Source organism: Enterococcus sp. B2E4 (assembly GCF_030499455.1).
GTDB classification, from domain to species: domain Bacteria; phylum Bacillota; class Bacilli; order Lactobacillales; family Enterococcaceae; genus Enterococcus_D; species Enterococcus_D casseliflavus.
Window position 1 is genome coordinate 56,434 of sequence record NZ_JAUKPK010000015.1, and the last position, 105,796, is coordinate 162,229.

92 protein-coding genes, 1 tRNA gene, 1 pseudogene, 3 riboswitches and 1 other annotated feature (1 of these 98 cut by a window edge) are annotated in these 105,796 nt (G+C 43.3%); of the genes and pseudogenes, 71 read left to right on the top strand and 23 right to left on the bottom strand.

The features are described from left to right. The 5 genes from Q1X33_RS11685 to Q1X33_RS11705 form a co-directional block, all read left to right on the top strand. A protein-coding gene (locus Q1X33_RS11685; protein ID WP_301969681.1) for an FtsX-like permease family protein crosses the window boundary here: on the top strand, positions 1-1,785 show its 3' portion. It extends 270 nt beyond the left edge of the window; the window shows 1,785 of its 2,055 coding nt (coding positions 271-2,055); its start codon lies beyond the left edge, outside the window; the stop codon is at positions 1,783-1,785. A 188-nt stretch (positions 1,786-1,973) separates the two neighbouring features. Beyond that, entirely contained in the window at positions 1,974-3,056 is a 1,083-nt protein-coding gene (locus tag Q1X33_RS11690; protein WP_005229852.1) for a M42 family metallopeptidase, read from the top strand. A 9-nt stretch (positions 3,057-3,065) separates the two neighbouring features. Continuing rightward, the gene (locus tag Q1X33_RS11695; protein ID WP_005229855.1) at positions 3,066-3,851 is read left to right on the top strand and encodes a DUF975 family protein; all 786 of its coding nucleotides are present in this window, start codon (positions 3,066-3,068) and stop codon (positions 3,849-3,851) included. A gap of 206 nt (positions 3,852-4,057) precedes the next feature. Further along, positions 4,058-4,798, top strand: coding sequence for an MBL fold metallo-hydrolase (locus Q1X33_RS11700; protein WP_005229857.1), 741 nt, complete (start codon positions 4,058-4,060; stop codon positions 4,796-4,798). Between the two features lie 18 nt (positions 4,799-4,816). After that, on the top strand, positions 4,817-5,821 hold the full coding sequence (locus Q1X33_RS11705; RefSeq protein WP_005229859.1) for a lipoate--protein ligase: 1,005 nt from the start codon (positions 4,817-4,819) through the stop codon (positions 5,819-5,821). A gap of 45 nt (positions 5,822-5,866) precedes the next feature. Here Q1X33_RS11705 and proS read toward each other — a convergent pair whose 3' ends face one another. Together proS and Q1X33_RS11715 are read right to left on the bottom strand one after the other, a co-directional pair. Next, positions 5,867-7,300 (bottom strand): proline--tRNA ligase, encoded by a 1,434-nt coding sequence (proS, locus tag Q1X33_RS11710; RefSeq protein WP_005229862.1) that lies wholly within the window; start codon positions 7,298-7,300, stop codon positions 5,867-5,869. A gap of 41 nt (positions 7,301-7,341) precedes the next feature. After that, positions 7,342-7,546, bottom strand: a binding site (T-box leader). Between the two features lie 96 nt (positions 7,547-7,642). Then, a complete protein-coding gene (locus Q1X33_RS11715; RefSeq protein ID WP_367652791.1) occupies positions 7,643-9,520 on the bottom strand; it encodes a hypothetical protein in 1,878 nt (625 codons plus the stop codon). Between the two features lie 142 nt (positions 9,521-9,662). Between Q1X33_RS11715 and Q1X33_RS11720 the strand changes: the two genes are divergently transcribed. Then, the gene (locus Q1X33_RS11720; protein WP_010749528.1) at positions 9,663-10,181 is read left to right on the top strand and encodes a S24/S26 family peptidase; all 519 of its coding nucleotides are present in this window, start codon (positions 9,663-9,665) and stop codon (positions 10,179-10,181) included. 62 nt (positions 10,182-10,243) lie between these two features. On the opposite strand, the gene Q1X33_RS11725 is transcribed toward Q1X33_RS11720, so the two are convergent. From Q1X33_RS11725 to Q1X33_RS11740, 4 genes are read right to left on the bottom strand one after another with little or no spacing between them, the layout of a single operon-like run. Next, a complete protein-coding gene (locus tag Q1X33_RS11725; protein WP_270787822.1) occupies positions 10,244-10,924 on the bottom strand; it encodes an energy-coupling factor transporter transmembrane component T in 681 nt (226 codons plus the stop codon). Then, complete coding sequence (locus Q1X33_RS11730; protein WP_005229873.1) at positions 10,851-12,263, bottom strand: ABC transporter ATP-binding protein; 1,413 nt, start codon at positions 12,261-12,263, stop codon at positions 10,851-10,853. Before Q1X33_RS11730 ends, Q1X33_RS11725 begins: the two co-directional genes overlap by 74 nt. Next, the gene (locus tag Q1X33_RS11735; RefSeq protein WP_005229875.1) at positions 12,260-12,862 is read right to left on the bottom strand and encodes an ECF transporter S component; all 603 of its coding nucleotides are present in this window, start codon (positions 12,860-12,862) and stop codon (positions 12,260-12,262) included. Before Q1X33_RS11735 ends, Q1X33_RS11730 begins: the two co-directional genes overlap by 4 nt. Continuing rightward, positions 12,855-13,478, bottom strand: coding sequence for a YkoF family thiamine/hydroxymethylpyrimidine-binding protein (locus Q1X33_RS11740; protein WP_005229877.1), 624 nt, complete (start codon positions 13,476-13,478; stop codon positions 12,855-12,857). Before Q1X33_RS11740 ends, Q1X33_RS11735 begins: the two co-directional genes overlap by 8 nt. 93 nt (positions 13,479-13,571) lie before the next feature. Further along, positions 13,572-13,671: riboswitch (TPP riboswitch) on the bottom strand. Between the two features lie 321 nt (positions 13,672-13,992). Between Q1X33_RS11740 and Q1X33_RS11745 the strand changes: the two genes are divergently transcribed. Then, a complete protein-coding gene (locus Q1X33_RS11745) occupies positions 13,993-15,531 on the top strand; it encodes a zinc ABC transporter substrate-binding protein AdcA (protein ID WP_034869348.1) in 1,539 nt (512 codons plus the stop codon). 67 nt (positions 15,532-15,598) lie between these two features. Beyond that, positions 15,599-16,609 (top strand): plasmid pRiA4b ORF-3 family protein, encoded by a 1,011-nt coding sequence (locus Q1X33_RS11750; RefSeq protein WP_034869351.1) that lies wholly within the window; start codon positions 15,599-15,601, stop codon positions 16,607-16,609. A 90-nt stretch (positions 16,610-16,699) separates the two neighbouring features. Here the strand turns inward: Q1X33_RS11750 and Q1X33_RS11755 are convergent, their stop codons facing one another. After that, on the bottom strand, positions 16,700-17,815 hold the full coding sequence (locus tag Q1X33_RS11755; protein ID WP_005229884.1) for an FAD-binding oxidoreductase: 1,116 nt from the start codon (positions 17,813-17,815) through the stop codon (positions 16,700-16,702). A 118-nt stretch (positions 17,816-17,933) separates the two neighbouring features. Here Q1X33_RS11755 and recQ point away from each other — a divergent pair, with 118 nt between their 5' ends. The 9 genes and pseudogenes from recQ (at position 17,934) to Q1X33_RS11800 (ending at position 29,121) form a co-directional block, all read left to right on the top strand. Continuing rightward, on the top strand, positions 17,934-19,700 hold the full coding sequence (gene recQ / locus Q1X33_RS11760) for a DNA helicase RecQ (RefSeq protein WP_005229886.1): 1,767 nt from the start codon (positions 17,934-17,936) through the stop codon (positions 19,698-19,700). Positions 19,701-19,757: 57 nt separating this feature from the next. Continuing rightward, positions 19,758-20,177: a GNAT family N-acetyltransferase gene (locus tag Q1X33_RS11765; protein WP_005229887.1), complete on the top strand. Its 420-nt coding sequence runs from the start codon at positions 19,758-19,760 to the stop codon at positions 20,175-20,177. A 57-nt stretch (positions 20,178-20,234) separates the two neighbouring features. Next, the gene (locus tag Q1X33_RS11770) at positions 20,235-20,975 is read left to right on the top strand and encodes a MurR/RpiR family transcriptional regulator (protein WP_005229889.1); all 741 of its coding nucleotides are present in this window, start codon (positions 20,235-20,237) and stop codon (positions 20,973-20,975) included. A 542-nt stretch (positions 20,976-21,517) separates the two neighbouring features. Continuing rightward, positions 21,518-21,883 carry a hypothetical protein gene (locus Q1X33_RS11775; protein WP_005229891.1) on the top strand — a complete coding sequence of 122 codons (366 nt, stop codon included), beginning with the start codon at positions 21,518-21,520 and terminating at the stop codon, positions 21,881-21,883. Between the two features lie 45 nt (positions 21,884-21,928). Beyond that, positions 21,929-24,244 (top strand): WxL domain-containing protein, encoded by a 2,316-nt coding sequence (locus Q1X33_RS11780; protein WP_005229893.1) that lies wholly within the window; start codon positions 21,929-21,931, stop codon positions 24,242-24,244. A gap of 369 nt (positions 24,245-24,613) precedes the next feature. Next, positions 24,614-25,557, top strand: a pseudogene (locus tag Q1X33_RS11785) (PTS transporter subunit EIIC); the annotation flags it as partial. Positions 25,558-25,623: 66 nt separating this feature from the next. After that, on the top strand, positions 25,624-26,196 hold the full coding sequence (locus Q1X33_RS11790) for a glucose PTS transporter subunit EIIB (RefSeq protein ID WP_301969696.1): 573 nt from the start codon (positions 25,624-25,626) through the stop codon (positions 26,194-26,196). Then, a complete protein-coding gene (locus tag Q1X33_RS11795; RefSeq protein WP_005229897.1) occupies positions 26,196-27,527 on the top strand; it encodes a 6-phospho-alpha-glucosidase in 1,332 nt (443 codons plus the stop codon). The genes Q1X33_RS11790 and Q1X33_RS11795 overlap by 1 nt, the downstream gene beginning before the upstream one ends. Before the next feature lie 220 nt (positions 27,528-27,747). Next, positions 27,748-29,121, top strand: a complete 1,374-nt coding sequence (locus tag Q1X33_RS11800; RefSeq protein WP_241761038.1) for a gluconokinase — start codon at positions 27,748-27,750, stop codon at positions 29,119-29,121. A gap of 18 nt (positions 29,122-29,139) precedes the next feature. Here the strand turns inward: Q1X33_RS11800 and Q1X33_RS11805 are convergent, their stop codons facing one another. Continuing rightward, on the bottom strand, positions 29,140-29,880 hold the full coding sequence (locus tag Q1X33_RS11805; protein WP_034869353.1) for a MurR/RpiR family transcriptional regulator: 741 nt from the start codon (positions 29,878-29,880) through the stop codon (positions 29,140-29,142). 151 nt (positions 29,881-30,031) lie between these two features. On the opposite strand from Q1X33_RS11805, the gene Q1X33_RS11810 reads away from it, so the two are divergent. From Q1X33_RS11810 to Q1X33_RS11830, 5 genes are all read left to right on the top strand, one after another. Next, positions 30,032-30,784, top strand: a complete 753-nt coding sequence (locus Q1X33_RS11810; RefSeq protein ID WP_201689375.1) for an IclR family transcriptional regulator — start codon at positions 30,032-30,034, stop codon at positions 30,782-30,784. A gap of 110 nt (positions 30,785-30,894) precedes the next feature. After that, entirely contained in the window at positions 30,895-31,542 is a 648-nt protein-coding gene (locus tag Q1X33_RS11815) for a bifunctional 4-hydroxy-2-oxoglutarate aldolase/2-dehydro-3-deoxy-phosphogluconate aldolase (RefSeq protein ID WP_005229908.1), read from the top strand. 1 nt (position 31,543) lies between these two features. Next, positions 31,544-32,542: a sugar kinase gene (locus tag Q1X33_RS11820; protein ID WP_005229911.1), complete on the top strand. Its 999-nt coding sequence runs from the start codon at positions 31,544-31,546 to the stop codon at positions 32,540-32,542. A 12-nt stretch (positions 32,543-32,554) separates the two neighbouring features. After that, entirely contained in the window at positions 32,555-33,397 is an 843-nt protein-coding gene (gene kduI / locus Q1X33_RS11825) for a 5-dehydro-4-deoxy-D-glucuronate isomerase (protein WP_005229915.1), read from the top strand. Positions 33,398-33,419: 22 nt separating this feature from the next. Beyond that, positions 33,420-34,226, top strand: coding sequence for a gluconate 5-dehydrogenase (locus Q1X33_RS11830; RefSeq protein WP_005229917.1), 807 nt, complete (start codon positions 33,420-33,422; stop codon positions 34,224-34,226). Positions 34,227-34,472: 246 nt separating this feature from the next. Here the strand turns inward: Q1X33_RS11830 and Q1X33_RS11835 are convergent, their stop codons facing one another. From Q1X33_RS11835 to Q1X33_RS11855, 5 genes are all read right to left on the bottom strand, one after another. Further along, complete coding sequence (locus Q1X33_RS11835) at positions 34,473-35,144, bottom strand: rhamnogalacturonan acetylesterase (protein ID WP_005229918.1); 672 nt, start codon at positions 35,142-35,144, stop codon at positions 34,473-34,475. Between the two features lie 10 nt (positions 35,145-35,154). Beyond that, positions 35,155-36,543, bottom strand: a complete 1,389-nt coding sequence (gene uxaC / locus Q1X33_RS11840; RefSeq protein ID WP_301969683.1) for a glucuronate isomerase — start codon at positions 36,541-36,543, stop codon at positions 35,155-35,157. 20 nt (positions 36,544-36,563) lie between these two features. Next, on the bottom strand, positions 36,564-38,075 hold the full coding sequence (locus tag Q1X33_RS11845) for a UxaA family hydrolase (RefSeq protein ID WP_005229923.1): 1,512 nt from the start codon (positions 38,073-38,075) through the stop codon (positions 36,564-36,566). Positions 38,076-38,087: 12 nt separating this feature from the next. Next, entirely contained in the window at positions 38,088-39,491 is a 1,404-nt protein-coding gene (locus tag Q1X33_RS11850) for a tagaturonate reductase (protein WP_301969684.1), read from the bottom strand. Between the two features lie 70 nt (positions 39,492-39,561). Beyond that, positions 39,562-40,542: a LacI family DNA-binding transcriptional regulator gene (locus Q1X33_RS11855; RefSeq protein ID WP_128488404.1), complete on the bottom strand. Its 981-nt coding sequence runs from the start codon at positions 40,540-40,542 to the stop codon at positions 39,562-39,564. A 162-nt stretch (positions 40,543-40,704) separates the two neighbouring features. Here Q1X33_RS11855 and Q1X33_RS11860 point away from each other — a divergent pair, with 162 nt between their 5' ends. Then, positions 40,705-40,998 (top strand): hypothetical protein, encoded by a 294-nt coding sequence (locus Q1X33_RS11860; protein WP_301969685.1) that lies wholly within the window; start codon positions 40,705-40,707, stop codon positions 40,996-40,998. Between the two features lie 39 nt (positions 40,999-41,037). After that, positions 41,038-42,918: a helix-turn-helix transcriptional regulator gene (locus tag Q1X33_RS11865; RefSeq protein ID WP_301969686.1), complete on the top strand. Its 1,881-nt coding sequence runs from the start codon at positions 41,038-41,040 to the stop codon at positions 42,916-42,918. Positions 42,919-42,978: 60 nt separating this feature from the next. Here the strand turns inward: Q1X33_RS11865 and Q1X33_RS11870 are convergent, their stop codons facing one another. Continuing rightward, positions 42,979-43,866, bottom strand: a complete 888-nt coding sequence (locus Q1X33_RS11870; protein ID WP_015509917.1) for a carbohydrate ABC transporter permease — start codon at positions 43,864-43,866, stop codon at positions 42,979-42,981. A 259-nt stretch (positions 43,867-44,125) separates the two neighbouring features. Between Q1X33_RS11870 and Q1X33_RS11875 the strand changes: the two genes are divergently transcribed. The 12 genes from Q1X33_RS11875 (at position 44,126) to Q1X33_RS11930 (ending at position 55,994) form a co-directional block, all read left to right on the top strand. Continuing rightward, on the top strand, positions 44,126-45,094 hold the full coding sequence (locus tag Q1X33_RS11875; protein ID WP_005229934.1) for a sugar ABC transporter permease: 969 nt from the start codon (positions 44,126-44,128) through the stop codon (positions 45,092-45,094). A 15-nt stretch (positions 45,095-45,109) separates the two neighbouring features. Beyond that, the gene (locus Q1X33_RS11880; RefSeq protein ID WP_005229936.1) at positions 45,110-45,787 is read left to right on the top strand and encodes a YesL family protein; all 678 of its coding nucleotides are present in this window, start codon (positions 45,110-45,112) and stop codon (positions 45,785-45,787) included. 165 nt (positions 45,788-45,952) lie between these two features. After that, positions 45,953-47,074 carry a glycoside hydrolase family 105 protein gene (locus Q1X33_RS11885; protein ID WP_034869361.1) on the top strand — a complete coding sequence of 374 codons (1,122 nt, stop codon included), beginning with the start codon at positions 45,953-45,955 and terminating at the stop codon, positions 47,072-47,074. After that, the gene (locus Q1X33_RS11890; protein WP_005229941.1) at positions 47,071-48,387 is read left to right on the top strand and encodes a glycoside hydrolase family 28 protein; all 1,317 of its coding nucleotides are present in this window, start codon (positions 47,071-47,073) and stop codon (positions 48,385-48,387) included. Before Q1X33_RS11885 ends, Q1X33_RS11890 begins: the two co-directional genes overlap by 4 nt. Next, entirely contained in the window at positions 48,384-49,274 is an 891-nt protein-coding gene (locus Q1X33_RS11895; RefSeq protein WP_005229942.1) for a dienelactone hydrolase family protein, read from the top strand. Before Q1X33_RS11890 ends, Q1X33_RS11895 begins: the two co-directional genes overlap by 4 nt. After that, positions 49,235-50,152, top strand: a complete 918-nt coding sequence (locus Q1X33_RS11900) for a pectinesterase family protein (protein WP_301969687.1) — start codon at positions 49,235-49,237, stop codon at positions 50,150-50,152. Before Q1X33_RS11895 ends, Q1X33_RS11900 begins: the two co-directional genes overlap by 40 nt. Next, a complete protein-coding gene (locus Q1X33_RS11905; protein ID WP_005229952.1) occupies positions 50,149-50,595 on the top strand; it encodes a DUF4064 domain-containing protein in 447 nt (148 codons plus the stop codon). Before Q1X33_RS11900 ends, Q1X33_RS11905 begins: the two co-directional genes overlap by 4 nt. Further along, positions 50,592-52,184 carry a glycoside hydrolase family 43 protein gene (locus Q1X33_RS11910; protein ID WP_005229954.1) on the top strand — a complete coding sequence of 531 codons (1,593 nt, stop codon included), beginning with the start codon at positions 50,592-50,594 and terminating at the stop codon, positions 52,182-52,184. The genes Q1X33_RS11905 and Q1X33_RS11910 overlap by 4 nt, the downstream gene beginning before the upstream one ends. 3 nt (positions 52,185-52,187) lie before the next feature. Beyond that, positions 52,188-53,681: an extracellular solute-binding protein gene (locus tag Q1X33_RS11915; RefSeq protein WP_005229957.1), complete on the top strand. Its 1,494-nt coding sequence runs from the start codon at positions 52,188-52,190 to the stop codon at positions 53,679-53,681. Between the two features lie 149 nt (positions 53,682-53,830). After that, on the top strand, positions 53,831-54,664 hold the full coding sequence (locus Q1X33_RS11920) for a sugar phosphate isomerase/epimerase (RefSeq protein ID WP_034869363.1): 834 nt from the start codon (positions 53,831-53,833) through the stop codon (positions 54,662-54,664). Positions 54,665-54,829: 165 nt separating this feature from the next. Next, positions 54,830-55,702, top strand: a complete 873-nt coding sequence (locus tag Q1X33_RS11925) for a VOC family protein (RefSeq protein ID WP_034869366.1) — start codon at positions 54,830-54,832, stop codon at positions 55,700-55,702. A gap of 64 nt (positions 55,703-55,766) precedes the next feature. Then, the gene (locus tag Q1X33_RS11930; protein WP_005229963.1) at positions 55,767-55,994 is read left to right on the top strand and encodes a hypothetical protein; all 228 of its coding nucleotides are present in this window, start codon (positions 55,767-55,769) and stop codon (positions 55,992-55,994) included. Positions 55,995-56,082: 88 nt separating this feature from the next. On the opposite strand, the gene Q1X33_RS11935 is transcribed toward Q1X33_RS11930, so the two are convergent. From Q1X33_RS11935 to Q1X33_RS11945, 3 genes are all read right to left on the bottom strand, one after another. Continuing rightward, positions 56,083-57,354: a hypothetical protein gene (locus Q1X33_RS11935; RefSeq protein ID WP_301969688.1), complete on the bottom strand. Its 1,272-nt coding sequence runs from the start codon at positions 57,352-57,354 to the stop codon at positions 56,083-56,085. 196 nt (positions 57,355-57,550) lie between these two features. Next, positions 57,551-58,777: an Ltp family lipoprotein gene (locus tag Q1X33_RS11940; RefSeq protein ID WP_005229967.1), complete on the bottom strand. Its 1,227-nt coding sequence runs from the start codon at positions 58,775-58,777 to the stop codon at positions 57,551-57,553. A 404-nt stretch (positions 58,778-59,181) separates the two neighbouring features. Then, positions 59,182-59,264, bottom strand: a tRNA-Leu gene (locus Q1X33_RS11945). Between the two features lie 196 nt (positions 59,265-59,460). Here Q1X33_RS11945 and Q1X33_RS11950 point away from each other — a divergent pair. The 4 genes from Q1X33_RS11950 to Q1X33_RS11965 all read left to right on the top strand — a co-directional run bounded on the left by Q1X33_RS11950 (position 59,461) and on the right by Q1X33_RS11965 (position 64,055). Beyond that, entirely contained in the window at positions 59,461-60,573 is a 1,113-nt protein-coding gene (locus Q1X33_RS11950) for a hypothetical protein (RefSeq protein WP_005231926.1), read from the top strand. Further along, positions 60,570-61,784: an ABC transporter permease gene (locus Q1X33_RS11955; RefSeq protein WP_005229971.1), complete on the top strand. Its 1,215-nt coding sequence runs from the start codon at positions 60,570-60,572 to the stop codon at positions 61,782-61,784. The genes Q1X33_RS11950 and Q1X33_RS11955 overlap by 4 nt, the downstream gene beginning before the upstream one ends. A gap of 10 nt (positions 61,785-61,794) precedes the next feature. Continuing rightward, positions 61,795-62,670 carry an ABC transporter ATP-binding protein gene (locus Q1X33_RS11960; RefSeq protein ID WP_005229973.1) on the top strand — a complete coding sequence of 292 codons (876 nt, stop codon included), beginning with the start codon at positions 61,795-61,797 and terminating at the stop codon, positions 62,668-62,670. 167 nt (positions 62,671-62,837) lie between these two features. Then, a complete protein-coding gene (locus tag Q1X33_RS11965) occupies positions 62,838-64,055 on the top strand; it encodes a pyridoxal phosphate-dependent aminotransferase (protein ID WP_005229975.1) in 1,218 nt (405 codons plus the stop codon). Between the two features lie 55 nt (positions 64,056-64,110). On the opposite strand, the gene Q1X33_RS11970 is transcribed toward Q1X33_RS11965, so the two are convergent. Next, positions 64,111-64,290: a hypothetical protein gene (locus tag Q1X33_RS11970; RefSeq protein ID WP_005229977.1), complete on the bottom strand. Its 180-nt coding sequence runs from the start codon at positions 64,288-64,290 to the stop codon at positions 64,111-64,113. Positions 64,291-64,449: 159 nt separating this feature from the next. Between Q1X33_RS11970 and Q1X33_RS11975 the strand changes: the two genes are divergently transcribed. From Q1X33_RS11975 to Q1X33_RS11995, 5 genes are all read left to right on the top strand, one after another. Then, positions 64,450-65,295: a helix-turn-helix domain-containing protein gene (locus Q1X33_RS11975; RefSeq protein WP_005229979.1), complete on the top strand. Its 846-nt coding sequence runs from the start codon at positions 64,450-64,452 to the stop codon at positions 65,293-65,295. A 68-nt stretch (positions 65,296-65,363) separates the two neighbouring features. Further along, positions 65,364-66,509 carry an N-acetylglucosamine-6-phosphate deacetylase gene (gene nagA, locus Q1X33_RS11980; RefSeq protein WP_005229980.1) on the top strand — a complete coding sequence of 382 codons (1,146 nt, stop codon included), beginning with the start codon at positions 65,364-65,366 and terminating at the stop codon, positions 66,507-66,509. A gap of 123 nt (positions 66,510-66,632) precedes the next feature. Then, positions 66,633-67,472 carry an SDR family oxidoreductase gene (locus Q1X33_RS11985; protein ID WP_005229982.1) on the top strand — a complete coding sequence of 280 codons (840 nt, stop codon included), beginning with the start codon at positions 66,633-66,635 and terminating at the stop codon, positions 67,470-67,472. 195 nt (positions 67,473-67,667) lie between these two features. Continuing rightward, a complete protein-coding gene (locus Q1X33_RS11990) occupies positions 67,668-68,369 on the top strand; it encodes an ABC transporter ATP-binding protein (protein ID WP_015509898.1) in 702 nt (233 codons plus the stop codon). Between the two features lie 6 nt (positions 68,370-68,375). After that, a complete protein-coding gene (locus Q1X33_RS11995; RefSeq protein ID WP_241761039.1) occupies positions 68,376-71,792 on the top strand; it encodes an FtsX-like permease family protein in 3,417 nt (1,138 codons plus the stop codon). 44 nt (positions 71,793-71,836) lie between these two features. Here the strand turns inward: Q1X33_RS11995 and Q1X33_RS12000 are convergent, their stop codons facing one another. Continuing rightward, complete coding sequence (locus Q1X33_RS12000) at positions 71,837-72,436, bottom strand: aromatic acid exporter family protein (protein ID WP_005231932.1); 600 nt, start codon at positions 72,434-72,436, stop codon at positions 71,837-71,839. A gap of 98 nt (positions 72,437-72,534) precedes the next feature. Here Q1X33_RS12000 and Q1X33_RS12005 point away from each other — a divergent pair, with 98 nt between their 5' ends. Next, entirely contained in the window at positions 72,535-73,497 is a 963-nt protein-coding gene (locus tag Q1X33_RS12005; RefSeq protein ID WP_034869373.1) for an aromatic acid exporter family protein, read from the top strand. A 32-nt stretch (positions 73,498-73,529) separates the two neighbouring features. Here Q1X33_RS12005 and Q1X33_RS12010 read toward each other — a convergent pair whose 3' ends face one another. After that, entirely contained in the window at positions 73,530-74,486 is a 957-nt protein-coding gene (locus tag Q1X33_RS12010; protein ID WP_005229991.1) for a Gfo/Idh/MocA family protein, read from the bottom strand. Between the two features lie 123 nt (positions 74,487-74,609). On the opposite strand from Q1X33_RS12010, the gene Q1X33_RS12015 reads away from it, so the two are divergent. The 9 genes from Q1X33_RS12015 (at position 74,610) to purB (ending at position 82,839) form a co-directional block, all read left to right on the top strand. Beyond that, positions 74,610-75,113 (top strand): hypothetical protein, encoded by a 504-nt coding sequence (locus tag Q1X33_RS12015; protein ID WP_005229993.1) that lies wholly within the window; start codon positions 74,610-74,612, stop codon positions 75,111-75,113. Between the two features lie 32 nt (positions 75,114-75,145). Further along, entirely contained in the window at positions 75,146-76,156 is a 1,011-nt protein-coding gene (locus Q1X33_RS12020; protein WP_034696034.1) for a M15 family metallopeptidase, read from the top strand. Further along, positions 76,153-76,758: a glycoside hydrolase family 73 protein gene (locus Q1X33_RS12025; protein ID WP_005229997.1), complete on the top strand. Its 606-nt coding sequence runs from the start codon at positions 76,153-76,155 to the stop codon at positions 76,756-76,758. The genes Q1X33_RS12020 and Q1X33_RS12025 overlap by 4 nt, the downstream gene beginning before the upstream one ends. Before the next feature lie 20 nt (positions 76,759-76,778). Next, a complete protein-coding gene (locus tag Q1X33_RS12030) occupies positions 76,779-77,456 on the top strand; it encodes a hypothetical protein (RefSeq protein WP_010749577.1) in 678 nt (225 codons plus the stop codon). An 82-nt stretch (positions 77,457-77,538) separates the two neighbouring features. After that, positions 77,539-77,636, top strand: a riboswitch (purine riboswitch). Between the two features lie 76 nt (positions 77,637-77,712). Continuing rightward, positions 77,713-78,294, top strand: coding sequence for a xanthine phosphoribosyltransferase (locus tag Q1X33_RS12035; protein ID WP_005230001.1), 582 nt, complete (start codon positions 77,713-77,715; stop codon positions 78,292-78,294). Next, entirely contained in the window at positions 78,294-79,598 is a 1,305-nt protein-coding gene (locus Q1X33_RS12040; RefSeq protein WP_005230003.1) for a nucleobase:cation symporter-2 family protein, read from the top strand. Before Q1X33_RS12035 ends, Q1X33_RS12040 begins: the two co-directional genes overlap by 1 nt. A 329-nt stretch (positions 79,599-79,927) precedes the next feature. Next, entirely contained in the window at positions 79,928-80,416 is a 489-nt protein-coding gene (gene purE / locus Q1X33_RS12045) for a 5-(carboxyamino)imidazole ribonucleotide mutase (RefSeq protein WP_005230004.1), read from the top strand. Continuing rightward, positions 80,400-81,527, top strand: coding sequence for a 5-(carboxyamino)imidazole ribonucleotide synthase (purK, locus tag Q1X33_RS12050; protein WP_015509893.1), 1,128 nt, complete (start codon positions 80,400-80,402; stop codon positions 81,525-81,527). The genes purE and purK overlap by 17 nt, the downstream gene beginning before the upstream one ends. A 13-nt stretch (positions 81,528-81,540) precedes the next feature. Further along, on the top strand, positions 81,541-82,839 hold the full coding sequence (purB, locus tag Q1X33_RS12055; RefSeq protein WP_005231933.1) for an adenylosuccinate lyase: 1,299 nt from the start codon (positions 81,541-81,543) through the stop codon (positions 82,837-82,839). Positions 82,840-82,888: 49 nt separating this feature from the next. Here the strand turns inward: purB and Q1X33_RS12060 are convergent, their stop codons facing one another. The 3 genes from Q1X33_RS12060 to Q1X33_RS12070 form a co-directional block, all read right to left on the bottom strand. After that, the gene (locus tag Q1X33_RS12060; protein WP_005231934.1) at positions 82,889-84,937 is read right to left on the bottom strand and encodes a penicillin-binding transpeptidase domain-containing protein; all 2,049 of its coding nucleotides are present in this window, start codon (positions 84,935-84,937) and stop codon (positions 82,889-82,891) included. 1 nt (position 84,938) lies between these two features. Further along, complete coding sequence (locus tag Q1X33_RS12065) at positions 84,939-85,544, bottom strand: DUF1054 domain-containing protein (RefSeq protein WP_016611021.1); 606 nt, start codon at positions 85,542-85,544, stop codon at positions 84,939-84,941. A gap of 100 nt (positions 85,545-85,644) precedes the next feature. After that, a complete protein-coding gene (locus Q1X33_RS12070; RefSeq protein WP_005230014.1) occupies positions 85,645-86,079 on the bottom strand; it encodes a hypothetical protein in 435 nt (144 codons plus the stop codon). 214 nt (positions 86,080-86,293) lie between these two features. On the opposite strand from Q1X33_RS12070, the gene purC reads away from it, so the two are divergent. From purC to Q1X33_RS12150, 16 genes are all read left to right on the top strand, one after another. Beyond that, positions 86,294-87,019, top strand: coding sequence for a phosphoribosylaminoimidazolesuccinocarboxamide synthase (gene purC, locus Q1X33_RS12075; RefSeq protein WP_005230015.1), 726 nt, complete (start codon positions 86,294-86,296; stop codon positions 87,017-87,019). Further along, entirely contained in the window at positions 87,010-87,282 is a 273-nt protein-coding gene (gene purS, locus Q1X33_RS12080; RefSeq protein ID WP_005230018.1) for a phosphoribosylformylglycinamidine synthase subunit PurS, read from the top strand. The genes purC and purS overlap by 10 nt, the downstream gene beginning before the upstream one ends. Next, the gene (gene purQ, locus Q1X33_RS12085; protein ID WP_005230020.1) at positions 87,279-87,956 is read left to right on the top strand and encodes a phosphoribosylformylglycinamidine synthase subunit PurQ; all 678 of its coding nucleotides are present in this window, start codon (positions 87,279-87,281) and stop codon (positions 87,954-87,956) included. Before purS ends, purQ begins: the two co-directional genes overlap by 4 nt. Beyond that, positions 87,949-90,177: a phosphoribosylformylglycinamidine synthase subunit PurL gene (gene purL / locus Q1X33_RS12090; protein ID WP_171805174.1), complete on the top strand. Its 2,229-nt coding sequence runs from the start codon at positions 87,949-87,951 to the stop codon at positions 90,175-90,177. Before purQ ends, purL begins: the two co-directional genes overlap by 8 nt. After that, positions 90,162-91,586, top strand: a complete 1,425-nt coding sequence (gene purF / locus Q1X33_RS12095; RefSeq protein ID WP_016611027.1) for an amidophosphoribosyltransferase — start codon at positions 90,162-90,164, stop codon at positions 91,584-91,586. The genes purL and purF overlap by 16 nt, the downstream gene beginning before the upstream one ends. A 115-nt stretch (positions 91,587-91,701) precedes the next feature. Further along, positions 91,702-92,748 (top strand): phosphoribosylformylglycinamidine cyclo-ligase, encoded by a 1,047-nt coding sequence (gene purM, locus Q1X33_RS12100; protein ID WP_005230026.1) that lies wholly within the window; start codon positions 91,702-91,704, stop codon positions 92,746-92,748. Then, on the top strand, positions 92,745-93,329 hold the full coding sequence (purN, locus tag Q1X33_RS12105; protein ID WP_201689348.1) for a phosphoribosylglycinamide formyltransferase: 585 nt from the start codon (positions 92,745-92,747) through the stop codon (positions 93,327-93,329). The genes purM and purN overlap by 4 nt, the downstream gene beginning before the upstream one ends. Further along, positions 93,322-94,857: a bifunctional phosphoribosylaminoimidazolecarboxamide formyltransferase/IMP cyclohydrolase gene (gene purH, locus Q1X33_RS12110; protein WP_005230030.1), complete on the top strand. Its 1,536-nt coding sequence runs from the start codon at positions 93,322-93,324 to the stop codon at positions 94,855-94,857. Before purN ends, purH begins: the two co-directional genes overlap by 8 nt. Before the next feature lie 16 nt (positions 94,858-94,873). Next, complete coding sequence (gene purD, locus Q1X33_RS12115; protein WP_301969690.1) at positions 94,874-96,160, top strand: phosphoribosylamine--glycine ligase; 1,287 nt, start codon at positions 94,874-94,876, stop codon at positions 96,158-96,160. 169 nt (positions 96,161-96,329) lie between these two features. Beyond that, positions 96,330-97,244 carry an aldo/keto reductase family oxidoreductase gene (locus Q1X33_RS12120; RefSeq protein ID WP_201689344.1) on the top strand — a complete coding sequence of 305 codons (915 nt, stop codon included), beginning with the start codon at positions 96,330-96,332 and terminating at the stop codon, positions 97,242-97,244. Positions 97,245-97,454: 210 nt separating this feature from the next. Next, positions 97,455-98,432 (top strand): GMP reductase, encoded by a 978-nt coding sequence (guaC, locus tag Q1X33_RS12125; RefSeq protein ID WP_005230038.1) that lies wholly within the window; start codon positions 97,455-97,457, stop codon positions 98,430-98,432. Between the two features lie 121 nt (positions 98,433-98,553). Further along, positions 98,554-99,654 carry a non-hydrolyzing UDP-N-acetylglucosamine 2-epimerase gene (gene wecB / locus Q1X33_RS12130; RefSeq protein WP_301969691.1) on the top strand — a complete coding sequence of 367 codons (1,101 nt, stop codon included), beginning with the start codon at positions 98,554-98,556 and terminating at the stop codon, positions 99,652-99,654. 390 nt (positions 99,655-100,044) lie between these two features. After that, positions 100,045-100,216: riboswitch (M-box (ykoK) riboswitch) on the top strand. 187 nt (positions 100,217-100,403) lie between these two features. Continuing rightward, positions 100,404-102,995: a magnesium-translocating P-type ATPase gene (mgtA, locus tag Q1X33_RS12135; RefSeq protein WP_005230042.1), complete on the top strand. Its 2,592-nt coding sequence runs from the start codon at positions 100,404-100,406 to the stop codon at positions 102,993-102,995. A 434-nt stretch (positions 102,996-103,429) separates the two neighbouring features. Continuing rightward, on the top strand, positions 103,430-104,539 hold the full coding sequence (gene pdhA / locus Q1X33_RS12140) for a pyruvate dehydrogenase (acetyl-transferring) E1 component subunit alpha (protein WP_005231936.1): 1,110 nt from the start codon (positions 103,430-103,432) through the stop codon (positions 104,537-104,539). A gap of 2 nt (positions 104,540-104,541) precedes the next feature. Then, complete coding sequence (locus Q1X33_RS12145) at positions 104,542-105,519, top strand: alpha-ketoacid dehydrogenase subunit beta (RefSeq protein WP_005230047.1); 978 nt, start codon at positions 104,542-104,544, stop codon at positions 105,517-105,519. A 25-nt stretch (positions 105,520-105,544) separates the two neighbouring features. Then, positions 105,545-105,796: biotin/lipoyl-containing protein (locus tag Q1X33_RS12150; RefSeq protein ID WP_301996768.1), on the top strand; the 252-nt coding region annotated here is incomplete at its 3' end.

Below are 105,796 nucleotides of genomic sequence, written 5' to 3' on the forward strand. Positions count from 1 at the left end.
CAGCTTTTGGGGCTGCGACAAGGTCGTCTGGCTTGGCTGTTGCTGCGGGAAACATTTCTACTGAATTTTTTCTCTTTAGTGACCGGCATCTTTATGGGAATTATTTTTTCGAAATTTTTTTCTATGATTTTGATTCGGGCGATGGGCTTGAATTTAACCAGTCATTTCTTTAATTCACCCCAATCGATTTTTTCAACGGTTTTTGTCTTTATCGCGGCGATGATTATTTTGAGTATTCAAGTGATCCTTTTTGTTTGGCGTACCCCAATGAGCGAGCTGATCAAGACTGAATACCGCTTACCGATCAAGAAAATGAAAATGCCCCCGTTTCGTTCATTAATGGGGGTTCTAGGTCTGATTCTACTGGGGGTAGGCTACTATCTGTCTTTGACCCTACGGGAAACTTGGACCAACTATATCACGTATACACAAGATTTTTCAGCAATTTTATGGATTCCTTTATTGATTCTGTTTTGCTGTGTGACGGCAACCTATCTTTTTTTTGATTGCTCGTTACCGGCACTGTTATATTTTTTGAGCAAGCCGAAAAAACGTCTTATCAAAGGGGCGAAACTGATTGCTTACAATAACGTGCGGGCTTACTTGCAAAGAACGTGGAAAAGCTATGCGCTTTTGACGATCATCACAGCGATCGCAATCTCCCTGATCGGGGGAACGATGGGGGTCATCTCATTAAACTATCAAGCAACGAACCGCATTTATCCAACGTCCTTTCAAGTGTCAGAAGAGCAGGCAGATACCTTGCGGGACCTTTTAGAAAAAGCCGATACACCGATTATTGCCGAACAATCGATTCCCTATAAAATGACCAATATGACGGTTCAAACCCGTTACCTTGGAGAGTTGCAAGACGAAAATATTGAAAATATTATGGTGAATCTGGTCGCTTTTTCTGATTATCACCGTCTGCGAAAACTGGTTCCCGATGCCCCGGAGATTCAACTGAGTACCGATAAACAAGCGGTGCTTTTTGACAGTCAATACGATGTGACTCGTTCGTTTATCACCTATCGCGATGAGGTCAAAATCGGCAGTCAACATACGTTCAAACTCATTCAAGCAGAACAGGATTATTTTGGGGATTCTGCCTTGCGCTATTCCTTGCCGAATGTCCTTGTCATCCAAGATGATGCGTACCAGCAAGTTGAGGGCTTCACCTATAGCGTTGCTTATTTACAAACAGATAAGTTGCAAACGGAGAGCTTGACTCAGCTGCTAGATGAAGAGCTGCCGATCGAGTGGACGCATCCTTTGACCTATGAGTTTAGCGAGGACCAAAAAAGCGTGCGTTTTTATCCAGAGACTGCCCGAGATTCCACCAGTGAGAATAACCAGATAACCGCATATCGACTGACCTTAGCGAATCGTTTTACAACGATGCGCGGCGTGCGGCGGCAAGCAGGAATCGTTTTGTTTGTGTCATTATTTGTAGGTGTGATCGTTTTGATCACGACATCCAGCAGTTTGATCGTTCGGCAATTTTCAAATACCGAGCGGGAGAAACACAATTACCGATTATTGACCAAACTAGGTTACACCCGAAAAGAAGTACGCAAACTCGTTTACTGGCAAAACATCTGGATTTTTATGCCAGGTACGCTACTGGCGATCTTGCATGCCGTCTTTGCCATCAATACCTTCACCCAAATCATCGACAGTCCTGGGTATTGGGTCGCTCATTTGTTTGCGGCAGTTGCAGCAGTCGTCTATCTATTTGCCTATTTGATTACCGTCAAGCTGTGTCTGCGAATAATTGAAACTTGATTGAATTCTTGATAAAACGATCCTTAGAATTGAAGCGAACCTTACAAGTTAGACCAAAAAATCTAATCTTGAGGATCACTACAAAACGAGGATCGTTTTTTCATTTAACCAATCTTTTTGTATTTCCCACTGGCACCAGATTAAGAGAATGGTATAATCATAATCAATGAGACAAAGGAGGAAGCAAGATGGAGAAAAAAGAAGAACAGCTTTTAATAGACCTAACGACTGCACGTGGGGTTCCTGGGAATGAGGAGGAAGTGCGTGAAGTCTTTAAAGAATATGCCAAAGACTTTGCTGAAGATATCTTTTTTGATGGTTTAGGAAGCGTCATTGCCAAACATGTTGGTGATGGCGGTGGACCGAAAATTTTTATTTCGGGACATATGGATGAAGTCGGCTTTATGGTAACTAAAATCACAGAAAAAGGCTTTATTGAATTCCAGACCCTTGGTGGTTGGTGGGGGCAAGTGATGCTGGCACAGCAAGTCGAGATCAAAACCAATGAAGGCAAATTGATCCACGGTGTCGTCGGATCAAAACCACCCCATGTCTTGAGTCCAGAGACTCGAAATAAACCGTATGATATCAAAGATATGTTCATTGATATCGGCGCTTCAAGTGAAGAAGAAGCCAAAGGCTGGGGGATCCGTCCAGGAGATATGATCACCCCTTATATCCAATACAAACGGATGAACGACAGCAAATTTTTATTAGCCAAAGCTTGGGACAATCGAATTGGTACGGCAGTATCACTGCGGGTATTAGAAACCTTGGCATCAGAAGGTCATCCCAACTGCTTGTTTGCTGGCAGTGACGTGATGGAAGAAGTTGGCCTAAGAGGGGCGCGAACAAGCACTCACTTAGTGAATCCCGATATCGCTATCGCACTAGATACTGGTACCGCTGGGGACACACCTGGAATGACACCAAAAGAAGCGGATTCTGTGTTAGGCAAAGGCCCACAAGTCCTGATTTTCGATGCTTCCATGATTCCTCACAAGAAATTATTGAATTTTGTGATCGATGTCGCAGAAGAGATGGAAATTCCTTTCCAATATACCGTGATCACTGGTGGAGGAACCGATGCTGGTCAAATGCATTTGACTCGTGATGGGGTCCCTTCGATCGCTATTACCGTGCCAGTTCGTTACCTGCATTCTCATACTTCTGTCATTCATGAGGATGACTACTTCAATACAGTCAAGCTTGTAACGGAAGTGGTTCGCCGCTTAGACGATAAGACCGTTAAAGCATTGCGCAGTTATTAAGGTGAGTCTATGAGATCAAATACAATGATTCGAGAGACCGCCAAAAACTCCTTGCGCGGATTCTGGGGAACGTTCGTCTTAAGTATTTTAGCGACGGTTGCGGTACAAGCGGTGGTCAGCTCGCTTTTTAGTAGTATTGGGACTTCTTTTGGTGCAAACAATGCAGGGAGCTGGATCGATCTGATCTTGGACAATTTTGTCTTCTTTGCGTTTTCGGTAGCGTTGAGTATCATGGCACTCTATCTGGTTCGTGGCAGAGGAATCAAGGTGGCGGATATTTTTCTCGTATTTGATAAACGATTCTATGTGCCGTTTTTGCTACTAAATTTAGTGAGCGCGCTTTTAAATTATCTTTTGAGTTTTGCGATTTTCTTGCCGCAGTTTGTCTTATCAGGCCTTAATCAATATTTGGGCTTGGTATTCAATTTTAATCGGGGAATCTCTGTTGATGTATCGATGTTTAACGGTTCGATCGCTTTTGTGATTGGGACTTTTCTCTCCATCATTTTGTTCTTCTTTTTGTCACAAGTCGTTACTGGTGTGATCCAATTAGCGATCTATCTGCGCTATGATCAACCGGAATTAGGGGTTCTTCAGTCTATCAAAGTGGCCTTTGCGCTCTTGCGTCCACATCTGGGTCAATACATTTGGCTACAGTTATCATTGATTGGTTGGTTTATTCTCGGCTTTTTGGCACTGATGATCGGGATGCTATGGGCAAACGCCTACGCTTATGCAGTCAATGCAGTATTTTATGAGGAATTGATCAATGAACAACGAGCGATGATCAGATAAACAAAAAAGACGACGGCCCATTGGTCTGGCTCCCTGCAGATAGAGTAAAAAACTCATTCATAGGGTTCTACCAATAGACGTCGTCTTTTTCTCGTTTTCTCGATCTTTTTTTGCAAAAAAATGGTCGGATTTTAGTCAAATCAGCTGAGATGTGATAGCATAAAAGAAGTAGAAAACCAGCTTGAGCCAAAGAGGAGGAAACACAAGTGAAAATAACTGTCTTAGGTTGTTTAGGTGCCTATCCGTATAATGGTGAAGGGACTACTGGCTATTTAATTGAGTCGGAAGGCTTTCATTTGCTGCTTGATGCGGGAAGCACCACCTTGGTCCAACTAGAAAAAATCCTTGATCCCTTAGACTTAGATGCAGTGATTCTGACGCATTACCATCACGATCATATTGCGGATCTAGGCGTATTGCAATACTATTGGCAATTATATCCAGGAAACGAAGAACGCCAGGTTTTGCCGATCTACGGACATGGTGAGGACACTGTTCATTTTGAAAGCCTGACGATGCCTGGAGTGACTCAAGGAATTGATTACCTCCAAACGGAGTCATTGGAATTGGGCCCGTTTACCATTACCTTTATGAAAACGATCCATCCAGTCACTTGCTATGCCATGCGATTTGTTGAGAAAAGTACAGGCAAGGTTTTTGTTTTTACAGGCGATTCAGGCTACTTAGAATCTTTTGTTCCGTTTGCACAAGGAGCTGACCTGTTTTTGGCAGATACCTATCTTTTTGCAGGCAATGAGCGGCACAAGGCTCATTTTACGTCAAAAGAAGCAGGCGAGATTGCCCATGCGGCGCAGGTAAAAAAATTAATGTTGACGCATTTGCCGCAACACGGTGATTTAGAACAGTTACGAGAAGAGGCTGCACTAGCTGCCAATGGGATCCCCGTTGAATTGGCGGCTGTTCAAAAAATAATTGAAATCATCTAATTAGGAGGAACGAATAGTATGCTTTTTGTACCGAACGAACTGAATGACCCACGCATCAATTTAGCCATCGAGATTTTTCTTCTTCAAGAAATGAAAGTGGATGAACCCATCTTACTTTTTTACATTAATGAACCATCGATTATCATTGGACGCAATCAAAATACGATCGAAGAGATCAATAAGGAGTATGTGGATGAACATGGGATCCGTGTCGTTCGTCGTTTCAGCGGCGGCGGTGCAGTCTATCATGATTTCGGAAACTTGAATTTCAGCTTTATTATGCCTGACGATGGGAATTCTTTCAGAGATTTTGAAAAACTGACCAAACCAATCGTCCAAGCTTTACATGAGATGGGGGTTGAAGGGGCGCAACTAAAAGGCCGCAACGACCTTGTGATCAATGACATGAAATTTTCTGGGAATGCGATGTACGCAACAAATGGCCGGATGTTTGCTCATGGCACGATCATGTTTGACAGTGATATCAATGAAGTAGTTAACGCCTTGAAAGTCCGTAAAGACAAAATCGAATCAAAAGGCATCAAATCGATCCGTTCAAGAGTGACCAACATCAAACCATTCTTGCCAAAAGAGAAGCAAGACATGACGACTGAAGAGTTCCGTCAAGAAATCTTATTGAAGATTTTTGGTGTCGATTCCGTGGAAGACGTCAAAACCTATGAACTAACAGAAGAGGATTGGGTCAAGATCAATGAGATTTCCGATAAGTATTATCGTAACTGGGATTGGAATTACGGCAAATCACCAGCCTTTGATATCGAACGTCGTCATCGATTCCCGATCGGCTCCATCGAAGTTCGTTTAAATGTGGCGGAAGGAAAAATCACGGATGCCAAAATCTTTGGCGACTTTTTCGGCCTAGGGGACATTGCAGATGTAGAACAAGCCCTGATCGGTACTCGTTATGCCAAAGAAGATTTGGCACAAGTCATTGCCAACATTGATGTCAAAAAATATTTTGGCAATATCACGCCTGAAGATTTTCTTTCATTGATTTATTAATCAAAAAACGAAGCAGCCTTTTCAATCTGGCTGCTTCGTTTTTTATTAGTATGCGCGGGCGATCCAAACGGTGTGTTTGGCAGGTTTCCCGCTGACGATATCGACCGTTTTTTCCATTGGCGCTTCAAACGGAATGTTCCGAGTAGTAAAGCCAGTTTCTTCTTTGATTTTGGCTTCGGTTTCTTCCGAGCCGTCCCAACCGATCAAAACAAAACCAGTCACTTTGTCTTCTTGTTTGCACGTTTCGATATGGGCTTTTAGTTCATCCAATGTATCGATGTTGGTGTACTCATTATCTTTGTTACGTTCCTTCGCAGCTGCTAATAAACGTGGAGTCATTGCTTGTAATTCTTGGTCAACAAACGCTTCTAATTCCTCAAGAGCGACTGTTTGCTTGTCAGGTAGGTCACGGACTTTGACCATGACTTTGCCAGCTTCTAAATCTCTTGGGCCACATTCGATTCGCAAGCAAGCGCCTTTTAGTTCCCATTCATTGAATTTATAGCCAGGTGAGTTATCAGAATCATCCAAACGAACACGAATGCCCTTGGCTTTAAAGTTGGCATACAGTTCTTCTAATTTTTCTAAGATGGCTGGATTCTTTTTCCAAGGACCGACTGGTAACAACACAACTTGGGTTGGTGCAATGGTTGGTGGGAAAACTAAACCATTTTCATCGCCATGGGTCATGATCAAGGCACCTAACAAGCGGGTAGAGACACCCCAAGAGGTTGTGTGGGCATAGGTATGCTTGTTTTCTTTCGTTAAATACGTAATATCAAATGCTTCAGCAAATTTTGTACCCATGTAGTGGCTGGTTCCTGCTTGGACTGCTTTACCGTCTTTCATCATCGCTTCGATTGAATAAGTATCAACTGCCCCTGCAAAGCGCTCAGAAGGGGTTTTTTGTCCGCGATAAACAGGGATCGCTAGGAATTCTTCGCAAAGGCGGGCATATTCATCTAAGACTTTCATGGTGCGTTGACGAGCATCTTCTTCATTTTCATGAGCGGTATGGCCTTCTTGCCATAAAAACTCTGAGGTACGCAAGAAAGGCAATGTTTTCTTTTCCCAACGAAAGACGTTTGCCCATTGATTGATTTCATAAGGCAGGTCACGGTAGGAGTTGATCCAATCAGAAAAGGCAGAGCCGATCATGGTTTCTGAGGTTGGACGCAATGCCAAAGGTTCTTCCAGTTTTTCGTTGCCGACTTCTGTGACCCAAGGTAATTCAGGGGCAAAGCCTTCGATATGATCCGCTTCCTTCATAAAGAAATTTTGCGGAATCAGCATTGGGAAGTATGCATTGCGAATGCCTTCTTTTTTCAAGAAACGATTGAACTCCTCTTGAATATGCTCCCAAAGTTCGAAGCCGTCAGGACGGAAAATAATGGAACCTTTCACTGGGGAGTAAGCCATCAATTCGGCTTTTTGGATCGTTTGGATATACCATTCTGTAAAATCATTTTTTTGTGTCATTGTTTCTCCTCCTTAAAAAAATAAAAAAGCATCTCGTCCTAAAAAAGGACGAAATGCTTGGATTTCGCGGTACCACCTTTGTTGATTATCGATCGGGATAATCCAACTCGTAAAGGATAAGGCCTTTCCACCGACCGTTTTACGGTCATTGCCATTGGGTAGGTTCATTTTATCAGCGGGTGTCGATTTTTCAGCTGCCACCGACTCTCTAAGACCATCATAAAACTACTATTCCAATGCTTGTTGCTGTTCTTTATCATGCTAAAGCGAAAAAGCGAAAAAAGCAAGAGTTTTTTCGCTTTTTCTTAAAATAGACCGTTTAACGTATCGGGGAAAAGGCAGTCAGTCAAAAGACAGCAGATCCGCCTTAGCGGCAAGTGTCAAACGCAAAAAATGAAAACCATCTGAATCCTCGATACGCATACTTCCTTGATAGACAAGACAAATTTGTTCCAGCATTTGCACATCGGTATGGATCGCCTGTCGTTTTGCTTCATCAGTCTGTAGTTTTTCTGCCTCATCCTCTGTTAAAAGCGGCATTTGACAGTCGATATGTAGCTGTTCTTTTGTGTCAGTCACTTTCAACGAAAGCCTGCGATTTTGAGGATCTGTGACCGAACAGGTGTAGCGGATGGCGTACTCTAAGCAATGGGCGATCAAGGACAGACGATCATTTTCTTCCAATCGTTCCAGTGGTTCCGTGAGGTCATCGCAGGTAAGCGTGATTCTTTTTTGAGCGGCAGTGTGTTGATAATCAGCAAGCAGCATCGTCGTGATCGATTCTTTTTCAACCGCAGGGATCGTTAGCTGCTGCTTGATTTCTTCTTCAATCTCGCAAAGACCTTCATACGCAGCCGCTAGTTGTTCATCTTCTAACATGTCCTTAACGGTATGGGTTCTCTTTTTGATGGTTTGTAAAATTTGCTGCCATTGTGCCGTTTGATCTGGACCGATCGCTTGCTGATTTTCATATAATCGCACTTTGATGTCTGCCGTGTCGATCTGCTTATTTTTGCCTTCACTGGCAAAAAAGAGTTCGAGGAACCCATAACAAGTAAAAATAAGTATCAGTAAGAAAAAGATGATCGAGCGCCAATTGATGTCAGATTGCGGGAGGACTAAAATATCCTGGATATACAAGAACCCATGACCGATTGCCGCGACAACGATCCAAGGTGCACAAAGGACATAAAATTGATTCTTTTTTAACGCCTCATAAATCGCCGCAAACGAAGTCACAAAGGTGCTGGTGATGTTTAATAAAAACAGATAGTTCATGACGACTGGCAAACTTTGTTTTTGAAAAAGTGCCAGAAACATGGCAAAGATCCCGAAGGAGTAGTGAACAAACAACCATTTCTGATAATACTTACGTACGAAGTGCATGTTTGTGTAGTAAAACCCAATCAAAAACATGGGCGTAATAATCGAAAGAAAATTTAACATAAATGAATTCACGATGGGAGAAAAAAGCAGTCCGCCCAGCAGATCCCCGAAGCCGGCTTCTAAACCTGCACTTAAAGCAAAGGCGCTGAATAAGATGGAAGATACTTTCAGCTTTCTTTGGTTGATAAAAGAAACGAAGAGATAAAATAAATTAAGGATACAAATAAATCCGGTAAATAAGAGGATATAGATATTCAAAATTGAAAGACTAAAAACATAACCGATCAATGCATTGGCAGGGCCGAAAAAGACCTCGGCTGGAAAGCCAGAATAAGTGTCGAAAGGACTAGTCACGTAGATCTTCAACGTCTTTCCAACGTAATCCTCTGGCAATGTGATAAAAGATAAGGTTTTGCCAGGATGGTTGAAGGTCAATGAATGTTCGGTAGCTTCATTGGTATAAATTTCTTGATTATCCAGATAGACGGTCATGTGTTGATGATCGCCAATCAGTAGCATCGTTGGATATTTGTATTCATTGGTCATTTTTCGCTGCATGACAAATCGATCATTCGCTTTTACGCTAGGTAAATATTTCACATAACGGCTAATAAAAGTAGAATCAGGATTGTCTTCCGCATAAAAAATCCAATCTTCCTTCTTCTCCACGGTATGGTTATCAGAAGTAGGAGATAGGAAGAGTATAAGAAAAAAACTGATGCTTCCTAGCAAAAATAGAACGAGTAGGATAAAAGGAATCCAACGTTTTAAAAAGAACTTGTTATTTAAAAAAAGTATACTTTTTCTCCTATGTTTTTTAATCGCCTTTAGCATAATATAAATAGTAAAACAATGTCAAATAATAATCAGAAAAAATGCGCATAAAAATTCAATAATTCGTTTTTAAATATTTGAAAAAAATTTAATTATGTTATAGAATCGAAAAAGAAACTGAGGCTTAGAAGGAGAAAAGAAAATGAAACTTTTGCCAAAACAAAGTATCATGCTCTCGCTTTTTGTACTGCTGTTTATGCTGATTTCTGTTTTAGCGGTCGTGATTCCTCATGCGTTTGGTTTCACAATGGCCATCGTTAACAGCGATGCAATGGAACCTACATATTCCGAAGGGACATTGCTTTTTGTTAAAAAGGCTTCAGAAGACAATTTGGTCGTTGGCAATGAAGTGACCTATTATGTCGATCACGGCAGGCAGATGCGCACACGGCGAATCGTTGCAGTGGGAGAAAACCAATCGGTGCTTTATGCGATCGGTGATAACCAAAGCCAGATGGAACCAAAAGAAATCCAAAAAAGCCAATTGATTGGGCAACCAATTTTTTATATCCCTAAAGTAGGGGCTTGGCTCAATCAAACGACGATCCAGCTTTTTAAAAACATGTATTTCCTTTTCGCAATGTATATTTTAGTGACCACCTTGTTTGTAACGCTCTATCAAATCAAATCTGGATCCATAAAAAAATCAATCATCTCTTAGACATAAGGAGGAAAAAGCCAAAGAAACACTGCCGTTTCTTTGGCTTTTTTTCTTTTTCCCCTTCATAAGAGCAGTGTTCCAGCGAGGCCGATTATCAGACAAAAAGATAGAAAGAGCATATCGGCGAAAGTGATGCGAAATGACTTGGCGTAGGTTCGCTTTGCCTCGCTGTCAAATCCTCTTGAAAGCATCGCAGTCGCCAAGAGCTCAGACCAACGAATCGATTTGACCAGTAAAGGGATCAGCATCTTGAATGAAAATGGATTGACAGGGATTCCTCTAGAACGCATGCTATTACGGATATTCTGATACTCGGCTGGAATGATGGGCGCAATTTGAAACGCAGCGAGCAGACCATAGGCAAAAACGGCGGGGAGTCGCAGCTGTTGCTGCAGCGAATAAATCAGCTCATTGATCGTGGTCGATACACTGAAAGAACTGCCCAACATACCAAAGCAATAGATACGGCTCGCCATGTCAAGTCCATAGCGCATAGCTGCTGCTGAGGAGGAGCCACCTTGGTTGTCCTGGTAGTAAAGGAGTCCGGTGAAAAAGACCCCCACAGCTGCCAAGGTCAATGCAGAAACAAGCAAAAGGCTTTTTTTCAAAGAGCGTTCGTTTACAGAAACAGCAAAGAACAGGACACAGAGTAGCAGATTCAATCTGAAATTATTTTGAAAAGAAACCAGTAAGGCGAGTCCTAAAATGGCGAATAACTTGACTGTCGGGTTGAGGGTGCGCATCTATGTCCTCCTTTTCATAATGATTAAAATCAATGATTTGTGAACAAAATGCTTCCAATAATAAGACATCGTGACTAACGATCAAAACCAAGGTGCCACTTGCGGCTTTTTCGGCTAACAGCTGCATGACCTGCCAAGCTTGCTTGACATCTTGGCCATAGGTCGGTTCATCCACCAACAGTAATTTGACTGGTCGCTGCAATAAAGCTGCTACTGCCAAGCGTCTTTGCTGGCCTTGGCTGAGTAGAAAAGGGGACTGAGTGCTCTTGTTTTGCAGTCGCAATTTTTCCAGCAGTTTGTCACTCTCGGTCGCTGCACGTCCTTGGCTAAGCTCCTGTGCCACTGTAGCAGCCAAAAACTGGTCCTGCGGATTTTGCATGATCCAGCTGATGGACCGAAAAGGGGAGGGATGCTTCTTGATCGGATCCCCGCACAGGCGAATGGTTCCTGAGTACGCCTGCTGCTGCAAGATCGCTTTTAAAAAAGAAGATTTGCCGCTGCCGCTACGTCCGGTAAGCCCAATCATTGCCCCACTATCAAAGGTAAGATTCGGAAAAACAATCGCTTGGTTACGGATCGGCAGGCGAAAATCTTGAAAAGATAGCCGCTCTTTTGCAGAAAGTTTCTTAATCTCAACAGGCGGTAGTGACCTGCGCAGCTCCTGATCGAGTGTGCGCATCTTTTCTTGATCGACGGATCTGAACCCTTCTTCAATCAGCAGCCACTCAGCCACCCAGTCAGCAGTTTCTTTGATTTGATGGTCGATCAGTAAGATGCCAATGGCATGTTGCTTTTGGAGCTGTCGCAGTTTTCGAATGATTTTTTGACTTGTGTCAGCGTCCAAATTGGCAAATGGTTCATCCAAAAGCAAGTAGCGACTCTTTAAAATCAGACAACAAGCCAATGCTACTAACTGTTTCTCACCGCCAGACAAGGTCGTAAAGGGCTGATCGGCAAGATGGCTGATCTCGCAAAACGTCAAGGCTTCCGCTACTTTTTTTGGCATGTCGGCTTGGGGAATACATTGATTTTCAAGACAAAACAGTAGTTCTTCTCGAGGCGTGGCCATACAAAATTGCATATCTGGATTTTGAAACAGTAAGCTGATCGACGTGCTTCTTTCTCGAATGGAAAGCTGGTTTAGCGTTCGGTCATCGATCGTATAGGTTCCTTCCTCAAACCCTTTCTCGTTAAGCCCCGCTAAGAGGTGGAAAAGAGTGCTTTTGCCTGTTCCTGAAGCACCATAGATTCCTTTTGTTTCTCCGGGGGCTAAAGACAGTGTCAGATCAAGCCGTTTTTGATCCACAAAAAAGCAGCCGTTTTTCACGAGCAGACTCATGCCGCTTCTCGTTTGGCGCTAATGGTTTGGTCTTCAGCAATCGGGTAACTGTTGAGAACGCCCATGCGTGTCAGATGGTCACAGACGATCTTCACCAAAAAGGCGGAAAAGAATAAAGAAGAAAGCAAGCGAATGATAAAAATCAGCGCCAACAACTGCCATTGCAAGTCAACGAAATTTGACCGAATGATCCCCCAAAGAAAACTCGTGATCGTGGCGCCAATGGCACCAGTGATCAAAGGGAACCAGCCATAGCGACGGTAGCCACCCAATGCAAAGCCAGCTTCTGTTCCAATCCCTTGTACAAACCCGCTGATAAAAATAATCGGTCCATAAAAATTCCCCATAAACACTTCTAAAAGTGCGGCGATCATCTCAGTGATCGTCGCTGCGCCCGGTTTACGCAGCACATAGCCAGCAAAAGCCGCTGCCATGAACCAAACCCCGAAAATAAACTCATTCGCTAAAACAGACAAACCAAAGGGTGTTAAAAGCGTACCTAACAACAGCCCAAAATGAACAGCGCCCAAATAGATCACGCCAAAAATCAACGAAGCGATCCCCACCATAATGACATCTTTTAAGACCCATTTAGTCATGCGACACCGCCTTGTCTTTGGAAGGACTGTTGACTGAGACTGTTGCTTCTAACACATAATGGGGGAGATAGTCATGGGCATACGCTAATGCCGCTTCAAAATACCCAAAGAGTTGGTTGGCCGTTCCCGTCAGCATCGTGACATAATGGGCGGAGCGAGGCGCCAGACCATAGGTTTCTGCCAGTTGGACGATGGTGGCGATTTCTTCCATATAATTGTTTTCCCCAAATACATAAAACGAATATTTGCAATCCACGTCAAACGTACCATTTACAAGATTGCTTGCTTTATTGGGTTGTGCCTGTTCTCCATTCAAAAACGCGTCACCTGCAGAATCGCCAGGACAGCCCTTGGAAAAAGTAAACTCACCCACGAGGTGTGTCTTGGATTCGTAAGCGTTGATAAATAGCCCAGCTGCCGCATCGACAACACTTGGGGCTTCCCCTCGGAAAAGGGTGCTGAACAGATCGGTTTGCTGCCAAACAGCTGTTGTATCCGTCCGCTCAATGCTCGTTACGATTTGTTGCGCAAAGTGGTCTTTCATGGGGTACAAACTTACTCGGCACCCAGTGATATCGATCCCGCCTGCGGTACAGGCGATTGGTTCATTTGTCATTTTCTCTTCTCCTCTCGATGGTTTTTCTGTCTACAAAAAAAGCGTTCCTCCTTTTTCTATCCACACGTAGACAGAAAAAATGGGAACGCGAAAAATCATGCGCTGCCACTTCCCTACGTTGGTACTAACCAAATCAGGTTCTAAGGGACCAGACTTACGTCTATCTCAGCATAAAGCGCCCCTAGTGGATAATCTTCTATTCAATTACCCCTCGAGTGTAGCACAGGACCCAGCAAAGGACAATAAAAAGAGATGTTCGACGATTGAAAGAAATCAGCAGAGCAAGTCTTTCAAGGAAATTTCTTCGCTGATATCTGTGGTGGTACATATGAAGGTTTTTACATATAAAAAAACAAGTGAAAAAGCGGTTGACAGGTTGCAAATAGTTGTGTAAAGTATAAAACCGATGGTAAAACGTAAACGTTACGTTTTGTTTTTATAAATCGTAATTGATTTATCAGTATTTTACCAAGGGAAAGAAAAAGAGGAAAAATAAAAGGAGTGTAGTTAGAAAATGAAGAAGTTTTTTAAAATAACGATGTTATCAGCAGTAGCCCTCGCTTTGGCTGCCTGTGGTCAAGGGGGATCTGACGCTACGGAGCAGTCAGGAAACGCCTCTTCTGAGAATGAACAAATTCAGGTCATGGCCACGTTTTATCCGATGTATGATTTTACACGCCAAGTCGTAGGGGAGGAAGGGCAGGTCGAATTATTGATGCCCGCAGGCACTGATTCCCACGACTACGAACCGTCTGCAAAGGACATGGCAAAGATCCAAGATGCGGATGTCTTTGTCTATAACAATGAAAACATGGAAATGTGGGTTCCTTCGATTGAAGCTACGTTAAATGATGGAGATGTGACAGTGGTCAAAGCCACAGAAGGAATGGTCTTACTTCCTGGAGACGAGGATCATGACCATGACCACGATCATGGCGATGATGGTCATTCCCATGAATTGGATCCCCATGTTTGGTTAGCACCAAGCTTAGCCATGAAACAAGTAGAAGCGATCCGTGACCAACTAAGTGAGGCGTATCCTGCGAAAGCGACAGCCTTTGCTGAAAATGCTGCGAATTATTTAGCAAAATTACAAGAGCTTCATGCATCTTATGAAGAAGCGTTTAGCAATCCAGCGCAAAATCACTTCGTGACCCAGCACGCAGCTTTTGGTTACTTGGCGTTGGAATACGGGTTGACCCAAGTACCGATCTCTGGTCTTTCACCAAGCGAGGAACCTTCCGCTTCACGAATCGCAGAACTAAAAGAGTTCGTTCAAGAAACAGGCATTCAAACGATTTACTTTGAAGAAAATGCCAAAGACAGCATTGCCCGGACGTTAGCATCAGAAGCAGGAGTCGAATTGGCTGTTTTGAACCCATTAGAAGGCTTGACCCAAGAACAAATGGATAACGGGGAAGACTATATTTCGATTATGGAACAAAACCGTGATGCCTTGAGAAAAACGACCGATGTAGCAAATGACAAAGAAATAGCGGAAGCCGAAAAAGAAAAAACGGTTTATAACGGTTATTTCGAGGATGCAGATGTACAAGATCGTCCCTTATCTGATTGGGCAGGAGAATGGCAATCCGTGTATCCATTTTTACAAGACGGAACATTAGACCAAGTGTTTGATTATAAAGCAAAAATGGACAAGAAAATGACGGCTGACGAATACAAAGAGTATTATACGACCGGTTATCAAACAGATGTTGCTCAGATCAAGATCACAGACAATACAATGACGTTTATCTTCGATGATGGCACAGAGAAAGAAGCCAATTATGTGTATACTGGCAAAGAGATTTTGAACTATTCCGCTGGTAACCGTGGCGTACGTTTCTTGTTTGAAAGCACTGACGAAGATGCGGCATTCAAATACATTCAATTCAGCGACCATATGATCGCACCAAGTGCGTCCCATCATTTCCATATCTACTTCGGCAATGATAGTCATGAAGCCTTATTAGAAGAAATGGATCATTGGCCAACCTATTACCCAACTGGGATGAGTGGATTAGAAATTGCACAGGAAATGCTTTCCCATTAAAAAAAAAGATTGACAATCCTCGCTCTTTTCGTCAAAGTAAACTTGATAGGAAGGAGCGAGAATTTTTTTGGAAAAAACATTGAAGAAATTAGCGAAAGTGATTGACCGCATGATGGATCACGTTGATTTGTATGGCGGACCAAGTGTGGTTAGTGACGACGATCTTGAACACTACTTAGATCCTGTTTTTTACTTGATCTTTTGCGCGGAAACAGATGGTGGCATGACTAAGTTAAAAGACAAAGTCTTTGTCGAATCGGTGTACACCGAAATGCTGCCTCAAGAAGTACCGTACAGTTTAAATTTTCTTCCGTTTGCCAAAACAGCCATTGAAGACTTTTATTACTGCATGTATAAAGAAAAGCATATCACCAAATCACAATACCAAGAAATCGCCTTTGTATTGGCTGAAAAACAACCTATCTTTTTCGCACGGATGTCCAAACCCCAGTTTTGGTCAGCTGAAAAGAAAGAAGCGATGTTAGCGATGATTCAAGACACCGATCCTGAAGAACATGAACTATTGCCTGTTGATGACCCGCGTATTGCTGCAATCTCGCCAAAAATCGTCCCATTTCCAACGAAACATACGGCCTTTGATGAAACGGCGAATACACCAGTCGCCTATCAGATCCGTATTGATTTAGAAGGATACCGTCCGCCAATTTGGCGTCGTTTGATCATTCCTGCAGGGCTGACCTATGAGCAGCTGCATATGTTGATTCAGATTGCCTTTGAGTGGATGAATCAACATTTGTACTTGTTTATTGCCGGTTCGAAATCGATCGGCTTAGGCAATTCCGTACCAACGGATGCTTCCGGTATTGACCAAGATTTTCAGTATTGCAAGTCCATGACCTACATTTATGATATGGGGGCAGATTGGACGCATAAGATCAAAATTGAAAAAGTGTTGACCGCAGAAGATCACCCAGATCCCGTCGTTCCAGTTTGTATCAAAGCTGTTGGCGATGTTCCAATCGAAGATGCCTTTGATGATGATTTCCGAGAACCACTGGATCGTGAGATCATCAATGAAGTGTTACTCGATTATTGGGAAACAGGAGAATATGTTTAGCGATCAGCTAGAAGACTGTACCGTAATGTTGCAAGACTAACAGTGACAACCACCAGACCTTAGCGGCTCTGGTGGTTTTTTAATCTTCTGTCAAAGATGCTTCTTGATATATTCTGTCATCGGTTTTGTGTAGCTCGAGAAATTTTTGGGTTGAGACCCTCCATCATTGATCCGATTGGCTAGGAGATAACCGATATAAGGCCCGGTCGTTAACCCAGAAGAACCAAGTCCACTGGCGGCGAACAAATTCGTTTCATCAGGCACTTCCCCAAAGAACGGTGCAAAATCAGAAGTATAGGCACGCGTGCCAACGCGCATGGTCATAGGCGATGCAAAGAGTGCTTCGGGGTCTTCAAGAAAAGCACCGATTCCTGTCATTAATTGCTGCTGGGCTGCTTCCGTTGGTGTTAAATCCCAACCCGCATCGTTTTCATGGGTGGCTCCTAATAAAATTTGCCCATCAGAGAAGGGAATCAAGTCACCCTCGCCCTCTAGCATGGCGACCGGCCAACTGTTTGTCGGCAGGCTGGAGGCAAAAGAGAGCAACTGGCCTTTTTGCGGACGGATATCAACCTGATACCCTAAAGGTGATAACAAGTCTAGCAATCCCGGTCCAGCTGTCAGGCAAAGAATCTCCGCCTCAAGGAGTTGATTCTTTGTTTTGATTTGCCAATGGTTGTCGTTTCTGACGATCTCAGCTTTTTCTTCAATAAAAGCAACTTGCTGCTGCTGAGCAGTTGCTTTTAAGTGGGCAAGATAAGCTTGGCCATCTAAGCGACCACCGCCTGAGATCCGTAAAGAGGGCATTTCTTTAAGTATTGGCAATACCTCTTTGGTTTGTGGGCTCGTCAGTAAGTCGATTTCACCGATTTCTGGTGCCGCTTTACGTCGGTTTTCAGCTAATTCTGCCAGTTCTTGAAGCGCCTTTTCTGGTCGCACCACCAAAGTGCCACAGGGGGCATAGATGGATTCATCCAAAGCAAAATCCCGCACCAATTGTGGAAAAAACGCGGCACCGTCTTGTGCTAACTGGTACCATTTTTTATTGCGGCGTTTGGAGAGCCAAGGGGAGATGATGCCAGCGCTAGCAGACGTTGCTTGCCCGATAAGGGAATCAATGACAGTCACGTCAAATTTGGTTTTATCAAGATAATTGGCGAGGGTCAAACCGATGATCCCACCGCCGATAATCACAACTTTTTTCATAGTAGAAGACTCCTTTGGTTGATTTCAATGAAAAGCGAATAAAAAGCGAAAGTTCTCTTAATGCCGTTTTCTTTGCGTACTTAATTGCGTATAATAAGAAAATGGAAAAGAGGGTATTATGCAAACTATTCAAACAGTCTTAAAAGAACATTTTGGCTATTCACAGTTTCGTGAAGGTCAAGAGACGATTATTCAATCTATTTTAACACAACAAAATGTTTTGGGAATCATGCCTACTGGTGGCGGGAAATCGATTTGTTATCAGTTGCCAGCGCTCTTGCTGGATGGGGTCACCTTGGTCATTTCCCCTTTGATTTCTTTAATGAAAGATCAAGTAGACAGCCTCGTTGATATGGGGATCCCAGCAGCGTATATCAATTCTTCCTTGACAGGAGCACAGATCAATCAACGCTTGCAAGAAGCACGCCAAGGGCGAATCAAACTGCTTTATGTTTCGCCAGAACGCTTAGACTCAGAATCTTTCCGCTACTCATTGCGGCAGATGCCGATCGCTTTGTTAGCCGTTGATGAGGCCCACTGCATTTCCCAATGGGGGCATGATTTTCGCCCCAGCTATCTGCGGCTCGCCGAAACGATCGACAATTGGGAACAAAAGCCAACGATCGTAGCCCTTACCGCGACAGCTACGCCCAAAGTTGCCGAAGACATTGAAAACTTACTTTCGATTCCAGCTGAAAATCAAGTCAAGACCGGCTTTGCGCGGGAAAATTTGGCTTTTCAAGTCGTCAAGGATCAAAAAGATACCTACATAACGACATATTTGAAAATGAACCAAGGACAATCAGGTATTATTTACGCCAGCACCCGCAAAGAAGTGGAACGAATCTATCACCTGTTGAAGCATGAACACGTGTCAGTCGGGTATTACCATGGCGGGCTTTCAGAAGAAGAGCGCTCCTTTTTTCAAGAAGAATTTCTCTATGACCGCCTACAAGTGATGGTAGCCACCAATGCATTCGGAATGGGAATCAACAAAAGCAACGTCCGCTTCGTGATCCATGCCCAGATACCAGGTAATTTGGAGTCTTATTATCAAGAAGCAGGGCGTGCTGGACGAGATGGGGAACCTAGTGATGCGATCTTACTTTATGCGCCGCAAGACATGCAGATCCAGCAATTCTTTATCGATCAATCCGAATCAGACATTCTTTATCGCCAAAACGAATACTTGAAGTTGCGGGAGATGAGCCAATACGGACATACCCAACTGTGTTTGCAGCGCTATATTTTGCGTTATTTCGGAGAAGATGGACCCGATTGCGGTCGTTGCAGCAATTGCCTTGATGAAAGAGAACAAGTGGATATCACAGTGGATACACAAAAAGTATTGTCATGTGTGAAACGAATGGGCGAACGCTTTGGGAAAGCCTTGGTGGGGAAAGTGCTAACTGGCTCTGGCGATCAAAAAGTCAAACAGTGGGGCTTTGAAAAGTTACCAACTTATGGATTAATGAAAGATTGGTCCCAAAAGGAAGTCAATCAGCTGATCGATTATTTAACAGCATCAGGGTATCTTTTGCCGTCAGAAGGGCAATACCCTTTGTTAAGTGTGACCAATGCGGGGATTGATGTGTTGCTTGGAAAAGCAAAAGTTTATAGAAAACAAACCAAAGTCAAACAGTTAGTGGTTGATGATGAACTGTTCGATCAACTGCGCACCTTACGATTGAATCTCGCACAAGAACAAAATTTGCCGCCGTATGTGGTTTTTTCTGATAAAACACTGCGAGAATTGGCGGAAGTTCAGCCAAAAACGCCGATCGAGTTTTTACAGATCAAAGGAGTTGGCCAAAACAAGTTGGATAAGTATGGCGACGCCTTTTTAGCATTGCTTTCTGAATACGAAAAGACAGAAAGTGACTAAAATAGACCATTTTTCAAAGATAAGACAAAAAAGACAGCAGGAAGGGACGAAACATCAGTGATTACGATTCGACCGGCAGTAGCTGCAGATCAAGCATTTTGGTTTTCTTTGGATACTCACTTACCAAAGGAAGTCTTCGCCAAAAAGATAATGGAAAAAACTGCTTATGTGATAGTTGCAGACGAACAGCCAGTAGGGTTACTGCGCTACATTTTTTTCTGGGACACGATTCCTTTTTGTACCATGTTAGTGATCGCAGAAGCGCATCAAGGCAAGGGACTCGGGAAACGGTTGGTTACTTATTGGGAACAACAGCAAAAAGCAGCTGGCCATGCTCTTTGCTTGACTTCCACACAAGTCGACGAGCAGGCACAGCATTTCTATCGCAAACTCGGTTACCAAGATGCCGGTGGGTTACTTTTGACAAGTCCTGGATTTGAACAGCCGATGGAATTGTTCCTTGTCAAACAGTTGTGATGTTTCTGCCGGCTTATGGTACATTGATAGGAGAACAAAATAATAGGAGCGTTTAACATGTCTTTTTTTGGAAAAATCGATTTCAATGAGTTATCAGAGACCGATCGTGCAATCTATCATTACATGTCCAGCCAAAGTGATAAGATTCCCTATATGCGTGTCCGGGAGATCGCGCTTGAATCCCACACTTCAGCTTCTTCGGTCATGCGCTTTATCCGTAAATTAGGGTACGAAAGCTTTACGGAGTTTCGTACCCAGTTTAAAGTCCCTGAATTAGATGCCGTTAGTTTTTATAGCAGCATGAATGTCCTGAATGCTGAACATTTTCCGCGAGATATTGAAGGAAAGATTCGTCGGATCGCAGAAAGAATGTTGGAATGCGACAACATCATTTTTTATGGCATCGGTGCCTCTGGTTCCATGTGTGAATACGCTGCCCGCCGTTTTGCTACGATTGGGTTTAATAGCTATGCATTAGTGGATAATACGTACCCCATTTTTGCTAAGTTGAAGCATACTTCGGATAATATGATCGTCGTCTTGTCCATCACGGGAATGACTACCGAGATCATTGAAGTCGTCAATGGGTTTCGTAACAATCCAGACTTCACCACGGTAGCGATCACCAGTGATGCCAATAGCACTCTGGGACGAATGTCCGATTATGTCTTGGACTATTCAGTTGATGTAAAACGCATCAACAAGTATGAAGATTTGACGACGCAAATTCCTTGTCTTTTCTTAGTGGAAGCGTTGTCGGAGACGGTTCGTCAGTTTTCTTTATCCGCAGGGGAATGAGAAACGTTTTTCCTTTAATAAATGAAAAAACAAACTGGTTCAATGGATCAAGATGCTTTTCTCTTGATGACTTTTGGAACAGTTTGTTTTTTTGAATTTTAGCAAGCTAATTAAGGTTCAGTCTTGTTTAAAGAAAATGAGAGGGGCGCCTGACATGAAGCGTTGATTCAAGGTGTCGAGGATTACGGGAATAACGTAATCTAAAATCATTGAGCTTTTTGTTGTATAAAAGGGTGATGGCAAGTTTCTAAAATAGTTGCAAAAATAACATATGAATGAAACGTATGTTTTTTAAACTTCATGCAGGATATTCATCGATCGAGGAATATCGTGAATTTTATTCTAAGTAGAACATCGATATAATTAGTATGACATGTTTGAAAACCATCGTTTTTGAGATATCAAATACGACAATGATCAAAAAAGAATGAATCCCATTTAAACAGTACTATTTAGACTTTTGTAAAGAAATCTACCTAAAAAAATAACACGTCTCAAAAACGATGGTTTTCGAAATGAACAACTCACAAGGAGGAGGGAGAATGGATATTAACGGTGCGTCTATTAGAGGAAGGGCTTTGAAAGTATGTTTGGTCTTATTGTTCGCTTTCGGTTTTACAAGAACGAGTTTTGGCGATGAGAGACGTTCAACGGAAACGGAAGGGACAGTGATGTTTACCGGGATTTATGAGCCTGTGGATCAACCAGAACCATCTCCGCCAACCGGTCCTGTTCCGCGTCCACCGCAAGACACGGGTAAACCCGGCGGGCAGCTGCCCCAGACAAACTTCATTCACCGGTTGGATTGGGTGATTCTTGGAAGTCTCTTGCTGATCACCGCACTTAACATATACGTAGTAAAACAACTTATCAAAAAAGGGAAATCAACATTCCCTAAGTGGGGCTAGATCCCATGGGAAAAATAAGAGAAATGACATTTAGGAGTGAATGCGATGAACTCATTTTTTCGCAAAAAAAATAAGTGGTTGCTGGTTCTACTTGCCTTACTCCCACTGATTACAACATTAACAATCATGAATGCCGAGACGATTTTTTCGTGGACACCAGAGGAAGAACACGAGGAGAAGGCCGACGATGAAGTGAGTGGAAAAATCTCCTTTGCGGAGGAATTGATCCAAGGCGAGGTCGAGCACATAATAGATTTTATTTTCTACTCAGAAGTTGCCCTCGAAACGGTGGACATCGCGTTGCCTCAGGAAGTAAGCATTGATCAGGAAGCTTTGAACGATGAACTAAAGGTGGTAGCAACAGACCACGAAGGTGTGTGGCAGCTGAACAGCGAGACCCCACAAACGACTTTTGTCTTACCGATTCTTGTGGATACGATCGGAGAATATGAGATCATCGTTGCCGAGACTGCTACGCAGCGCCTGCTGATCTTAGATCATACGGATGCCGAAGACACTGATTCGACGGAAGAAGAGAATGACTCTGCGGAAGCAGATCAGGCTGCGGATGCGGAAGCGAGAGAGCCAGAAGTAGATGATAGAAGTGGACAGATGGTCGAAGTGACAATTAACAAAAGCAATTTTAGAGAACACTTTGATGTCCAAGGCACTGCTACTTACAATGATGAAACAGGGCTATTAGTACTAACAGAAGATATATCTGGGTCAGTCGGTTATGTTACCTTAAAAGACAGAATTAGTCTGGATCAGCCATTTACGCTTAAAGGTAAAGCCAATATTGGGTCTAAACCACTTGGTGCTGACGGTATGGCATTTGGCTTTCACAATTCTGAGACCAATAGAATAGGTTATGAGGGCAATGCGTTTGGAATCGGAGGTTTGAGGGATGCTTTTGCTTTTAAACTAGACAATAACTATAATACTACTCGAGGTTTTTTTGACCAGAATAGGTTTATCGTTGAAAGAGACCCTATAGCTGTCAATGGAGCGCCCTTTGCTGGCTTTATCTATCATAGGACACCATTATTACTGGAAACATATATGGAAGGTGATGCTCCAGCAGCAACTACGGGTGCTAGAAATGGAGCAGATGACCCGATCCTAATTGAATATCAGCCAAATAATGAAGGTCGCTGGTTTAAAGTTACTTATAGAGATATGATTTGGGAACGTGACATCAGTGATTGGCAGCCATCAGATATTTCTGCAATGGCATTTATTATATCCGGTAGTACTGGTGCGAGAAGTGATCGCCATACCTTTTATTTTGAAGAGATGAATTATTACATTGGTACCGGAACCGTCCATGTGAATTATCGAGATCGAGAGACAGGGGAGGATATTCTACCAACTGAAACATTAGAACTACCATTACGTTTCCTTCATACCCTTGACCCCAAGAACCGAGAGAGCGATGAACCCTATCAGTTAGGGTATGACTATTACGGGGTTGAGTTTGACACAGAACACTTTGACCCAGGTACATTTGATATTATGCCGCAGCCTTTCCATCAGGAGGTGACTTTTTTATTTGATCGCGTGCCATCGAACATCAAGATCAATCATATAGATGAAGAAGGGATAACACTGAGGGAACCAACCTATCAAGGAGAATTCGTAAATGAATCGGTTGATATCTTGCCTTTGACAATTCCTTATTATCAATATCTTTACGAGCGGGACGGTCAGCCGTTGGAAACAAGAGTCACCCGAGCTGAACAAGAATACTGGCTAGTTTATGGTTTGGAAAGTACTCCGCAACCAGTAGACCCTCTTGATCCGGATACGCAAGTAAATCCTGAGAATCCGCCTGAGATTGATGAAGAACAAGGGTTTGTCAGCTTGGATTTTGTTTCCCAATTCCAGTTTGGGACAGTTGGCATTCGGTCAGAAACGACGACCTACGATGCCCTGCCGCAAAAACTCCTTCAGCCGGCTGATCCAAATGATAATCTACGCCCTAATTATGTGCAGGTTTCAGATCGGAGGAGGGAAAATTCCGGTTGGACCCTCCGTGCAACCTTACGAGAGCCTTTTGAAAGTGATGAAGGGCATCAACTGACTGGTGCTAGAATTTTATTAGACAATATCGATGTAGTAACGAGTCGAGAAAACGTGTCTGATCCACCTACTCATAAAAAGCAAGCAGCACTGACTGTTGGAAATGCGGAGATAATCGCACAAGCAGGTGCCAATCAAGGCAGAGGCACTTGGGTCCAGCGCTTTGGCGATCGAGACACAATGGATCAAAGTGTCAAACTTGAGGTGCCAATTAGTGCGACTCCTCAAGCCACGAGATATTCAGCAACCATTCTTTGGGAACTTTCATTTGTTCCTTAACAATAAACAAAAAGAAGCTGCAGCGAATTGCAGCTTCTTTTTTGCTCAAAGGACTAGAGGTACTATTAGCTATTGGTTTTTCTTGGATAACTAAAAGATTATATTCTTCCTTGTCTTTTATCGCCCCTTAGCCACAAGATAATTCACGTCATTTTTTCAGGGAGGGATTGATCAACCGTGATAATGCATTTTTTTATGTACTTTGTCATGGATGAAACACGTTCCAATCTTTGAAATGCATTAAATTGAAAACGTTTGCTATTCTATTAGTAACAAATGTTTCCTATAATGAACCTACAAATCAACTACAAAGGAGTTTCCTCAATGAAAGAAAAAGTGATGGATGCGATGCAGAAATTCTCCAAGGCAATGTTTGTGCCTGTTTTGATTTTGCCGATCGCAGGGATATTGATTGCCGTTGGGAATGTGTTTACAAATGTACGCTTGCTTGAGCAGTTTCCTTTTTTGGATAATCCGATAACCACCGGTTTTGGTAGTATCTTATCCGCTTCCTTATTACCGATTTTAACCAATTTAGGCATTATTTTTTGTGTTGGGATCGCTCTAGGGCTAGCCAATAAGAAAAAGGCTGAAGCGGGATTTACCGCGTTGTTAGGATATTTCGTCTTCTTAAATGCCATGAACAAATTCATGGAGCTTCGGGGGATGTTGGTTCCAGCCGATGCGCTTCAAGGTTCAGGGCAAGCGATCGTTTTAGGGATCCAAGTGCTGGATATGGGAGTCTTTCTTGGCATTATTTTAGGAATCGTCGTGGCATTGGTCCACAATCGTTTCATCGATACGAGCTTTAACAATGCCTTTCAAGTTTATGGTGGCGCGCGCTTCGTCTTTATTGTCTTGATTCCGGTCGTCGTGTTATTAGCCATCGTTTCCACGTTTATATGGCCAGTAATACAAACTGGCATCGACGGTTTAGGCGGCATCATTCAACAAACGGGCAACTTTGGTATCTTCTTGTATGTATGTTGGAACGCTTATTGATTCCAACTGGCTTGCATCACTTGATCTACACGCCGTTTTTGTATACTTCATTAGGCGGTGTCGCAGAAGTTGGCGGTCAAGTCTTTGAAGGGGCACGAAACATTTATTTTGCGGAAATTGCTGACCCAGCAGTCCGCGTATTATCGCAAAGTGTCATTTGGGACGCTCGTGGGATCTCAAAAATGTTTGGACTGATCGGTGCCTGTTTGGCGATGTATCAAACGGCAAAACCAGAAAATAAAGTCAAAGTCAAAGCCATTTTGATTCCAGCTGTCGTCACTTCCTTTATTGCAGGTGTGACTGAACCAATCGAATTTTCTTTTATGTTCGTGGCACCTGTTTTGTTCGTCATTCATTCTGCACTTAGCGGCTTGAGCATGGTGGCGTTAAATCTCTTTGGTTCTCGCGCCATCGGACCGAATGGCTTCATCGACTTTCTTTTGTACAACTTGCCCTTAGGGATCGAGAAAACTCGCTGGCCAGTGTACTTGATCGTCGGGGTCGTCTTCTTCTTTCTTTATTACTTCTTGTTCCGCTTTTTGATCACGAAACTGAATTTGAAAACGGTCGGGCGTGAAGAAGAAGGGGCAGAGACCAAACTGTACTCGAAGAAAGAGTACAAAGAAAAACAACTTGCTGGAGCAGGTGTCGGGGTCATGGCGAGTGACCAAGCCGCCCCTAGTCCAACTAGTGAAACAAGTATCTCAGCAATCATCACCAAAGCGCTAGGTGGCGATGACAATATCAAAACCATCGACAACTGCTATACCCGCTTACGTTTAAAACTAAAGGATCCTGAACTCGTGGATGAAGCACTTCTAAAAGACGAAACACAAGCCAAAGGCGTGATCAAAAACGGTGAAAATGTCCATGTCGTTTACGGGTTGACCGTGCCGAAAGTGCGGGAAGAATTAGAAAATTATCTTGGAAGAGAAGGAGAGATTGAATGATGGAAAATTTTTCAGTAGTGATCGCAGGGGGCGGCAGTACTTTTACCCCGGGAATCGTTATGATGCTGCTTGACAATCAAGAACGCTTTCCTTTAAGAAAGCTGAAACTATACGACAATGATGAAGCACGCCAAGCGATCCTCGGTGAAGCCCTAGCGATTTTATTAAAAGAACAAGCACCGCAAATCGAATTTTCGTTTACGACGGATCCTGAAGAAGCCTTCAGCGATGTCGATTTCTGTATGGCGCATATCCGAGTAGGAAAGTATGACATGCGGGAAAAAGATGAAAAAGTCCCCTTGCGTCATGGCGTCTTTGGTCAAGAAACCTGTGGACCAGGAGGGATCGCTTATGGGATGCGCAGCATCACTGGTATGCTGGAGATCATTGATTACATGGAAAAATATTCCCCCGATTGTTGGATGCTGAATTATTCCAATCCAGCTGCAATCGTAGCTGAAGCATGTCGGGTCTTGCGTCCGAAATCAAAGGTTCTGAATATCTGTGACATGCCCGTAGGCACGTTGCGTCGCATGTCGCAAATCATTGGCAAACAGCCAGAGGAACTAGAAGTTCGCTACTTTGGCTTGAATCATTTTGGCTGGTGGACCAGCGTCAAAGACAAAGAAGGCACGGAGTACATTCAAACCATTCGTGACTACGTTGCAGAACACGGCTATTTGACGCAGATCGAAGTGGATACCCAACATACTGACCCAAGTTGGCAAGACACCCACAAAAAAGCCAAAGACCTCTTGGCGCTCACACCAGAATATCTGCCAAATACGTACTTGAAGTATTATTTATACCCAGATTACGTCTACGAACACATGAAAGAACATCCAGAGTATACGCGTTCCAATGAAGTGATGGAAGGACGGGAAAAACGAGTGTTCGATCATGCCAAAAAGATCACTGCCCAAGGCTCTGCTGAAGGGATCGCTTTCGAGATTGATGCCCATGCAACCTTTATCGTTGATTTGGCACGCGCCATCGCTTTTAACACGCATGAGCGAATGGTTATGATTGTGGAAAACAACGGCGCGATTGCGAACTTCCCAGATGATGCCATGGTGGAAGTGCCATGTATCGTCGGTTCTGATGGACCAGAAGCCCTCGCTCAAGGAAAAATTCCTGCCTTCCAACAAGCGCTCATGTTCCAACAGGTGACTGTGGAAAAATTAGTGGTCGAAGCATATGTGGAAAAGAGCTATCAAAAAATGTGGCAAGCGTTAAGCCTTTCCAAAACGATTCCTAGCGCAAAAGTAGCCAAAGAGTTGCTCGATGATTTGGTCTCGGAAAATGGTGATTACTGGCCAGGATTGTCTTGATTTGTTTCACATTTGCGAAACATTCGCTGGTTGGATAACTGAAAGAGGAAGATTCTCCAAGAATCTTTCTCTTTTTTGATTTTTGTTGTGGAAGGATAATTCTCTGAAGAAAATCACCACGAAACGTCTTATCAACAAAACGATCAGACAGGTATACTAGAATATGCCACTAACTATGGTAGAATAAAGCTAATTGAATCAGATGAGAGGGAGCAATGCGATGTTTTTAGGGATTGATATCGGCACGACAGCCATAAAATTTGGGGTCATTGAAGATCGGAAAATCATTTACTCACAGTCATTACCAATCAAAACCCATAGCCACGGGTTAAAACAGACCCAATCAGCGACCCAGATCAGTAGCCAATTGATCAGTGGTGTCACAACGATTCCCGCTCAATTAAAAGCGGCAATCACAGTGATCGGGTTCAGTACCGCCATGCACAGCTTGATGCCAGTGGCTGGTGAAACAGCAGAAGAGATTTACATTTGGTCAGACAATCAAGCGAGTCAAACGATGACGGCCTTTCGTCAAACGGATCTGGCGGCAACGTTTTATGAAGAGACAGGGACACCGATCCATGCGATGTCTCCCTTTGCGAAACTGGCTTATTTTCAAACGAATGGTTCATATTCCAAAGAGACGAAATGGTTTGGCTTAAAAGAACTAGCAATGGCGTTGTTTACCGGACAAGCACGGATCGATTACAGTACCGCATCAGCGACCGGTCTTTTTTCTTTGAAAGAAAAGCGATGGAGTCAAAAGATTCTCAACTATTTATCCCTTTCAAAAGCCCAGTTAGCGCCTTTATGTGCACCGACTGATCGTTTTTTGATTACCGAGGAGATGGCGCAGCGGTGTGGCTTGAAGCCTGAGGTAGAAGTGATGTGTGGGGCTAGCGATGGGTGTTTAGCAGCATATGCTGGCTATATTTCTACAGGGATCCGCAACAGCTTGACGATCGGAACCAGTGCGGCGGTTCGTAAAGTAAGTGAGACCACCGTCTTTGATCGCCAAAAACAAAATTTTTGCTACTATCTGCAAGATGACCTCTATGTCGTAGGGGCACCTTCAAACAATGGTGGCTGTGTCCTTGCTTGGGCAAAAGATACCTTATCAGAAGATCCTGATGCATTTTATCATTATCTGCCTCAAGTCATGGAGGAGTCGCCGATCGGCAGTAACGGCTTACGTTTTTTTCCCTATTTAAACGGGGAGCGGGCACCTTTTTGGACAAATGAGATCACAGGCGGCTTTTCTGGCTTGACCCTGAAACACAATCGCTCAGACATGTTGCGGGCAGTCATCGAAGGCATACTGATGAACATCGATTTATTAAAGCAAATGGCGCAGTTGGAAGGGGCAGTCACTGTAAGTGGTGGTTTCTTTCAAACAAAACTTTTAGGTCAAATGACCGCGGATGTGTTGGGGCTGACCTGTTATCTTTCCGATGAAAACGAACCGATATTCGGCTTGTATGATTTATACAAAAGCTCTGTTGTGCGGCAAGATCAGCCAGATGAAAAATTTGTTCCTGATCCGCAGAACCAAGCGCTCTATCAAGAATTGGCAAAAACCTATTTTCAAGCATAAGCAAAAACCAGCAATCCACTAGGGTTGCTGGTTTTCTTTTTCAACATGGGTAAAAGTGTCGACGATATATTCCATCAATAAGAGCAGTTTACCAAAGAAGCTAGTGTACTGGATGTTTTGGGTGTCGTAGGGACGTTCATCTGTCACTTCAAAGGAAAAGGTCGCTAGTTGATTGGCGCGATGATCACCGTTCCCGCAAAACAAAACAGTTGGTATGTGATGTTCATTGGCTAACGCCATCTTCTCCAGCACTTTTTGTGTTTCGCCAGATTTAGAGATAGTAATCAACATACTGATGTTCTCGATGTTGTTACTAATGATCCCACCTGAGTCAGAAGCACTGACTAATAAGGTTTTGATGCCGTTGACAAGCATTTTTTTGTGGAGGTATTCTGCCACGATCCCCGAAAAACCTGTGGCATAAATCGTAATAAACTTGTTCTTGTTTTGTCCATAGATTTCTTTGATCGCTTCGATCGTATCTTCAATACTGGCAGCGTCAATTTGGTAATCGATGGCGGCTTCAGTGATCGTCTGATTTTTCAAGCGATTCTTTAAGAAGTAAAGCAGCTCTAGATAGCCAGAAAAACCTAGTTTTTGCGCAAGCCGCACGATGGTTGCTGGGGAAGTGTAGATCGTTTTAGCGATTTCTCTTAAGGGCAGTCCATCGATCGCAGCGGTATTTGCAAGCAAATAATCAAGAATTTGCAGCTCATTGTCAGTCAATTTTTTTCCTTTGATCAATACATTTAAGTCCATTGTTCGGCACTCCTTTGTCTTGTCTTCATCATACAATGAATAACGACAGAAAGTAAAATAGGAATCGCGTCATGCTGATATATAGGAAAAAAGATTGTGCATTTCCTAAAAAGATATTATAATTTCTTATATAGAAAATAAAGGTGGAGAAATGATGACACAAAAACCATATGGAACCGTACTACTAAAAGCAGCAACCATTTTAGATTACCTCGCAGAAGCGCCAAGTAAACCATTGCAAGAAATTTCAGAAGCAACGAAATTGACCCCATCCACAGCTTTGAAAATATTGGAAACGCTACAAATGATCGGCTATGTCAAACGCGACAAAGAGAAGAATTATCGCTTAGGGTCTAAGCTGATCAAGTATGCCAATCAAAACATTCAAGAGCTTGATTTAGTGGAAATCAGCTTGCCTTACTTGGAAGCATTGCAGAAAACGGCGGATGAAACGATCCACTTAGGCGTCTTGACCGCCAATGAGATTCTTTATGTCAATAAATTGGAGCCTCAGAATCAAACGATCCGCATGTCTTCAAAAGTAGGAATCACAAGACCGTTGTATAGCTCTGCCATGGGGAAAGCCGTTTTAGCGGAGTTTGATGCCCCTCAAGTAGAGGAGTACTTGGCAGCAACGCCTTTAACCGCTTATACCGAAAATACCATTACAAATCAGTTGAAGTTGAAGAAAGAATTGGAACAGGCAAAAGCGAACCAAGTAGCCTTTGATGATGAAGAAATGGAACAAGAAATCTATTGCATCGGCGCCTCACTGATAAAAGATCAGGAGATCGTTGGGGCGTTTTCTATCAGCCTACCGAAATACCGCTTGACCCCAGAATACAAATCGACATTGATCGATGCGATTATTGCGACAAAACAACAAATTGAACAAGCCTTATAAACTTTTTAGTGGAAAGCCCTTGCAAATAAAAACGAGAACGGTATAATAAATGTGTAAGTTTCTTTATAATAAATACCATTTTCCAAATAGGAAATAAATGGAGGGTCTCAATGAAAAAAGTAGCGAATTTAATGAAACTAAAAGAAAGCGGCGTGATCGCTGTTGTGCGTGGCGCTTCTAAAGAAGAAGCACTACAAGCAAGTAAAGCGATCGTTGCGGGGGGGATCACTGGCATTGAGTTGACTTTTACAGTGCCTCAAGCGGCGGATGTAATCGCTGAATTAGTAGCAACCTTCAAAGATAATCCAGAGGTAGTCGTTGGTGCGGGGACCGTTCTTGATGCAGTGACCGCTCGCTTAGCGATCATGGCAGGAGCACAATATGTGGTAAGCCCAACCTTTGATCAAGAAACGGCTGAATTATGTAATTTATATCAAATCCCGTATCTGCCTGGTTGCATGACCATTTCAGAAATGAAGGACGCCTTAAAAGCAGGCGCAGATATCATTAAACTATTCCCAGGTAGTGCGTATGGACCAAGTATCATCTCGGCCTTCAAAGCGCCATTGCCACAATTAAACATTATGCCGACCGGTGGTGTCAGCTTAGACAACATGCAAGAATGGTTTGCGGCGGGTGTCGTAGCCGTTGGTGTAGGGGGGAATTTGTTAGCGCCAGCAGCAAGTGGGGATTTTGACAAAGTAACAGAAGTAGCGAAACAATATGCGGCAAAATTAAAAGAGATTCGAGGAAAGTAAGATGGCAAACATTCTGACACTAGGAGAAATAATGTTGCGTCTATCGACAACGTTAGGCGACCGAATCGCCCATAGTTCGATGTTTGCTGCCCATTATGGCGGTGGGGAAGCCAATGTTGCGATCTCCTTGGCGAATTTTGGTCATCGCGTTTCTTTTGCTAGTAAAGTGCCTGAGAATGCTTTAGGAGATGCCGTTTTTCATCATTTACGAAGCTATGGCGTCGATTGTCGCCACTTGCTTCGTGGCGGTTCCCGACTAGGTACTTACTATATTGAAACCGGTATCGGGGAACGAGCAGCGCGAGTGGTTTATGATCGCGCAGGCTCTAGCTTTGCTCAAATGAAAGAAAATGAGTGGCAATCTGACCTTTTTGATGGGGTTGACATTGTTCACCTTTCAGGGATCACGCCAGCTCTTTCAACGACTTGGCAGACACTTTTGCTGACGTTGATCAAAGAAGCGAAAGCAGCTGGTTGTAAAATCAGTTTCGATATCAATTATCGTGGAAAACTGTGGACGACCGCTGAAGCACGCGTCTTTTTGCAAGAAGTGCTCCCTTATGTCGATTATTGCTCGGCAGGACAGTTAGATGCCCAAGTCTTTATGGATGTATCAGCTCCAACAGAGGAAGTCGAAGATGACTACTATTATCAAGAAATGCATCGGAAATATCCAAATATCCAGCTCTTTTATTCAACTAGTCGTCAGGTGCTCTCAGCAAGTCACAATCAATTGACAGGAAGCCTATGGCACAACGGCAATTATGTTGTTTCTGCTACCCATGAGATCAATCCCATCGTTGATCGCGTCGGAGGCGGCGATGCCTTTTCAGCTGGTATCCTACATGGTCTTGTCACGAAGAAACAAGACCAAGAAATCATTGATTTTGCAACTGCAGCATCTGCTTTGAAACATACGATCCATGGCGACTGTAATCAGTTTAGTGCCAATGAGATACAAGAATTTATTGCAACAGGTTCAGGAAAAATTATCCGATAGGAGGAATAAAACATGCAACACATGGAAACACGCTATACCCATAGTCCACTTGATATTCGTCACTATAGTACCGAGGAATTACGCAGAGAATTTTTGGTAGAGAAAATTTTCACACCAGGACAAATCATGCTGACCTATACCCACAATGATCGGATGATCTTTGGCGGAGTGACACCGACAGAAGAAGCGTTAGAAGTGCAATTAAGCAGCGAATTAGGGGTGGAATACTTCTTAGAACGTCGCGAATTAGGCGTCATCAATATTGGAGGACCTGGTGCGATCACGATCGATGGCCAAAAAGAACCAATGAAAAAACAAGACGGCTACTATATCGGCAAGGAAACCAAACAAGTCTTGTTCCACTCTGATGATCCAGCAAATCCAGCGAAATTCTATCTATCTTGCGTGCCAGCACATAAGAAATACCCAAATGTAAAAATCAGTATCGATCAAGTCACACCAATGGAGACAGGCGAGGGCTTGACATTAAATGAACGGAAAATTTATCAATACATTCACCCAAATGTTTGTGAAAGCTGTCAATTACAAATGGGGTACACGATCTTAGAACCAGGCAGTGCTTGGAATACGATGCCAAGTCATACCCATGAACGTCGGATGGAAGCATATGTGTATTTTGATTTTGCCAACGAAGACACAAAAGTGTTCCATATGATGGGCAAACCAGATGAAACGAAGCATTTAGTCGTTAGTGAAGAACAAGCAGTTATTTCTCCAAGCTGGTCGATCCATTCGGGTGTTGGAACCAGTAACTACTCCTTTATCTGGGCAATGTGTGGCGAAAATATCACCTATACCGACATGGATATGGTGGCAATGGACGACTTAAAATAAAAAGAAAGAGGGTTTATCAATTATGGATTTTTCAATGGATCAATTTCGTTTAGATGGTAAGATCGCATTAGTGACTGGAGCTGTCTATGGGATCGGTTTTACGATCGCTCGTTCATTAGCAGCAGCAGGAGCAACGATCGTTTTTAACAACTTGGATCAAGAATCAGTGGATAAAGGATTAGCAAACTATCGTGAAGCAGGGATCGAAGCCCACGGCTATGTCTGTGATGTAACGGATGAAAAAGCAGTCAACGAAATGGTTAAGCAGATCGAAGAAGAAGTTGGCGTGATCGATATCTTAGTCAATAATGCTGGGATCATCAAACGAATCCCGATGTTGGAGATGTCTGCTGAAGACTTCCGCCAAGTCGTTGACGTGGACTTGAACGCTCCATTTATCGTTTCAAAAGCAGTCTTACCGTCAATGATCAAAAAAGGACATGGAAAAATCATTAACATTTGCTCAATGATGAGTGAATTGGGAAGAGAAACGGTGGCTGGTTACGCAGCGGCTAAAGGCGGCTTGAAAATGTTGACGAAAAACATTTGTGCTGAATTTGGTTCAGCTAACATTCAATGTAATGGGATCGGGCCTGGTTATATTGCAACTCCGCAAACTGCACCATTACGAGAGATCCAACCAGACGGTTCTCGTCACCCATTTGATCAATTTATCGTAGCGAAAACACCTGCTGCCCGTTGGGGTGAGCCAGAAGATTTAGCAGGACCAACGGTTTTCTTAGCTTCTGAGGCATCAAACTTTGTCAATGGCCATGTCTTATATGTAGACGGCGGTATCTTGGCGTATATCGGGAAACAACCTGAATAAAACAATCAGTAGTAAGGATGGGGACGATTGCAATCGTTCCCATTTTTATGGTCCAACACCCAAGAAATGCAGGGCTTTAAAAATAAATGGGTTGAAGCAAAGGAACTGCAAACAAATCTTTTAAAAAGAATCAAAAGCAAAACGCTGTGAAGGAAAATGTTCTTCGCAGCGTTTTGCTTGAGTAGCTCTTTTTCAAATCAGGTAGCGTATTTATGTTAGGGGAAGATTCAACACGAGCAATGAGTTTCAATCTAACAAAACTTGTTGTGCAAGCGGTAATGGAGCATTTTTCAAACATTTGGCAACTAATTTGGCGACGGCTGTAGCACCTTGGTCATTCAAATGCGTGTTATCCGTAATGCCGGCTGGATAATTGGGGTGCTGATTTTTTTCTAAATGAAGAAAATAGTTTTTCGCCTGTTGTGGTTCCAGTGCTGAAAAGAACCGTTGTGTTGCGGCAAAAAGATCCAGACAGACCACATCCAAGGAGGTAGCCAAAGCACGCATTGCTTCTGGGTAAGGACCGACTGCCAAAGGATCAAGTTGCTGAGGGTCCACGTAATGCAAACGAGTGATCGAGGTCAATAGGATCGGTGTCGCTTGCTGCTGGCGTGCCGTTTGCACGAAGGTTGCTAAATTATGCTGATATTCTACAGGTGTCGTACCACGACTATCTGTTTTTTGATCGTTGTGTCCAAATTGAATCAAGAGATAATCACCAGCATGTAGTTCTTTTTTTGCCTGCAACAAGCGTCCTTCTTCAATGAAGCTTTTGGAGGAACGCCCATTTTTTGCCAAGTTGACGATTTGATGCTGGGGGAGATAGCGTGAGATCTTTTCACCCCAGCCCGTTTCTGGACGAGCGCTAGGCTCTTTGATCGATGCGGTGGAATCACCGACGATGACGATTTTTTCCATTGTCTTTCTCCTAAAATTTGAAGTAGTTGTTGGCGTTTTGATAACAAACATTTTCTACTAATGGTTTTAGCTGACGAAGATCAGCAGGTGCTTCACCACGTACAACGATCTCAGCAAGCCATTCACAAAAGACGCGTCGGAAATATTCATGACGGGTGTAAGACAGAAAGCTTCTTGAATCCGTCAGCATGCCGACAAAGTTAAAGATCACACTGCCATCAGCGAATTTCGTTAATTGGTGACGCATGCCTGCGCGGGTGTCGTTATACCACCAGCCAGATCCTAACTGCAATTTATTGTTGCCATCTTGCTGGAAGCACCCCATCAAAGCGACGTGTGCATCATAGTCATTGGGATTTAAGGAATAGAGAATCGTTTGAGGCAAATGGTCCTGCGCATCAGCAGCGTTCAATAATTTCTGCAAGCATTGAGTCAGAGGTTGATCATTGATGCCATCGTAGCCCGTATCTGGTCCCAAGCGCTCAAACATTCGTTGATTGCAGTTACGGTACGCATGGACATGCAGTTGCATCGTCCAACCACGTTCGTGATACAGTTTCATCAGTTCAACTAGAACATTGGTTTTGAAGAACGAGACTTCGTTTTCCTCCAAAGATTCTCCAGCTAATGCTTTGGCAAAAATTGCTTCAAGGGATAACTGTTCGTCTGCAGCATACACTAAAGTATCCAGCGCATGGTCAGACAAACGGCAGTGATGCTGGTGAAAATAGCTTACACGGTCCCGCAAGGCTTTCAAGAAAGCATCGTAGGTAGTGATCGCGTTTTCGACACTCTTTTCGAGTTTGGTAACATAGGTAAGAAAATTCGGATGGTCGATTTGTAACGCTTTGTCAGGTCGGAAGGTCGGCAAGACCCGAAAACGTTGCTCTGTTTGGCTTAATTGGTGATGATAGTGAAGATCATCGGCTGGATCATCTGTGGTGCAAACGATCTCGACTTTACTGCGAGCAATCAAAGCTCTTCGGGTAAAGTCTTTTTGCTGCAATTTTTCGTTGCATAGCCTCCACAAAGTTTCGGCGCTTTCTTCAGTAACGGGAAGATCGATCTCAAAAAATCGCTTTAATTCTAAATGGGTCCAACTGTAAAGGGGATTTCCCACCAATTTTGGCACTGTTTGACACCATGCCAAAAATTTTTCATAATCACTGGCATTGCCTGTAATCGCTTCTTCGGGTACGCCACAAGCGCGCATCAATCGCCATTTGTAATGATCACCACTTAGCCAAGCCTCGGTGATAGTTTTAAAGGGCCGATCCTCATAGATTTCTTTCGGGTCTAAGTGGCAGTGGTAATCAATAATCGGCAGCTCTTTGGCATAGTCATGGTATAGTGTTTGAGCAATTTCATTTGGCAATAAATAGTTTTCATTTAAAAACATGTCGAACCTCTTTTCTTTGATTATAGTGTCACGCCATTTTTAAAGATGGCGATCTCACGAACGTTGTTGGCTTCATTACGCGTCGGTTTTCCACTGGCAGTATCGATGATCGCTTGAATAAAATCTTCCAGCACGACCTCCATCGGCTCTTCCAACAAGCGACCAGCGTTGAAATCCATCCAGTGGGGTTTCTTATGATAAATCTCTTGATTCGTGGCAACTTTCATGGTCGGCACATAGGCACCAAATGGCGTGCCGCGACCAGTGGTAAATAAGACGAGTTGGCAATCGGCAGAAGCCAGTGCAGAAGCGGCAACAAGGTCGTTTCCTGGACCTTCCAGCAGGCTCAAGCCTGGCTTACGGAGTTTTTCCCCATATTTTAAGACATCGACGACAGCGGAAGTCCCAGATTTTTGAGTACAGCCTAATGACTTATCTTCTAGCGTAGTGATACCGCCTGCCTTATTACCAGGAGAAGGATTTTCATAGACTGGTTCACCGTAAGCAAGAAAATAATCTTTAAAGTCGTTGATTAGATGGAGAATTTTTTCAAAGGTTGCTTCATCTTGTGCACGCGCCATCAAGACTTGTTCAGCGCCAAACATTTCGGGTACTTCCGTCAAGACCGTACTGCCACCTTGAGAAACTAAAAAGTCAGAAAATGCCCCCAACAAAGGGTTGGCGGTGATCCCAGAAAACCCGTCGGAACCCCCACATTTTAACCCGATCTTTAGCTCACTCAAGGGAACGGCTTCTCGTTGATCCTCTTTTGCTGCTTCCAGTAATTCTTCTAATAAGCTTTCGCCGACCGCAATTTCATCGTCGCTTTCCTGTGCCACCATAAATTTGACGCGCTTTGGATCGTAGTCACCCAGGTTTTTCTTAAACTCGGGAACGGTGTTGTTCTCACAACCTAAGCCAAAGACCAAGACGCCACCGGCATTTGGATGATGCACCGCATCAATTAAAATTTGACGGGTGTTTTGATGATCTTGGCCTAACTGGGAGCAGCCGTAGGGATGTTTAAGGATCGTAATATGATCAAAAGTGCCAAGATCTGGATGATTCTTCTTGAAGTTTTCAACAATGATCTCAGCGATACCATTGATACAACCAACTGTTGGCACGATCAGTAAATCATTACGAATCCCAACTTTGCCATTTGCCCGCCGGTACCCTTGGAACGTCGCAGCCCTTTTTGGATAACGGACGGGATGCAAATCGGGGGCATAGGTGTATGCTAAGGTACCAGAAAGGTTGGTTTTGACATTGTGGGTATGCAACCATTGGCCAGTTTTAACATCAGTTAAGAGATGTCCAATGGGGTAGCCATATTTGATCACGTCTTGTGATTGTGCGAGGTCTTTGAGGGCGATTTTGTGTCCTTGTGGAATATCCTCAAAAAGGGTGATCGTTTGGCCTTCAAATGCAAGGGTCGTTTTAGCAGCTAGTGGTTTTAATGCGACTGCGACATTGTCTTTAGGGTGCAATTTCAATAGTTGCGCGGGTGTTTCTGTTAATGTGCTGGACATAAAGATTCTCCTTTATTTCAAACTTGGCTCAGGGGTGTCAATCGACGCAAGTAACTGGCGGGGTCCGTCTTGTTTTAGACACGCGCACATTTCATTGATCGTCGCTGTCATAAAGCTCAGGTCTGCATGCCAAAGCTGCTCATTTTTTAATAGAGCTGCGATCTGTTCTTCTGCTGGTAATTGTTTCACTTGCTGAAATATGGTTGTCACTAGCTCATCATCTTGAAAGGGTCGTGTGAGATAGAAAGTCAGCAACCCTGCCAGTGCAGCAGTGATTCGTTTTGGTACCTGCTGGTTTTGATGGACATAACGACTTAAGACTGGTTGAAGACGCGCACGGAATTTTGAGACGCTGTTTAAAGCGATCGATTGCAGCTGATGCTTCACATAAGGATTTCTGAAGCGCTCTTTGATTTGGTCTGCATAATCTGCAAGCTGCGCTTTAGGCAAATCAAGCATTGGAATCAACTCTTCCTGAAAAAGACCATCCAAAAAGGCTGCAAATTCACGGTCGTTCATTACTTCTTCAACGGTTTCTAAACCTGCTAAAAGAGCGAGTGGAACCATCGCCGTATGAGGACCATTTAATAAATGTACTTTTTGTTCACGGTAAGGAGTCATATCTTCTGTCACGATCACATTCAACCCAGCTTCTTGCAAGGGGAGCTTTTCGGCTACGCCGCTTCCCTCGATCACCCATAGCATAAAGGGTTCCGCAGTGACCATTACGGCATCCTCATAGCCAAGAACCTCTTGGTATTGTGCCACTTTGTCGCGAGGATATCCTGGAACGATCCGATCGACTAAGCTGCAGCAGAAGGTGTTTTCTTTTTCTAACCAGTTGACGAAGTCTGACTCCAAAGACCATAATGCGGCATATTGTAAGACGATCTCTTTTAGTTTTTCTCCATTCCGATCGATCAATTCACAGGGAATGATCAAAAAGCCCTTTTTTCGTAGTTGAAAACGACGATACAAAAGAGCGGTCAGTTTTGCGGGAAAACTTTGGGGAGGGGTATCGTGTAAGGTATCCTCTGGGTGAAACGCAATACCTGCTTCCGTCGTATTAGAAACGATGATCTCAAGTTGCTCGTCTTCGGCTAAAGCAATATAGTCTTCCCATTGCTGATATGGATTCAACACTTGATCAATGGTGGAGACGACTTCAAATGTTTGAGATAAAGCGCCATCGACAAGTCCTTCTAAGATAACGGTATAGAGATTTTCTTGTTGTGCCAACAGCTCTTTCAAGCCGTGATCAATCGGCTTTACCATAACGGCACTGCCATTAAAAAGCCCTTGCTTGTTCATTTGCTGCAGCTGCCAGTTAAAAAAGCCCCGCATAAAATTGCCTTCCCCGAATTGAATCACTCGGGCTGGATAGGTTTGATGGGGTTGTTCGGTAATTTTTTTCATAGAATCCTCCTTAAAATTATATATGCACACGTTAACATTTTTTGCGTAAGCGCTCTTGAAATCAAGAGGCTTACAGCGATTGACGAATGATTAACGAGGTATCAAAGAAATGTTGTTTCTCCACTACTTGATTGGCAAATGCCTGCAACAGCAGGGTTGCTGCCAATTGACTCATTTCATAGACTGGTTTGCGGATCGTTGTTAATGGGGGATACGTATAGGGAGAAAAAGAACTATCATCAAAACCGATGATACCGATCTCCTCAGGGATCTTTCGTCCTGCTTGATGACAGGCATTGATCGCACCGATCGCCATGTCATCATTGGCGCAAAAAATCACTTCAGGTGGTTCAGGTAAAGCGAGTAGTTGCTGGGCACCCAGCTGACCGCTTTCCAACGAGTAGTCGCCAGCTACGAAGTATTCTTTCGGGCAGACAAGCTGCTTTTCTTGAATCGCTTTCATAAATCCTTTGCGGCGCTCTCTAGCGGAACCAAAGGAAGCGATCCCTTCGATCATGGCGATCTTTCGAAAGCCTTGTTCAAGCACATAGGTGATCATTTGATAGACCCCTTGGGCATCATTACTAGTGACATTCATCAAGGTTGCATCCTGCAATTGACGATTCAAAACGACGATGGGAATGTTTTTCTTTGAAAGAGCAGCGATAAAGCCGTCATCACGATTGCTTTGACTCATCACGATCGCTCCATCGAGGCGATTCGGCTCTTCATCAAATGTATCGGATTGCAATAATTCATGAACCGCCAAAGTATATTCGGATGGTAGGGTATCACTGATTCCTTTGATCACTTCGACTAAAAAGCTATCGGAAGTACCAATGGATAGATGAGAAAAATAAAGACCAATGATATAGGATTTTTGATTCACCAGACTTTTGGCATTGACATTGGGCACATAGTGTAAAGATTCAGCGATGGCTGCGATCTTCTTTTTTGTTTCTGGCTTAATTAATGGGCTATCGTTTAGCGCACGAGAAACAGTTGTATGTGAAACACCAGCGACTTTGGCGATATCTTTGATCGTGACCATAGAAAACCTTCTTCCTTTTTGCTTGATTTAAGCATAGCTTGTTCCCACGAGAATGTCAATACACCAAGGATGCACACGTGAAACATTTTTCAAAATAACATAGGAACTTTTTCTGGGATGTGCTAGTATAAAAGAAGATAGTTAGGTAATGGGAGGGAGTCTATGAAATTCTTTTTAAGCTATCATCAAACGTCCAACTTGTTTTATAAAATATTTATTTTGATTTTTCTAATTGGTAGCGCTTTAATCATTGGGTTTAGTGGGGTCATTTATCATCGAACGTATCAAAACATTCAAGAAACATTTTTGCAAAGTCAACATAATTTGGTCAACCAAGTCAAAGAAAATCTGGATCAAAAAATTCAGATGGTGGAGTATGCCTTTTCTACATACAGTAGCACACAAAGCTTTTCCGATACGATGGAACAGCCGTTTTCCGTGACGAATTATCGATAAGTACGAGAGATCAATTCACAACTGGCTTACATTGGTGTGATGGGGATCGAAAACGCCAGTTACCAATTGGTGAATTTGAACCAGCATTGGAAAATCGAAGAAGGCTCCTTAAAACAGATCGATGATACTGAATTCGCTGCTTTTCAAGCGTTGATCGACAACCAACGCTACTTGTATTGGTTACCAGAAGATGGCTATTTAAAAATGGTGATGACGCTGCCTGTGTTTCGACAGGAAACCACTGCTTTGGGGATTGCTGAAATCCAAGACCATACCATTGCGCAGTTGGTGGCAGATCATGACGATTCCTTTTTGAATATTTTTCATGCAGACGGACAACTGCTTTTCGATAATGGTGAAGTGATCGATTCTGCCTTACAAGAAACAATGATTGCAGCTGCCCACGGCGATGGCATCTTCACTGACAAAGAAAACAATAAGTATGTGGTCACACAATCGGATTACAATCAGTGGTATCATGTAATCCGCCTGGCGCCTGCTAGCGTTTCACAAGCAATCCGTGAATTAAGAAGCGGTTTGATCGTGATTGGCAGTCTTTTGATCATTCTCTTTTTATTAGTATCCTATCGCATTGCGATCGTGGCTACCTCACCCATCAATCGGATCGGTGAGCTTTTAAAGCCCAAAAAACAAGGTCAGAAATTAGAAGTCAATCAGTTGATTTCCGATATCGACCAGGTCTTACATCAAAACCACGATCTCGCCGTCAAAGTCGAGCATCAAAAGCCCGAATTAGAATCCTTGTTTCTATTAAACTTGTTTCGCGGCTGTATCTCAGAAGAAGATATTCACTTAAAACTGTCACAATTTGGGTATGAAGTATCCAAAACAGAACACTTTGCCGTATTACTGATTCAAATCGATGATTTGTGTGGACGAGAAACAGCGACTATTGATATTTTCTTGCTTGCCATTGAGAATCTCGTTTCTGAGATCATTCCAGAAAATTTGCGTTTTCAACCAATCATCTCCAGTCAAGAAACCCAAGGAACGATTTTAAAGCTTCCTGAATCAGTTGACCAAAAACAAGTATTGACCTATTGTCAAAAGATCCATCAAGCGGCAAAAGATTACTTGAAAATTAAAATAAGTTGTGGGGTCTCACAATCCTACGACCGCCTCGTAGAAACCAAATTAGCGGTTGATAACGCCAAAGAAGCCTTGCACTATCGAATGAATTTAGGGGAAGAAGTCATTATCTTTTTTGACGACATTGCAGCACAATTAGACAATAATGCGATCGTTCAATACCCTAGAGAAGCAGAAAGCACCTTTTTGGATGCCATGCGTAGTGGGGAACTAGCGACCATCAAAGCGAGTTACACGGAAGTCGTACGGGAAATCATTCATGAAAACAAAAATCCGTTGACGATTGAAAGTGCCTTGTTTAAGTTGATCAACAGTATCGTTCAGCTAGGGCAACTCTTAGGAGCGGATCATACCAGCTTGCAGAATAGTCGTAAAGTTTATCAATCCGTGCTCAACCAAACTAGTTTGTTCAAAGTTGAGCAAATCATCTATCATGAGTTAGTTTTACCTATCGTTGAAACGACACAAGCCAAAACAGATCGAGAAATTCGCTCCTTGTCTGAAAAGATGGTCTTGATCGTACACCAACAATACGATCAAGATCTCTCCTTAGATAGCATTGCTGAACAGCTGCATTATAATGCCAATTACTTAAGTAATGTGTTTAAAAAGGAATTATCCATCAATTTTGCCGATTACTTACAAAACTATCGGTTGCAAATCGCCAAAAAATGGTTGCGGGAAACGGATATGACGATCAAGGAAATCGCAGCCAACCTTCAATATACCAACTCTCAAAACTTCATCCGCTTTTTCAAAAAGAAAGAACAGATGACCCCTGGAGAGTATCGCAAACGATCCAAAGACTAAAAGAAAAAAAGCGCTTTTTGATCGTTGATCAAAAGCGCTTTTTTCTTTGCTGCCTGTTGGTTACCCTTTGACGGAACCAACCATTGCACCTTTCACGAAATACTTCTGGACAAAGGGATAGGCGATCAACATTGGCAGAGTTGCAACGACGATCACGGCCATTTTTACGGATTGTGCTGGGGGGACAACATCGACACTAGCGGCATCGGCGTTCATCCCGCTGGAGACGATCACGATTTGTCGAAGGAGCACTTGGATCGGCCATTTCGCTGAATCATTGATGTACAAGATCGCTGATTGATAAGTATTCCAATAACTAACAGCGTAGAACAAAGAGATCGTCGCAATCGATGGTAAGGAAAGGGGTAAGATGATACGGAAAAAGACGCCCCAATCAGAGCAACCATCCATTTTTGCGGATTCCTCTAAACTATCAGGAATCCCTTGGAAAAAGTTTCTCATAATGATCATATTATATGCACTGATGGCGCTCGGTAAGATCAATGCCCAGAGAGAATCGATCAAGCCGAGGCTTTGTACCAAAATAAAACTTGGGATCATCCCACCGCTAAACAACATGGTAAATACGACAATAAAGTTGAAGATGCCGCGTCCATGCAAATATTTTCTCGAAAGAGCATAGGCCATAAAAGAGGTCAAGATCATTGAAAGAACCGTTCCGACGATGGTCACGAAAAGGGAAACACCAATACTCGTAAAAATCGTGGGTGTCGAGAGAATATACCGGTAAGCATTTAAGCTAAATTCACGTGGGATAATGATAAATGTTCGTGTCGCGATCTCAGAAGAAGAAGCAAAGGAGCTTCCGAGAATGTTTAGAAAAGGTAAGAGACACGTTAAGGTGAAGAGTAGTAGAAAGCCAATAATAAATCCTTGAACGACCCGTTCACTTTTCGGGCGGTTCGTTTTTTTCAGGGTTTGTTGCATAGAAAAAACCTCCATCTTTTTTTACTTAAATAGGTACTTCCAACGTATCATGAGGCGGGGACAACGTATATAATCACTTTTACATGTTAAAAAATTCACAATAGTGATAAACGTTGATAAATCAAGGGTTTTCCAATTCGATTGAGAAATAATCCTAAAAAATGTATGCCTTTTCAAAGCTGGGAAAATGATTATATACGTTATCTTTTTTTCACGCTACCATGGGACTATCAAATCAAAAAAATTCGGAGGAACAAGTATGGAAACAAAAGTTGATAATTACTTCTCACCACTTAATGAAGAAGAACAGCGGCTGCGGCTGAAAAAGAAAAAATGGGCGCAAATCAGAAAAAATCGTGCCCTCTATATTATGGTATTGCCGGGGATTTTATATTTTCTTATTTTCCGTTACATACCGATGGGCGGTTTGGTCATCGCTTTTCAAGACTACCAACCATTCTTGGGGATCCTAGGAAGCCCCTTTGTTGGCTTCACTCATTTTATTCGGCTCTTTACTGAAGATACCTTCGTGATGTTGATGCGCAATACACTGATCATGTTTTTCTTAAATATCACGATTTCTTTCCCTTTTCCTATATTATTGGCACTTATGCTAAATGAAGTAAACAATCGCCGTTTGAAAAAAGGGATTCAAACCATCATTTATTTGCCTCATTTTATGTCGTGGGTCATCGTTGTTTCCATCTTCTATGTTTTATTAACGACAGAAGGTGGTGTAATCAATAACATGATCGAAAGTCTTGGTGGCGAACGTATCCCGTTTCTAACAAGCCGCACGTGGTTGCGTCCAATGTACATTTTCCAAGATCTTTGGAAAGGTGCCGGTTGGGGGACGATCGTCTATCTAGCCGCTATTACCAATGTTGATGAACAGCTTTATGAAGCTGCGGATATGGATGGGGCTGGCAAGCTACGAAAAATGTGGCATATCACATTGCCTTGTATTCGTCCAACGATCGTAACCTTATTGATTTTAAAGATCGGTTCGATCTTAGATATGGGCTTTGAGCATATGTTCTTGTTGATGAACTCAATGAACCGTGAAGTTGCCCAAATCTTTGATACCTTTGTCTATACCGCCGGGATTCAAAATGGTCAATTGAGTTACTCGACAGCTGTTGGGCTGTTTAAAGGACTTGTTGGCTTGATCCTCGTTATCTTTGCGAATCGTTTGGCGAAAAAAATTGGCGAAGACGGGATTTATTAAGAAAGAAGGGATCACATGACGATCGAAAAGATCACGAAAATCAACGAAGGATTACTCGCATTTTTGACGCTGATCGCACTTCACTTTCTTTGGCTCAGTGTGACTCTCCTGGGAGGGGTCCTCTTTGGCATTGGCCCTGCGTCGTATGCCATGATGAAATATTATGATCGCTGGCTTCGTCTTCATGAACGACCACCTTTGATCAAAAGTTTTTTCTACTATAGTAAAGAACGGTTCCGACAATCGGTGCTGATCAGTTGGTTGTTTCTGATCATTGCAGCGATCGTGATCACCAACATATTTGCGCCATTTCCATGGTTTATCCAAGTAGCGAATGTCCTCTTTTTGATTGCGTTTCTCTTTTTATTCATGCACGTGTATACCGTCATGGCAGCCACCAACTTTGTGACCGTGTTTGAGATCCTGCGGGGGAGTGCGTTGTTAGGTTTAGGCTATCTGCATTATTCGATCATAAGTTGGACGATTTTGATCGTTGGCTATTTAGTCCTGGGCAGTTATTTCTTGATCGGCCTCTTTTTGATGGGTAGCAGCTTAGTTGGTGGTGTTTTTGCCCTTGCTGGTAAAAAAATTCTTCAAGATATCCACCCAATTGAAACAGATCAGGTGGTTTCAAAAACGGCATCGACTACGGAGCAAACCGTTGCCAGCAAAGGAGATGAGGTCATTATCTAAAGAAAACGGCTCAAAGACTTTTACTGGTCCGCAAACAAAACGGTCACTAGAGAACACCTGAAAATAGCAAGACAAGCTGAACCCTCATGAAATACAGCCGGTAAAACGGATTCATTCAAATAGCTCTATGAATTGAGGAGACTACAATAAAAGGAAGTATCGTACATGAAGAACTATTCGGAAATTGCTTTGAACACATTATTTGAGCGCTATGACTACTTATGCAAAGAAAAAATTTATCACGGAAAATGGTCCTATGACATCGGGGTCGTTTTACAAGGCGTGAAAGAAGCCTATGAGCAAACTGGTGACAAACGCTATTTCGACTATATCCAAAACACGATGGATTTTTATATTGACGAAGACGGTTGTATCAAAAACTATCAGATGGATGCGATGAATATCGATTACATCAATAATGGCAAATGTTTATTCTTACTATACAAAGAAACAGGTGCTTCAAAATACAAGATCGCCTTGGACACGCTGTATCAACAATTACAGCAGATGCCAAGAACAAGCGAAGGCGGGTTCTGGCATAAAAAAATCTATCCTTATCAAATGTGGTTAGATGGCTTATATATGGGGGCCCCATTTCTAACAGAATACGCACTGACATTTGAGAAAGAAGAAGCATTGGAAGATGTAATCAAGCAATTCACCTTATGCTTTACGCATACCCTAGATCCAAAAACGGGTCTTTTGTATCACGCGTGGGATGAACAAAAAGTCCAGCAGTGGGCAGATCCTGAGACCGGTTGTTCAAAAAATTTCTGGGGACGATCAATGGGATGGTTCATGATGGCTCTCACAGATACGATGGTGCTATTAGGGGAATCAGAGCAGAAGAATCCATTAGAAAAAATGTTTCTCTCCTGTCTAGAAGCTCTTGCTAAAGTAAGAGATCCCCAGAAAAAAGTGTGGTATCAAGTCTTAGATAAAGGCAGTGAGCGTGGGAATTATTTAGAAGCATCCGCTTCTTCAATGATTTGTTACGCAACAGCGAAAGCAGTCAAAGCAGGGATCATCGATCAAAAATGGCAAGTGTTTGCCCAAGAGACCTATCAAGGATTGCTTGATGAGTTTGTCTTTTTAACAAAAGAAGGCTGGTTGAATCTGATCAGAAACTGTGAAGTTGCTGGTCTTGGTGGCCCAGATGATCGGGATGGTACGTTTGTTTACTATATCAGTGAACCCGTTATCACGAATGATTTCAAAGGATACGGTGCCTTTTTACAAGCAAGTTTACTGCTACAACCACTAACGGAGGAAGGAAGCAAGAAATGAATATCCAATTGACTACAGCTGATTTACAAGAAAAAGAAGGTCTGTTGACAGAAGCGATTCAAGAAAAAATTGATGAATTGCATCAACAAGGAGGAGGCAGAATCACTTTTTCCGCAGGACGCTATCCGACAGGTGCGCTCTTTTTAAAAAGTAACATTGAACTGCACCTACTATTGGGGGCGACCTTAGTATTTTCTGATGATCCCAAAGACTATCCCGTCGTCGTGTCTCGCTGGGAAGGGGTCAAACGGGAAGTTTATGCCTCTTGTTTATATGCCGAGAATGCGGAAAATATCGCTGTCACAGGATTAGGAATGCTTGATGGACAAGGGCAAAGATGGTGGAAGACCTTTCGGGAAAACCGTGAACAACTTGCTTATCCACGACCTAAATTAATCAGTTTTGACTCTTGCCAGCAAATTACGTTGAAAGATATCCGTCTTGTCGATTCACCAAGTTGGACCGTCAATCCGATTCTTTGCCAAGATCTAACGATCGATAATCTTCGCATCAAAAATCCAGCGGATTCGCCAAATACGGATGGGATCGATCCTGAATCTTGTAAAAATGTCCGCATCAGTAACTGTCATATCGATGTTGGTGATGATTGTATCGCCATCAAATCAGGAACGGAGGACACCAAAGAACGGGTCGCTTGTGAGAATATCACGATCGTAAATTGCCATATGCTTCATGGGCATGGGGCAGTCGTTCTAGGTAGTGAGATGAGCGGCGATATTCGTAATGTCACCATCAGTAACTGTATTTTTCAAGATACCGATCGTGGGATTCGGTTGAAATCCCGTCGGGGACGTGGCGGAACGATCGAAGATATTCGAGTGAATAACATTGTGATGGATAATGTTATCTGTCCATTCACTTTAAATCTTTACTATTTCTGTGGACCGAAAGGCAAAGAAAAGTATGTTTGGGATAAAAATCCGTACCCGATCACCGAGGAAACCCCTCATTTTCGGAGAATCCATTTTGCAAATATCTCGGCTCGGAATGTTCATGCGGCCGCTGGGTTTGTTTATGGCTTGGCTGAACAATTTATTTCAGATATCACTTTCCAAGATATTGCTGTCTCTATGGCTGAACACCCAATTCCAGGAAAGCCTGCAATGATGACAGGTATCGAAGAGATGACAAAACAAGGCTTTTATATTGGCTGTGGACGGAATATTCAGTTTGATCGTATCAATTTGGAAGGCGTAACTGAAGCGTTCCATATCGAGAATAGTCGGGAAATCACCGTCACACAATCATTTGAGAATCGTCAGCCTCTGGCATTTCAAGGAGATTTTTTGTGAGGGATCCTCAGTTACTACAGCTGCTAGGTCCTGATATGAAAGTTGCACCACAAGTGGTTCAGCAAACAAAAGAGCAAGTGCAAAATTATACCTTGGAACATTTACTTCTACGATTAAATCAAGAAGAGGATGTCCCTGCATACTTTGCTTATCCTAGCTCTCAGCAACCTGTTCCACTCGTTTTGTTCAATCATTCTCATGGCGGCGACTTCACGATGGGGAAAGAAGAACTACGACAAAGTCCGTGTTATATGCAAAAAGAAAGCCTATTCGCGACATTTATGAAGTTGGGCGTCGCCGTTGGGGTGATCGACATGTGGGGCTTTGGCGAACGAAAAAACGGTGAGAATGATAGCTACAAGCGGTTTCTGTTGCATGGCAAAACATTATGGGGACAACGAATCTATGACAACCAACAGTTTTTGACCTATCTTGCTTCCCGCAAAGAAGTGAAACATTCCGCTATCGCCACATTGGGACTTTCTATGGGCGGCTTGATGAGCTGGTGGTTGGCAGCGCTTGATGAACGGATATCAGTGGTGGTGGACATGGCAGCACAAGTGGACTATCAAGCATTGATCGAAGAGGACTGTCTAAGCAAACATGGGTTTTACTATTATGTTCCTAATGTGTTGAAAGACTTTACGACTGTGGCGATCCAAAAACAGATCGCACCACGCCCGCGTTTGAGTTTGGTTGGCAAAGAGGATCGTGGCTGCCCCTCAAGCGGCGTCGCTCGTTTGGATCAGCAGATTGGGCAGCATTATGAAGCAATAGGCTATAAGGAGCATTGGCAGGCGTGTTGCTTGCCAGGCGGTCATGAAGAAACCAAGGAGATGAGAGCGCAGTGGATCGAATTTCTAAAACAGCACCTCCTATCAAGCTAAAGGTTAGTAAAGAGCCGCAAAAGGGTGATTTTACGAGTATCCAAGCAGCCGTGCTGGCTGCTGAAGCCTTAAAAGCACCTTGTGAAATCACGATCGCCTCTGGCGTGTATCAAGAACAGGTGAAAATTTATAAGAACCAGCTTACGTTGATTGCGGAACCTAACACGTTCTTATGCTACCACTTGGCTGCCGAGCAAACCGATGAAAATGGGCAAAAAAGAGGAACGTTTCAAACAGCGACGCTCTTTATCAATAGCCGAGAAGTCTTTGTAAAAAACCTGACCATCATCAATGACGCAGGGTATGGGCGAGCAGTCGGGCAAGCAGTTGCCGTCTATATCGAAGGGGATGACATTCGCTTCGAACGCTGTCATCTCGATGCTTTTCAAGATACCTTGTGCCTGGGTCCATTGCCAAAATATACCAAAGAAGGCGAACCAATGATCAGTCCTTGGCGAAAGACAATCTTTGACCAACAACAGAGTTTGTTTTTGCATTGCAGGATCAGTGGAACAGTCGATTTTATTTTTGGCGGTGGTTCCGCCACCTTTGAAGAGTGTCACTTGCATTGTAAAAATACACCACAAACGAACTATGTTACTGCTGCCTCAACCAGCAAACAAGCAAGCGGGTTAACCTTCGATCGGTGCCGAGTGACAGGGGACAAAGCCTATTACTTAGGCCGTCCTTGGCGTAATGACGCCAAAGTCACCTTTTTATCCTGCTGCTTTGATCAACAGCTCGCCCCTTGCGGATGGTCTGATTGGGGAAAAACAGCAAGCCACCAAACGGTCATATTCACGGAGCGAATGTGTTGTTACCAAAGAAGTCCCCAACGTCCTGAATGGGTGACTATTGAAGGAGTGATAGAAAAATGAGCAAGGCAAAATGGTCTGGCTGGATCGGGATGGTTCTCGCTCTGGTGTTTATGGGCGGCTTTTCCTTGGCGATCAATCAAATGACTGTCCAGCAGTTCGAAGAGATCTTTCAACGTGCGTTTCCCACTATACTGAATCAAATGACGGAAGAAGCAGCATTGGCGCAATTTCAAACACTCGGCGCTTGGTTTGGCTTCACGCTGTTGGCACTCCTGATATTGGTTTCAGTGGCGACGATGCTTGTTCGCTATCGTAATTATCGAAAGCAATCTTGTGCTATTTATTTTTTGACTGGTGTCGTGACATTGATTGGTAGTCAAATGATCGCTTTTCCGATTGCCTTTTGTTTCTTTTTAGCGGCGGGTTTTTGTTTTCTCCATCGCGATGACGGACACAAGAAAAAAACAACGAACGCAGTCAGCAAACAAGGAGGGGTTGCATGAAGGCAATAATCAATAATCCGATTTTAAGAGGGTTTCATCCTGATCCGAGTATTTTAAAAGTCGAGGATACTTATTATTTAGCGGTTTCTTCCTTTGAGTGGTTGCCAGGTATTCGGGTCTACTGTTCTCAAGATCTAGTCAATTGGTCCCATGAAACAGATATTCTGACCAATCAAGTGGATTTATTAGGCAACGCAGCAAATTGCAGCATTTGGGCACCGCAAATCAGTTACGCAAACGGACAATACTATTGTGTCTATACAAATGTTCGCAACACGACACGCCCCTTCAAAGACTGTCGAAACTATCTCATCACGGCTCCTACCATTCATGGGCCATGGAGTGAGCCCATTTACTTAAATGGTAGTGGCTTTGATCCGTCCTTGTTTCATGATCAAGAGGGGCGTATCTGGTTATTGAATGCGCTTTGGGATTATCGTAAGGATACACCAAATAAATCGGTGGGGATCGTGCTCCAAGAATACTCTGAAGCACAAGGGTGCTTGATCGGTGACAGAGTGCCAATTTTTTCTGGAACCCAGCTGGCGAAGACTGAAGCACCGCATCTTTATTACCACAATGAGTGTTATTACTTACTGACGGCAGAAGGAGGAACGGGTGCAGGTCATGCGGTAACAGTTTGTCGTAGTAAAACCATCACTGGACCTTATGAAGTAGATCCGCATTTTCCCATGATGCGTGCCTATCAGCGCGAAGATTCCCCTTTTCAATGTACAGGTCATGGCAGTTTGACGATTGCGCCATCAGGAGAATGGGTCATGAGCTATTTGATGACTCGGCCAGTAGAAGGGACAGCGATCCTTGGACGAGAGACAGCACTCCAAACTGTCTATTGGGATCACGAAGGATGGCTGCGTCTTAGCAATAACGATACGATCCCAGATCAAACCATCAGGCTCGCTAGCGACGTTCAGAAGCAAAGGGCATCACCTGCTGTTTTTATTGATGACTTTAAAGGATCATTGCAAAAAGCATGGAACGGTAGACGATTGCTGCCCAATGAAGAGTGGTGCAATCTGAGTGAGCGACCAGGGTATTTGCGATTGATCGGCGGAGAATCGATGCAATCGAACTTTCATAAGCACTTATTGGCGATTCGTCAACAAGACTTTTGTTTTGAAGCTGAAACAGTGATGGAATACCACCCCCAATCGTTCAATCAGATGGCTGGATTGTCGCTTTTCTTAAATGAAGAAAACTATTTGTTTTTCTACGTAACCTATGATGAAAAAGAAGACAAGGTCCTTCGGTTGCTGCGGTGTTGTGAAGGAGAATTTCACTTGTTCCCAGATAAATTGCCCCTCGCTGCTGCAAGTGAGCCGATCGGATTGAAAGTAGTCGGTTCTTATCTAGAAGCCCAATGGTTCTATCGGCAATCACAAACGTGGCATCCCTTTAAAAAGCAAAACATCCAGTTCTTGACTGGTGGTTTTACGGGGAATTTCATTGGAATCAGTGCCCATGATTTAGATCACTTTGGCAAAAGCTATGCCGATTTTGAATATTTTACGTATCAAGGGAAAGATCCGCTCGATGATGGCTCCCTAAAAATAGAGAAAGAAGGTTAACAAATGAAAAAGTTGAAAGTTGCAAGTTTATTATTATGTGCTGGACTGTTTTTAGCAGGCTGCGGCGATGGTGGAGGTTCACCTGAAGGATCAGAAAGCGAAGGAAAATCAAGTATTTCGTGGATGGCGATGCTTCATACTGCTTCCCCACCCTCTGGAGATGTCACGCAAAAGTTAGAAGAATACACAGGGGTCGATATCGACTTTACGTGGGTGCCAGATGCTTCAAAAACAGAACGCTTGAATGCAGCATTGGCGTCGAATTCTTTAGCAGATATCGTTAGTCTGACAGAAATCAATAACACAACCGTCCGCAGCTCACTCGCATCTGGAATGTTCTGGGATGTGGAACCCTATTTAGAAGAGTTCCCGAATTTGGCAGAAATTTCCGAAGATCGGTTAGAGTCTTCTCGAATTGATGGTCGAATCTATGGTGTTCCGTTTTTAAAACCGATCGCTCGTTATGGCGTCCTTGTCAGAAAAGATTGGTTGGATAATTTAGGCTTGGACGTGCCATCGACATTAGAAGAATTAGCTGCTGTCGCCCAAGCCTTTACGGAAGATGATCCAGATGGAAACGGTACGGATGATACGGTTGGTTTCGTAGAGCGTGATGAGTCCTTTAACGTTGGGTTCCGTTCACTTTCAGGTTACTTTGGTGCAGACAATTGGTTTACGATCACGGATGATGATGAAGTGATGCCATCCTTTATGCAACCAGAATACAAAGAAGCAATGGAATGGTTCCGTAATATCTATGATAACGGCTGGATGAATTCTGATTTTGCGGTAATGGCGAAAAATGATCAGAAGAACTATATCGTTCAAGGTCGTGGTGGGATCGTATTGAGTGGTTTGCAAGAAGTACGTAACTACATTGATGATGCAGCTGGTACTGATGAAGAGCATATGGAATGGGTCTTGATCAATGATATCCTCCATGAAAATGTGGAACGTCGTATCCTTTCTGATACCAATGGTGGAATGGGCGGCTGGTTAGCCATTCCGAAAAACAATGTTGAAACCGAAGAAGACTTACGTGTTGTTTTGAAATTTATCAATGATTTGATGGACGAAGAGCCGTTTACGTTGATGACGCAAGGGATCGAAGGGGTCCATTATGAAATTGATGATGAGGGTGTCTATGTCCGTTTAGATGATACGAAGTGGCAACAAGAAGTACAACCATTTTCTTCGTCTCGTCCATCAGAATTAGTAACAGTTTTCCCTTCAAGCAACCCATATGTCAACTTAGCCAATGAAAAGATTCGCGAAAATGAAGAGTTTGCGGTGATCAATCCTGCACAATCGCTGACCTCTGAAACCTATGATCGTTCATGGTCAAGCTTGATTGAAGGAATCTCAGATGCTTACTACCAATATATGACTGGGGAAATCGAGATCGATGGGTTTGATACAGCGATCGAAACCTTCTTAAGAAATGGTGGACAGCAAATCATTGACGAGTTCACGGAAGATTATCGTTCACAACAATAAAGGTCACAAAGGGTTCTGATCATCTATTGAGAAGAAATGGATGAAGTGAGGAGCCGCTACTGCTGAATGATTTGAAGACCAAGACCAGTTGAAGTGATTCGCTGCTTGGTCTTCTTTTTGCTTCAAAAGCAGTGAAGAAAGGAGAAGCTATGTTTCAACTAACTGTTCGGGGGCATGATTTAAAGAATTATGGGTCCCCAGAAGAATTAGGGCAAAAAATTGCCGCCCAAAACATTCATAACATTCAATTTGCATTAAATAAGTCCTTCCCACAATGGGCAGAGCCAGAGCAATTAAGCCCTGGTTTAGGCCGTTTTTTCAACCGTGTTTTTGGTCAATCTCACGTTCAGGTCGCTTTATTAAGTTGTTATTGTAATCTGATCCATCCTGATCTGGAAGAACGGGAAGCGATTTTATCCAGATTCGAGACCTATCTCGCACATGCCAAATATTTTGATGCAGCTATGGTCGCAAGTGAAACTGGTTCGGTTTTGCCAAATATGGGGTATACCGAGGAAAATTTCAGTGACGTCGTTTTCGATGATTTGGTTCAGGTGATCAAGCGTTTGGTCCAAGTGGCTAAGAGACATCAAGTGATGCTAGGAATTGAAGCGGGCTTAAATCATCCACTATCATCGATCGACCGAATCGAAGAATTGCTGGAACGGGTACCCTCTGACTATTTAGGGATCATCTTTGATCCAACCAATCTGATTACTGCGAAGAACTATCAAGAGCAAGTCGCTTTGACAAGGGAAGCTTTTTCCCGCTTTGGCGATGCCATCGTTTGCTTGCACTTGAAAGACTATCAAGTAATCGATGGGAAAATCAAGGTAGTCCCATTGGGAGAAGGAATGATTGATTATCAACAACTATTGGCCATCACCGCTGAATACAAGCCATATTGTTATGTTGTGTTAGAAGGGACGACCGAAGAAGCGATGCAGCCAGCCATTTCACTGATTGAAGCACTGAAAAAGTGAGCGAGTTGTCTTTGATTGTGACTGATGAGGAAATGCTTTGTTTCTAGGAATCACGGAAGATCACGGAGTCCTTTCCTCAACAAGCAGATTTATTTACTTACTAAAAGTTAGTGTTATACTTAAAGGTACAAGTGAATTTAACTGTTTAGAAAAGAGGAAATAGCGATGAAAATGATTCAATCAACCTATCAAATCGATGCAGCAGCCGCAATTGGCAAAGTCGTTTTAAAAGTAGCAAACATAGAAAAAATGAGCCAGTTTTATTCGGACGTGATCGGCCTGACTTTATTGGAGCAAAGTGTAGATCACGCGCGATTAGGCGTGGGAGCGCAAGAGCTTTTAGTTCTAGAGAAGGTGAGTGATCCGTTGCCTTTGACACGGAAAACAGGCCTTTTCCATACGGCGTTTCTTTTGCCTAGCCGTAAAGACCTAGGAAATATGCTGATCCATTATTTGGAAGCCAAAGCTCCCCTGGATGGTGCCAGCGATCATGGATATAGTGAAGCGTTATACCTGACCGATCCAGAAGGAAACGGGATCGAAGTGTATCGTGACAAACCGATGAGTGAATGGGATATTCGAGCAGATGGTGAGATCGTAGGCGTTACTATCGAAATGGACGCGCAAGGCGTGCTGGGAGCCGCTGACCGATCTCAAACGACCTTTCCAGTTGGCACCACGGTGGGGCATGTCCATTTGAAAGTGGCGGACTTGGCAAAAACAGAAGAATTCTACACAGAAGTTTTAGGCATGCGTTTGACCTCAGATTTTGGTAGCCAAGCAAAGTTTTTTGCTGCTGGTTCGTATCATCACCATATCGGATCGAATATTTGGATGGGAAGAAATGTTCCAGCTATGGAAGAACAGGATCTAGGCTTAGCGTACTTTACGATCGTTTTGCCAGCTTTGGCTTTTTCTACGTTACGAAGTAATCTCAAGGCAAGAGGCTTTTCGTATGAGTTAGAAACAGACAGCCGCTTGCATTTGACTGATCCGAATGGGATCAATCTGATCATCGAAAGAAAGAATCAGCCTTAAGATGGAGGTTTTTTCATTCATGAAATGAGAGAATAACCTATAATCAAGTAAAAGGAGAGCAAGCATGAAAAAAAACGGGGCGGGACAATCACTATTTCTAGCATTATTGATCAGCATGGGCTTATTTTTCTTTGTCCAAGGGAAACAATTAATAGAAAGTGGGGCGTCTCCTGTGATTTTTATTGCTTTTTCGGCTTTTGCAGGAATTATCGGAGTTGGTGTCTATGGTCTTCAAGCAATAATGAAGCAGCATCGGCGCAAAGCCATGGTACCAATCAAAACCAAAAAATAAAGAAACCGGCCAATCTTAAACAGGAAGATTGGTCGGTTTTTTGTTTAAGCTAAGACAAAATGGAAAATGGGGTCTCGTCTCCTACATATTAATTTTCCATGTTTTCAATCGCAAATTCGATCTCATCAGGTGAGAAGCCGTTCCCTTCAAGATGAGCAGCCATATTTCTTTGACGGATCCCTAACACCCGACGGGATTGATTGGCGCGTCCTAAAGCATGGCGATACCAATCTACATCTAGGGTTTCTAGTGCCCATTGTGTTTCCTCCGCAGTAAAACCTTCTGTTTCTAACAGTTCTGCCATCTCTTGTTTTGAATAAAAGCGACGATTTCCTTGCGCTCTAACGAGGAAAAAGGCTTCAAGTTCTCGTTCTGTCGCATTGTTTTCGCGCTCATAGCGTGCTGCTACAGTCGGGGCGAGATGAAACCCTGCTAAAATCGTTTCCTCGGTCACTTCGTTATCAAACACGTAGGTTCTGAACTGAAAACGATTGTCGTTTTCCAGTTCAAGCCATAGTGATTCAACCAGAAATCGATAACCGTATGGAATCGTTTCATAAACAGCATCGGCAATTTCGTAAAAATAAGCGGAAACGGCTTCGTAAGGAGTCATTATCTCGGGAACGATTTCCGTCGTTTGTCCATTAAACAAAGTGATTGCGGAAGGGTAGGTCTCACCAGCATTCGTAAATGTGAGAATCCCCACTGGCTCATGTTTTGTTGAAAAGACATTCATGGTCACACCGTTCGCCAAATCAATAGCACTCTGCCACTCGATTTCTTGGTCATCGCTTTGTTGGTGTAAGTGTTCAAGTGTATCAGGTGTCAAACCAAGCTTTTCTCGTGTATCTTCATTAATTCCTTCTTCATCGGCAAGAGGACTGTTTGCTCCAGCGGTCACTAGTGCTAAATCCTCTTCGTATTCGTTGAATAATTCTTGCAATTTTGCTCGTCTACTGACGATGATCGGGCTCTCTTCATGGATGGCAAGTAAGGCTTCGATACGGCCATTGCGAGCGGCAACCCAACTGGGCATATCCAGATAGCGAGCTTCGATCGCTTCTTGAGCGAGTGCGATCATTTTTTCCGTGTTTTCAATGAATGCCGCCTTGTGTTTTGAGTTGCTATTGACCTGGTCTAGAAAGGCCAATTCTGCTTCTTTGCCTCGAATCATCAGTTCGAGATTTTCAATACTTAAATCATAAGTAAGATTTTCTGCATGATAGGTATGTTCCCAACCAGCATCTAAAGCTTCCCCGATGCGCTCAGAAAGTTCCTCAGGACTTGCTGAATTTATCGTCCCACATCCTGAAATCAGGGACAGTATTAGTAATAAAGGCAACAAAACTTGTTTTTTCATTTTTCTCCTCCTCGTGAGACTCTAGTAAACCTCGCCAATTTGTACGAATGAACGCATCAGAGCACTTTCTTGGGTATAAACATAGCCACAATATAAGGGACATCAACTGACCCCCAAAGTTAGACCCAAAAACCTAACTTTTTGGGGTCACTACAACAGCATATGGGCATCGTGATGCCCTTTTCTTCGCTAGCTTTTAGTTACCTATGTTTGTCATCGCGTAGTCGATTTGTTCTTCTGAAAAGTCTTCAAAAGTCAATAACCGGCGAATGTTGTCAGGAGGAAGACTCATCAAGGAATGGTAACTATTTGCTTTCTTCAACGCCTGCTCGTTCCAATCAATCGTGAGCTGATCAACTGCCCATTGTGCATCATTATGGGTAAACCCTTCAAATTCTAATTGTTGTATCAATCGTGCACGTGAGAAAGCCATGAGGTTCGTATAGGATTCGGCACGAGCGATCGCTCGTCTTTGTTCTGAAGATCCTTCATTCTCGGTCTGAGTTTGTTCGTCCTTGTTTTGCTCTTGCTGCAAAGCCGTAGCTGCTTCTTGTTTGGCGTTTGCTTCTTGAAGCTGTTGATACACGGTAGTGACCATGTCTTGATCAATGTCATGATCAAAGCCATAGGTCATCACCGCCAGCTGATGTTCATCAGAAGATTGATCGAATCGATTCATAAACATCATTGATTCACGAGGAATATTTACGGCGAGCGCTCGTAAAATCGTTTCATAGAAAGCAGCTTTTTGCTCGTCGGCAGTTTCCCGATTCAGAACAGTAAACCCAGATGCGTACTCCTCATCGGGCATCGCAAAAACGAAGACGTCAACATTCGTTTCGCTTGTGTGGTAAACGGTGGCAGTGAGTCCATCGTCAAGTTCGATTGTGCGATGAAGAGTAAGCGCATCTTCTGTGAGCTGCTGAAGCTGCTCGATATCGTCTGCCAAAAGCCCCAGCTTTTCCCGCGGGTCGGCTTCAGGAATCGTTTCGTTTGCTACCTCTAGTAGACTGTTGAGGTTGTCTTGATTACTGAGAATGATAGGGCTCCGTTCATGAATCGCAGCCAGAGCTTGGCTATAACCAATGCGGGCAGCAAACCAAGCAGGGACATCGATCCGACGCTCCACTAACGCTCGTTCAGCGGTTGCCATCAAATCAATCGTGTGGCTGATCAATTGCTGAAGGTCTTCGTCGGAAGAATCAAGTTCTTCCAAAATAGCCAGTTCGGCTTGGCTGCCTGCAATCAGCAATTCTAAGGTCGCTGGTTGATAATAGGCCCAACCCGTTCCAGACTGGTTTGTATATTCCAGTCGTGCGTCGATGCCAAGCGCAACGGTCTCTGACAGTTCTTCATCTGCCTTCGTGCAGCCGATAAGCAAAATAACGAATGACAATAGGGTGATCAGTATTCTTTTTTTCATTAGACTCCTTCTTTCTATCGAAAGTAACTGAGAAAACGGTCGGCAGAGGTTGGTTCATCTGGGGGAAGGAGGAGGGCAGGTGAATGGAAAAAATGTTGAAAAGATTTCCATCACAAGTTCATTCAAGCAATTGTTTCTGATATGCTAATAAGAAAAAACGGAAAATCGAACTAAATTTTATGAATAGTTGTTATATTATTCATTTTATATGAAAAATATCTCTAAATGCAACGATAAAAGGATTTTTATTGGATTTTTTATATTTGGGGAAAGGAAGGTTACTATCAACTTTTGAGGAGTAGGTACTCAAGATCAAAGCGATCGAGGGAATTCATTGAAGGATCGCCAGGGGGGATCTTTTGTGCAAACAAAAAACAGCTTCCGCAATTGGGAAGCTGTAAGGATGCGGAAAATGGGATTTGAACCCACACGAGCGATTGCTCACAAGACCCTCAATCTTGCACGTCTGCCATTCCGTCATTTCCGCAAATACTATAGAAGGAAACGCAGGCTAAGGTAGTTCTGTCACGCCGCGTCTAGAAAATATCTTACCTGATTTTCAGCAGGTTTGTCAATAACTTTTCCAAATGCTATTTGAAAGAATTTTCAGACTTTAGATTGCATTTTTTTCCATAAAAGGTATGCTAAAAGAATGAATAATTATTTTTTTGAGAGGAGAGCAAATGAACTATTTTAAAAACCAACTGGCAAAAGCTGTTAAGCAGAAAGTATTCATCTTCCTACTCATTGGTGCCTTTAGTTTAGGCTGCAGTTTTTCCGTTTATTTGAAACTGATGGAACCCGTCAACTTGCCCGCTACCATTACCGCCGAAAAAGCGGAGGCCTCACGGCTTGTTGATCGCTACCAAGCCAATCAATCTGGTTCACCGGATGAGCAAGAGGTATATCAGCTATTACTTGATAACAATACTCTGACCTCACGGCAGCTGTCCAACTTGATTATGGAGGAATATGAACGATTTAATCAAACGAGTATTCAAATTGCAGAACTAAAAAAGCAGATTTGGGCGTCTTCAGTTGATGACAAAGCCTTTTTACCGCCGATGTGGTCGATCGAACAAGAGCAAACGGTCTATCAAGCCTTAGCCGAGCAAGAAAAAGATCCGGTTCTCACGGCTGCCAATACCCAGACGGCTGTCGCTTTGGCAATAACGTTTTTACTGAATTTTGGGTTCTTCTTCTGGGCTTTTTTTGCTAGTGACAATTTATTAGAAGAAAGAGAACACTTCTCCTTGATCCGCTCATACCCACAAATTTTTCCGATTCGGATGGTCAGTAAGGTTTTTGTCAAAACGATCACCAATTTAGGAATCTTGCTCGTGTTTTTCTTAGGCGTCTTTCTTTCAATGAGCCTTCTGGGGGAGTTCGGGGATTGGCAGTATCCAGTAGCCGTCTATGTCAGTGGGGATTGGGCAGCCTTACCTTTTTGGCAGAGCGTTTTATATAGTATGGCTTCTTTTGCCTTGCTGATTGGTTTGATCGAATGCTTAGGATTTGTCATGAACATGGTCGCAGCCAATCGATACGTCTCTTTCTTTTTACTGGTGCTTTTTTATGGATTCGGCTTGATTCCGATGCTGCAAAAGATCCCTATATTACCAGTTCATCTAGCTGCTCTGGAGAAATTTTATTCGGGCGCCTTTGCTTTGGGTTCTGGTACTTCTTGGGGCGTCTATGCTAGTTGGCTGCTGACGCTGGTGTGGATCTTCCTTTGTTTAAGCATCATGCTCGTTGCGGATAAACAGAATCGCTTGTTGAAAGGAGGCAAAGGATGAAAGACTATTTTTTATTTGAATTACGACAACTCTTAAAGAGCAAGAAAACCATTGGTCTTTTTTGCTTGTTGCTGATCTACAGCGGCGTTTACAGTTTTTGGCAAAAAGATTTTCGCCCGATTGAACGAGTAGATGAAACGGAAATGCAACAACGCTATACTGTGCGACAAGATTTTCTTGATCAACAAGCAGCCAATCCTTCTGACCATTGGTCGGCAAGCTTAGCAGTTGAAATGTTTACCCCATGGAACGAAGCGGAAAAACAACGATTAGATGCACTAGCTGATGAAAACTGGCAAGCTTATGCACAAGGAACAAGTACGTGGTACCAGTTGGCGTTGCAGTTTACCGATGAACGAAATGTTTTTTATACACCGGATTATTATACGTTTCAAAATTACTACGCTGCCTATGATGGGCGGTTCGGCTATGCATCAACCGCAAAACTGATGGAGGCTTTTAGCCAGCTGCCCAATAGCAAACTCTCTCAAGCAGTCATGGAGCAAAAAACGGGGGTGCAAGCATTACAGAGAAGTTTTACTGGATATTTACCGATTCTGTTGCTTGCTGTTTCTTTATTTTTGGCGATCGATTGCTTACCAAAAGAACGAAGACATAAATCTCTGTTTCTTTCACTGCCATTATCGACAGAAGAGATCCTTTGGAGCAAAACGGCAGCGTTGATGGTTGGTTCTGCAATCGCAACGCTAGGAACCATGTTCTTTATCTGGTTTGGCTCTGGTATTCAATTCGGCTTTGGTTCCTTGGAACTGCCAGTCACGATTTTATCATCGACCTTTGATGCCCGCTACCCGATCACCGATTTCAATGCTTTTGAAACACAAGCCATCGGTCTTTTTTTAAGTCAATGTTTTCTAGCAACGCTTTTCTTGCAGTTTCTTTATTGTCGCGGCATCTTGCTGTTCAGTGCCCTGTTTCGTTCAGAAATGATTAATCTGCTTGTGGCTGGTTTTTGTTTGCTTTCGCCCTTTCTTTTCCAACGACGCTGGTTTAGTGCCTACCTTGATAAAACGCTGTATGTCTATCTGTATCAAAATGTGGGACAAGTCCTTTCAGGCTGGACATGCTTTTACTTTGGTTCTGCAGGATTTACGATGGAAAAAGGCTTACTTTTATTAGGCGGCGTTTGGCTTCTGATCGAAATGTGTTTCTTTTTGACGATCCAACGCAAAAAATTTCATTTGGCATAGGAGGAACGATATGTTAGAACTGAAAAATGTGACTGTCACATATACGAGAAAAGTATTGGATCAACTTTCCGTTGCTTTTTCTCCCGGGGAGATCGTCGGGTTAGTCGCCCCTAACGGCACTGGGAAATCCACGCTACTGAATGTGGCGATGAATTTCATCCAGCCGAATGAAGGCGCAGTATTTTTAAACGGCAGTCAAGTATATGTGACCAAAAAATCAGAAGTGGCAGCGCATCAACAAATTTCATTTTTTCCTGATCAAAATGATTTGTACAATGATTTAAGCGGACTCGAGCATTTGAAACTGTATCAGCGAATGTGGCGTTCAGAGGAACGCTTGGTGGAAGAAACGATTGCTCGTTTGCGAATGAGCGATTATATCAAACGCCCAGTGGGAACCTATTCGCTGGGGATGCGGCAACGTCTGTGTTTTGCGATGCAGATCGTGACAGATACGCCATACATGCTGATGGATGAGGTGATGAATGGCTTAGATCCGACCAATGTCGAATTGATCTCCAACGTGTTGAAAGCCTTGCGGGAGCAAAAGAAAGCAATCGTGATCGCTTCGCATATTCTGACGAATTTAGATTCTTACGCGGATCGGGTCTTGTTTTTAAAAGACGGTAAGATCATTCACGAATACCTTGGTCGCAAGTCGTTGGTCAATGAACCGTTGTATGTAAAGACGGACTCGGCGGATTTCTTGGTGGCTTTTCCAGAGCTAACGACAGTGACTATCGATCTGCAAGGGCGGATCTATCTAGTAGAAATCAGCGATCCGCAGTTGCCGCAACGCTTTATCGCAGCAGGAATCACTGATTTTTCGGTGGGGCATTTGGCGTTAAATGAATTGTACTTGAAGTATTTTCCTGAAAATTCCTGAATGAACCAAATTCAGTGGATGAACGCAGGGCAAGCGCTCTCGATCCAGAGGTGAAAAATTTTCGCCACAGTTAAAATTTTTTTGCTATAATAGGTTCAATCTGAAAAGAGATCAACGACGAGAACCAATAACCTGACGTTGACCTATGGTTAAAGGAGAAATGGAATATGAAGAAATTTTCAAAGTCGTCAAAACTTGAAGGGGTCAGTTATGATGTACGCGGCCCTGTTTTAGAAGAAGCTGATCGGATGCAAGAAGAAGGCATCAGTATCTTAAAATTAAATACTGGGAATCCCGCGCCCTTTGGCTTTGAAGCCCCAAATGAAATCGTTAGAGATTTAATCATGAATGTGCGAGAGTCGGAAGGCTATTCTGATTCAAAAGGGATTTTCTCGGCACGTAAAGCGATCGAGCAATATTATCAATTACAAAAATTTCCTGATGTGACCATCAATGATATTTACACAGGTAATGGTGTTTCCGAGCTGATCACGATGTGTATGCAAGGGTTATGTAACAATGGGGACGAAGTGCTCGTGCCGATGCCAGACTATCCCTTGTGGACTGCTTCGATCTCATTAGCTGGCGGAAAACCCGTCCATTATATTTGTGATGAACAAGCAGATTGGAATCCTGATATCGAGGATATCAAAGCCAAAGTAACCAGCAAGACGAAGGCCATCGTCATTATTAATCCAAATAATCCCACCGGCGCCGTTTATCCGAAAGAAGTTTTGCAACAAATCGTCGAGGTTGCTCGTGAGCATGACTTGATCATTTTCTCCGATGAGATCTATGACCGTTTAGTCATGGATGATTATGTCCATGTACCGATTGCTACACTAGCACCAGATCGCTTCGTTGTGACGCTAGGCGGTTTGTCTAAGTCTCACCGAGTGGCAGGCTTCCGCGTTGGCTGGATGGTTCTCAGCGGGGATAAGTCCAATGTCAAAGACTATATCGAAGGCTTGAATATGTTGTCATCGATGCGGCTGTGTTCCAATGTTTTATCGCAACAAATCGTCCAGACTGCACTAGGCGGCTATCAAAGCTCCGATGAGCTGCTGCTGCCAGGTGGTCGAATCTATGAACAAAGAGAGTTTATCTACAAGGCGATCAATGATATTCCTGGATTGTCAGCAGTGAAACCGAAAGCAGCCTTTTATATTTTTCCTAAAATTGATATTCAGCGCTTTAACATTACCAATGATGAACAATTTGTTCTCGACTTTTTACATGAACACCATATCTTGTTGGTGCACGGCGGTGGGTTCAATTGGCAACAGCCCGATCATTTCCGTATCGTCTACCTTCCTAATATGGAAGATTTAAAAACGACTGCTGAAAAAATGACAGAATTCTTGGCAGCGTATCGCCAGAAGTAAGTACATGAAAAAGCACCGCTCCTTCAGCGATCGTGAGGGAGCGGTGCTTATGTTTTTATTCGGTAACTGGTTGACAAATTTTTTTGCTGACAATCATCCGATTGGTAAACTTATCCAGCATTTCAGCACTAGGATCGGTCACTTGAACGAGGACCGAATTTTCATATTCTCGTTCGATGATCCCTTGGTATTTTTTGCCTTCCCATGTAAAAAAGATCGTACTGTCGATCGTCATCTTAACACCTCATTTGAAATTGTGGAAAAATAACAAGACATTCTTGAAATTGCTTTCCTTTTTGTCATTATGTGCTAAAATAAAGAAAATTAAAAATGCGAATTCGCATTTTTGACAAGAAACGTTCGATTTTTTTAGAATTCCCCCTGGAGGACGATTATGAAAAAAAGAGATGAATCTTTTGGTCAAAATATCCGTTCAATTCGGTTGAAACGAAAGATGACCCAGAAGATGTTAGCGGAAGATATTTGTTCGCAAAGTGTGTTAAGTCGTATCGAAAACAACGAAGAGCTGCCCAATGTCTGGGTGATGTACCAAATCTGCCAACGCTTAGGCGTCACCTTAGATCAAGTAATGATGCTTCATTCGGAAGAGATCAACAAAACCAATCAAATCTTTGCCGAAATCGAATCACATTTTGTCCATAAGCAGTTTCAAGAAATGCGGGAAAAAATGGAAGACAAGGCGATCAAGGATTATTTGTATCTGGATTCAGATATGCAAATGTATTACTACTATCTAGGCAGCTGTGATTATTTCCTCGATCAAAACTATGATGCCGCCCTTGAGGCGCTGAAAAAAGGATTGGCCTACTCCTATCAACAGGATAAGACCAATGTGTCGGTGATGGAAATTCGTATCCTGAGCTGCATGGGTCGCGTCTATAGTGATTTGCTGCAACTGGGTGAGGCTCGTTTTTACTTAGAAAAAGCTTACGATGCCATGCACGCACTGCCGCCGGAACGTCTCTCCACATCATTGACCAAAATTTACTACAATTATGCGGTCTTTTTAAAGGAGCAACAAGAAGACTGTCGCGCGCTAAAAGTAACCAACGAAGGCATTGCCCTAGCGAGAGAGAAAAATAGCTTGTATTTTCTAGAAGAATTGTTTGAACTAAAAGGACAATTGCTTCAAAGACTAAAAGAAGAAAAAGCAGCTGAAAAAAGTTTTCAACTGTATCGTGCCGTCATGGATATTCGCCAATCAGACAAAGTGGTGTAGACCTTTCTTGACTTCTGCTGCAAATAAGAGTACTTTTAAGGAAGAAAAGAAATAGAGGAGCGATCAAGATGAATAAATATATTTACGCAGACAAATTCTTTCTGAAATCAGCGGTTCATGGCCCTGGTTACTTGGAGGTCAAGGAGGGAAAATTCGGCGCGATCGTCGATGAAGTCCCTGCTGGTGCAGACGTAGAAGATTATTCAGGCAAATGGGTAGCACCGGGTCTTGTGGATACTCATATCCACGGGTTTATGAACCATGATGTGATGGATAACGATGCAGAAGGCATCAAAGCCATGTCAGAAGGTCTTTTGTCTTGTGGTGTGACATCTTTCTTACCGACAACTTTAACATCTAGCAAAGAACGGTTGCGGGATGTTGCTGAAACCGTTGGGAAAGTCAAAGACGAAGTTACAGGAGCGAAGATCCAAGGGATCTACTTTGAAGGACCGTTCTTTACTGAAGAACATAAAGGGGCACAAAATCCGATCTATTTTGGTGATCCAGATATTGACACCTTCCATGAATGGCAAGAAGCTTCTGGTGGAATTATCAAGAAAATCGCCTTGGCTCCTGAGCGCGAAGGTGTGAAAGAATTTGTTTCGCAAGTCACAGAAGAAGGCGTAGTAGTTGCCTTAGGTCATAGTAACGGTACATTACAAGAAGCGCAAACAGCAGTAGAAGCTGGTGCCAGTGTCTTTGTTCATGCATTCAACGGAATGCGCGGATTAAACCATCGCGAGCCTGGAATGGTCGGTGCCTTACTTTCATTAAAAGAAGTTTTTTCTGAGTTGATTTGTGATGGCCACCATGTGCATCCACAAGCAGCTGAGATTTTGATGGAAAAAGCTGGTCACGACCATATGGCCTTGATCACTGACTGTATGATGGCTGGCGGCATGCCAGACGGTGATTACATCTTAGGTGAATTTCCCGTCGTTGTGAAAGATGGCACGGCACGGATGGAAACAGGCAATCTTGCTGGCAGCATCTTGAAACTAAAAGAAGCCGTGAAAAATGTTGTAGACTGGGGAATCGCTACCCCTCAAGAAGCGGTCATGATGGCAAGCTTGATCCCAGCGATCAGCTGTAACATCGACCACGCTTGCGGCATGATCAAACAAGGTCGTCCAGCAGACTTCATTGTTTTGGATCAAGAAATGAATTTAGCAGCCACTTATTTAGATGGTGTTTGCCGTTACCAAGCATAAAATGAAACAATCTGCTTCAAGAAACAAGAAGAGAGCTTTTCTCGATCTGTTTTTTGAGCAGATTTTTTTGTTTTCAGTTATGATGAAAGAAAAACGGTATTCTTAGAAGGGGAAGGTGGCAAATTGAAGACGATTTTAGTTACGGGTGCCAACGCTGGCATGGGCTTTGCAACAGCCAAACAATTAGCAGAAATGGGGATGCATGTGATTTTGTATTGCCGTTCTGCCGAACGAGGACAGGCAGCACAGCAACGTTTGAAGGAAGAGACTGGCAATCCAAGCATTGATCTAGTGATCGGTGATCTGGGGTCATTGGCTAGCGTACGCAAGTCAGCCGCTGAAATCAATGCCCGCTTTGAGAAATTGGATGTACTGATTAATAATGCGGGCATCGTCAATTTAAAAAAAGAGCGAACAGCCGATGGATTTGAACAAATGCTGGGCGTAAACTACGTGGGGCATTTTGAACTGACCCGTCAGTTATTGCCGCTAATAAAACGTGCGGATGCTGGTAGGCTCGTTAATGTTGCTTCTGGTGCTTACAAATTTGTAAAGAAAAAGGATCAGCGCTTTTTCGATGTACCAGATTTTTTACCTTGGCGGGAATATGGGCGCTCAAAAAAAGCCCTGATTTTATTTACGGATGCACTTGCCTTTCAATTGCGCAATACGACCGTTACTGCCAATGCCTTGCATCCGGGAGCTGTGGCGACCAGCTTAGGGGTCAGCCGACAAACAGGATTTGGTCAATCTGTCTACAAAATGCTCACGCCTTTTTTCAAAACACCAGAGGAAGGGTCTGATACAGCGATATATTTGGCACTAAGCCCCGAGGTAGCTGGCACTAGCGGGCGCTACTTTGTCGACCGTCAGGCAGTGCCGACGGAGATCCTTGATGAGCGGCAGCAAGCGCAAAAACTTTGGGAAGAAACCCAGCGAAGAATTGCCGACCAAGCACAATAATTGGTTTTTGTTCTTTGTCAATCAAATTAGATGGAAGTGTAAAATCGATTCTGGGACAGAATGAGCATCATTTTGTCTCAGATTTTTTAATTTGATAAAATGAGCTGCTTTTTTGCTGTTTCTTTCGCAGGAATAAGTATGATACACTATTAAGCGAGAAAGCGCATGCGGCGCTGGAATTCTTGGAGGAACATAATGAGTTATATCGAAGTTGTGAAAGAAGTGAAGAAATACACAATGGGCGACACGGTCATTGCTGCTAATGATGGTGTTTCGTTTTCTGTAGAAAAAGGAGAGATCGCACTGATCCTTGGTCCTAGTGGCGCTGGTAAGTCCACCGTTTTAAACATACTTGGCGGAATGGATCAATGTGACAGTGGCAAAGTGATCGTTGATGGAACAGATATTGCTGGCTTTGATGCCAAACAATTGACGACCTATCGCCGCAAAGATGTCGGTTTTGTCTTTCAGTTTTATAATTTGGTCCCTAATTTGACAGCCAGAGAAAACGTTGAACTCTCAGCACAAATCGTGCCAGAGGCACTTGATGCTGCTGAGATCTTGACCCAAGTTGGGCTTGGTGATCGCTTGGATCACTTTCCAGCGCAATTGTCTGGTGGCGAGCAGCAGCGAGTCACGATCGCTCGTGCTATAGCGAAGAAGCCCAAATTGCTGCTTTGTGATGAACCAACTGGGGCACTTGACTATGAAACGGGGAAACAGATTCTAGCAATTCTAGAAAAAACGGCTCGTGAGACTGGGACGACCGTTTTGATCATTACACATAACAGCGCATTGGCTCCCATGGCTGATCGTGTGATCCATATCAATGATGCAAAGGTCCGCAAGATGGAAAAAAATACTCATCCGATTCCAATTGCCTCTATTTCTTGGTAAATGCCTATGAAAAAAACATTATTACGTTCCAGTTTACGTGAAATTAGGCAAGCACCCGGGCGGTTTTTGTCCATATTAGGCATTATCTTCTTAGGGGTCGCTTTTTTTGTGGGGATCAGTGCAACAGGTCCGAATATGGAACAAGCTGCTGAAGATTACTTTGCTCGCCAGAAATTAGCGGACTTTACGATTGCGTCAACTTTAGGGTTGTCGACTGCCGATCGGGAAATCATTGAAGAAATGCCTGGTGTCACGTCTGTTGAAGCAGAGCAGATCGCCGATATCAATGCCGAAAATCACCGTGCCGTGATCCGTGTCTTTTCCCTTTCGAAGGAGCGACAAGTCAATCAATATCAGGTGACTTCTGGTCGATTGCCGCAAAAGTCAGGGGAAATTGCTTTGGATCAAGCGGCACAAAGCAGCGGTGGGTTTGCACTAGATGAAACTTTTGAACTGCCAGAAAGCGGTGAAAACCAGCTAGCAACGCACACTTACACGATCGTTGGCTTTGTCAATAGTCCCGAATTTATTGAGAATTTTCATCGAGGCAATAGTACCGTTGGGAATGGGACAGTCGATTACTTTGCAGTAATTCCAGAAGAAGATTTTAAAGAAACTGCGTATGCTAGATTGTTAGTTCGTTTTGATGAGCTATCGCAAGTGACTAGCTATTCAGAAGCATATCAGACAAAAAGGGATCAAGTAAGTGATGAAGTAGAAGAACGGTTGGCTCCGCGGGCACAAGGACGTCGGCAAGAGTTGATCGATGAAGCGCAACCAGCGATTGATGAAGCCAAAGAACAGATCCGTGATGGCGAAGAGGCATTGCAGCAAGCGCAAGCGGAACTTGACGACGCAACAGAGAAATTGGCGCAGGCGCATCAGGAGTTGACGGAACAAGAAGTAGCTTTTCAGACAGAGATTCAAACTGCCCAAGAGCAATTGAATGTAGAAGCGCAAAAATTAGCTGAGGGGAAACAGGCATTGATCGAAAATCAACGCCTGCTAGATCAAAATGAACAAGCATTGATTCAGCAAGAAGCCCAAGTACAGTCAGCCCAAGCTCAGTTGGCACCCGTTTTGGCACAAAGACCTGAACTACAAAGGGGTATCCAGCAGGTAGAGGAGCAACTGGCGCTGGCATACCAAGGCATGGATCAAATCAGAAGTGTGAGTCAACTTTCTGCAGAGGAGCAAATGTCCCAGCTGCCTACCGTCTATGCACAAATAACAGCCGCTCTGGCACAGTTGAACCTGCCGACAGATGTCCTTGGTCCGGTTCCTGATCTGGAGGAAATCGATGAAACGATGATTGCTACTATGCTGACGGCAGCTGAAGATACATTGCGTCCACTTATTGCCGAAGGTGAGCAACAACGTGCGCAATTACTTGGGCAATTGTCTACGATCAATGACCAAGAAGCGCAACTTCAGCAGGCACAACAGCAAGTCAATGCTGGCTGGAGCCAAATCAGAGCTGGGCGCCAAGAATTGGCACAAGCGCAGACCCAGATCACCCAAGGAGAGACGCAGCTAAGCGACGCTCGTGAGACCTTAGCTTCTGAAAAAGCCAAGGGTCAGTCTTTATTAGCTGCTGGTTGGCAAGAATATCGAGAAAACGAAGCAACCCTTCAAGAAAAGCTTGACGAATTTAAAGAAAGAGCACCAAAAGAACGCGAAAAACTTGAAGATGCCAAAAAAGAAGTTGCTGAAAAAGAGCAGGAATTGTTGGATCTAAAACCGGCAGTTTATCGTGTCGCAAACCGCGATGCGAATCCTGGTTATTCAGAGTACCAAGACAATGCGGAACGGGTTTCTTCGTTAGCGACGATTTTCCCAGTTATCTTCTTTTTGATTGCAGCGTTAGTCAGTCTAACCACCATGACGCGGATGATTGATGAAAAACGTAGTGAGATCGGTACATTGAAAGCATTAGGCTATCGTAACTGGGAGATTGGACAGAAATTTTTGCTTTATTCCTCTGCAGCAGGCATCACAGGTGCTGTATTGGGTCTAGCAGTCGGCTTTTCCTTTTTTCCAGCAATCATCATTCAAGCTTATGGACCGCTTTACAATCTCACGGAGTATGAAACCCCATGGTATTTGCGGCTTTCATTGATTGCTGTGGGAGTCAGCTTGCTTTGCACCATCGGTATCGCGTTGCTGGTTTTACGATTTGATTTAAGACAGTCATCGGCTTCATTGTTACGACCAAAGGCACCCAAAACAGGAAAACGAATTCTCTTAGAAAGAATCACCGTTATATGGCGGCACTTAAGTTTTATTCAAAAAGTTACAATGCGAAACCTGTTTCGCTACAAGTCAAGAATGCTCATGACCATCTTAGGGATCGCCGGATGTACGTCCATGATCTTGACTGGATTTGGCCTGAGAGATTCCATCAGCAATATCATTCCTTTACAGTTTGAGAAAATCTGGCAATATCAGGCGGTGATCACCTTTGATGATGAGGATTCGGAAGCAATGAGTGAAACAAAAGCCGCCGCAGAAGATATTGATGGTTTTGAAGCAGGGTTATTCTTGCATACGGAAAGTCTGACGTTGGCTCAATCGGGGGTCACGCAGCAAGAAGTAACCGTCACCGTGCCAGAAGATCCTGCGGCTTTATCGAGATTTGTCCACTTGAATGATCGGGTTTCAGGAGAAGCTTACGAGCTAGAAGGAGAGGGCGCCATCATCAATGAAAAGCTTGCTAAGTTGTTTGGATTATCGGTGGGTGATACGATAACGTTGACGAATGAAAGCGGCGAAGCATTTGAACTGAATGTGGCTGCAATCGCAGAAAACTACACTGGGCATTTTGCTTATTTGACCCCGGATGCTTACCAGAAGATCTTTCAAGCAGCTCCTTCTTACAACAGTGAGTTATTGAAATTCAATCAGCGTTTGACAAAATCGGATGAAGAAGCGATAGCAGCTGATCTGATGGCACAAGACAATGTCATCAATGTTGCTTTCCTCTCAGCTTCAGCGGATGCCTTAGATGACACGACAGCAACCTTGAACATCGTCATCTGGATCTTGATCTCGTCTGCGGGGGCATTAGCCTTTATCGTGTTGTATAACTTGAACAACATCAATATAGCGGAACGCATTCGCGAGTTGTCGACCATCAAAGTATTGGGCTTTTATGATCGAGAAGTGACCATGTACGTCTTTCGTGAAAATATCTTTCTGACGATCTTCGGCATTGCATTTGGTTTATTATTAGGGGTGCTTCAGCATCAATTTGTCTTACAGACCATCGAAGTCGATATCGCCATGTTTTCACCGACAGTCGAACCAATGAGCTATTTGTATGCCGCTGGATTGACCTGCTTATTTTCAAGCGTGGTAGGGATCGCAATGTATTTCAAACTGAAACATGTCAATATGATCGATGCACTGAAAGCCAATGAGTAACAAAAACAGCCTTTTCTCAGAATGATTCTGGAAAAAGGCTGTTTTTATTTTTCTTGTTTTTCTTGTTCGGAAATCTCGCCTTGGACTTCTTCTAGCATGGCTTTTAGTTCAAGCTCTTTTTGCCTCAGCACCACCAGATCTTCTTGGATCTCATCCTTTTTCTCTTCCTCAGGTGGTCGAATGACGAAATTGATCGATAGGGCAACTAACGTGCCGATAAAGGTGTCCAATACACGGTCTAAGGCGAAGATGATCGATTCCCCTTGAGGGACACTGGAAGTGATCAAAAGCATCGTCGCAATAGCAGAGATAATGCCAGAATTGTTATTGATGCCATCTGAAAAAACGATGACAAAAATGACTAGCGCTGGCAAGACAAACAATTCGATCAGAAAGTCATTTTGAAAATATTGCTTCGTCAAAAAGTAAAAAATGGCTGTACCGCCGCCGATCGTATTTCCTAATACCCGTGACTTACCAAAAGAGATCGTTGTGGTCAGGTCTTGTCGCAAAGAAAAGACAGCCGACAAGGCAGCAATCAATGGTTGGCCACGATCAAGAAAATGAAAGAGCAGAATACAAAGCATAACAGCGATAGCTGTTTTTATCGTTCGCATACCTAAGCGAAAACGCCCCAGTTTCATGGTCGAATGCCCCCTTTACTTAATCATACCCAAAGCAGTTGAGAAATTCTAGTCTTATTCCTCACAATTTAGTATACTTTTCACAGGAGGTGACAAAAATGAAAATCGGAATGAGGACCGTGAAAACGGCGATTGCTGCTGGTTTATCAATGTTTCTGGCACAACAGATCGGTCTTTTGTATGCGCCAGCCGCAGGGATCATCGCCATTTTAAGCGTCGGCAATACAAAGAAAACGTCACTTTTTACGGGAATCGGGCGTTTGATCTCTTTGGCGATCGCAACGCTCTTAGCTTTTGTCAGCTTCCATTTATTAGGCTTTGGGCCGATAGGATTTGTTCTTTTTCTCTTTCTCTTTATCCCAACCGCTGTCTATTTCAATTTGACCGATGGGATCGTCGTCAATTCTGTCTTGGTGACCCATTATATGATGGAACGTTCGTTTGCTTGGCCACTGATTGGGAATGCTTTTTTATTGATGAGTATTGGCATTGGCTTTGCACTTTTGTTCAATTTATATATGCCAGATGGCGAACGAGCATTGAAAGAAAGACAGCAATTAGTGGAAGAAACGTTTAAAAGTCTTTTAAAAGACATGTCGATTGCGTTGACTGAAAAAGAAAAGGCGACGCTTCCCCAGGTCTGCCAAACGCTTTTGGGGGATATCAAGCAAGGCAAACAACAAGCAATGGTGCATAGTGAAAATCAATGGCGAGGAGAAGCCTCCTATTATGAAGAGTACTTTACCATGCGCCAAAGTCAGGCACGCTTACTCTTAGAAATGGTTGACTTATTGCAGTTGTTTTGGGTAGAAGAAGCCTATACAAATGCGTTTCAAGAGTTGCTATCCTTTACTGCCGAGTCCTTTCACGAAAATAACGATGGGAAAGAGATCTTGGCAAAAATTGCTGCGCTTTATGAAGATTATCGACAAAAGCCATTGCCCCAAACAAGAGCAGAGTTTGAAAATCGCGCTCAGCTGTTTCAGTTTCTGCAAACCTTTAAAAGTTTTATTGAAATCAAAGCCGACTTTTCTGAGCAAATGCAAACAATAGCACGCTAAAAAAAGACTCCTAAAAAGGAGTCTTTTTCATTTTACTGCTGTTCCCAAAAAGCTTGCATTTGATCAAGAACGTCAATGACATCGGTGGTCAAATGGATCGATCCTTCGATCTCGCCATCGATGGCTTTGATCATATTGGCAATTTCATAATTAAGGGCTTGACTGCTGTCGCCAGCTTCAATCACTTCATTTGTTCCATCTCGGAAATGGATCACGGCTTTGTCCGCACGAGGGTATTCATCTACGGTAATGTATCCTTCTTCGAAAGCGACGATACCGGTTTTAGGCATTTTCGCTTGAAAAGTCAGCGTGACACTAGCCATTTCATCGGCTGGATTTTGTAGGATCGTGACTGATTGTTCATCCACACCTGTAGAGAAGGGCTTCATGCTGCTAAACGTCACTTCTGGTGTATCCGTCATGAAAAAGCGGGCAAATGAAACAGCATACGTACCGATATCTAATAAAGCACCGCCGCCTAAATCTGGATTGAAGAAACGATTGCTTGGGTCTGGATCTTTGTAGCTGCCAAATGGTGCTTGGATCATTTTTAATTTTCCTAAGCGTCCGGCATCAATCTCTTCTTTCAACCGAGCATAAACCGGCATATTGAAAATCGTCATTGCTTCTTCTAAGATTAGGTTTTTTTCTTTGGCTAAGGCTAGTTCTTCCGCTAGCTCATCGGCACTGGTGGTGATGGCTTTTTCGCAGAGGACATGTTTTCCTGCCATCAGAGCTTTCATAATAAATTCATGATGAAGATCATTAGGTACTGCAATATAAACAATATCGATTTGCGGATCTTCTAACATGGCATCTGTGCTTTCATAGGCATGGGGAATAGAGTGTTTCTCAGCAAATGCTTGGACTTTAGGGAAACTCCGGGCACTGACCCCATATAGTTCACTTGCTTCATTAGAAAAGCCAGCAGCAAATTGCGTTGCGATATCTCCGAGGCCAATCATTCCCCAACGGTATTTTTTCATCATTGATCATCTCCTTCGTATTTAGTATAACAAAAGAAATCAATTCTTTAAAATAATCAAAAACAATCGCAAAAAGTTTCCATTACGGCTGACTTTCAGTAAAATATAGAAGAGGAGGGATAACATATGCATAATGTATCAATTGCAATTATTTTAAATACCATCATCGAGCAATACGCATCAGAAAAACAGTTTTATGAAACACAATTAGGCATCACCGAGGAGCAATGGGAGGCATGGAAAAATGGCACAATGAGTCTGTCACCTGCTGAAAATCAGAAAGTGAAGCTGCTGTTTTCAGATTATGAATGGATGTTGATCCAAAAAATCATTCGGCAAACCGTCATTTATCCAGAAAAACGCAATCAAGCGGTCGTCGAGTTCAAAAAAATGAAGACTCAAATCGCCAGAACGTGGTTAGCAAGCGATTTAGCGAAAGTCGAATTGTTAACAGAATCTGAAGAAACAGCCCAATACCTTGATTTGAGAGTCAGTATTACGTATGATGAGTGGGGTTATGATGATATACTAAACTTCCGATTGCCCGCTTTTGTTCAGCAGCAAATTCGCAATGAAAAAATCGAACTGTTGGAGTGGGTCAAAGAAAATCTGGAAGAAACTTACAACTAAAGGTAGGATATTTTTTGAAAAAGTATTATGGAATGGCTGCGGCGGCGGGCTTCTTGTTTCTGGTTCTTTTAACCATTCAAGTGAACCGAGTGACCGCAGTCACCCCAACAAAGAGTGCAAGTATCGCTCGTTCAACAGATCAAGCATCAACGGGTGAAACAACAGAAACAAATGAAAAAGAGCCAAATGGGAACACGCAAGAGTCACAAGAACAAGCAAGTGCTAGTGATGAAGTGAACGAAGAGGATTTTCCAACTGTTTCATTGGATGATTGGTCATTGGTTTTGGTAGGCCCAAACAATAAAATCAAAAGCGAAATTGCCCAAAAAGATTTAGGGAAATTGTCGAATGGCTATCTCGTCGATCAACGCATCGTTTCAGCTTATGAAAAGCTGGCAGATGCCGCAAAAGCTGCAGGACATCCTTTGGTGATGGTCTCTGCCTACCGTTCAGTAGCGTATCAAGAGGAGATATTCAATGCCAATGTCAACACCCTGATGAGTCAAGGTCATACAAAAGAAGAAGCAATTCGTATCACGAAACTGACCTTTACTGAGCCTGGCTATAGCGAACACCATACTGGGCTTGCTGTTGATGTTGTGGATCAGGATTGGTATCAAAATCATACAGGAGAACTGCTCAATGAGGGGTTCGGTGATACTGAGGGTGGAAAATGGCTACAAGCTCATGCAAGGGAGTATGGGTTTATCATCCGTTACCCGAAAGGAAAACATGCTATTACGCAAATCGATTATGAGCCTTGGCATCTACGATATGTAGGGGTCGAAGTGGCAACCTACATTGAGGAGCAGGAGTTGACCTTTGAAGAGTTTCTGGAAGAAGCAAAAGAACACATCGCTCGAAAAGAAGCAGAACTGTCCTCTCACGAATGGGAAGATCCTCTGGCAGAGGACTGGATCTATGAGGGTTCTCTTGCTAAAAGTCAAGAAAGCAGTGAGCTTACACAAGATGAGTTGTTGCTGAATGGAGGCAATTTGTTTTCTGAAAATGTGTTTAGTCAGACAAAGGAAGTGAAAAAATGAGCGCAAGACGAAAAAAACAGAAGACTCGTTTCCCATTAGTCTTTCTAGGGTTATTCTTGATTGGGATTGCTTTTATTTTTTCCTTAAATAGTTTGGCAGACCCCCTTCCCAAAGAGGAAGAAACAAACACGGAAGCCATCTCCCATGAAGAATTTATTGATCGCATCGCTCCTTACGCACAAGAACTGCAAAAGGGCTACGGGATTTTACCAAGTATCATTATTGGACAGGCAATCCTTGAATCAGATTGGGGTCAAAGTTCTCTAGCCAGTGAATACAATAATTTATTTGGAATTAAGTCGTTTGGCCATTCAAAAAAGGTGACATTAGATACCCAAGAGTTTTATAATGGAGAATGGGTCACGATTCAAGGAGATTTTCGTGTCTATGATACTTGGGAAGAATCAATGGATGATCATACGATGTTGTTTGTAAATGGTGTGGATTGGAATCCTGCACTTTATGTAAATGTCTTGACAGCAAACGACTACCGCAGTGCCGCACAAGCATTACAAGATGCAGGGTATGCAACGGATCCGGATTATGCCAGCAAAATCATTCAAGTAATTGAAACCTACCAATTGAATCGATTTGATCAATAAGAAAAGAGAGTTGGCTGCTTATGGAAGAAAAATATATGCCAAAAATCACCACCGATTTGCGCAAAGATATCGTGAAAGTGCCTAAAGTTATTCGAGAGGCTAGCGGTATTCAAATATTTGGAAAACAAATCCGCTCCATTATTTTCACAACGGATATTGCGATCATCCGCAATACAAATGCGGATGCTGTGATTGCGGTCTATCCCTTTACACCACACCCAGCAATTACGAAAGCAATCATCGAAGCAGCGGACATTCCAGTGTTTTCTGGTGTCGGCGGGGGCTTGACCCAAGGATTTCGCTCGTCTTATATGAGCATGTTTGCTGAAGCCCAAGGGTCGATCGGGGTCGTCTTAAACGGACCAACGCCACTGAAAACTGTAGAGCAGGTCTGTAAAGTTGTAGATATTCCCGTTATCAGTACCGTAACGAGTAAGTATACCGAAATTGATGCCAAGCTTGAAGCTGGTGTGAAAGTCATCAATATCAGTGCTGGCAAGGACACAGCAGATACCGTGGCTTTCTTCCGAAAAAAATATCCGAAGCTGCCGATCATCGCAACCGGTGGACCAACCGATGAAAGCATCTTAGAAACGATTGAAGCAGGCGCTAATGCCATCACCTACACGCCGCCGTCCAATGGGGAGCTTTTCAGTAAAAAGATGGAACACTATCGCGATATGGAGAAGCCAGAGTAGGAAATGATCCACAAATGAGAATATTTTTATTTATAAAGGGCATTCCATGCTTGTGTTTTTAATCAAAGACAGGCATAATCGAATCTATCATTTAAAAATTACTTGTATATCGTCGAAATATGGTCGACAGTCTCTACCCGATACCGTAAATATCGGACTATAAGTAAAAATCGTGCCTGTTAGACACTTTTTTTGCTTTGGCAAAAAGAGTGTCTTTTTTTTCAGGATGGAATAGAAAGGAACGAGGAGAGCTAGGATGGAAAAATTAGTTGAGCGTATCAAAACACACGGAAATGTGCTGGGCGAAGGGGTTCTTAAAGTGGACCAATTTTTGACCCACCAAGTGGATTATGAGTTGATGAAAGAAATCGGTGCAGTCTTCGCGGAACGGTTTCAAGGAAGCGGCATCACAAAAGTAGTGACCATCGAAGCTTCAGGGATCGCACCAGCCCTTTATACTGCAGAACAGTTACAAGTACCAATGATCTTTGCCCGTAAAGCAAAGAGTTTGACGATGGATGAAGAGCTTCTGACTGCATCTGTCTATTCCTTTACTAAGCAAGTGACCAGCCAAGTATCGATTTCCAAGAAATTTTTGTCTTCAGATGATACGGTCTTGATTATTGATGATTTCTTAGCAAACGGACAAGCTGCAAAAGGATTGATCGAATTGTGTCAGCAAGCAGGAGCAAAAGTCGTTGGCATTGGGATCGTGATTGAAAAATCATTCCAAAGTGGTCGACAATTACTTGAAGAAATGGGAATTCCTGTTGTTTCACTAGCACGGATCGCCTCATTGTCGGAAGGCCAAGTTAGCTTTTTAGAAGGAGATGCCTAATGAAAGAAACGAATAGCCGTTCAGCAGTTTTAGGCTTGCAGCATTTGCTAGCGATGTATGCAGGAGCTGTTGCCGTTCCTTTGTTGATTGGAACAGGTCTGGGCTTCAATGAAGCTCAGATGACGTATTTGATCTCGATCGATATTTTCATGTGCGGAATCGCTACGCTTTTGCAATTAGTTGTTACCCGCTTTTTCGGGATCGGCCTACCAGTCGTTTTAGGCTGTGCCATCCAAGCTGTCTCCCCATTGATTTTGATTGGCACCAAATCAGGGATCAGTGCGATTTACGGAGCGATCATTGCCGCTGGGATTTTCATTGTTCTGATCGCTGGCATTTTTTCGAAAATCAAAGTCTTGTTCCCCCCATTGGTGACAGGAACGGTGATTACCGTCATCGGCTTGACCTTGATTCCAGTCGCCATCACCAAAATCGGTGGAGGGGATGCCGCAGCTGCTAACTTTGGTGATCCAACGAATTTATTGTTAGGCTTTGTGACGATTGCCTTGATCATTGGGGTGCAGGTCTTTGGGAAAGGCTTTATTCGCTCGATTGCCGTTTTGATCGGTTTGATCGGTGGGACCATTTTAGCAGCGCTCTTAGGATTGGTGGATCTTTCTGCCATCGCCCATGCGCCTGTGTTTCATTTGCCTCAGCCTTTTTATTTCGGCTTACCATCCTTTGATCTGTGGTCGATCGTTTTGATGATCATTATTTCCATCGTGAGTCTGGTAGAGTCCACTGGCGTTTATTTTGCGCTGGGAGATATTACTGAAAAACCGATTACAGGCAATGACTTAAAGCGCGGCTATCGTGCGGAAGGCTTGGCGGTGATCCTTGGGGGGATCTTCAATACATTCCCTTATACTGGATTTTCACAAAATGTAGGTTTGGTTCAACTTTCAGGTATTAAGACACGACGCCCGATTTTCTTTTCAGCTATCTTTTTGATCGTATTAGGGCTGTTTCCAAAAGTTGGTGCCATTGCGCAAATCATTCCAGAAGCAGTACTGGGAGGCGGCATGTTAGTGATGTTTGGCATGGTCGCTGTTCAAGGGATGCGAATGCTGAGCAAAGTTGATTTTATGAATGACAAGAACTTGTTAGTGATTGCGGTCTCGATCGGTTTTGGTTTAGGGTTCAATATGATGCCAACCTTATTCAGTCAGATGCCTGAAACCGTCCAAATGTTTACAGGCAATGGGATCGTCATGAGTAGTTTGACAGCCATTGTTTTGAACCTGTTCTTCAATGGATTGCCGAAAGAAACAGACGAAGTGACGGAATTGAGCTTGCAACAGTAAGTCGATTTGATCCAGACGAGGATTCGTCTGGATTTTTTGTATTGTTCCTTTATTTGTCTTTTTCCTACCAAACAGAAAGACTGAATAGTTTTCTTAGCCATAAAAACGAACGATCCAATGTTAAGCTAGCAAATAGTTCGAAAATATTTTGACATTGCTCCGGCAACTCGTTACTATTTAAAGGTGAAAGTGATTGTTAGTCATAACGTGTTATGCAAGGGGCGTTGGGTCGCAGTGACAAACTGCTGCTAACAAACTAATTTCGTGAGAAAATGCTTCTGAGCTTGTTTCAGAAGAAACTAGTAAAAAATCGTTGGAGGGAAAATCAAATGAAACCAGCAGTTGCAGTGATTATGGGGAGCAAGTCAGATTGGGAAACAATGAAGGAGTGCTGCTTGATTTTAGATGAGTTAGCGATACCTTATCAGAAAAAAGTCGTTTCGGCACATCGTACACCAGATTTGATGTTCGAATTTGCCGAAACTGCTCGTGCAGAAGGAATCAAAGTCATTGTCGCAGGAGCAGGAGGAGCAGCTCATTTGCCAGGAATGGTCGCAGCGAAAACAACGTTGCCCGTCATTGGTGTGCCTGTAAAATCTCGCGCATTAAACGGGTTGGATTCCCTACTATCGATCGTGCAGATGCCAGCTGGGGTACCAGTAGCAACAACAGCGATCGGAAAAGCTGGCGCAACTAACGCAGGACTACTTGCAGCGCAGATGCTTTCCATGTATGATTTAGAGATAGCGGAGAAATTAGACGCGCGAAGAAATACATTAAAAGAAATTGTATTGGAAAGTAGTGATCAACTTGATTAAACCTTTAATGCCCAACGCAACGATCGGAATCGTTGGCGGAGGACAGCTAGGTCGTATGATGGCAATGAGTGCCAAAGAAATGGGCTTTCGGGTTGGCGTCTTAGACCCTACTGCCAATTGTCCAACAGCCCAAGTCGCTGATTGGCATATTGTTGCTGCCTACGATGATGTGTTTGCTTTAGAAGAAATGGCTCGACGTGCCGACGTGATTACCTATGAATTCGAAAATGTCAGTGTCGAGGCTTTGAATTCCATTTTGCCTTATTCCCATATCCCTCAAGGGACTGACCTGTTAGCAATCACTCAAGACCGTTTATTAGAAAAGTCATTTCTAGAGGCTAACAATATCGTAATTGCACCTTATGCCACGATCATCAGTCCAACGGATATCCAAGATGCCATCGACAGTATCGGTTATCCCTGTGTGTTAAAAACGACTAGAGGCGGTTATGACGGAAAAGGGCAGCACGTGTTATACAGTACCGCGGACTTAGCGCCTTCGATGAACTTACTGCGTGAAGGGACGTGCGAATTAGAAGCGTGGATTCCTTTTGAAAAAGAATTGTCGATTTTAGTTGCTGGTAATGGAGAAACCTTTACCACTTTCCCAGTGGTAGAAAACATCCACCGCAACAATATTTTGCATCAAACGATCGCTCCTGCGCGCATTGATCCAGAAGTTGCCGAAGAAGCCAAACGGATCGCTCATATTATTGCGAAGGCCTTGGATCTGCAAGGCGTTTTAGCCATCGAAATGTTCTTGACTAAAAGCGGCGGCTTGTATGTCAATGAGTTGGCACCGCGACCGCATAATTCTGGTCACTATTCGATCGAAGCTTGTTCCATGAGTCAGTTTGATGCCCATATCCGGGGGATCTGTGGCTGGCCATTACCAGAAGTGTCATTGCTTTCACCAGCAGTCATGGTCAATGTCTTAGGCGATGAATTGACAGAAACGTATGAGTTGATTGCCACAAAACCTGCTTGGCAATTCCATTACTATGGCAAAGAAGAAGCGAAAACCGGGCGTAAAATGGGTCATATCACTGTTTTGACGGAAGATATCGCAGAGACCACTGAAGAAATCTATCAAACCAATATTTGGGATTAAAGGAGATAATAACATGTTAGAGCGTTACACAAGACCAGAAATGGGTGCTATTTGGACCGATCAAAACCGTTACCAAGCGTGGTTAGAAGTAGAAATATTGGCGGATGAAGCTTGGGCGGAATTAGGGGAGATACCGAAAGAGGATGTTGCTTTGATTCGTGAAAAAGCAACCTTCGATATCGACCGTATCTTAGAGATCGAAGCGCAAACGCGACATGATGTGGTTGCTTTTACCCGAGCAGTCTCTGAATCTTTAGGTGATGAAAGTAAATGGGTCCACTACGGCTTGACGTCGACGGATGTTGTTGATACGGCGTATGGCTACTTGATGAAGCAAGCCAACGACTTGATTCGGGAAGATTTAAATCGTTTCGTGACGATCATTGGTGAAAAAGCCAAAGAATACAAACATACCGTAATGATGGGACGTACCCATGGTGTACATGCGGAACCAACGACCTTTGGCTTGAAATTAGCCTTATGGTATGCGGAAATGAAACGCAATGTCGAGCGTTTTGAGCGGGCAGCAAAAGGGGTCGAAGCAGGAAAGATCAGCGGAGCAGTTGGAACCTTTGCAAATATTCCACCGTTTGTCGAAGAGTATGTCTGTGAAAAATTAGGGATTCGTGCGCAAGATATTTCCACACAAGTATTGCCTCGTGACCTACATGCTGAATATTTCTCAGCAATGGCGTTGATCGCAACCAGCATTGAGAAATTTGCCACCGAAATCCGGGGCTTACAAAAATCAGAAACCCGAGAAGTTGAAGAATTCTTCGCCAAAGGACAAAAAGGTTCTTCTGCCATGCCCCATAAGCGTAACCCAATCGGTTCTGAAAATATGGCGGGACTTGCACGAGTCGTTCGCGGCCATATGGTGACAGCTTATGAAAATGTCTCACTGTGGCATGAACGGGATATCTCACATTCATCGGCAGAACGGATCATTATTCCGGATACGACGATTTTGATCGATTATATGCTGAATCGCTTTGGCAATATCGTCAAAAATCTGACTGTTTTCCCAGAGAATATGAAGCGCAATATGAATGCGACCTTTGGATTGATCTACAGCCAACGAGTGATGTTGAAATTGATCGATCACGGTATGACAAGAGAGCAAGCCTATGACTTGGTTCAGCCAAAAACAGCGCAAGCTTGGGATGAGCAAACGGATTTCCGTCCACTATTAGAAGCTGATCCAGCCATTACGGATGTGTTGTCCAAAGCAGACTTAGACGATGCGTTTGATTACAACCATCATTTAAAACAAGTCGACACGATCTTTGAACGTGTCGGTTTAGCCGAATAAGAAAAAAGCCGCAACCTTCAGATCCTTGTCTGAAGGTTGCGGCTTTTTTTTAATAATGTTCAGCTAAGTAGGTCAATAGCTCAGGTGCTAAACCAGTTGCTGATTGGTTTTCCTGGCGATCTTCTAGCATGGAGACCATCAGAAATCCTTGGTCTTGCGAATCAAAGGCAAATAAGAAACTGTTTTCCTGGCCTTTTTCATCTTGCTTTTCTTTGATTTCAGCTGTTCCTGTCTTAGCAGCCAATGGAATGTTTAATGCTGCCAAGGAATGTGCAGTTCCGTTTGGATCGGAAACAACGGCGGTCAAATCTTGATTGATTTGATCGATCGTTTCTGCTTTAAAGACTTCTTTGTCTTTTTGCTCTGCCTCTTTCACTAAACGGGGATAGGCCAGCTTCCCTTGACTGGCAAAGACGGAGTAGATCGCCGCTTGCTGGATTGGATTCAATAACAATTCTCCTTGGCCATAGCCGGTATCTGCCAGTAAAATGTCCGAATTGAAGGAGTCTTCATTTGAAATTTGAGCAGGATTCATCGCGATCGGTAAATCCAATGTTTCACCAAAAATCAACTTCGACAAGCCGTCACGAAAGGCATCTTCGCCCATAGATAGGGTTTGTTGCGCCATATAAATGTTATCAGAGTATACCAGTGCATCCTTGAGATTCACAGAAGCTACATCAGTAACTCTCGTCACAAAGTAGTCGCCCCACGAGCTATCTTTTTGCCATTTCAATCCATCGATCGCGATACTCTGCGTAGGATCGATCGTGCCATTTTCCAAGCCGATCGCACCAGTGATGGCCTTAAAGGTCGAACCAGGTGCATAGGCCGTAGCAAAGCGGCTGATGAAAGGCAGGTCTTCATTTTGTTCATACGCATCATAATCTTCTTGTGAGATCCCTTGGGTCATTTTATTGGGATCATAACTTGGCGAGCTGGCAAGTACCAACAGATCGCCAGTTTTGGGTTCGGTAACGACCGTTGCTCCTGCTTGGTTTTGTAAGGAGTCAAACGCCGTCTTTTGGGCTTGGGCATCAATAGTCAATTGGATATCCTTGCCATCTGCGCGTTCTTTTTCTAAAAGAACCGATTTTTCAGCACCGTCTTCATCTGTGATGGCGATTTTTCCGCCATTTTCGCCCCGCAACTCTTTATCGAAGGCAGCTTCTAGACCACTACGACCAATTTGTCCGTTGCTTGCTAGTGTTTCATCTTTTTCGATATCTTCCGCTGTTACATTTCCTAAGTAACCAATCAGTTGGGCGGCAGCTTCCCCAAGTGGGTAAGTGCGTCCAGTCGTTTCTTTTAAACTTGTTCCAGTTGGCATCTCATCCGTTGGTTCGATGATCTTCAAGGGGACGAACAACTCATCTTGAACCCAAGATTGCTCCAACGCTTGAGTGATGGCTTCTTCTGTCAGGTCGAAACGTTCCGCGATCGCTTTGATATTGGCGTTTTTTTCGTCTCCCGTGCCCAGTTGCCCCGGAACGACGCCTAACTGATAAAGCGTGCCATTTTCTGCTAGTGGTTCGTTGTTTCGGTCGAGAATCTCACCGCGAGTGGCATTATCTACGGAAATACTGACTTTGTCTTGTCCCTCCATTCCTGGAAAGATCAACTGAGGGGACCAATCGATCTTGGCTTCGTTATCAGCTACAGTGATCGTGCCACTATAAGAAAGCTCGGTTAATTCACCTAACGAGGTGGTCAAGGAACCGTTGTATTGGAAATTGAATTGATCGGAATCCTTGTCATTAGGAGTTACCTCAATCCCGGATGCTTTAAATGATTCGGCACCGATACCAGTGAAGATCGCTTCGTATTTTGCAGAGACTTCGTCTGCGGTAAAGCCGGTTGATGCTAAACTGTCTTCAGACACGAAGGCAGGCAAGTCACTGTACTTCTGATCGGCCAAAGCGTCGATAAAGGAAGTGAGGGCTTTTTTAGCAGCGGCTTCTTCTTGCCGATCCTGATAGATGGTATAACCATAATAGCCGCCGCCTAGTACCAATAAGGCGGCAGGAAGTGCCAACCAGACGAAGCGCTTGGGCTTTTTCGCTGGCTTTTCGTTGCGAGAGCGCCGATTTTCTGACATATTATTGTTCCTCCTTCAAAGCCGTCATACGGGCATGATAAAGCGGCAACAGTGTTTGATAAACTGCTAAAATATCCGCCATCTCAACGTCTTCGATCATTTCTTTCGGAAAAATCTTTCCAATTTGAAGCTCGCTTTTTTTGACTTTCTTCAATCGTTCCAGATAGGTTGGCCACATGGCGATAGGGTGGTGGTCGTATTTTGTGTGATCAGGAGAAAGTGTAAAGTCAGCTGGTAATTGATCGAATAATTCTTTTTGGGCCAACCAGGATTCAGCGATCGTTGCCTGATTTTTCGGTTGATCGATCACGCTGAGCCAAACAAAGACATACGCTTGATTGATCCCAATTTGAAAGTGGGCATCCATTTTATAGCCTCGTTTGTTCGGACCGATCCCTGCCCAGGTTTCGGCAGGAGGGTAGACGGTTCTGCGCCGGTGCTGAGCAATATGCAAATAAAAAGGCTCTTGGCAGCTTTCTTCAATTAATGGGATCGCTGCCTCACCGATCGTTTGAAAAATCGGCTGAATCTCGGCACGGATTTTTTCCATTCGTTCGTCTAACGTTTCTAAAGAAAAAGCATCAAATGATTGTTTCGTAAATAGCATAATCGTATCCTTTCTGTTGTCTGAAAATAGTATAACAAAAAAAGCCCGATAAATTACGAGCTTTTGTTTATTTTACCTTTTTTTATTGAAGGATACTCAGTCAATTTGCCGCTGGACTCAATTTAAACGTTGATGTCTGGCTTTGTTCCTTCAAAAGATGCAAAAGATCATCCAAGAAAGAAAAGTCCATTTCTTCTAAATTAAAATAAATCCGAAAAGAATACGTATGTTTAAATAAGCTTTGGCGATGGATTTGATGAATGATCAATTCGTCATTGCGTTCATTTTGAAATTGTAGAACACGCTTTTGTTCTTCGGCATAATGAGGGCGCGCCCCTTTTTTGAAGGGACTGAATAAATAGAAACTTGTTTGTTGGTTGATGGAAAGGATTTGCTGCACGGCCAATAATTCGTTATGGAGCTGTTGTTTTTCTTTGTCTGATAAATGAGCTAAAAAAAGTTCAGCACGATTCTTTAGCGACCACATATAGTACTCCTCCTTGAATGTAGCTACAATACGACCTAAATATAGCATGAAAAAAGAATATTGTAAACGCTTTATAAATCCTTCGCTGTTTCTAAAGAGGAATCTGCTTTCAATCAAATGGTTAAAAAGCGAACATTCGTGTTTATTAATGTGTAAATGTACAGATAATCGTTGACCCGCTTTTTCAGCGTTGTTAGAATAATAAGCAAATAAAGATGTGTGTCATCGCTATGTGAAAAATAATACTTAACTGAGGTGGAATATGGAATCAGAAGTGCTTCTTTATGAAGGAAAAGCCAAGAAATTGTTTAAAACCAACGAAGAGGATGTATTGAGAGTCGTTTATTTGGATCAAGCTACTGCATTGAATGGTCAAAAGAAAGATGCAGTTGTAGGAAAGGGTGCCCTAAACAATCAGATCACTGCGCATCTTTTTCAGCGGCTAGCCGACAAAAACGTCCCAAGTCACTTTCTTCATTTAGTATCTAAACACGAACAATTAATTCGAGCTGTCACCATGATTCCTTTAGAAGTCGTTGTTCGCAACACGGCTGCTGGTAGTTTTTCAAAGCGCTTGGGCATCGAAGAAGGAACCAAACTGCCAAAGCCGATCGTAGAGTTTTACTACAAAGAAGATCGCTTGGATGATCCGTTTATCAACGATGATCATGTGTTTTATCTAGGGCTTGCCTCAGAAGAGGAGCTGGACCAGATCAAAACATTGGCGCTGCAAGTCAACGCTGCGTTACTGGAAATCTTTGCGAACATCAACATTCGCTTGATCGATTTTAAAATCGAGATCGGCAAAACCAAAAAGGGCGAGTTGCTCCTGGCTGATGAGATTTCACCAGATACTTGTCGTTTATGGGATATGGGGACAAATGAGCATCTTGATAAAGATGTCTATCGACGTGATTTAGGGGACATCGTTCCTGTTTATGAAGAAGTCTTAAATCGTTTAGAAAAGGAGAATTCAGCATGTATTTAGTCAAAGTTTATGTAACCTATAAGGAATCTGTTTTAGACCCTCAAGGAGAAGCTGTGAAAGGAGCCGTTCATCGCTTGGGGTATCAAGATGTCAGTGATATTCGGATCGGGAAATACTTTGAAATCAAAGTGACACCTTCCAACAATCAAACACAAGCAGCTGTAGCAGAAGAGATCGAAGCGATCTGCGACAAGCTTCTGGCAAATGTCAATATGGAAACCTACCGTTATGAAATAGTTCAAATGGAGGAAGCGGCCCTATGAAATTTGCAGTGATCGTTTTTCCTGGATCAAATTGTGATGTTGATTTGATGTGGGCAATCAAAGATATCATGGGGGCAGAAGCAGAATATGTGCGCCATGATGCAGACAGCTTAGCCGGTTTTGACGGTGTTTTGCTTCCAGGAGGATTTTCTTATGGTGATTACTTAAGATGCGGAGCGATCGCCCGTTTTTCAACGATCATGTCAGAGGTCATTCGTTTGGCAAATGAAGGCAAACCTGTCTTTGGTACCTGCAATGGGTTTCAAATTTTAACGGAAGCGGGCTTGTTACCAGGGGTTTTACAAAGAAATGAATCACTGCATTTTATTTGCAAGCCGGTCCGTCTGCAAGTGAATAATCAAACAGCTTTTACTTCTGAATATGAAGCGGATCAAGTTATTACGCTTCCTGTCGCTCATGGTGAGGGCAATTATTATTGTGATGAAACGACTTATCAGGAATTGGTTGCCAACAATCAAATCGTTTTCCGTTATGAAGATAACGTCAACGGTAGCCTACACAACATCGCTGGTATCTGTAATAAAGCAGGCAATGTTCTAGGCATGATGCCTCATCCAGAACGAGCGATGGAAAGCTTATTAGGCTCAGAAGATGGCAAGAAGTTTTTTGCTTCATTATTGAAAAATTTTGGGAAGGTGCCGGTAAATGGATAAAATGATCGTAAAAGAACCTACACCACAAGAAATCAAAGACACGAAATTATACGAGCAATGGGGATTGACCCAAGAAGAATATCGGATGATCTCAGAAGATATTTTGGGGCGTTTACCGAACTATACCGAAACTGGACTCTTTTCAGTGATGTGGAGTGAACATTGTTCTTACAAAAATTCCAAACCTGTTTTGCGGAAATTCCCGACAGAAGGGCCGCAAGTACTGCAAGGACCTGGCGAAGGTGCGGGTATCGTGGATATCGGCGATGATCTAGCCGTCGTTTTTAAAGCGGAAAGCCATAATCATCCTTCTGCGGTGGAACCTTATGAAGGAGCAGCAACTGGTGTTGGTGGGATCATCCGCGACATCTTCAGTATGGGTGCAAGACCAATTGCTGTTTTAGACTCCTTACGATTTGGTGAGTTAGATAATCCAAGAACGAAATATCTTTTGGAAGAAGTCGTTGCTGGGATCAGTGGCTATGGCAACTGTATTGGGATTCCGACCGTCGGTGGTGAAGTGGCATTTGATCCTTGTTATGAAGGCAATCCATTAGTCAATGCGATGTGTGTAGGGATCATTGCTCACAAGGATATTCAAAAAGGGCAGGCCAAAGGTGTTGGAAACACCATCATGTATGTCGGCGCAAAAACAGGACGCGACGGGATACATGGGGCGACTTTTGCATCGGAAGAATTTGTCGAAGGGGAAGAACAGCAACGTTCCGCCGTACAAGTCGGTGATCCTTTTATGGAAAAACTTTTGTTGGAAGCTTGTTTGGAATTGATCGTGGATCATTCGGACATTTTAGTCGGAATTCAAGATATGGGTGCTGCTGGATTGGTTTCTTCTAGTGCCGAGATGGCATCAAAAGCCGGATCAGGGTTGCGCTTAACGTTAGATGATGTTCCACAACGAGAAACCAATATGACACCTTATGAAATGATGTTGTCAGAATCCCAAGAGCGGATGCTGATCTGTGTCAAAAAAGGACATGAAACTGAAGTGGAAGCACTCTTTAAGAAATATGATCTAGAAGCCGTCGTGATCGGTGAAGTAACAGATGATGGCAACTATCGTTTGTTCCATCACGGACAGGAAGTCGCTAATTTGCCAGTAGATGCTTTAGCTGAAGATGCGCCGACTTACTACAAAGAGATGGCAGAACCGAAACGGATCAAAGTGTTTAAGGAAACACCAGACTTTGTTCCAGTGATTCATTCAGCAACGTCTGTATTTGCCGATCTACTGCAGCAGCCAACGATCGCTTCAAAACGCTCGATTTTTGAAACCTACGACTCGCAAGTTCGTACCAATACCGTGGTAGGACCCGGCAGTGATGCCGCTGTTTTACGAATCAAGGGAACCAATAAAGCCTTGGCGATGACGACTGACTGTAATGCTCGTTACCTGTACTTAGATCCAGAAGTCGGCGGACAGATCGCAGTTGCAGAAGCTGCTCGAAATATCGTCGCTTCCGGTGGGCGTCCATTGGCGATCACTGACTGCCTTAACTTCGGCTCGCCAGATAAACCAGAAGGATTCTGGGAGTTATCCACGGCTGCTGACGGGATCTCAGAAGCTTGTCGTGTGCTAGAGACACCAGTCATTTCTGGGAACGTCTCCTTATACAACGAAACGGACGGACAATCGGTCTATCCAACGCCGGTAATTGGGATGGTCGGATTGATCGAAGAGCTGGCGCATATCACGACGCAGCATTTCCAAGCAGCAGGGGATCTGATCTATGTCCTAGGGGAAACCCATGCTGACTTCAATGGATCTGAATTGCAAAAACTGCAGACAGGAAAGATCGCTGGGCGTTTAATGTCCTTTGACCTTGAAACAGAAAAAATGAACCAACAATTGGTTACCGCAGCGATCCAAGCAGGTCTTGTTCAAAGTGCCCACGACTGTGCCGAAGGTGGTTTAGCGATCGCTTTAGCCGAATCCGCTTTTGACAAGTGCTTTGGTCTAAATGTGACCGTGTCATTGCCAGCAGCACAATTGTTTTCAGAAACCCAATCCCGTTTTGTGCTTTCAGTCGCACCTGATAAGCAAGCAGCTTTTGAAGCACTGGTAGGCGCTGCTGCAACAGCGATCGGGGAAGTGACTGCTAATGGCCAGATTTGCATGCAAGCACAAGATGATACGATCGAGATGCCCCTTACTGAGGCGAAATTGAAATGGGAGGAAGCCATTCCATGTTTAATGAAGTAAAGAGCCTCAACGAGGAATGTGGGGTTTTTGGTGTTTGGGGTCATCCAGATGCCGCTCGTGTCACCTACTTCGGACTACACAGTTTGCAACATCGCGGCCAAGAAGGTGCTGGGATCGTCACGAATGATGCGGGAAAACTCAATGGCCACCGTGATTTAGGGTTGCTAGCGGAAGTGTTTTCGGATGAACGTGTCCTCCAGCGTCTGACAGGAGAGGCTGCCATTGGTCACGTTCGCTACGCAACTGCTGGTAATGGTAGCGTTGATAATATTCAACCATTTTTATTCAAATTTTTTGATCAGCAGATTGGCTTAGCTCATAACGGCAACTTGACGAATGCGAAAAGTTTACGGAAATCCTTAGAAAAGGCTGGTGCGATTTTCCACTCGAATTCCGATACAGAGATTCTCATGCACTTGATCCGTCGCAGCGAAGAACCGCTTTTTATGGATCGGGTCAAGGAGGCATTAAATCAAGTTAAAGGTGGATTTGCGTACCTTTTACTGACCGAAAATGCCATGATCGCAGCACTAGACCCCAATGGCTTTCGGCCATTGTCAATCGGGAAAATGGTCAATGGTGCTTATGTGGTGGCTTCAGAAACCTGTGCGTTGGAAGTCATCGGTGCGGAATTTATTCGTGATGTCCGACCAGGCGAAGTCGTGATCATTGATGATGCAGGCATTCAAATTGAACAGTATACCCAAGAAGTACAACCTGCGATATGTTCGATGGAGTTTATCTATTTTGCCCGTCCTGATTCCAACATCGCTGGCGTCAACGTCCATCGTGCCCGTAAAAATATGGGCCGTCGCTTAGCACAAGAGGCGCCGATCGAAGCGGATATGGTCATTGGTGTACCGAATTCATCCTTATCTGCTGCCAGCGGGTACGCAGAAGCATCAGGTATTCCCTATGAATTAGGCTTAGTAAAAAATCAATACATCGCACGAACGTTTATTCAACCGACGCAGGAGTTAAGGGAACAAGGTGTACGGATGAAGCTCTCAGCTGTTCGTGGCGTAGTCGAAGGCAAACGAGTGATTCTAGTCGACGATTCGATCGTTCGAGGAACCACCAGCCGCCGTATCGTGCAACTGCTAAAAGAAGCAGGTGCCAAAGAAGTTCATGTACGTATCGGTTCGCCACCTTTGCGCTATCCGTGTTTTTACGGGATCGACATTCAAACAAGAAAAGAATTGATCGCAGCCAAATATACGGAAGCTGAGATTTGTGAAAAAATCGAAGCAGATTCTTTGGCCTTTTTAAGTGAAGACGGGTTGATCGAAGCGATCGGTTTAGATTTTGACGCACCTTACTCAGGCTTATGTATGGCCTATTTCAATGGCGATTATCCAACACCTTTGTATGATTATGAAGAAAACTATCTCGCGTCTTTAGCTGAATAAATAGTAGGCAAGAATCGTTTTTCAAGCGAAGCAGTGAAGGACTGATGGTTTGCTTGCGTTAACGACGAATGAGCTGAATGAAGAAAAGCGGATGAATGATTGAGGAGGAACGAACGTGGCAAATGCATATGCAAAAGCCGGTGTCGATGTCGAAGCCGGTTATGAAGTAGTCGAACGGATCAAAAAGCATGTGAAACGAACAGAACGTCTAGGCGTGATGGGGGCAATCGGGGGCTTTGGTGGCTGTTTTGACTTATCATCGTACCAATTGAAAGAACCAGTACTCGTTTCTGGGACAGATGGTGTAGGAACTAAGCTTTTATTGGCGATCCAGCAAGAACAGCACGCAACGATCGGCATTGATTGCGTCGCAATGTGCGTGAATGATATCGTCGCTCAAGGGGCAGAACCAATCTACTTCCTTGACTATGTTGCAGTCGGTAAAAACGATCCGGCAAAGATCGAACAAATCATTGCTGGTGTCGCAGAGGGCTGTGTGCAAGCGGGTGCTGCCCTGATTGGTGGGGAAACCGCTGAAATGCCGGGAATGTACCAACCAGAAGAATATGATCTTGCTGGCTTTGCCGTAGGAATCGTCGAAAAAAGTCGCTTGATCACTGGAGAAACCATCAAAGAAGGCGATGAGCTGATTGGTTTGCCTTCATCAGGCATTCACTCGAATGGGTACTCTTTAGTCAGAAAAGTCTTTTTTGAACAGCATGGCTATACAGGAGCAGAAACATTTGCAGAACTTGGCAATCAAACACTTGCAGAAAGTTTATTGACGCCAACGAGAATTTACGTGGATGCATTGAAGCCTTTATTGACAGAAGGATTGCTAGCTGGAATTTCTCATATCACTGGTGGCGGCTTTGTTGAAAATATTCCACGGATGCTGCCTGAAGGACTTGCGGCAGAAATCGCCTTAGACACTTGGCCGCAGTTGCCAATATTTGATCTGATCGCTACTCATGGCACGATTCCTCATCAAGAAATGTTCGAGATTTTCAACATGGGGATCGGTATGGTCTTAGCCGTTGCGCCAGAAAATGTTGCGGCAGTAATGGCGCTTCTATCCGCCAATGAAGAACCAGCGTATCGGATCGGTAAAGTGACGAAACGTGACAACGAAGCTGTCTGCTTTAAAGAGGCAGTCCGATGAGGATCGCCGTCTTTGCTTCTGGAACGGGCAGCAATTTTACAGCGATCGCCGATGCGATCCAGGCTAATGAAATCAAAGGGGCGCAGATCGGATTGGTCTTTTCCGATAAACCTGCAGCACCAGTGATAGAAAAAGCCCGCGCAAGAGACCATGAAACGCTTGTCTTGGAGCCAGCGGCTTTTGCGTCAAAAGCAGCCTTTGAAAGGAAATTGATCGAAGAATTGCAGGATCATGCCATCGATTTTATTGTTTTAGCTGGGTATATGCGGATCATCGGCAACACCCTATTATCCGCTTATGAAGGCAGAGTCATCAATATCCATCCCTCGTTGTTGCCGAGCTTCCCAGGCAAATCTGGGATTGCCGATGCCTTCGCTTATGGCGTGAAAGTGACGGGGGTTACGGTTCATTATGTCGATGCTGGCATTGATACAGGGCCAATCATTGCCCAAGAAATCGTTCGGATCGACACCGACGATACGTTAACAAGTGTGACAGAGAAAATTCATCAAGTGGAACACCAAATCTATCCAGCTGTTTTAGCTGAAATTGTGGAAAAGGGGCTATCAAATCGTGAATAAACGTGCATTAATCAGTGTGTCTGACAAAGAAGGACTGGTACCATTTGTCCAAGAATTGACCAATTTAGGATTTGAGATCATTTCAACTGGCGGGACCAAAACCGTCTTGGAGGAAGCAGGGCTTCAACCGATCGGCATCGAAGCGATCACAGAATTTCCTGAAATGATGGACGGTAGGGTCAAAACGCTACATCCGCGGGTGCATGGTGGTCTGTTAGGGCGACGTGATCTGCCTTCTCATATGGAGGCAATGGCTGAGCACGGTATTTTACCGATCGACCTCGTTGTCGTCAATCTTTATCCATTTAAAGAAACGATCAGCAAGCCTGATGTCACAGAAGCCGACGCAATCGAAAATATCGACATCGGCGGACCAAGCATGCTGCGTTCTGCGGCGAAAAACCATGCCTCAGTAACTGTTGTCGTTGATCCCAAGGATTACGAATGGGTCTTAACGGAGCTGAAGGAAGGTAATACGACGTTGGCATCAAGAAAGAAATTAGCTGCCAAAGTCTTCCGCCATACCGCCGCTTACGATGCCTTGATTGGTGAATACTTGACCAAAGCGGTGGCTGAAACAGAAACAGAGACCTTGACGAAAACCTATGTTTTGAAACAAACATTGCGTTATGGTGAAAATAGTCATCAGAAAGCTTCCTTCTATCAAGACGCATTACCCGTGCCCTATTCGATTGCCAGCGCAAAACAAATCCACGGCAAAGAATTGTCTTACAACAACATTAAAGATGCTGACGCTGCCTTGCGGATCGCAGAAGAATTTACAGAGCCAACTGCAGTAGCCCTAAAGCACATGAATCCATGTGGAATCGGAAGTGGAGAAACGATTGCTGAAGCTTTCCAAGAAGCTTACGAAGCAGACCCAGTGTCGATTTTTGGCGGGATTATCGTCTTAAATCGTCCAGTTGATGTGGTAACTGCGCAGCAGCTGCAGCGGATTTTTCTTGAGATCATTATTGCACCTGCATTTGAAGAAGGAGCACTTGAAATCCTAACGAAGAAAAAAAATCTGCGCTTGCTGGTTGTTGATTTCGAAAAAGCAGCCAAACAGCCAGAAGTTGTCTCTGTCCTTGGGGGCTTATTGGTGCAAGAACCAGATGATCAAATGGAGTCACAAGCAGATTGGACCGTGGTGACTAAAAGACAGCCGACACCAGAAGAAATCGCAGCCTTGGCATTTGCTTGGAAAGCGGTGAAACACGTGAAGTCCAATGCGATCGTTTTAGCCAATCAACAGCAAACCGTCGGGATCGGTGCTGGTCAGATGAACCGCGTTGGTTCAGTGAAAATCGCTGTGGAACAAGCCCGTGAAAACAATAAATTGGCTGGTTCAGTGCTGGCAAGCGATGCCTTTTTCCCGATGGATGACAGTGTCGAATATGCAGCACAACAAGGAATCAAAGCGATTATTCAACCTGGTGGTAGTATCAAAGATCAAGAATCGATCGACATGGCAGATAAGTACGGTGTGGCGATGGTCTTTACTGGTGTTCGTCATTTTAAACACTAAGAAATAGGAGAAGACGATGAAAATACTTGTTATTGGTAGTGGTGGCAGAGAACATGCCGTCGCAAAAAAGTTTCTGCAAGACCCTCAAGTGGAAACAGTCTTTTGTGCAAAGGGCAATCCTGGAATGCGAAAAGACGGGATCGTGACAGTCGCAATTGAAGAGTCCGATCACGAAGATTTGATTGCTTTTGCTCAAGAGCAGGAGGTTGATTGGACCTTCGTTGGTCCAGAAGTTCCATTACTAAATGGCATCGTAGATGATTTTCAGGCGGCGGGCTTGGAAATTTTTGGTCCCAATCGACAAGCAGCGATGATCGAAGGATCAAAAGAGTTTGCCAAAGAATTGATGCGGGACAATCAGATTCCGACAGCAGACTATCAAAGCTTTACAGATAGTGCGCAAGCAAAAGCATATATCCAGCTTAAAGGTGCACCAATCGTTATCAAAGCAGATGGCTTAGCGGCAGGCAAAGGCGTAGTTGTTGCTGAAACCGTTGATGAGGCGAATGCGGCTGTCGAAGCGATGCTAGAGCAAAATGCTTTCGGTGAAAGTGGTGCAAAAGTGGTGATCGAAGAGTTTTTGGCTGGCGAAGAGTTTTCGCTCTTGGCGTTTGTTAAGGACGAAGCCGTCTATCCAATGGTCATTGCCCAAGACCATAAACGTGCGTTTGATGGCGATTTAGGGCCGAATACAGGAGGTATGGGGGCGTACACACCAGTACCGCAGATTCCGCAAGAAATGGTCGATCAAGCGGTCAAAGAAGTTTTACTTCCTGCAGCAAAAGGGATGATTCGTAATAAGACACCATTTACTGGTATTCTTTATGCAGGTCTGATTGCTACTAATGATGGACCGAAAGTCATCGAATTTAATGCGCGTTTTGGTGATCCAGAAACGCAAGTCGTGTTAAGTCGTTTAGATAGCAGTCTGGCCCAGATCATTGATGCTCTCTTGCAGGATCGAGTGCCCGAGATCCAATGGAATCAAGCGGCTTCAATCGGTGTTGTGATTGCCTCTCAAGGATATCCTGGCAAGTATCAGCAAGGAATGCCTGTCCCAAGCTCTGAAGGAGAAGGAACACAATTCTTTTATGCAGGAGTGGAGGAGACTGCTGCTCAAGGCGATTTGACGGCAGCTGGTGGGCGCGTTTTTCTCGTGGAAGCTTCAGCTGAGGATTTAGCTACTGCGCAAAAGAACGTCTATGAAGCAATCAGCAAGTTGTCTTTATCTGGCTTGTATTATCGAAACGATATCGGCGATAAAGCCTTGCAATATAGCAACTCATCAAAGGCGATGAAGTAAAGAACGTTTCTATGCGTAAGTAAAATTGAAAGTAAAAGAGGACTGCCAGTAGAACCGATCGGTTGTGCTGGTGGTTTTCGTTTTATAGGAGGTTTTTTTGACGTTGGTATAGCGTTTTCATCTTGTTGTGCTAAAATAGGAGTGTAGTTTAAATAAGGAGGAACTTTACGTGAAAAAAATTAAATTCGGTCCCACTGATTTAGAAGTATCTAGTGTGATTTTAGGCTTGATGCGAATCAACAATGCCAAAGACCCAGTCAAAGTATTGACGACAGCGATTGAAAATGACATTACCTTTTTTGACCATGCCGATATTTATGGTCGCGGTGAATGTGAAACGATTTTTGCGGAAGCATTAGCAAAAACGGATGCCAAAAGAGAAGATTTGTATATTCAATCAAAATGTGGCATCGTTCCTGGTGAAATGTTTGATTTTTCGAAAGAGCATATCATTTCTTCTGTGGAAGGTAGTTTGCAACGATTAAAAACCGATCATTTGGATGCGTTATTATTGCACCGTCCTGACACTTTGTTTGAACCAGAAGAAGTGGCAGCTGCCTTTGATCAATTAGAAAAAGACGGCAAAGTGAAATACTTCGGTGTCAGCAATCAAAAACCTGGTCAAATCGAATTGTTGAAAAAATATGTTTCCCAACCTTTAGTAGCGAATCAGCTGCAATTCGGGATCATGCATACGGGAATGATCGATCAAGGAATTCATGTCAACATGACGGATGCTGGTAGTGTCGATCATGATGGAGAAATTCTTGAATATTCTCGCTTGCATGAGATGACGATCCAAGCTTGGTCTCCGTATCAATATGGTTTCTTCGAAGGTGTCTTTATCGGTAATGAGAAATTCCCAGAGTTGAACGAAAAATTGACTGAACTAGCGGACAAGTATCAAACGACACCGACAGGTATTGCTTCTGCGTGGATCTTACGTCACCCTGCAAACATGCAAGTGATTGCTGGAACGATGACCCCGCATCGGATCGAAGAAATCGCGCAAGCATCTTCGATCGTATTGACTCGCCATGAATGGTATGAGGTGTATAAAGCAGCAGGGAACATCTTGCCGTAATTTATTAGTAAATCCCGTTTTTTTCAGTACTTATAAGGATGAATGTTCGTAAAAGACGAACATTCATCCTTTTTTTTCAAAAAGTATTTCTAAAAAGCTTGTATTTCACTTCTAGGTGGTTTAAATTGTTGTGGGCGTTAAAAATAGGCTGAGGCCATTTGATGCTTGCTTCACTCTTAGTAAGATTTGGAGGATATTTTTATGTTTGACATGAAAGTTTTTGATTACGAAGATATACAACTGATTCCTAACAAGTGTATCGTGAACAGCCGTTCAGAATGTGATACCACGGTGACATTAGGCGGACACTCTTTTAAGATGCCTGTCGTTCCTGCAAATATGCAAACGATTATTGATGATTCGATCGCAGAATTTTTAGCTGAAAATGGCTATTTTTATATTATGCACCGCTTTGATGAAGAAGCACGGATTCCATTTATCAAAAAAATGAAGAGCCGTGGCTTGATTGCTTCTATCAGCGTAGGTGTCAAAGAAAATGAATATGCCTTTGTGGAAGAACTAGCTGACAAAGAGCTTGTTCCTGATTTTATTACGATCGATATTGCTCATGGCCACTCAAACGCCGTGATCAATATGATCCAACACATCAAGAAGCATTTGCCAGCAACGTTTGTGATCGCTGGAAATGTTGGAACGCCAGAAGCAGTTCGTGAATTGGAAAACGCTGGTGCAGATGCAACGAAAGTCGGCATTGGACCTGGGAAAGTGTGTATCACAAAAATCAAAACTGGTTTCGGGACTGGCGGCTGGCAGTTAGCAGCACTACGTTGGTGTGCCAAAGCTGCTCGCAAACCAATCATTGCAGATGGGGGCATTCGGACACACGGCGATATCGCTAAATCTGTCCGTTTCGGTGCAACAATGGTCATGATCGGTTCATTGTTTGCAGGTCATGAAGAATCACCTGGTGAAACGAAAGTAGAAAACGGTGTTGTGATGAAAGAATACTTTGGTTCTGCATCGGAATTTCAAAAAGGCGAAAAGAAAAACGTGGAAGGAAAGAAAATTTGGATTCAATACAAAGGTTCTTTGAAAGACACGTTAGTTGAAATGCAGCAAGACTTGCAGTCATCGATCTCTTATGCAGGTGGAAAAGATTTAGAATCGATTCGTAAAGTGGATTACGTAATCGTGAAAAATTCGATTTTTAATGGAGATACGATCTAAACAGGATACTAAAGAAGCGACCTTCTATTGGTCGTTTCTTTTTTTGTAAGAAGAACCATTTTGTTTTTCTGTTTTCTTCGTTATAATAGAAGCAACGAAGAGTAGAGGAGCGGGTGACCAAATGACAATCAAAGTGATGTCAGTGTTCGGTACCAGACCGGAAGCCATCAAAATGGCGCCACTAGTAAAGGAATTGGAAAACGACCCGCGTTTTGAATCGATCGTTGTGGTGACGGCGCAGCATCGAGAAATGTTGGATCAAGTATTAACGGTTTTTGAGATCACACCAGACTATGATCTGGATATTATGACTTTAGGGCAAACTTTAACAGGGATCACCACCAAAGTTTTACTAGATCTAGAACCGATCCTGCAAAAAGAAACTCCTGATATCGTGCTGGTTCATGGGGATACGACCACCGCTTATGCAGCCGCAACGGCCGCCTTTTATCAGCAAATTCCTGTGGGGCATGTGGAAGCCGGTTTGCGCACATGGAACAAAAAATCTCCTTATCCAGAGGAAGCCAATCGTCAGTTGATCGATGTCTTAGCTGATTTTTACTTTGCGCCAACTTCCCAAAGCAAAAAAAATCTGCTGGCTGAAAACCGCAATGAGGCTGCGATTTATGTAACAGGTAATACCGCCATTGATGCGATGCGTTATACGATCTCGGAGGAATACCAGCATCCAGAACTTTCCGCAGCAGATCAAACCATGATCCTACTAACAATGCATCGTCGAGAAAACTTAGGTGCTCCGATGCAGCAGGTCTTTCGTGCTTTGGCACAGTTCGCAAAGGAGAAGCCAACGATCAAAGTGGTTTTCCCTATGCACAAGAATCCCCAAGTCCGAGGGATTGCTCAGGAGATTCTTGGGGAACTAGCAAATGTTACGTTGATTGAGCCTTTAGATGTCATTGATTTTCATAACGTTGCGAATCAAAGTACCTTGATTTTGACGGATTCCGGTGGTGTCCAAGAAGAAGCACCGTCATTAGGCGTTCCTGTTTTGGTCTTGCGAGATACAACAGAGCGCCCCGAAGGCATTGCTGCTGGTACGTTAAAACTGATCGGTACATCTGAAGCTGCGGTTTATCAGGAAACAAAGCGACTGCTAGAAGATCCAGAAGCTTACAATACCATGGCACATGCAGAAAATCCATACGGCGATGGGAAAGCAAGCCAGCGAATCCTGCAAATTTTAGCCGATCATTTTTCGTGAGAGCTAGAGTGAATAATAATTCTCCCAGTATAGGGGAACATAGAGAAAGAGGCAGCTGTTTGTTAAATGGCTGTCTTTTTATATACATGAAATCTGCGTGAACGCCGTTTCCATTTTTTCGTTGATTGTGACAAACGAAGAAGCTTGATTAAGTGTGAGTTTCGCTTTGAAAGGATTTCTGTTCATCTGCTCGTATATAAAGGTTTATCAAGTATAAAATCACATCAGTTCTTTAAATTTGTTATTTTATTGTAAGACCTTTCATTTGAAAACCTATGGAAAACTTGGAAAAAAGGGTGCTTTTTTCCTTAGATGCTGTTGACATTGGTTAGGATAGCAGTTATTATGTGGATAGTTGGAAGAAAGACTTCCGACGAACTGACATTTTATACAAATAATTGTTAGGTGAGGCTCCTATATGGACACAAGCTGCTGCCGCAAAAGCATCGAGAGATGCTTAGTTGGTAGGACAGGTCTAATCGTGAAGGTTAAACCCAAAGCAGCTGATAGCAAATTTGCTATCTACGCCCTATAGTGCTAAAGCTCTACAATGATCATGAGTTTTTTACGCATGCTTATTGGGAGCGTGCGTTTTTTTGTGTCTTTTGCGCGCGTTCCACAGTGACTTACCTAATAAAAAGAAAGGAAGATTCACATGGAATACCCCAGTCCCCAGATGAAACAGCGGAGTAGTTATCGAATCGCTAGGGGTGGCGTAAGCAACTCCTAAGTGCTAGGAGGAAAAAAAGATGTTAAAAAAACTATCGAAAGATCAAGAACTAAAATTACTTGCAAAATTGACCGAAAGAGAATTATTGATGGAGATGCGGACCTCCTTTCAAGGGTTATCGGAAGAAGATGCTGCAGAACGTTTAGCAGAGTATGGTCCAAACAAAGTCGACGCACAAAAACCAACACCCGCTTGGTTGATGATCTTAGGCGCTTTTAAAGATCCCTTTGTGTTAGTTTTAGCCCTATTAATGATTATTTCTTTTGTAACAGGCGATATTGAAGCAGTGATCGTGATGGGAATCATGATTTTAGCCAGTGTCATGATTACTTTCGTCCAAGAATACCGTTCCCAAAAAGCAAGCTTAGCGTTAAAAGAACTTATTGAAAATACTTGTTCCGTAACCAGAGATGGAATCACGAGAGAAATTCCAATGGATGAAGTCGTTCCTGGAGACATCGTCACCTTAGCAACTGGCGACATGATCCCTGCGGATGCGATCTTGATTTGGACCAAAGATTTATTTATCAATCAATCTTCATTAACAGGCGAATCAATGCCCGTTGAAAAATTTGTCGATGCTGGGATCAAAGAAAGCGATGAACAAATTTCTGCACTAGATATGCAAGATCTTGTTTTCATGGGTACCGATGTCTTAAGTGGTCAAGGAAAAGCCATTATTTTGAAAACCGGTCAAAGTACATTCTTTGGCGATATTGCTAAAAATGCGACCACGAAACGCGGCAAAACAACCTTTGAAGATGGCTTAACGAAAGTCAGCAAACTATTGTTGCGAATGGTCATGGTTCTTTTCCCAATCGTTTTATTGATCAATGGATTAACCAAGGGTGATTGGGGCGAAGCGTTGTTCTTCGCGATTGCAGTAGCAGTTGGTTTGACGCCAGAAATGCTACCAATGATCGTTACCAGTAACTTAGCCAAAGGGGCGATCTCTTTGTCAAAAGAAAAAGTGATCGTCAAAGAATTGCCTTCGATTCAAAACTTAGGTGCAATGGATGTCCTATGTACCGATAAAACGGGTACGATCACCGAAGATCGTGTCGTGCTGGTACAACATTTAAATCCGTTTGGCGTAGAAGATAAACAAGTTCTTGATATGACCTATTTAAATTCTTACTATCAAACAGGGTGGAAAAACCTGATGGATATCGCAGTGCTAAACTACTATGAAGAAGAAGGTTTGGCAGCGCCATTTAACGATGTGACAAAAATCGATGAGATTCCTTTTGACTTTTCACGTCGTCGTTTGACGGTTGTTGTCAATGCGGATGGTCATCAACTGATGGTCACAAAAGGTGCAGCTGAAGAAATGGAACAAGTCTGCAAATACGTAGAAGTTGATGGCAAAGTGATGGAATTGACTCCTCAATTGAGAGAGCAATTACGTCAAGTGAATCTGCGCTTGAATAAACAAGGAATGCGCGTGTTGACAGTTGCCGTAAAACGCGATGCTCACGCAGATGCCGTTTATTCTGTAGCAGACGAACAAGACATGATCATGATTGGCTTTATGGGCTTCTTAGATCCAGCAAAAGAAACAGCCAAAACAGCGATTGCTTCTTTACACGGTCATGGGATTAATGTCAAAGTGTTGACTGGAGATAATGCGATCGTTGCGCAAAAAGTTTGCCGAGATGTTGGTATCGATGCAGATGAATACTTATTGGGAACCGATATTGATCATCTGTCAGATGAAGAGTTAGCAGCGAAAGCTGCAAAAACCAATCTGTTTGCAAAATTAAACCCAATGCAAAAATCACGAATCATTGAAACCATTCAAGCAGCAGGCCATACAGTCGGCTTTATGGGAGATGGCATCAACGATGCGCCTGCTTTACGCACGGCAGATGTTGGCATCTCGGTTGATACAGCAGCGGATATCACCAAAGATGCCAGCTCGATCATTTTATTAGAAAAAAGTTTAAATGTCCTTGATAAAGGGGTCATCGAAGGGCGCAAAGTATTTACCAATATGATGAAGTACATCAAAATGACGTTGAGTTCGAACTTCGGGAATGTCTTCTCGATCTTAGTTGCTAGTGCCTTTTTACCTTTCTTACCAATGTTGTCCATTCAATTGTTGGTTCAAAACTTGGTGTACGATATGGCACAATTGACGATTCCATGGGACAACGTAGACAAAGCAGAGTTAGAAAAACCAGTCAAATGGCAAGTAGGCGGACTATTGAAGTTTACCGTCGGCATTGGACCGGTCAGCAGCATCTTTGATATTTTGACCTTCTTTGTGATGTGGCATGTCTTTAGTGCAAATACGATCCAAGAGCAAGCCTTGTTCCAAGCAGGATGGTTTATGATCGGCTTAACGACACAAACCTTAGTCGTTCACATGATCCGAACAAGAAAATTACCATTTATCAATAGTATTGCTTCACCGGCAGTCTTGATCTCCAGCGTCCTAGCAATTGCAGTTGGCTTCTTAGTTATCTTGACGCCATTGCACACAGTCTTCGATTTTGCTGCGCTGCCATCAAGCTACTGGCCATGGTTTATTGGTATCAATTTCGCTTATTTTGTAACAGTTGAATTTGCCAAACGCATTTACATTCATGTGACGAAAGAATGGATTTAAAAAAACAGGTCGGCGTTCTTCCTATGGAGGGGAGAATTGTCGATCTGTTTCTTTTTATCCAATCTCTGTATTATTTTTTTCTCATCTTAAGAAAATTCTTTTTGATTCAAGTCGAATCCTTCACAAGTAATAAAAGGAGGTTAATGGTAAATCTGTTTAGCCAAATGATTATTGCTGTACTATTCTTAAATAAAAAAAAGAATCTGAAAAGAAAAAATTGAAGAAAGCGATTGCTTTAATGTGATTAATTTCACTAATGTTTTCTTAAGAGTTGCTACAGTGGGAATTGTTTTATTAAAAAAAATACCCTTTTCACTTGTCATTTTCGAAGTTAAATGATAATTTATAAGAGTAAATGAAATTTCGATAGTACAGATTTAAACCCTGTTACATACGAAAGTGAATTTTTATATCAGAGAGGAAAGTGTGTCAAGATGGCAAAAAAACAAAAAGCACTTGATTTCCAAGCGATTTTGGAGCAAGTCAATGCAGATTTTCCAACTTACCAAGCTTTGGACAAAGACGGGAAAATTGTAAATCAAGAGTTAGTACCAGATTTAAGTGACGACGAATTAGTTGAATTGATGACTCGTATGGTATGGTCTCGTGTATTAGACCAACGCTCAACTGCGTTAAACCGTCAAGGTCGTCTAGGTTTCTTCGCGCCAACTGCTGGACAAGAAGCAAGCCAATTAGCAAGTCAATTTGCTTTTGAAAAAGAAGACGTTCTATTACCAGGTTACCGTGATGTACCACAATTGATCCAACACGGTCTGCCATTGAAAGAAGCGTTCTTATGGTCACGTGGTCACGTTGCTGGGAACCTTTACCCAGAAGATTTAAAAGCATTGCCACCACAAATCATCATCGGTGCACAATACGTCCAAGCAGCCGGCGTTGCTTTAGGATTGAAAAAACGCAATAAGAAAAATGTTGTATTCACTTATACAGGTGATGGCGGTTCTTCACAAGGGGACTTCTATGAAGCAATCAACTTTGCAGGGGCATACCATGCAAACGCTGTATTCTACATCCAAAACAATGGTTTTGCGATCTCTACACCTCGTGAAGTACAAAGTGCGGCACCAACATTGGCACAAAAAGCAGCAGCAGCTGGGATCCCTGGTATCCAAGTTGACGGTATGGATCCATTGGCAGTGTACTATGTTTCTAAAGCAGCTCGTGAATGGGCAGCAAACGGCAACGGTCCTGTATTGATCGAAACCTTGACTTACCGTTACGGTCCACATACATTGTCTGGTGATGATCCAACCCGTTACCGTTCAAAAGACATGGACAGCGAATGGCAACAAAAAGATCCATTGGTACGTTTCCGTACTTACCTAACTGAAAAAGGACTTTGGTCTGAAGAAAAAGAAGAACAAGTCATTGAACAAACAAAAGAAGAAATCAAAGCAGCGATCGCTGAAGCTGACCGCGTGCCAAAACAAAAAGTTTCAGATTTCTTGAAAAACATGTTTGAAGTTCAACCACAAAACATTAAAGAACAAATTGCAACTTACGAAGCGAAGGAGTCGAAATAGTCATGGCACAAAAAACAATGATTCAAGCAATTACAGATGCCTTAGCTGTTGAAATGGAAAATGACAAAGAGATTTTAGTCTTTGGTGAAGATGTCGGTAAAAACGGCGGGGTTTTCCGTGCAACAGAAGGTTTACAAGAAAAATTCGGCGAAGATCGTGTCTTCGATACCCCTCTTGCTGAATCTGGTATCGGCGGCTTGGCTTTCGGTTTAGCATTAGAAGGTTTCCGTCCAGTTCCAGAAATCCAATTCTTTGGTTTCGTATTTGAAACCTTTGACGAAATCGTTGGTCAAATGGCGCGTACTCGTTACCGTATGGGTGGTACACGTAATTTACCAATCACTATTCGTTCACCATTTGGTGGCGGTGTGCACACACCAGAATTGCACTCAGATAACTTGGAAGGATTGATCGCTCAATCACCTGGTATCCGTGTCGTTATTCCATCAAACCCATATGATGCAAAAGGATTATTGATTGCTTCTATCCGCAGCAATGACCCAGTTGTTTTCTTAGAGCACATGAAACTTTACCGTTCATTCCGTGAAGAAGTGCCAGAAGAAGCATACGAAGTTCCTTTAGACAAAGCAGCAGTAACTCGTGAAGGTTCTGATGTTTCCATCATCACTTATGGTGCGATGGTTCGTGAAGCAATCAAAGCTGCTGACAACTTAGCGAAAGAAAACATCAACGCTGAAATCATCGACTTGCGTACAGTTGCTCCTCTTGATGTTGAAACGATCATCAAATCAGTTGAAAAAACTGGTCGTGTGGTTGTCGTTCAAGAAGCACAAAAACAAGCAGGTGTTGGCGCTCAAGTCGTTTCTGAAATTTCTGAACGTGCGGTTCTATCACTAGAAGCTCCAATCGGACGCGTGTCTGCACCAGATACGATCTTCCCATTCGGTCAAGCTGAAAACATTTGGTTGCCAAATGCAAAAGACATCGAAGACAAAGTGAAAGAAATCGTGAACTTTTAATAGTTGAAGAAGGGAAGAATAGAAAATGGCATTTCAATTTAAATTACCGGATATCGGTGAAGGAATTGCAGAAGGCGAAATCGTAAAATGGTTCGTCAAAGCAGGGGATACCATCAATGAAGATGATACCTTACTAGAAGTTCAAAATGATAAATCAGTGGAAGAAATTCCATCTCCAGTAACAGGAACAGTGAAAAACATCGTTGTCCCTGAAGGTACAGTCGCAAACGTTGGGGATGTCCTTGTTGAGATCGATGCACCAGGACATGAAGACAAC

Excerpts from the sequence above, each read along its gene's own strand:
- kduI (WP_005229915.1), top strand. The coding sequence starts at position 32,555 with ATGCAACACATGGAAACACGCTATACCCATAGTCCACTTGATATTCGT.
- Q1X33_RS11950 (WP_005231926.1), top strand. The coding sequence starts at position 59,461 with ATGAACTATTTTAAAAACCAACTGGCAAAAGCTGTTAAGCAGAAAGTA.
- Q1X33_RS12005 (WP_034869373.1), top strand. The coding sequence starts at position 72,535 with ATGAAAATCGGAATGAGGACCGTGAAAACGGCGATTGCTGCTGGTTTA.
- Q1X33_RS11965 (WP_005229975.1), top strand. The coding sequence starts at position 62,838 with ATGAAGAAATTTTCAAAGTCGTCAAAACTTGAAGGGGTCAGTTATGAT.
- Q1X33_RS11690 (WP_005229852.1), top strand. The coding sequence starts at position 1,974 with ATGGAGAAAAAAGAAGAACAGCTTTTAATAGACCTAACGACTGCACGT.
- Q1X33_RS11735 (WP_005229875.1), bottom strand. The coding sequence starts at position 12,862 with ATGACTAAATGGGTCTTAAAAGATGTCATTATGGTGGGGATCGCTTCG.
- Q1X33_RS11920 (WP_034869363.1), top strand. The coding sequence starts at position 53,831 with ATGTTTCAACTAACTGTTCGGGGGCATGATTTAAAGAATTATGGGTCC.
- purL (WP_171805174.1), top strand. The coding sequence starts at position 87,949 with ATGGATAAAATGATCGTAAAAGAACCTACACCACAAGAAATCAAAGAC.
- Q1X33_RS12020 (WP_034696034.1), top strand. The coding sequence starts at position 75,146 with ATGGCTGCGGCGGCGGGCTTCTTGTTTCTGGTTCTTTTAACCATTCAA.
- Q1X33_RS11770 (WP_005229889.1), top strand. The coding sequence starts at position 20,235 with ATGTCTTTTTTTGGAAAAATCGATTTCAATGAGTTATCAGAGACCGAT.
- purN (WP_201689348.1), top strand. The coding sequence starts at position 92,745 with ATGAGGATCGCCGTCTTTGCTTCTGGAACGGGCAGCAATTTTACAGCG.
- Q1X33_RS11925 (WP_034869366.1), top strand. The coding sequence starts at position 54,830 with ATGAAAATGATTCAATCAACCTATCAAATCGATGCAGCAGCCGCAATT.
- Q1X33_RS11880 (WP_005229936.1), top strand. The coding sequence starts at position 45,110 with ATGACGATCGAAAAGATCACGAAAATCAACGAAGGATTACTCGCATTT.
- Q1X33_RS11820 (WP_005229911.1), top strand. The coding sequence starts at position 31,544 with ATGGCAAACATTCTGACACTAGGAGAAATAATGTTGCGTCTATCGACA.
- Q1X33_RS11705 (WP_005229859.1), top strand. The coding sequence starts at position 4,817 with ATGCTTTTTGTACCGAACGAACTGAATGACCCACGCATCAATTTAGCC.
- Q1X33_RS12030 (WP_010749577.1), top strand. The coding sequence starts at position 76,779 with ATGGAAGAAAAATATATGCCAAAAATCACCACCGATTTGCGCAAAGAT.
- guaC (WP_005230038.1), top strand. The coding sequence starts at position 97,455 with ATGAAAGTTTTTGATTACGAAGATATACAACTGATTCCTAACAAGTGT.
- Q1X33_RS11975 (WP_005229979.1), top strand. The coding sequence starts at position 64,450 with ATGAAAAAAAGAGATGAATCTTTTGGTCAAAATATCCGTTCAATTCGG.
- Q1X33_RS11890 (WP_005229941.1), top strand. The coding sequence starts at position 47,071 with ATGAATATCCAATTGACTACAGCTGATTTACAAGAAAAAGAAGGTCTG.
- purD (WP_301969690.1), top strand. The coding sequence starts at position 94,874 with ATGAAAATACTTGTTATTGGTAGTGGTGGCAGAGAACATGCCGTCGCA.
- recQ (WP_005229886.1), top strand. The coding sequence starts at position 17,934 with ATGCAAACTATTCAAACAGTCTTAAAAGAACATTTTGGCTATTCACAG.
- Q1X33_RS11885 (WP_034869361.1), top strand. The coding sequence starts at position 45,953 with ATGAAGAACTATTCGGAAATTGCTTTGAACACATTATTTGAGCGCTAT.
- Q1X33_RS11955 (WP_005229971.1), top strand. The coding sequence starts at position 60,570 with ATGAAAGACTATTTTTTATTTGAATTACGACAACTCTTAAAGAGCAAG.
- Q1X33_RS11780 (WP_005229893.1), top strand. The coding sequence starts at position 21,929 with ATGAACTCATTTTTTCGCAAAAAAAATAAGTGGTTGCTGGTTCTACTT.
- Q1X33_RS11715 (WP_367652791.1), bottom strand. The coding sequence starts at position 9,520 with ATGCTAAAGGCGATTAAAAAACATAGGAGAAAAAGTATACTTTTTTTA.
- Q1X33_RS11875 (WP_005229934.1), top strand. The coding sequence starts at position 44,126 with ATGGAAACAAAAGTTGATAATTACTTCTCACCACTTAATGAAGAAGAA.
- Q1X33_RS11935 (WP_301969688.1), bottom strand. The coding sequence starts at position 57,354 with ATGAAAAAACAAGTTTTGTTGCCTTTATTACTAATACTGTCCCTGATT.
- Q1X33_RS12035 (WP_005230001.1), top strand. The coding sequence starts at position 77,713 with ATGGAAAAATTAGTTGAGCGTATCAAAACACACGGAAATGTGCTGGGC.
- Q1X33_RS11775 (WP_005229891.1), top strand. The coding sequence starts at position 21,518 with ATGGATATTAACGGTGCGTCTATTAGAGGAAGGGCTTTGAAAGTATGT.
- Q1X33_RS11805 (WP_034869353.1), bottom strand. The coding sequence starts at position 29,880 with ATGGACTTAAATGTATTGATCAAAGGAAAAAAATTGACTGACAATGAG.
- Q1X33_RS11995 (WP_241761039.1), top strand. The coding sequence starts at position 68,376 with ATGAAAAAAACATTATTACGTTCCAGTTTACGTGAAATTAGGCAAGCA.
- Q1X33_RS11755 (WP_005229884.1), bottom strand. The coding sequence starts at position 17,815 with ATGAAAAAAGTTGTGATTATCGGCGGTGGGATCATCGGTTTGACCCTC.
- proS (WP_005229862.1), bottom strand. The coding sequence starts at position 7,300 with ATGACACAAAAAAATGATTTTACAGAATGGTATATCCAAACGATCCAA.
- Q1X33_RS11970 (WP_005229977.1), bottom strand. The coding sequence starts at position 64,290 with ATGACGATCGACAGTACGATCTTTTTTACATGGGAAGGCAAAAAATAC.
- purB (WP_005231933.1), top strand. The coding sequence starts at position 81,541 with ATGTTAGAGCGTTACACAAGACCAGAAATGGGTGCTATTTGGACCGAT.
- Q1X33_RS11905 (WP_005229952.1), top strand. The coding sequence starts at position 50,149 with ATGAGCAAGGCAAAATGGTCTGGCTGGATCGGGATGGTTCTCGCTCTG.
- Q1X33_RS11815 (WP_005229908.1), top strand. The coding sequence starts at position 30,895 with ATGAAAAAAGTAGCGAATTTAATGAAACTAAAAGAAAGCGGCGTGATC.
- Q1X33_RS12060 (WP_005231934.1), bottom strand. The coding sequence starts at position 84,937 with ATGTCAGAAAATCGGCGCTCTCGCAACGAAAAGCCAGCGAAAAAGCCC.
- Q1X33_RS11730 (WP_005229873.1), bottom strand. The coding sequence starts at position 12,263 with ATGAGTCTGCTCGTGAAAAACGGCTGCTTTTTTGTGGATCAAAAACGG.
- Q1X33_RS11810 (WP_201689375.1), top strand. The coding sequence starts at position 30,032 with ATGATGACACAAAAACCATATGGAACCGTACTACTAAAAGCAGCAACC.
- Q1X33_RS11915 (WP_005229957.1), top strand. The coding sequence starts at position 52,188 with ATGAAAAAGTTGAAAGTTGCAAGTTTATTATTATGTGCTGGACTGTTT.
- Q1X33_RS11740 (WP_005229877.1), bottom strand. The coding sequence starts at position 13,478 with ATGACAAATGAACCAATCGCCTGTACCGCAGGCGGGATCGATATCACT.
- Q1X33_RS11800 (WP_241761038.1), top strand. The coding sequence starts at position 27,748 with ATGTTTTTAGGGATTGATATCGGCACGACAGCCATAAAATTTGGGGTC.
- Q1X33_RS11830 (WP_005229917.1), top strand. The coding sequence starts at position 33,420 with ATGGATTTTTCAATGGATCAATTTCGTTTAGATGGTAAGATCGCATTA.
- Q1X33_RS11990 (WP_015509898.1), top strand. The coding sequence starts at position 67,668 with ATGAGTTATATCGAAGTTGTGAAAGAAGTGAAGAAATACACAATGGGC.
- pdhA (WP_005231936.1), top strand. The coding sequence starts at position 103,430 with ATGGCAAAAAAACAAAAAGCACTTGATTTCCAAGCGATTTTGGAGCAA.
- purC (WP_005230015.1), top strand. The coding sequence starts at position 86,294 with ATGGAATCAGAAGTGCTTCTTTATGAAGGAAAAGCCAAGAAATTGTTT.
- Q1X33_RS11835 (WP_005229918.1), bottom strand. The coding sequence starts at position 35,144 with ATGGAAAAAATCGTCATCGTCGGTGATTCCACCGCATCGATCAAAGAG.
- Q1X33_RS11930 (WP_005229963.1), top strand. The coding sequence starts at position 55,767 with ATGAAAAAAAACGGGGCGGGACAATCACTATTTCTAGCATTATTGATC.
- Q1X33_RS12070 (WP_005230014.1), bottom strand. The coding sequence starts at position 86,079 with ATGCTATATTTAGGTCGTATTGTAGCTACATTCAAGGAGGAGTACTAT.
- mgtA (WP_005230042.1), top strand. The coding sequence starts at position 100,404 with ATGTTAAAAAAACTATCGAAAGATCAAGAACTAAAATTACTTGCAAAA.
- uxaC (WP_301969683.1), bottom strand. The coding sequence starts at position 36,543 with ATGTTTTTAAATGAAAACTATTTATTGCCAAATGAAATTGCTCAAACA.
- Q1X33_RS12145 (WP_005230047.1), top strand. The coding sequence starts at position 104,542 with ATGGCACAAAAAACAATGATTCAAGCAATTACAGATGCCTTAGCTGTT.
- purE (WP_005230004.1), top strand. The coding sequence starts at position 79,928 with ATGAAACCAGCAGTTGCAGTGATTATGGGGAGCAAGTCAGATTGGGAA.
- nagA (WP_005229980.1), top strand. The coding sequence starts at position 65,364 with ATGAATAAATATATTTACGCAGACAAATTCTTTCTGAAATCAGCGGTT.
- purS (WP_005230018.1), top strand. The coding sequence starts at position 87,010 with ATGTATTTAGTCAAAGTTTATGTAACCTATAAGGAATCTGTTTTAGAC.
- Q1X33_RS11855 (WP_128488404.1), bottom strand. The coding sequence starts at position 40,542 with ATGGTCACGATCAAAGATATCGCCAAAGTCGCTGGTGTTTCACATACA.
- Q1X33_RS12015 (WP_005229993.1), top strand. The coding sequence starts at position 74,610 with ATGCATAATGTATCAATTGCAATTATTTTAAATACCATCATCGAGCAA.
- wecB (WP_301969691.1), top strand. The coding sequence starts at position 98,554 with ATGACAATCAAAGTGATGTCAGTGTTCGGTACCAGACCGGAAGCCATC.
- Q1X33_RS12000 (WP_005231932.1), bottom strand. The coding sequence starts at position 72,436 with ATGAAACTGGGGCGTTTTCGCTTAGGTATGCGAACGATAAAAACAGCT.
- Q1X33_RS11910 (WP_005229954.1), top strand. The coding sequence starts at position 50,592 with ATGAAGGCAATAATCAATAATCCGATTTTAAGAGGGTTTCATCCTGAT.
- Q1X33_RS12040 (WP_005230003.1), top strand. The coding sequence starts at position 78,294 with ATGAAAGAAACGAATAGCCGTTCAGCAGTTTTAGGCTTGCAGCATTTG.
- Q1X33_RS11790 (WP_301969696.1), top strand. The coding sequence starts at position 25,624 with ATGGTGGCGTTAAATCTCTTTGGTTCTCGCGCCATCGGACCGAATGGC.
- Q1X33_RS11695 (WP_005229855.1), top strand. The coding sequence starts at position 3,066 with ATGAGATCAAATACAATGATTCGAGAGACCGCCAAAAACTCCTTGCGC.
- Q1X33_RS11870 (WP_015509917.1), bottom strand. The coding sequence starts at position 43,866 with ATGCAACAAACCCTGAAAAAAACGAACCGCCCGAAAAGTGAACGGGTC.
- Q1X33_RS12065 (WP_016611021.1), bottom strand. The coding sequence starts at position 85,544 with ATGCTATTTACGAAACAATCATTTGATGCTTTTTCTTTAGAAACGTTA.
- Q1X33_RS11940 (WP_005229967.1), bottom strand. The coding sequence starts at position 58,777 with ATGAAAAAAAGAATACTGATCACCCTATTGTCATTCGTTATTTTGCTT.
- Q1X33_RS12010 (WP_005229991.1), bottom strand. The coding sequence starts at position 74,486 with ATGATGAAAAAATACCGTTGGGGAATGATTGGCCTCGGAGATATCGCA.
- Q1X33_RS12025 (WP_005229997.1), top strand. The coding sequence starts at position 76,153 with ATGAGCGCAAGACGAAAAAAACAGAAGACTCGTTTCCCATTAGTCTTT.
- Q1X33_RS11795 (WP_005229897.1), top strand. The coding sequence starts at position 26,196 with ATGGAAAATTTTTCAGTAGTGATCGCAGGGGGCGGCAGTACTTTTACC.
- Q1X33_RS11960 (WP_005229973.1), top strand. The coding sequence starts at position 61,795 with ATGTTAGAACTGAAAAATGTGACTGTCACATATACGAGAAAAGTATTG.
- Q1X33_RS11845 (WP_005229923.1), bottom strand. The coding sequence starts at position 38,075 with ATGTCCAGCACATTAACAGAAACACCCGCGCAACTATTGAAATTGCAC.
- purQ (WP_005230020.1), top strand. The coding sequence starts at position 87,279 with ATGAAATTTGCAGTGATCGTTTTTCCTGGATCAAATTGTGATGTTGAT.
- purF (WP_016611027.1), top strand. The coding sequence starts at position 90,162 with ATGTTTAATGAAGTAAAGAGCCTCAACGAGGAATGTGGGGTTTTTGGT.
- Q1X33_RS11860 (WP_301969685.1), top strand. The coding sequence starts at position 40,705 with ATGAAATTCTTTTTAAGCTATCATCAAACGTCCAACTTGTTTTATAAA.
- Q1X33_RS11720 (WP_010749528.1), top strand. The coding sequence starts at position 9,663 with ATGAAACTTTTGCCAAAACAAAGTATCATGCTCTCGCTTTTTGTACTG.
- Q1X33_RS11725 (WP_270787822.1), bottom strand. The coding sequence starts at position 10,924 with ATGCGCACCCTCAACCCGACAGTCAAGTTATTCGCCATTTTAGGACTC.
- Q1X33_RS11850 (WP_301969684.1), bottom strand. The coding sequence starts at position 39,491 with ATGAAAAAAATTACCGAACAACCCCATCAAACCTATCCAGCCCGAGTG.
- Q1X33_RS11745 (WP_034869348.1), top strand. The coding sequence starts at position 13,993 with ATGAAGAAGTTTTTTAAAATAACGATGTTATCAGCAGTAGCCCTCGCT.
- Q1X33_RS11865 (WP_301969686.1), top strand. The coding sequence starts at position 41,038 with ATGGGGATCGAAAACGCCAGTTACCAATTGGTGAATTTGAACCAGCAT.